This is a genomic window from Arthrobacter arabinosi, from assembly GCF_054511115.1.
In genome coordinates this window covers 115,343-228,395 of sequence record NZ_JBTNDF010000006.1, presented here as the reverse complement: position 1 = coordinate 228,395, position 113,053 = coordinate 115,343, and the positions used below count along the sequence as shown (strand labels likewise).

109 protein-coding genes (2 of these 109 cut by a window edge) are annotated in these 113,053 nt (G+C 70.4%); 63 read left to right on the top strand and 46 right to left on the bottom strand.

The window, feature by feature from the left end:
- The 5 genes from ACX80P_RS15190 to ACX80P_RS15170 form a co-directional block, all read right to left on the bottom strand.
- Positions 1-913: the 5' end (the start) of an alpha-amylase family protein gene (locus ACX80P_RS15190; RefSeq protein WP_459278947.1), read on the bottom strand. The gene continues 983 nt to the left of window position 1, outside the view; the window shows 913 of its 1,896 coding nt (coding positions 1-913); it begins with the start codon at positions 911-913; the stop codon falls past the left edge of the window.
- 101 nt (positions 914-1,014) lie between these two features.
- Positions 1,015-2,352 carry an ABC transporter substrate-binding protein gene (locus tag ACX80P_RS15185; RefSeq protein WP_459278946.1) on the bottom strand — a complete coding sequence of 446 codons (1,338 nt, stop codon included), beginning with the start codon at positions 2,350-2,352 and terminating at the stop codon, positions 1,015-1,017.
- A gap of 85 nt (positions 2,353-2,437) precedes the next feature.
- Positions 2,438-3,271, bottom strand: a complete 834-nt coding sequence (locus ACX80P_RS15180) for a carbohydrate ABC transporter permease (RefSeq protein WP_459278957.1) — start codon at positions 3,269-3,271, stop codon at positions 2,438-2,440.
- Between the two features lie 95 nt (positions 3,272-3,366).
- The gene (locus ACX80P_RS15175) at positions 3,367-4,305 is read right to left on the bottom strand and encodes a carbohydrate ABC transporter permease (RefSeq protein WP_459278945.1); all 939 of its coding nucleotides are present in this window, start codon (positions 4,303-4,305) and stop codon (positions 3,367-3,369) included.
- Complete coding sequence (locus tag ACX80P_RS15170; RefSeq protein WP_459278944.1) at positions 4,283-6,346, bottom strand: beta-galactosidase; 2,064 nt, start codon at positions 6,344-6,346, stop codon at positions 4,283-4,285. Before ACX80P_RS15170 ends, ACX80P_RS15175 begins: the two co-directional genes overlap by 23 nt.
- A gap of 280 nt (positions 6,347-6,626) precedes the next feature.
- On the opposite strand from ACX80P_RS15170, the gene ACX80P_RS15165 reads away from it, so the two are divergent.
- The 4 genes from ACX80P_RS15165 (at position 6,627) to ACX80P_RS15150 (ending at position 10,226) form a co-directional block, all read left to right on the top strand.
- Complete coding sequence (locus tag ACX80P_RS15165) at positions 6,627-7,478, top strand: S1 family peptidase (RefSeq protein ID WP_459278943.1); 852 nt, start codon at positions 6,627-6,629, stop codon at positions 7,476-7,478.
- 98 nt (positions 7,479-7,576) lie between these two features.
- On the top strand, positions 7,577-7,756 hold the full coding sequence (locus ACX80P_RS15160; protein ID WP_459278942.1) for a hypothetical protein: 180 nt from the start codon (positions 7,577-7,579) through the stop codon (positions 7,754-7,756).
- Positions 7,757-7,904: 148 nt separating this feature from the next.
- Positions 7,905-9,359 (top strand): APC family permease, encoded by a 1,455-nt coding sequence (locus tag ACX80P_RS15155; RefSeq protein WP_459278941.1) that lies wholly within the window; start codon positions 7,905-7,907, stop codon positions 9,357-9,359.
- Positions 9,360-9,389: 30 nt separating this feature from the next.
- A complete protein-coding gene (locus ACX80P_RS15150; protein WP_459278940.1) occupies positions 9,390-10,226 on the top strand; it encodes a PhzF family protein in 837 nt (278 codons plus the stop codon).
- On the opposite strand, the gene ACX80P_RS15145 is transcribed toward ACX80P_RS15150, so the two are convergent.
- Both ACX80P_RS15145 and ACX80P_RS15140 read right to left on the bottom strand, forming a co-directional pair.
- A complete protein-coding gene (locus tag ACX80P_RS15145; RefSeq protein ID WP_459278939.1) occupies positions 10,127-10,768 on the bottom strand; it encodes a GNAT family N-acetyltransferase in 642 nt (213 codons plus the stop codon). The genes ACX80P_RS15150 and ACX80P_RS15145 overlap by 100 nt on opposite strands.
- The gene (locus ACX80P_RS15140) at positions 10,765-11,100 is read right to left on the bottom strand and encodes a hypothetical protein (protein ID WP_459278938.1); all 336 of its coding nucleotides are present in this window, start codon (positions 11,098-11,100) and stop codon (positions 10,765-10,767) included. The genes ACX80P_RS15145 and ACX80P_RS15140 overlap by 4 nt, the downstream gene beginning before the upstream one ends.
- A 71-nt stretch (positions 11,101-11,171) precedes the next feature.
- Between ACX80P_RS15140 and ACX80P_RS15135 the strand changes: the two genes are divergently transcribed.
- Positions 11,172-11,642: a MarR family winged helix-turn-helix transcriptional regulator gene (locus ACX80P_RS15135; protein WP_459278937.1), complete on the top strand. Its 471-nt coding sequence runs from the start codon at positions 11,172-11,174 to the stop codon at positions 11,640-11,642.
- A 3-nt stretch (positions 11,643-11,645) separates the two neighbouring features.
- On the opposite strand, the gene ybaK is transcribed toward ACX80P_RS15135, so the two are convergent.
- Positions 11,646-12,158, bottom strand: a complete 513-nt coding sequence (ybaK, locus tag ACX80P_RS15130) for a Cys-tRNA(Pro) deacylase (RefSeq protein ID WP_459278936.1) — start codon at positions 12,156-12,158, stop codon at positions 11,646-11,648.
- Positions 12,159-12,188: 30 nt separating this feature from the next.
- Positions 12,189-12,518, bottom strand: a complete 330-nt coding sequence (locus tag ACX80P_RS15125) for a hypothetical protein (protein WP_459278935.1) — start codon at positions 12,516-12,518, stop codon at positions 12,189-12,191.
- Between the two features lie 426 nt (positions 12,519-12,944).
- Here ACX80P_RS15125 and ACX80P_RS15120 point away from each other — a divergent pair, with 426 nt between their 5' ends.
- Both ACX80P_RS15120 and ACX80P_RS15115 read left to right on the top strand, forming a co-directional pair.
- Positions 12,945-13,961, top strand: coding sequence for a LacI family DNA-binding transcriptional regulator (locus ACX80P_RS15120; RefSeq protein ID WP_459278934.1), 1,017 nt, complete (start codon positions 12,945-12,947; stop codon positions 13,959-13,961).
- Positions 13,962-13,999: 38 nt separating this feature from the next.
- Complete coding sequence (locus ACX80P_RS15115) at positions 14,000-14,293, top strand: DUF503 domain-containing protein (RefSeq protein ID WP_459278933.1); 294 nt, start codon at positions 14,000-14,002, stop codon at positions 14,291-14,293.
- Positions 14,294-14,313: 20 nt separating this feature from the next.
- Here the strand turns inward: ACX80P_RS15115 and ACX80P_RS15110 are convergent, their stop codons facing one another.
- From ACX80P_RS15110 to ACX80P_RS15085, 6 genes are all read right to left on the bottom strand, one after another.
- Entirely contained in the window at positions 14,314-15,027 is a 714-nt protein-coding gene (locus tag ACX80P_RS15110) for an HAD family hydrolase (RefSeq protein WP_459278932.1), read from the bottom strand.
- Positions 15,028-15,137: 110 nt separating this feature from the next.
- Positions 15,138-16,352 carry a class I SAM-dependent methyltransferase gene (locus tag ACX80P_RS15105; RefSeq protein WP_459278931.1) on the bottom strand — a complete coding sequence of 405 codons (1,215 nt, stop codon included), beginning with the start codon at positions 16,350-16,352 and terminating at the stop codon, positions 15,138-15,140.
- A gap of 9 nt (positions 16,353-16,361) precedes the next feature.
- Positions 16,362-17,120, bottom strand: a complete 759-nt coding sequence (locus tag ACX80P_RS15100; RefSeq protein WP_459278930.1) for an iron ABC transporter ATP-binding protein — start codon at positions 17,118-17,120, stop codon at positions 16,362-16,364.
- A gap of 13 nt (positions 17,121-17,133) precedes the next feature.
- Positions 17,134-18,147, bottom strand: a complete 1,014-nt coding sequence (locus ACX80P_RS15095; protein ID WP_459278929.1) for an iron chelate uptake ABC transporter family permease subunit — start codon at positions 18,145-18,147, stop codon at positions 17,134-17,136.
- Complete coding sequence (locus tag ACX80P_RS15090; RefSeq protein WP_459278928.1) at positions 18,137-19,150, bottom strand: ABC transporter permease; 1,014 nt, start codon at positions 19,148-19,150, stop codon at positions 18,137-18,139. The genes ACX80P_RS15095 and ACX80P_RS15090 overlap by 11 nt, the downstream gene beginning before the upstream one ends.
- Before the next feature lie 32 nt (positions 19,151-19,182).
- Positions 19,183-20,127 carry a siderophore ABC transporter substrate-binding protein gene (locus tag ACX80P_RS15085; protein ID WP_459278927.1) on the bottom strand — a complete coding sequence of 315 codons (945 nt, stop codon included), beginning with the start codon at positions 20,125-20,127 and terminating at the stop codon, positions 19,183-19,185.
- A gap of 319 nt (positions 20,128-20,446) precedes the next feature.
- On the opposite strand from ACX80P_RS15085, the gene groES reads away from it, so the two are divergent.
- Complete coding sequence (gene groES, locus ACX80P_RS15080; RefSeq protein ID WP_459278926.1) at positions 20,447-20,743, top strand: co-chaperone GroES; 297 nt, start codon at positions 20,447-20,449, stop codon at positions 20,741-20,743.
- Between the two features lie 75 nt (positions 20,744-20,818).
- Complete coding sequence (groL, locus tag ACX80P_RS15075; protein ID WP_459278925.1) at positions 20,819-22,432, top strand: chaperonin GroEL; 1,614 nt, start codon at positions 20,819-20,821, stop codon at positions 22,430-22,432.
- 153 nt (positions 22,433-22,585) lie between these two features.
- Here the strand turns inward: groL and ACX80P_RS15070 are convergent, their stop codons facing one another.
- On the bottom strand, positions 22,586-23,455 hold the full coding sequence (locus ACX80P_RS15070; protein WP_459278924.1) for a VanW family protein: 870 nt from the start codon (positions 23,453-23,455) through the stop codon (positions 22,586-22,588).
- A 189-nt stretch (positions 23,456-23,644) separates the two neighbouring features.
- Positions 23,645-25,279 (bottom strand): ribonuclease J, encoded by a 1,635-nt coding sequence (locus tag ACX80P_RS15065; protein ID WP_459278923.1) that lies wholly within the window; start codon positions 25,277-25,279, stop codon positions 23,645-23,647.
- 305 nt (positions 25,280-25,584) lie between these two features.
- Between ACX80P_RS15065 and ACX80P_RS15060 the strand changes: the two genes are divergently transcribed.
- The 3 genes from ACX80P_RS15060 to ACX80P_RS15050 all read left to right on the top strand — a co-directional run bounded on the left by ACX80P_RS15060 (position 25,585) and on the right by ACX80P_RS15050 (position 31,175).
- Complete coding sequence (locus ACX80P_RS15060) at positions 25,585-27,651, top strand: acyltransferase family protein (protein ID WP_459278922.1); 2,067 nt, start codon at positions 25,585-25,587, stop codon at positions 27,649-27,651.
- A 128-nt stretch (positions 27,652-27,779) separates the two neighbouring features.
- Positions 27,780-29,306, top strand: a complete 1,527-nt coding sequence (gene guaB, locus ACX80P_RS15055) for an IMP dehydrogenase (RefSeq protein ID WP_459278921.1) — start codon at positions 27,780-27,782, stop codon at positions 29,304-29,306.
- A 39-nt stretch (positions 29,307-29,345) separates the two neighbouring features.
- Positions 29,346-31,175, top strand: a complete 1,830-nt coding sequence (locus ACX80P_RS15050; protein WP_459278920.1) for an ABC transporter ATP-binding protein — start codon at positions 29,346-29,348, stop codon at positions 31,173-31,175.
- A 47-nt stretch (positions 31,176-31,222) separates the two neighbouring features.
- On the opposite strand, the gene ACX80P_RS15045 is transcribed toward ACX80P_RS15050, so the two are convergent.
- Positions 31,223-31,591: a hypothetical protein gene (locus ACX80P_RS15045; RefSeq protein ID WP_459278919.1), complete on the bottom strand. Its 369-nt coding sequence runs from the start codon at positions 31,589-31,591 to the stop codon at positions 31,223-31,225.
- A gap of 167 nt (positions 31,592-31,758) precedes the next feature.
- Here ACX80P_RS15045 and ACX80P_RS15040 point away from each other — a divergent pair, with 167 nt between their 5' ends.
- Together ACX80P_RS15040 and ACX80P_RS15035 are read left to right on the top strand one after the other, a co-directional pair.
- Entirely contained in the window at positions 31,759-32,898 is a 1,140-nt protein-coding gene (locus ACX80P_RS15040) for a GuaB3 family IMP dehydrogenase-related protein (protein WP_459278918.1), read from the top strand.
- Positions 32,899-32,915: 17 nt separating this feature from the next.
- Positions 32,916-33,407 (top strand): PTS sugar transporter subunit IIA, encoded by a 492-nt coding sequence (locus ACX80P_RS15035; RefSeq protein ID WP_459278917.1) that lies wholly within the window; start codon positions 32,916-32,918, stop codon positions 33,405-33,407.
- Positions 33,408-33,434: 27 nt separating this feature from the next.
- On the opposite strand, the gene ACX80P_RS15030 is transcribed toward ACX80P_RS15035, so the two are convergent.
- Both ACX80P_RS15030 and ACX80P_RS15025 read right to left on the bottom strand, forming a co-directional pair.
- Positions 33,435-35,180: an ABC transporter ATP-binding protein gene (locus tag ACX80P_RS15030; protein ID WP_459278916.1), complete on the bottom strand. Its 1,746-nt coding sequence runs from the start codon at positions 35,178-35,180 to the stop codon at positions 33,435-33,437.
- Entirely contained in the window at positions 35,173-36,894 is a 1,722-nt protein-coding gene (locus ACX80P_RS15025) for an ABC transporter ATP-binding protein (protein ID WP_459278915.1), read from the bottom strand. The genes ACX80P_RS15030 and ACX80P_RS15025 overlap by 8 nt, the downstream gene beginning before the upstream one ends.
- A gap of 131 nt (positions 36,895-37,025) precedes the next feature.
- On the opposite strand from ACX80P_RS15025, the gene ACX80P_RS15020 reads away from it, so the two are divergent.
- The 4 genes from ACX80P_RS15020 (at position 37,026) to ACX80P_RS15005 (ending at position 44,245) form a co-directional block, all read left to right on the top strand.
- Positions 37,026-37,901, top strand: coding sequence for an SURF1 family protein (locus ACX80P_RS15020; protein WP_459278914.1), 876 nt, complete (start codon positions 37,026-37,028; stop codon positions 37,899-37,901).
- Complete coding sequence (locus ACX80P_RS15015) at positions 37,894-38,382, top strand: DUF3817 domain-containing protein (protein ID WP_459278913.1); 489 nt, start codon at positions 37,894-37,896, stop codon at positions 38,380-38,382. Before ACX80P_RS15020 ends, ACX80P_RS15015 begins: the two co-directional genes overlap by 8 nt.
- Positions 38,383-38,476: 94 nt before the next feature.
- Positions 38,477-40,063: a glutamine-hydrolyzing GMP synthase gene (guaA, locus tag ACX80P_RS15010; protein ID WP_459278912.1), complete on the top strand. Its 1,587-nt coding sequence runs from the start codon at positions 38,477-38,479 to the stop codon at positions 40,061-40,063.
- 93 nt (positions 40,064-40,156) lie between these two features.
- Positions 40,157-44,245, top strand: a complete 4,089-nt coding sequence (locus ACX80P_RS15005) for a DUF4011 domain-containing protein (RefSeq protein ID WP_459278911.1) — start codon at positions 40,157-40,159, stop codon at positions 44,243-44,245.
- A 49-nt stretch (positions 44,246-44,294) separates the two neighbouring features.
- Here ACX80P_RS15005 and cpaB read toward each other — a convergent pair whose 3' ends face one another.
- The 3 genes from cpaB to ACX80P_RS14990 form a co-directional block, all read right to left on the bottom strand.
- Positions 44,295-44,966 carry a Flp pilus assembly protein CpaB gene (cpaB, locus tag ACX80P_RS15000; RefSeq protein WP_459278910.1) on the bottom strand — a complete coding sequence of 224 codons (672 nt, stop codon included), beginning with the start codon at positions 44,964-44,966 and terminating at the stop codon, positions 44,295-44,297.
- Positions 44,967-45,073: 107 nt separating this feature from the next.
- Positions 45,074-45,394: an FmdB family zinc ribbon protein gene (locus ACX80P_RS14995; RefSeq protein ID WP_459278909.1), complete on the bottom strand. Its 321-nt coding sequence runs from the start codon at positions 45,392-45,394 to the stop codon at positions 45,074-45,076.
- An 85-nt stretch (positions 45,395-45,479) separates the two neighbouring features.
- The gene (locus ACX80P_RS14990) at positions 45,480-46,145 is read right to left on the bottom strand and encodes a 5-formyltetrahydrofolate cyclo-ligase (protein ID WP_459278908.1); all 666 of its coding nucleotides are present in this window, start codon (positions 46,143-46,145) and stop codon (positions 45,480-45,482) included.
- A 57-nt stretch (positions 46,146-46,202) separates the two neighbouring features.
- On the opposite strand from ACX80P_RS14990, the gene galU reads away from it, so the two are divergent.
- The 4 genes from galU to ACX80P_RS14970 all read left to right on the top strand — a co-directional run bounded on the left by galU (position 46,203) and on the right by ACX80P_RS14970 (position 50,218).
- Entirely contained in the window at positions 46,203-47,105 is a 903-nt protein-coding gene (galU, locus tag ACX80P_RS14985; RefSeq protein ID WP_459278907.1) for a UTP--glucose-1-phosphate uridylyltransferase GalU, read from the top strand.
- A 30-nt stretch (positions 47,106-47,135) separates the two neighbouring features.
- Positions 47,136-47,741: a GNAT family N-acetyltransferase gene (locus ACX80P_RS14980; RefSeq protein WP_459278906.1), complete on the top strand. Its 606-nt coding sequence runs from the start codon at positions 47,136-47,138 to the stop codon at positions 47,739-47,741.
- Between the two features lie 119 nt (positions 47,742-47,860).
- A complete protein-coding gene (locus ACX80P_RS14975) occupies positions 47,861-48,868 on the top strand; it encodes a hypothetical protein (protein ID WP_459278905.1) in 1,008 nt (335 codons plus the stop codon).
- Between the two features lie 54 nt (positions 48,869-48,922).
- Positions 48,923-50,218, top strand: coding sequence for a phosphotransferase (locus ACX80P_RS14970; RefSeq protein ID WP_459278904.1), 1,296 nt, complete (start codon positions 48,923-48,925; stop codon positions 50,216-50,218).
- 15 nt (positions 50,219-50,233) lie between these two features.
- On the opposite strand, the gene ACX80P_RS14965 is transcribed toward ACX80P_RS14970, so the two are convergent.
- Positions 50,234-51,112, bottom strand: coding sequence for an alanyl-tRNA editing protein (locus ACX80P_RS14965; protein WP_459278903.1), 879 nt, complete (start codon positions 51,110-51,112; stop codon positions 50,234-50,236).
- A gap of 48 nt (positions 51,113-51,160) precedes the next feature.
- Complete coding sequence (locus ACX80P_RS14960) at positions 51,161-51,643, bottom strand: Lrp/AsnC family transcriptional regulator (RefSeq protein ID WP_459278902.1); 483 nt, start codon at positions 51,641-51,643, stop codon at positions 51,161-51,163.
- Positions 51,644-51,807: 164 nt separating this feature from the next.
- On the opposite strand from ACX80P_RS14960, the gene ACX80P_RS14955 reads away from it, so the two are divergent.
- The 9 genes from ACX80P_RS14955 to ACX80P_RS14915 all read left to right on the top strand — a co-directional run bounded on the left by ACX80P_RS14955 (position 51,808) and on the right by ACX80P_RS14915 (position 60,560).
- A complete protein-coding gene (locus ACX80P_RS14955) occupies positions 51,808-53,052 on the top strand; it encodes an MFS transporter (RefSeq protein WP_459278901.1) in 1,245 nt (414 codons plus the stop codon).
- A gap of 37 nt (positions 53,053-53,089) precedes the next feature.
- Positions 53,090-54,043, top strand: a complete 954-nt coding sequence (locus tag ACX80P_RS14950; protein WP_459278900.1) for an N-acetylglucosamine kinase — start codon at positions 53,090-53,092, stop codon at positions 54,041-54,043.
- A 189-nt stretch (positions 54,044-54,232) separates the two neighbouring features.
- Positions 54,233-55,384: an ABC transporter ATP-binding protein gene (locus ACX80P_RS14945; RefSeq protein WP_459278899.1), complete on the top strand. Its 1,152-nt coding sequence runs from the start codon at positions 54,233-54,235 to the stop codon at positions 55,382-55,384.
- Positions 55,385-55,386: 2 nt separating this feature from the next.
- The gene (locus tag ACX80P_RS14940; RefSeq protein ID WP_459278898.1) at positions 55,387-56,082 is read left to right on the top strand and encodes an ABC transporter permease; all 696 of its coding nucleotides are present in this window, start codon (positions 55,387-55,389) and stop codon (positions 56,080-56,082) included.
- On the top strand, positions 56,082-56,828 hold the full coding sequence (locus tag ACX80P_RS14935; RefSeq protein ID WP_459278897.1) for an ABC transporter permease: 747 nt from the start codon (positions 56,082-56,084) through the stop codon (positions 56,826-56,828). The genes ACX80P_RS14940 and ACX80P_RS14935 overlap by 1 nt, the downstream gene beginning before the upstream one ends.
- Positions 56,825-57,793 (top strand): ABC transporter substrate-binding protein, encoded by a 969-nt coding sequence (locus ACX80P_RS14930; protein WP_459278896.1) that lies wholly within the window; start codon positions 56,825-56,827, stop codon positions 57,791-57,793. Before ACX80P_RS14935 ends, ACX80P_RS14930 begins: the two co-directional genes overlap by 4 nt.
- 87 nt (positions 57,794-57,880) lie before the next feature.
- Positions 57,881-59,098 carry a pyridoxal phosphate-dependent aminotransferase gene (locus tag ACX80P_RS14925; protein WP_459278895.1) on the top strand — a complete coding sequence of 406 codons (1,218 nt, stop codon included), beginning with the start codon at positions 57,881-57,883 and terminating at the stop codon, positions 59,096-59,098.
- A gap of 29 nt (positions 59,099-59,127) precedes the next feature.
- Complete coding sequence (locus ACX80P_RS14920; protein WP_459278894.1) at positions 59,128-59,982, top strand: PPK2 family polyphosphate kinase; 855 nt, start codon at positions 59,128-59,130, stop codon at positions 59,980-59,982.
- Positions 59,983-60,170: 188 nt separating this feature from the next.
- Positions 60,171-60,560: a glyoxalase superfamily protein gene (locus tag ACX80P_RS14915; protein WP_459278893.1), complete on the top strand. Its 390-nt coding sequence runs from the start codon at positions 60,171-60,173 to the stop codon at positions 60,558-60,560.
- 2 nt (positions 60,561-60,562) lie between these two features.
- Here ACX80P_RS14915 and ACX80P_RS14910 read toward each other — a convergent pair whose 3' ends face one another.
- Positions 60,563-60,805 carry an exodeoxyribonuclease VII small subunit gene (locus ACX80P_RS14910; RefSeq protein ID WP_459278892.1) on the bottom strand — a complete coding sequence of 81 codons (243 nt, stop codon included), beginning with the start codon at positions 60,803-60,805 and terminating at the stop codon, positions 60,563-60,565.
- A complete protein-coding gene (xseA, locus tag ACX80P_RS14905) occupies positions 60,802-62,145 on the bottom strand; it encodes an exodeoxyribonuclease VII large subunit (RefSeq protein ID WP_459278891.1) in 1,344 nt (447 codons plus the stop codon). The genes ACX80P_RS14910 and xseA overlap by 4 nt, the downstream gene beginning before the upstream one ends.
- Positions 62,146-62,306: 161 nt before the next feature.
- On the opposite strand from xseA, the gene ACX80P_RS14900 reads away from it, so the two are divergent.
- The gene (locus ACX80P_RS14900) at positions 62,307-63,176 is read left to right on the top strand and encodes a hypothetical protein (protein WP_459278890.1); all 870 of its coding nucleotides are present in this window, start codon (positions 62,307-62,309) and stop codon (positions 63,174-63,176) included.
- A gap of 61 nt (positions 63,177-63,237) precedes the next feature.
- Positions 63,238-64,329 (top strand): 4-hydroxy-3-methylbut-2-enyl diphosphate reductase, encoded by a 1,092-nt coding sequence (locus ACX80P_RS14895; protein ID WP_459278889.1) that lies wholly within the window; start codon positions 63,238-63,240, stop codon positions 64,327-64,329.
- Positions 64,330-64,401: 72 nt separating this feature from the next.
- On the opposite strand, the gene ACX80P_RS14890 is transcribed toward ACX80P_RS14895, so the two are convergent.
- Positions 64,402-65,739, bottom strand: a complete 1,338-nt coding sequence (locus tag ACX80P_RS14890; protein ID WP_459278888.1) for a DNA recombination protein RmuC — start codon at positions 65,737-65,739, stop codon at positions 64,402-64,404.
- A gap of 63 nt (positions 65,740-65,802) precedes the next feature.
- Here ACX80P_RS14890 and ychF point away from each other — a divergent pair, with 63 nt between their 5' ends.
- Positions 65,803-66,888, top strand: a complete 1,086-nt coding sequence (ychF, locus tag ACX80P_RS14885; RefSeq protein WP_459278887.1) for a redox-regulated ATPase YchF — start codon at positions 65,803-65,805, stop codon at positions 66,886-66,888.
- A 304-nt stretch (positions 66,889-67,192) separates the two neighbouring features.
- Positions 67,193-68,671 carry a glutamine synthetase beta-grasp domain-containing protein gene (locus ACX80P_RS14880; protein ID WP_459278886.1) on the top strand — a complete coding sequence of 493 codons (1,479 nt, stop codon included), beginning with the start codon at positions 67,193-67,195 and terminating at the stop codon, positions 68,669-68,671.
- 132 nt (positions 68,672-68,803) lie between these two features.
- Here the strand turns inward: ACX80P_RS14880 and ACX80P_RS14875 are convergent, their stop codons facing one another.
- Entirely contained in the window at positions 68,804-69,118 is a 315-nt protein-coding gene (locus ACX80P_RS14875; RefSeq protein WP_459278885.1) for a hypothetical protein, read from the bottom strand.
- Between the two features lie 413 nt (positions 69,119-69,531).
- On the opposite strand from ACX80P_RS14875, the gene ACX80P_RS14870 reads away from it, so the two are divergent.
- The 3 genes from ACX80P_RS14870 (at position 69,532) to ACX80P_RS14860 (ending at position 74,048) form a co-directional block, all read left to right on the top strand.
- Complete coding sequence (locus tag ACX80P_RS14870; protein ID WP_459278884.1) at positions 69,532-71,328, top strand: ABC transporter family substrate-binding protein; 1,797 nt, start codon at positions 69,532-69,534, stop codon at positions 71,326-71,328.
- A gap of 147 nt (positions 71,329-71,475) precedes the next feature.
- A complete protein-coding gene (locus ACX80P_RS14865; protein WP_459278883.1) occupies positions 71,476-73,017 on the top strand; it encodes an ABC transporter permease in 1,542 nt (513 codons plus the stop codon).
- Positions 73,014-74,048: an ABC transporter permease gene (locus tag ACX80P_RS14860; RefSeq protein WP_459278882.1), complete on the top strand. Its 1,035-nt coding sequence runs from the start codon at positions 73,014-73,016 to the stop codon at positions 74,046-74,048. Before ACX80P_RS14865 ends, ACX80P_RS14860 begins: the two co-directional genes overlap by 4 nt.
- 8 nt (positions 74,049-74,056) lie before the next feature.
- Here the strand turns inward: ACX80P_RS14860 and ACX80P_RS14855 are convergent, their stop codons facing one another.
- Positions 74,057-74,680 (bottom strand): PH domain-containing protein, encoded by a 624-nt coding sequence (locus ACX80P_RS14855; RefSeq protein WP_459278881.1) that lies wholly within the window; start codon positions 74,678-74,680, stop codon positions 74,057-74,059.
- Between the two features lie 89 nt (positions 74,681-74,769).
- Here ACX80P_RS14855 and ACX80P_RS14850 point away from each other — a divergent pair, with 89 nt between their 5' ends.
- The 7 genes from ACX80P_RS14850 to ACX80P_RS14820 all read left to right on the top strand — a co-directional run bounded on the left by ACX80P_RS14850 (position 74,770) and on the right by ACX80P_RS14820 (position 85,015).
- On the top strand, positions 74,770-76,608 hold the full coding sequence (locus ACX80P_RS14850; protein ID WP_459278880.1) for an ABC transporter ATP-binding protein: 1,839 nt from the start codon (positions 74,770-74,772) through the stop codon (positions 76,606-76,608).
- A 342-nt stretch (positions 76,609-76,950) separates the two neighbouring features.
- On the top strand, positions 76,951-78,588 hold the full coding sequence (locus tag ACX80P_RS14845) for a peptide ABC transporter substrate-binding protein (protein ID WP_459278879.1): 1,638 nt from the start codon (positions 76,951-76,953) through the stop codon (positions 78,586-78,588).
- Positions 78,589-78,723: 135 nt separating this feature from the next.
- Positions 78,724-79,650, top strand: coding sequence for an ABC transporter permease (locus ACX80P_RS14840; RefSeq protein WP_459278878.1), 927 nt, complete (start codon positions 78,724-78,726; stop codon positions 79,648-79,650).
- Positions 79,643-80,656 (top strand): ABC transporter permease, encoded by a 1,014-nt coding sequence (locus ACX80P_RS14835; RefSeq protein WP_459278877.1) that lies wholly within the window; start codon positions 79,643-79,645, stop codon positions 80,654-80,656. The genes ACX80P_RS14840 and ACX80P_RS14835 overlap by 8 nt, the downstream gene beginning before the upstream one ends.
- Positions 80,653-82,386 carry an ABC transporter ATP-binding protein gene (locus tag ACX80P_RS14830; protein ID WP_459278876.1) on the top strand — a complete coding sequence of 578 codons (1,734 nt, stop codon included), beginning with the start codon at positions 80,653-80,655 and terminating at the stop codon, positions 82,384-82,386. Before ACX80P_RS14835 ends, ACX80P_RS14830 begins: the two co-directional genes overlap by 4 nt.
- A 229-nt stretch (positions 82,387-82,615) precedes the next feature.
- Positions 82,616-84,532, top strand: a complete 1,917-nt coding sequence (gene typA, locus ACX80P_RS14825; RefSeq protein WP_459278875.1) for a translational GTPase TypA — start codon at positions 82,616-82,618, stop codon at positions 84,530-84,532.
- A gap of 21 nt (positions 84,533-84,553) precedes the next feature.
- A complete protein-coding gene (locus ACX80P_RS14820) occupies positions 84,554-85,015 on the top strand; it encodes a hypothetical protein (RefSeq protein WP_459278874.1) in 462 nt (153 codons plus the stop codon).
- A 15-nt stretch (positions 85,016-85,030) separates the two neighbouring features.
- Here the strand turns inward: ACX80P_RS14820 and ACX80P_RS14815 are convergent, their stop codons facing one another.
- Together ACX80P_RS14815 and ACX80P_RS14810 are read right to left on the bottom strand one after the other, a co-directional pair.
- Entirely contained in the window at positions 85,031-85,525 is a 495-nt protein-coding gene (locus ACX80P_RS14815) for an ArsR/SmtB family transcription factor (RefSeq protein WP_459278873.1), read from the bottom strand.
- A 45-nt stretch (positions 85,526-85,570) separates the two neighbouring features.
- On the bottom strand, positions 85,571-85,819 hold the full coding sequence (locus ACX80P_RS14810; protein ID WP_459278872.1) for a putative acetyltransferase: 249 nt from the start codon (positions 85,817-85,819) through the stop codon (positions 85,571-85,573).
- A gap of 146 nt (positions 85,820-85,965) precedes the next feature.
- Between ACX80P_RS14810 and fdxA the strand changes: the two genes are divergently transcribed.
- The 3 genes from fdxA (at position 85,966) to ACX80P_RS14795 (ending at position 88,889) form a co-directional block, all read left to right on the top strand.
- Positions 85,966-86,292 carry a ferredoxin gene (gene fdxA, locus ACX80P_RS14805; RefSeq protein ID WP_459278871.1) on the top strand — a complete coding sequence of 109 codons (327 nt, stop codon included), beginning with the start codon at positions 85,966-85,968 and terminating at the stop codon, positions 86,290-86,292.
- A complete protein-coding gene (dapC, locus tag ACX80P_RS14800; protein WP_459278870.1) occupies positions 86,293-87,441 on the top strand; it encodes a succinyldiaminopimelate transaminase in 1,149 nt (382 codons plus the stop codon).
- 167 nt (positions 87,442-87,608) lie between these two features.
- The gene (locus ACX80P_RS14795) at positions 87,609-88,889 is read left to right on the top strand and encodes a citrate synthase (RefSeq protein WP_459278869.1); all 1,281 of its coding nucleotides are present in this window, start codon (positions 87,609-87,611) and stop codon (positions 88,887-88,889) included.
- A gap of 73 nt (positions 88,890-88,962) precedes the next feature.
- On the opposite strand, the gene galE is transcribed toward ACX80P_RS14795, so the two are convergent.
- Positions 88,963-89,982, bottom strand: coding sequence for a UDP-glucose 4-epimerase GalE (gene galE, locus ACX80P_RS14790; RefSeq protein WP_459278868.1), 1,020 nt, complete (start codon positions 89,980-89,982; stop codon positions 88,963-88,965).
- A gap of 119 nt (positions 89,983-90,101) precedes the next feature.
- On the opposite strand from galE, the gene ACX80P_RS14785 reads away from it, so the two are divergent.
- A complete protein-coding gene (locus tag ACX80P_RS14785; RefSeq protein WP_459278867.1) occupies positions 90,102-90,716 on the top strand; it encodes a hypothetical protein in 615 nt (204 codons plus the stop codon).
- 33 nt (positions 90,717-90,749) lie between these two features.
- Here the strand turns inward: ACX80P_RS14785 and ACX80P_RS14780 are convergent, their stop codons facing one another.
- The gene (locus ACX80P_RS14780) at positions 90,750-91,628 is read right to left on the bottom strand and encodes a hypothetical protein (RefSeq protein ID WP_459278866.1); all 879 of its coding nucleotides are present in this window, start codon (positions 91,626-91,628) and stop codon (positions 90,750-90,752) included.
- A 3-nt stretch (positions 91,629-91,631) separates the two neighbouring features.
- Positions 91,632-92,609, bottom strand: a complete 978-nt coding sequence (dapD, locus tag ACX80P_RS14775; RefSeq protein WP_459278865.1) for a 2,3,4,5-tetrahydropyridine-2,6-dicarboxylate N-succinyltransferase — start codon at positions 92,607-92,609, stop codon at positions 91,632-91,634.
- 33 nt (positions 92,610-92,642) lie between these two features.
- Between dapD and dapE the strand changes: the two genes are divergently transcribed.
- Positions 92,643-93,734, top strand: coding sequence for a succinyl-diaminopimelate desuccinylase (gene dapE / locus ACX80P_RS14770; RefSeq protein WP_459278864.1), 1,092 nt, complete (start codon positions 92,643-92,645; stop codon positions 93,732-93,734).
- Positions 93,735-93,814: 80 nt separating this feature from the next.
- On the opposite strand, the gene ACX80P_RS14765 is transcribed toward dapE, so the two are convergent.
- The 4 genes from ACX80P_RS14765 to ACX80P_RS14750 all read right to left on the bottom strand — a co-directional run bounded on the left by ACX80P_RS14765 (position 93,815) and on the right by ACX80P_RS14750 (position 97,113).
- A complete protein-coding gene (locus ACX80P_RS14765) occupies positions 93,815-94,684 on the bottom strand; it encodes an amino acid ABC transporter permease (protein ID WP_459278863.1) in 870 nt (289 codons plus the stop codon).
- A complete protein-coding gene (locus ACX80P_RS14760) occupies positions 94,681-95,358 on the bottom strand; it encodes an amino acid ABC transporter permease (protein WP_459278862.1) in 678 nt (225 codons plus the stop codon). The genes ACX80P_RS14765 and ACX80P_RS14760 overlap by 4 nt, the downstream gene beginning before the upstream one ends.
- 76 nt (positions 95,359-95,434) lie before the next feature.
- Positions 95,435-96,280 carry a glutamate ABC transporter substrate-binding protein gene (locus tag ACX80P_RS14755; protein WP_459278861.1) on the bottom strand — a complete coding sequence of 282 codons (846 nt, stop codon included), beginning with the start codon at positions 96,278-96,280 and terminating at the stop codon, positions 95,435-95,437.
- A 56-nt stretch (positions 96,281-96,336) separates the two neighbouring features.
- Positions 96,337-97,113, bottom strand: coding sequence for an amino acid ABC transporter ATP-binding protein (locus ACX80P_RS14750; RefSeq protein WP_459278860.1), 777 nt, complete (start codon positions 97,111-97,113; stop codon positions 96,337-96,339).
- 220 nt (positions 97,114-97,333) lie between these two features.
- Between ACX80P_RS14750 and ACX80P_RS14745 the strand changes: the two genes are divergently transcribed.
- From ACX80P_RS14745 to ACX80P_RS14725, 5 genes are all read left to right on the top strand, one after another.
- Positions 97,334-98,134: an LOG family protein gene (locus tag ACX80P_RS14745; RefSeq protein ID WP_459278956.1), complete on the top strand. Its 801-nt coding sequence runs from the start codon at positions 97,334-97,336 to the stop codon at positions 98,132-98,134.
- Between the two features lie 25 nt (positions 98,135-98,159).
- Positions 98,160-98,522: a DivIVA domain-containing protein gene (locus ACX80P_RS14740; protein ID WP_459278859.1), complete on the top strand. Its 363-nt coding sequence runs from the start codon at positions 98,160-98,162 to the stop codon at positions 98,520-98,522.
- Positions 98,519-99,139, top strand: a complete 621-nt coding sequence (locus tag ACX80P_RS14735; protein ID WP_459278858.1) for a DNA-3-methyladenine glycosylase I — start codon at positions 98,519-98,521, stop codon at positions 99,137-99,139. Before ACX80P_RS14740 ends, ACX80P_RS14735 begins: the two co-directional genes overlap by 4 nt.
- Positions 99,140-99,164: 25 nt before the next feature.
- Entirely contained in the window at positions 99,165-100,379 is a 1,215-nt protein-coding gene (locus tag ACX80P_RS14730) for a hypothetical protein (protein ID WP_459278857.1), read from the top strand.
- Positions 100,380-100,543: 164 nt separating this feature from the next.
- Positions 100,544-100,723 carry a DUF3117 domain-containing protein gene (locus ACX80P_RS14725; protein WP_459278856.1) on the top strand — a complete coding sequence of 60 codons (180 nt, stop codon included), beginning with the start codon at positions 100,544-100,546 and terminating at the stop codon, positions 100,721-100,723.
- Between the two features lie 17 nt (positions 100,724-100,740).
- Here ACX80P_RS14725 and ACX80P_RS14720 read toward each other — a convergent pair whose 3' ends face one another.
- On the bottom strand, positions 100,741-101,379 hold the full coding sequence (locus ACX80P_RS14720; RefSeq protein WP_459278855.1) for an O-methyltransferase: 639 nt from the start codon (positions 101,377-101,379) through the stop codon (positions 100,741-100,743).
- A gap of 270 nt (positions 101,380-101,649) precedes the next feature.
- Here ACX80P_RS14720 and sigE point away from each other — a divergent pair, with 270 nt between their 5' ends.
- From sigE to ACX80P_RS14705, 3 genes are read left to right on the top strand one after another with little or no spacing between them, the layout of a single operon-like run.
- Positions 101,650-102,300 carry an RNA polymerase sigma factor SigE gene (gene sigE, locus ACX80P_RS14715; RefSeq protein ID WP_459278854.1) on the top strand — a complete coding sequence of 217 codons (651 nt, stop codon included), beginning with the start codon at positions 101,650-101,652 and terminating at the stop codon, positions 102,298-102,300.
- A 5-nt stretch (positions 102,301-102,305) separates the two neighbouring features.
- Positions 102,306-103,286, top strand: coding sequence for an anti-sigma factor family protein (locus tag ACX80P_RS14710; RefSeq protein ID WP_459278853.1), 981 nt, complete (start codon positions 102,306-102,308; stop codon positions 103,284-103,286).
- A gap of 33 nt (positions 103,287-103,319) precedes the next feature.
- Positions 103,320-103,736: a twin-arginine translocase TatA/TatE family subunit gene (locus tag ACX80P_RS14705; protein ID WP_459278852.1), complete on the top strand. Its 417-nt coding sequence runs from the start codon at positions 103,320-103,322 to the stop codon at positions 103,734-103,736.
- A 31-nt stretch (positions 103,737-103,767) separates the two neighbouring features.
- On the opposite strand, the gene ACX80P_RS14700 is transcribed toward ACX80P_RS14705, so the two are convergent.
- The 3 genes from ACX80P_RS14700 to ACX80P_RS14690 are packed head-to-tail and all read right to left on the bottom strand — an operon-like array spanning position 103,768 to position 106,767.
- Positions 103,768-104,898, bottom strand: coding sequence for an Mrp/NBP35 family ATP-binding protein (locus ACX80P_RS14700; protein ID WP_459278851.1), 1,131 nt, complete (start codon positions 104,896-104,898; stop codon positions 103,768-103,770).
- Positions 104,895-105,494: a DUF1003 domain-containing protein gene (locus ACX80P_RS14695; protein WP_459278850.1), complete on the bottom strand. Its 600-nt coding sequence runs from the start codon at positions 105,492-105,494 to the stop codon at positions 104,895-104,897. Before ACX80P_RS14695 ends, ACX80P_RS14700 begins: the two co-directional genes overlap by 4 nt.
- Positions 105,487-106,767 carry a magnesium transporter MgtE N-terminal domain-containing protein gene (locus ACX80P_RS14690; RefSeq protein WP_459278849.1) on the bottom strand — a complete coding sequence of 427 codons (1,281 nt, stop codon included), beginning with the start codon at positions 106,765-106,767 and terminating at the stop codon, positions 105,487-105,489. Before ACX80P_RS14690 ends, ACX80P_RS14695 begins: the two co-directional genes overlap by 8 nt.
- A gap of 155 nt (positions 106,768-106,922) precedes the next feature.
- Between ACX80P_RS14690 and ACX80P_RS14685 the strand changes: the two genes are divergently transcribed.
- Positions 106,923-107,795: a YflT domain-containing protein gene (locus ACX80P_RS14685; RefSeq protein ID WP_459278848.1), complete on the top strand. Its 873-nt coding sequence runs from the start codon at positions 106,923-106,925 to the stop codon at positions 107,793-107,795.
- 138 nt (positions 107,796-107,933) lie between these two features.
- Here ACX80P_RS14685 and ACX80P_RS14680 read toward each other — a convergent pair whose 3' ends face one another.
- Positions 107,934-109,514, bottom strand: a complete 1,581-nt coding sequence (locus ACX80P_RS14680; RefSeq protein ID WP_459278847.1) for an aminopeptidase P family protein — start codon at positions 109,512-109,514, stop codon at positions 107,934-107,936.
- 102 nt (positions 109,515-109,616) lie between these two features.
- Here ACX80P_RS14680 and ACX80P_RS14675 point away from each other — a divergent pair, with 102 nt between their 5' ends.
- Genes ACX80P_RS14675 through ACX80P_RS14660 form a run of 4 tightly spaced genes read left to right on the top strand, consistent with a single transcriptional unit; the run spans position 109,617 to position 111,814 of the window.
- Positions 109,617-110,252, top strand: a complete 636-nt coding sequence (locus ACX80P_RS14675; RefSeq protein WP_459278846.1) for an NAD(P)-dependent oxidoreductase — start codon at positions 109,617-109,619, stop codon at positions 110,250-110,252.
- Entirely contained in the window at positions 110,252-110,707 is a 456-nt protein-coding gene (locus ACX80P_RS14670) for a MarR family winged helix-turn-helix transcriptional regulator (RefSeq protein ID WP_459278845.1), read from the top strand. The genes ACX80P_RS14675 and ACX80P_RS14670 overlap by 1 nt, the downstream gene beginning before the upstream one ends.
- The gene (locus ACX80P_RS14665) at positions 110,704-110,961 is read left to right on the top strand and encodes an alcohol dehydrogenase catalytic domain-containing protein (protein ID WP_459278844.1); all 258 of its coding nucleotides are present in this window, start codon (positions 110,704-110,706) and stop codon (positions 110,959-110,961) included. Before ACX80P_RS14670 ends, ACX80P_RS14665 begins: the two co-directional genes overlap by 4 nt.
- Positions 110,962-110,971: 10 nt before the next feature.
- Positions 110,972-111,814, top strand: a complete 843-nt coding sequence (locus ACX80P_RS14660) for a PHP domain-containing protein (RefSeq protein WP_459278843.1) — start codon at positions 110,972-110,974, stop codon at positions 111,812-111,814.
- Positions 111,815-111,879: 65 nt separating this feature from the next.
- On the opposite strand, the gene ACX80P_RS14655 is transcribed toward ACX80P_RS14660, so the two are convergent.
- Both ACX80P_RS14655 and ACX80P_RS14650 read right to left on the bottom strand, forming a co-directional pair.
- Positions 111,880-112,749: a DNA-methyltransferase gene (locus ACX80P_RS14655; protein ID WP_459278842.1), complete on the bottom strand. Its 870-nt coding sequence runs from the start codon at positions 112,747-112,749 to the stop codon at positions 111,880-111,882.
- Positions 112,750-112,755: 6 nt separating this feature from the next.
- Positions 112,756-113,053, bottom strand: the 3' end of a protein-coding gene (locus ACX80P_RS14650; RefSeq protein WP_459278841.1) for a DEAD/DEAH box helicase. 1,484 nt of this gene lie beyond the right edge of the window; 298 of the gene's 1,782 nt are visible here — the last part of the coding sequence; its start codon lies beyond the right edge, outside the window; it ends in the stop codon at positions 112,756-112,758.

The window sequence follows — 113,053 nt, the reverse complement described above, 5'->3', positions numbered from 1 at the left end:
GCAGGTGCGCCTCGGGCAGGCTCTCGCAGGCGGTGCCGAGCTGCTTCCAGATGAACGCGACGGCGTCCATCCTGATGATGTCCACCCCCCGGTTCGCGAGGTACAGCATCTCACCGGCCATGGCCCGGAAGACCCTCGGGTTCCGGTAGTCGAGGTCCCACTGGAACGAGTGGAACGTCGCCCAGACCCACCGGCCGTCGTCGAGCTGGACGAACGAGCCCGGGTGGTCGTCGGGGAAGATCTCCCGGACGGTTCGCTCGTAGGCGTCCGGCATCTCGCGGTCCGGGTAGATGAGGTAGAAGTCCTTGTACTCGGGATCGCCGGCCATGGCCCTGCGGGCCCATTCGTGCTCGTTCGAGGTGTGGTTGAAGATGAAGTCGACCACGAGGGCTATGCCGTCCTCGCGCAGTTCCCGGGCGAGGTCCGCGAGGTCCTCCATGGTGCCGAGCTCGGGGTCCACGTCGCGGTAGCTCGAGACCGCGTAGCCGCCGTCGGAGTTCTCCTCGGGAGCCCGGAACAGGGGCATGAGGTGCAGGTAGGTGAGGCCCAGCTCGCGGAAGTAGGGGATCCGCGCCCGGAGGCCGGCGAGGTCGCCGGCGTAGAGGTCCACGTAGCAGACGCCCCCGAGCATCCGGTGGGACCCGAACCAGTTCGGGGCCATGGCACGCGAGGCGTCGAGGGCCTTGAGGTCCGCCGGCCGATCCTGCCAGGAGGCCGCGGCGTCGAGCACCACCTGCAGCAGCTCTCCGTCCGCCCCGGGCCCGTAGATGCGGTGGAACAGCGACTGCAGGCGCGGGAACTCGGTGTCGAAGCGCGCCTCGAAGGACTGCCAGTCGGCGTCCGACGTCGTCGGGCGTCGGATCGAGGGGAACTCCGCCCGGATGCGGTCCGCGGCCAGGGTGTAGGACGTCATCCGTCCACCCTATTCGAGCGCCCCCGCCCTGCGCGGACGCACGAAGCGCCACGCCCCTTCCGGGACGCGGCGCTTCATGGGGTGGCGGAATCCGCCGGCGACTACTCCGAGACGGGGATGGACTGCGACTTCAGGGAGTCGATCGTCTTCTGCTGCCCGTTCTCGAGGGCGTCCGTCAGCGTGCCGGAGCCGCCGATGGCGGCACCGAATCCGTCCGAGACGTCCGTGTAGGTCTGCGTCATCGTGGGGCCCCAGGTGAAGTCGGGGTTCACGTTGGAGGAGGCCTCGGAGAACACGTCGTAGATCTTCTGTCCGCCGTAGTAGTCGACGCCGCCGGCGAAGGCCTCGAGGTCCGCTGCGGACTTCGCCGCCGGGTACAGGCCGCCGAGTTCGTTGGCGAGGGCCAGCGCTTCGGGGTCGGTGTTCAGCCACAGCGCGAACTTCGCGGCCTCGGCCGGGTGCTCGGAACCCTTCAGCACGGCCGTCGAGGAGCCGCCCCAGTTACCGGCGGCCTTGCCGCCGTCCTCCCACTGCGGCATCGGGGCGACGGCCCACTTGCCGGCGGTGTCGGGGGCACCGGAGGACAGCGTCGTCGCGCCCCAGACCGCGGAGACCCAGGTCCACTGCTGGCCCTCGTTGAAGGACGCGTTCCACTCGTCCGAGAAGGACGGCAGGGTGGAGACGAGGTCCTTGGACAGCAGGTCCTGCCAGTAGGTGGCGACTTCCTCGGACTCGGGGCTCGTCAGGTTGACGTCCCAGCTCTCGCCGTCGTTCGCGAACCACTGGCCGCCGTTCTGCCAGACCATGCCGGCGAACCAGTTGACGTCCGACTTCGGGAAGTTGGTGATGTAGGAGCCCTCGGCCTTGATCTGCTCGGCCGCCGCGGCGTACTCCTCCCAGGTGGTGGGCACCTCGATGCCCGCCTGCTCGAAGAGGTCCGCGCGGTAGTACATGGCCATGGGTCCGCTGTCCTGCGGGATGGCGTAGACGGCGTCCTCCTCGCCGAAGGTCACCTGGCCCCAGGTCCAGTCGACGAACTGGTCCTGCGCGTCGGCGACACCCTCGCAACCGGCGAGGTTCTCGAGGCCGTCCTGCACGCGGAAGTTCGGGAGGGCGTCGTATTCGACCTGGCCGAGGTCCGGCGCGTTACCCGCCTGGATCTGGTTGAAGAAGTTCTGGTAGGTGCCCGAGTTGCCGTTGGGGCCGGTCTGCACCGTGACCTGGATGTCGGGGTTGTCCTTGTTCCACAGCTCGACGACCTTGTCCATGCCGGGGACCCAGGTGGTGAAGGTGAGGTCGACGGGCCCGTCGGAGGCCTCGCAGGGCGCCGCTTCGGCGCCTGCTCCCGTGCCGCTGTCTCCGCCGGCTGAACAGCCGGAGAGAGCCAGCGCAGAGATCATGGCAAAGGCCGCGGTGACTTTTCCGTAATGCGCGCGCATTGTCTTTCCTATCGGTTGATTGAGCAGTGCGGTGCGGGGCGGGTGCTCCGGCACCTGTGGTGCTGGTCGGGAAGTTCGGGGGAGCCTATTTGACGCTGCCCGCGCCGAGGCCGCTGCTCCAGAACCGCTGGAGGGCGAGGAAGGCGATGATCAGCGGGATGATCGAGACGAGCGCACCGACGATCACGAGGGACCGCAGTTCGGGGATCTGGCTGATCTGGCTGTTCCACGCGTAGAGCCCCAGGGTCACCGGGAAGAGCACCTGGTCGCGCAGCATGATCAGCGGCAGGAAGAAGTTGTTCCAGATCGCGACGAACTGGAACAGGAAGATGGTCACCAGGGCCGGAGCCATCAGGCGCGAGGACAGGGAGAAGAACGTCCGGACCTCCCCGGATCCGTCCAGGCGGGCGGCCTCCAGCAGCTCGTTGGGAACGCTGGCTGCCGCGTAGATCCGGGCCAGGTACACGCCGAAGGGGCTGACGAGGCTCGGCAGGAAGACGGCCCACATGGTGTTGGTGAGCTCGACCCGGCTGAAGATCAGGAACAGAGGGAGGGCCAGGGCGGTCGCGGGGACGAGGACACCGCTGAGCACGATGTTGAAGATCGCCTCGCGTCCCCGGAACTCGTACTTCGCGAGGGCGTAGCCGCACATGGCCGCGATGACCGTCCCGATCAGGGCACCGACGCCGGCGTAGAGCGCGGAGTTCAGCAGCCAGCGGCCGAAGAGACCGTCCCCGTAGGTGAAGAGCCGGCCGAGGTTGGTGAAGAACGTGCCGAAGGAGTTCGCGGTGAACCACAGCGGCGCGGTGGACGTGATCTCCCCGCCGGTCTTCGTCGAGGTGGTGAGGAGCCACCAGATGGGGGTGAGGAAGTAGAGGGTGAAGACACCCATGACGAGCATCGCCGCGCTGCGGGACATGATGCTCTGGCGCGGGCCGCGGGTGCCGTTCCCGGCGGTGCGGGGCGTGGAGCTCCCGCCGCGCGGGCGCTTGGGGGCGGTGGCTGGGACTGCCGTCACTGGGAGACCTTCCGCTGGGTGGACTTCAGGAAGACGAAGGAGAGGATGAACGTGGCGAGCGCGAGGACGACGGAGAACGCGGCAGCCAGGTTGTAGTTGGGCACCGACGCCGTGGTGTAGACCGCGAGGTTCGGGGTGAACGTGCTGTTGATCGCCGAGCTGAAGCTGCGCAGGGTCTGCGGTTCGGCCAGCAGCTGGAGCGTGCCGATGATCGAGAACACCGCCGTCAGGATGATGGCGGGGACCACCAGGGGGATCTTGATGCGCCAGGCGATCTGGATGTTGCTGGCGCCGTCGAGCCGTGCCGCCTCGTAGATCTCGTGGGGGATGGCGAGCAGGGACGCGTAGATGATGAGCATGTTGTAGCCCACGTACACCCAGGTCACGATGTTCGCGATGGACCACAGCACGAGCCCGGCGCCGAGGAAGTCGATGTTCGAGGTCACGGGACCGAACGGCGAGAGCGACGGCGAGTACAGGAACCCCCACATGATCGCGGCGATCACGCCGGGGACGGCGTAGGGGGCGAAGAACGCGAGACGGAAGAACTTCTTGCCCTTGAGGAGCGGGGAGTCGAGCAGCAGCGCGAACAGCAGGGCGAGGCCGAGCATGATGGGCACCTGCACGACACCGAACAGCAGCACACGGCCCACGGATTCCCAGAAGGCGGTGTTCTGGAAGACCTGCTGGTACTGGACGAGGCCGCCGAAGACCTGCTGGGGTTTGCCGAAGGTGCCCTCCCGTTCGACCGTGAGCAGCGACTGGATGACCGCATAGACGATCGGGATGGCGTAGAAAGCGAGGAAGAGCAGCGCGAACGGGGCGATGAACAGGGCCACGGCCCGGCGCTGCGCTCCCGACGAGCGGTTCTTCCGCGGGGCCGGGCGCGCCTTCGGCGACTCGGCCGGTGTGCTAATGACGGTCATTTCCTGCATCCTTTCGGCCCGGGGCGGAGCCGTCGGTGGGAATCACTGGGGTGGTGCGGACGACGCGCACTGCGCCCGCGGGAACGACGACGGCCTCGGCCACGGCTTCGGCGGTCAGCAGTTCCAGGCCGGTGACCCGGTGCTGGCGGTCCTCGGCGCTGTGGTTGATGAGGAAGACGTACTCGTGTCCGTTGCCGCGGCGGGTGACCATCTCCAGGCCGGACTGCACCTCCGGGACGGGGATCCCGGCGCCGGCGGCGGCGCGCAGCAGCAGGTCCCGGAGGACACCGCCGTCGAGCACGGTGCCCACGTACCATGCCTCGCCCGCACCGAAGCGGTTGCGCGTGACGGCGGGGCCGCCGGCGTGGTGGCCCGACGCATAGCTCAGTATGGCGTCCGCGGTGGTGAGGCGGACGGCCTCGGACCAGAGGGAGGCGGGGGAGCCGTTGTCGAGCGTCAGCGGGTGTGCGGGGTCGAGGGGGAAGAACTCCTCGGACCGGATGCCGAGGAGATCCCTGAACGCTCCGGGGTAGCCGCCCGGGCGCACCCTCTCGTTCTCGTCGACGATGCCGCTGAAGAACGTGACGACGGCGGATCCGCCGCCGTCCACGAAGTCGCTGATGACGTCCGCGTGCTTGTCGCGGACGAGGTAGAGGCTGGGGACCACCACGAGGCGGTAGGCGGAGAGATCCGCCCCGGGCGCGACGACGTCGACGGTCAGGCCGGCGTCCCACAGGGCCCGGTAGGCGGCGTGGACCTGCTCGATGTAGCGGACGTCGCCGGACGGGTGCGATTCCTGGTCGTGCGCCCACCAGGCCTCCCAGCTGAAGACGAGTGCGACGTCGGCGTGCACCGTGGTGCCCGCGATCTCGCGGAGCTTCCCGAGGGCGGAGCCGAGGGCGACGACGTCGCGCCAGATCCGCGAGTCGGTCCCGGCGTGCGGCAGCATCGCGGAGTGGAACTTCTCACTGCCCTGCAGCGACGCGCGCCACTGGAAGAAGCACAGGCCGTCCGCACCCCGCGCGAGGTGGGTGAGGGAGTTGCGGAGCATCTCCCCGGGGCCCTTCGCGATATTGCGCGGCTGCCAGTTCACGGCACCCGTGGAGTGCTCCATGAGCAGCCATGGTAGACCCTGGGCGAGCCCGCGGGTGGTGTCGGCGGTGAACGCGAGCTCCGTGTGCGGCACGTCGAGGCGGTGGTCCAGGTAGTGGTCGTTCGCGATGACGTCCATCTCCGGCGCCCAGGACCAGTAGTCCTGGTCACGGATGTGGGCGGCGACCATGAAGTTGGTGGTCACCGGGGCGTCGCTGTTGCGGCGCAGGACCGCTTCCTCGGCGGAGTAGTGCGCGAGCAGTTCGTCGGAGCTGAAGCGGTGGAAGTCGAGCGTCTGCGTCGGGTTGGTCGCGGAGAGGGTGAGCCGCGGGGGCAGGATCTGCTCCCAGCCGGAGTAGCGCTGGCTCCAGAAAGCGGTACCCCACGCTGCGTTGAGGGCGTCCAGGGTCTGGTACCGGGTGCGCAGCCAGGCGCGGAAGGCGTCGGCCGAGACATCGCAGTAGCACAGCGAGTTGTGGCAGCCGAGTTCGTTCGAGACGTGCCACAGGCGCAGCGCCGGGTGGCTGCCATAACGGGCCGATACCTGCTCCACGAGCGCGAGGGCGTGCTCGCGGTAGACGGGGGAGCTGGGGCAGAACGCCTGGCGGCCACCGGGCCAGCGGGCCGTGCCGTCGGCGGCGCGGGGGAGCATCTCCGGGTGTGCGGTGGTGAGCCAGGCAGGGGTCGACGACGTGCCGGTGCCCAGGTTGACGCCGATGCCGTTCTCGGCGAGGAGGTCCATCACGGCGTCGAGGTTCTCGAAGCGGAAGACGCGGGGCTCGGGTTCCAGCTCCGCCCAGCCGAAGATGTTGACGGCCACGAGGTTGACGCCGGCCTCCTTCATGAGGCGGACGTCCTCGGCCCAGACGGACGCGTCCCACTGTTCGGGGTTGTAGTCACACCCATAGACGAGCCGCCCGTCGCCGGACAGTCCTGCGACGGTGGTTGTGTGTGCCAAGCCTGCTCCTCGGTGCTGCGGTGCCGATTCTCGGGCGGGTGCCGCAGGAGAGGGCACCGGGGCACTCTGTGAACGCTCCCATAAATGGGCGTCGCGCTCTCCGTCGAGAATCTGTGAACGCTCCCAGAGTAACTGGGGTCACATCCGCTGTCAACGGGCCGGGAGCGTGCCGGTTCTCCTGCGGAAGGCGTTTCAGAACTCGACAGAAGAAAAGGTGGCCTTGCCGAACGGTCGGCGGTACCGTTCACCGCACCACACACTTCCTGGAAAGGTCGCAACGATGCAACGCTTCCTCCGTACTTCCGCCCTGCTGGCTTCAGCGGCAGTCTCCCTCTCCGTCGTCGGGATGTCCCCGGCGTCGGCGATCACGGGAGGCGAGCCCGATGGAGAGGGCCACCCCAACGTCGCCCTGATCCTCGCCTACGGCGAGGACGGCGGGCGGTACCGGTGTTCCGCCACGCTCATCGAACCCACTGTCCTCCTGACCGCGGCGCACTGCACCGACGGGACCGTCGGCAGCACCCTGGTCACCTTCGACACCGTCGTCGCCGAGGCGCCCCCCGCGCCGTTCCCTGTCGCGGCGGACCCCTCCGCCGGATACACGGATGCGGAGATCACCAGTGCCGGCTACCTGTCGGGGGATGCGTTCACCCACGACGAGTACTCCGACTTCACGGACATGGCCACGTGGAACGACGTCGGCGTCATCGTCCTCGATGAGCCGGTGGTCGGCATCGAGCCGGCGGAGGTCGCACCCATCGGGTATCTCGACGGATTCCGGAATCCCGTCCTCAACAGCACCATCTTCGACGTCGTCGGATACGGCACGGAGGTGCGCAAGCCGGCGACCGGGCCGCAGAAGCCGCAGCCGATGTCCTACCCCCTGATCCGTCGCGCCACCTCATCTCCCGGCCAGAAGCTGACCCCCCAGATCCTGCAGCTGCAGGGCAACCCCAATGACATCCGCGGGGGAGGCGGGACCTGCTTCGGCGACTCGGGCGGACCCGTGTTCCTGAACGGCTACCTCGTCGCCGTCACGAGCTACGGCTACACCGCCAACTGCCGCTACCTCGGCGGGTACCAGCGCGTGGACATCCCCGAGGCGCAGGACTGGCTCGCAGAGTACCTCTGACCCGACCATGGCGCGGCAGGAGCCGGTCCCCCCAGGGGGCCGGCTCCCTGCGTGTGTCCCTGATGGCCGGGTCCATCCTCCTCCGGCAGCGTGGCCCGGTGCTTTCCGCGGGCTCCAGCGCGCCCGCCGCGAGGGCCCGCTCGACGAGGGTGTCGACGCCGGCCGGCACGTCGACGCTGATCGCGTTGATGACGGCGGAGGTGGCGTGCGCGTCCGCGAAGGGGAGGTTGATGAAGACGTTCGTGGCCATGGCCGTTCTCCTGTTCGTGGATGGGTAGGTCACCGGGGCGGCTGCTGCGAGCCCTTATACCTGTTGGACGCGGGCCGTCCGGGAAATCACCGGTGCCCGGACCGTTCCCTTCCATCGCTTGCGCGACAGGGTGATGCGTACCACAGTGAGGGAGGAAAACCACGGGAAGGCCGTCCATGAGTACCTCTGCAGAGCACGCGTCCAAGGCGACCGCCACCGGGGAGGAGCCCGAACTCAAGCGGGTCCTCGGGCCGAAATTGCTCCTCCTGTTCATCGTGGGCGACATCCTCGGGGCCGGGGTCTACGCGGTCACCGGCACCATGGCAGGGACGGTCGGCGGGCTGGTCTGGCTCCCGTTCCTCCTCGCCTTCGTCGTCGCGACGATGACCGCGTTCTCCTACCTGGAGCTCGTGACCCAGTACCCGCAGGCGGCGGGGGCCGCCCTCTACGCCCACAAGGCGTTCGGCATCCACTTCGTCACCTTCCTGGTGGCCTTCGCCGTGGTCTGCTCCGGTATCACCAGCGCCGCCACGTCCGCCAATGTGCTGGCGCAGAACTTCTTCGGCGGCATGGCCGTCAACGGCTGGATGGACCTGCCGGGGCAGGGGATGGTCACCGCCGTCGCCCTCGGGTTCATGCTCCTGCTGGCGGTGGTCAACCTCCGGGGCGTCGGCGAGAGCGTCAAGTTCAATGTCGTCCTGACGCTCGTGGAGGTCGCTGCGCTGTGCATCGTGATCGGTGTCGGTTTCTTCGCGATGGCGCAGGGCAAGGGCAACGTGGGAGAGGTCTTCGTCTTCACCGACTACGGGGACAAGGGACTGTTCCTCGCGGTGACGGCCGCCACCTCGATCGCCTTCTTCGCGATGGTGGGCTTCGAGGACTCCGTCAACATGGTCGAGGAGACCCAGAACCCGGAGCGCATCTTCCCTCGGACCATGCTGACCGGCCTCGGGATCGCCGTGATCTTCTACATGCTGGTGGCGGTCTCCGTGGTAACGGTACTGAGTCCCACCGAACTGGAAGGAATCCGGGAGGCGGAGGGCGCTGCGCTGCTCGAGGTGGTGCACAAGGGATCGCCCGATTTCCCCATCGACCAGATCTTCCCGTTCCTCGCCGTCTTCGCGGTCGCGAACACCGCCCTGATCAACATGCTGATGGCCAGCCGCCTGATCTACGGGATGGCCCGGCAGGGCGTCCTGCCCCGCGCGCTCGGGAAGGTGCTTCCGGGCCGCCGCACGCCGTGGGCCGGCATCGCCTTCTCCACGGTCCTGGCGCTCGCCCTGATCCTCTACGTGACCAGCGACCCGGACGGCAATGTCGTCGCCAACCTCTCCGGCACCACGGCGTTCCTGCTGCTGTGCGTGTTCACCGTGGTGAACATCGCGTGCCTGGTGCTGCGCCGCAAGAGGGACGTCAACCGCAAGGTGTTCTTCACCTCCCCGGGCCCGCTTCCCGCGGTGGCCGGGCTCCTGTGCCTGTTCCTCGCGGGCCCGTGGGTGGGGCGTGACATCATCCAGTACCAGATCGCCGGGGGCCTCATGGCCATCGGGGTCGTGCTCTGGGTCATCACCTGGCTGATCAACCGGAAGACCGACACGCGGGCGGGGGACCCCGCGAGGATCGAAGGCTGAGCCCGCCGCTCGCGCGCTAGCATCGGCGGCATGGAGATCCTTCGGTACGCGGCGTTCACCGACCGGCCCGACGGCGGGAACCCCGCCGGTGTGGTGCTCGACGCCGACGGCCTGACCCCCGACGCGATGCAGGCCGTCGCCGCCGACCTGGGATACGCGGAGAGCGCCTTCCTCTCCGAGCGTCGGCCGGGCAGTGCCACGGTCCGCTACTTCGCTCCCGAGGCGGAGATCCCCTTCTGCGGCCACGCGACCATCGCCACGGGGGTCGCGCTCGCCGAGCGGGACGGCCCGGGGGAGTTGGCCCTCTCCACGCCGGTGGGTGTGCTCGCGCTCAGGACGGGCGTGGTCGGCGATCGCCTCGTCGCGTCCCTCGGGACGGTCGACCCGTGGGTCGGCCCGATCGACGCCCGCACCCGGGCCGACCTGCTGCGGCATCTCCGGCTCGACGACGGCGACCTCTCACCCGGACTGCCGGTGCTGCTGTCCTTCGCCGGCAACGTCCACCCGATCGTGCCCGTCCGCGACGCGGCGGTGCTGCGCGCCCTCGACTACGACTACGACGGTCTGAAGGCGCTCATGGCCGCCGAGGGCTGGGGCGCGACGGTCGCCGTCGTCCACCGGATCGCCGCGCACGTCTTCGAGGCCCGCAATCCCTTCCCGCCGGGCGGCGTCCGCGAGGACCCCGCCACCGGATCCGCGGCGGCATCCCTCGGCGCCTATCTGAGGGCGCAGGGCGAGGTGGTCCCGCCGGTGGAGATCACGGTGCATCAGGGCTCGGACGTCGGGCGTCCGTCCCTGATCACGGTCGGCATCCCCGAGGCCGGGGGACTGACGGTCTCGGGCGGCGCGGTGCGGATCAACGCGTAGGAGGCGAGGTCGCGCCGCTCACCGCCGATCTCCAGGTAGCTGCCGAGGAGCCCCTCATAGGTGAAGCCGGCGCCGTCCGCCACGCCGATCGATGCCGCGTTCCACGGTTCGATGTGCAGTTCCACGCGGTGGAGGCCCGGCAGGGTCCATGCGAACGAGGTCAGCGCGTGCAGCGCGTCCGTGGCGACCCCGCGGCCGCGGGCGGAGGGGGCCACGGCGTAGCCGGCCTGGGCGCGCCCCAGCAGGTAATCGCGCAGCCACAGGCCGATGACGCCCCGGGCCTGGTCGGTGCGGGCGTCGGCGATCGCGAACGAGAAGCCCGCCCCGTCCGCATACTTGCGTCGCTGGCGGGCGATGTAGGCGAGGGCCTCCTCCTCACCGGCCCGCGGGGGGAGCGTCCCGATCAGGGGCACGTAGGGATCGGTGGCGAGGTCCCGCACCATGCGGACGTCCCCGTCCTCCAACCTCCGCAGCCTCACCCCTCCGAAGGCCGGCGCGACGTCGGGCCAGGCGGGTGGCAGCGCCTGCACGGGCTCGTTCACGGCCGGTCACCGACGGCGGTCGGGCCCGGGCAGGAGCGGGACAGGCGCCGTGTCACTCGCGGGTCGGCAGCCGAGGCGAGGTCGCGCGGAAAGTCGGCGCGCCGCGGCGCGGCGACGGAGCCGCCCGGAGTGCCGGTGATGGTCGTCATGCCCGTTCCCTCCGTGATGCACGTCGCGTGCTCGCCGGTGACAGGGAGGAACACGCCGTCGAGCGACGGCCGGCGCAGGGACGGTTCACGGACGTCGGCGCCCGGCGCGTCCGCGAGGGCCACCGCGACAGGCCCGATGGACCCTCCGAGCGCGACGATGACGACGTCCGTCCCCGTAGGCACCTCCCTGTCCTTTCGATGAACATACAGTAAGCTGATGGAATATTTCGATCATCTAATAATAGGAGCTTCCCGTGGAGACGCACAAGGCCCTGGACCGCACCGAGGAGGTCAGCGCCCAGCTCCGGCGGTTCGCCTCCGCGGCCGGTGACCTCGAACGGGCTTTCGGGATCCGCAACGGGATGCATCTGACAGCGGCACGGGCGGTCATGGAGCTGATGCAGGCCGCCGAGCGCGGCACGCCCCTGACGGCCGGGCAACTCGGGGATCTCCTGGACCTGACACCCGCCTCGGTCACGGCGCTGGTGGACCGCATGCTCGCGGCGGGGCACGTCCGGCGGGAGCCCGACCCCACGGACCGGCGTCGGGTCCTGCTGATGGTGGAACCCGCGGCCGTCCGGCTCGGCCACGAGTTCTTCCGGCCGCTCACCGCCGATCTCTCGGACCTGATGTCGACCTACGACGACGCCGAGCTGGAACTGATCCAACGCTTCCTGGGGGAGTCCACCGACGTGGTCCTCCGGTACCTCACCAGGTCCGGCTAGACCTCAGGCGCCCGGGTGGCGTCGGGCTCCGGCGATCGGAGCGGTCACGGCGTGCGTGACGGCGACCAGATCTGCCGGAGTCAGCTCGATGTCCAGGCCCCGCCGGCCCCCGGACACGAACACGGTGGCGTGGTCGAGTGCGGACCGGTCGACGACGACGGGCGACGCCTGCCGCTGCCCGATGGGGGAGATCCCGCCGAGGACATACCCCGTCCGCCGCCGGGCGGCGTCCGGATCGGCCATGGCGGCCTTCCGCCTGCCGAGGGCCGAGGCCAGGGCCTTGAGGTCCAGGGAACCGCTGACCGGGACGACGGCGGCGACCAGGATGCCGTCGACGCTCGCCATGAGGGTCTTGAAGACCCGCTCCGGGTCGACCCCCAGCGCTGCGGCGGCCTCGAGCCCGTAGGACGAGGCGCCCTCCTCGTGGCGGTACGGCCGCGCGGTGAAGGGGACGGCCGCGGCGGTGAGGGCGGCCAGGGCGGGCGTATTGCGCCGGCCGGTCGTCTTCCTGCCCATTCCACTCCCCCCTGTCGGGATCCCTGGTCGCTAGGAGACCGTCACGGCTTCCCGCGCCGCCGCCAGCTCCTGCGCGGACGGCACCCCCCAGGTGCCCGTGAAGTCGCAGGAGAGGATGAAGTCCGTCACGAGGCTGCCGGTCAGGACGAGCCCCTCCACGTACTCCACGCCGTCGCGGGTGACCGGTTCCACGCCCTGCTGTCCGAGGGCAGCGAGCACGTCCTCGGTCGCGGAGGGGTCCTCGCCTCGCAGGCAGCACCAGTACACGTACAGGCTCTCGAGTTCGTCGAGGGAGACGAGGGCTCCGTCGGCCGTCACGGTGGTGGTGGTCTGGAGGAAGCCGGTGATGTGCTGCGTCATGAGGTTATCCTTTGCAGTCGGATGCAGGCGCCGGAGGGTCAGTCGGCGGGTCGCTCGCCCGAGGCGGCGTGGGATGCGTGCAGAGGGCGCTGCGGCGCCCCGCCGCGGAGGGGAGTCAGGAGGCGGGGGCGCGCCTCGGCGCGCGGGGGAAGGGCGGGTACGCCGCGGCGTCGTCGGAGGGGCGCGGGCTGCGCATCAGGGATCCGCCCGCGGGAGGCCGTGGAAGAAGGGCTTCCTGGTTGTTCATTGCTACACGCCCCGATCGGGGAAGGTGCTCTGCTGCAAGGGTGCCCGCCGTGATGGTCGAGGCAACGAGGAGGAGAACCGGAGGAACAGCCGCCTTCTTCTAGACAACTTCCACCACACTACTCGGTCAGCGATCTCCTGCGCGGAAACGGCCCGTGAACGCTCGGCTACAGTACACGTATGCCCACGAGCCGAACCCGTCATCGCCGGGCGACCATCAATGACGTCGCCACTGCGGCGGGGCTCTCCCGGGGGACGGTGTCGCGGGTCGTCAACGGCGAACGGTACGTGTCCGACGAGGCGCGCACCGCCGTGGAGGAGGCCATCGCGCGGGTGGGGTACGTCCGCAATTCGGCGGCCAGGAACCTGGTCACGCAGGAATCCCGGGCGATCGCCCTGATCATCCACGAGCCGCACTCGCTCCTGTTCGAGGACCCCAACATCGGGTCCATCCTGCTCGGCGCGAACGCCGTGCTCTCGAAGGCCGACTACCAGCTGGTCTCGCTCATCATCGACTCCGACCGCGACAGCCGCAGGGTCGCCGACTACCTCCGGGGAGGCCTGGTCGACGGCGCGGTCATCGTCTCGGCCCGGGCCTCCGACCCCATCGCCTCCGCGGTGCGGGACATCGGCGTCCCGGCCGCCTTCGTGGGCCACCCGCCCGGGACGCCGGACCTGCCGTACGTCGCGATCGACAACGCCGCGGCCGCCCGCGCCATCACGCAGCGACTCGTGGCGACGGGACGCCGGAAGATCGGCATGATCGCCAGCGCCATGGACCGCGACTCGGGGCACGACCGTTTCACGGGCTTCCGGGACGCGATGGGGGACCGCTTCGACGCGTCCCTGGTGGTCGAGTACCCGCTCTACACCTACGCGGCCGGGCTCGAGGGCATGCAGGAGCTGCTGCGTCGCTGCCCGGACATCGACGGCGTCTTCGCGGCCTCGGACGCCGTCGCCGCGGGCGCGATGACCGCGCTCCAGGAGTCGGGGCGGAAGGTGCCCGACGACGTCGGGATCGTCGGCTTCGACGACAGCAGCTGGGCCGTGAGGACCCGGCCCCAGCTGTCCACCGTCCGGCAGCCCGCCGACCTGCTGGGCAGTACCGCGGCGGAACTCGTGCTCGCGCAGATCCGGGGACTCCCGAGCCCCGTGCAGGTGCTCGACACCACCGTCGTCTGGCGCGATTCGGCCTAGGCCCGTCCGGAGGACGGCACGTCACGAGGGGAACGCTCATGTGGATCGGCGTCATCGAGTTCGACGTCCTGCTCGGCGACGTGCACTCGCTGAAGGGCAAACGATCGGTCGTGCGCCCGCTGGTGTCCGATCTCCGACGGACGTTCGAGCTGTCCGTCGCCGAGGTGGGACACCAGGACCTGCACCGCCGCGCCGTCGTCGGGGTCGGCCTCGTCGGAGGGGACCGGCAGCACGTGGTGGAGGTGCTGGACCGCGTGGAGCGGTACGTCGCCGCGCGGCCGGAGGTCGAGCTCCTCAGTGCGCGGCGGCGGCTCCTCAGCAGCGACGACTAGTCCCGGGAGACCCCGGGACCTCAGGCGTTCGTCGACGACGACGCGAGCCGGCGCAGCGGCCCGTCCCCGAAGGCGTCGAGCAGGGCCCTGATGTCCTTGTAGACCGCTACCGCGCCGGCCTCCCGCAGTTCCGCCTCGCTCGTGCCGCCCGAGGCGAGGCCGACCGTGGGGATCCCCAGGGCGCTCGCGGCCTCGACGTCCCACACCGAGTCGCCGACGAAGACCGAGTTCGCCGCCTCGAGCCCGCCGGCGTCGAGCGCTGCCTGGAGGATGTCCGGCGACGGTTTGGTGTTCTCGGCATCGGAGGAACTCGTGGCGGCGCTGATGGCGTCCTCGGCGTCGATGATGCCGCGGGAGACTCCTACCTCCTGCTGCGAGGAGGAGGAGGCGAGGACCACCGTCAGGCCGTCGTCGGCGCAGCGGCGCAGGAGGTCACCGGCCCCCTCGAAGGCGCGCAGGCCGGGCCAGTAGCTCGAGAACAGGGCGCTGTGTGTGGAGTCGAGCTCGGCGTCCTGGTCGGGGTCGCGGTCGTCCCCGAGGAGGTGCTCCACGAGCTTGTCCCCGCCCATCCCGATGGCGCGGTGGATCTCGGCCATCGGGACGTCGTGCCCGAACCGCCGGAAGGCCTGCCACCACGCGAGGGTGTGCTGGTAGTTGGAGTCGACGAGGGTGCCGTCCACGTCGAACAGCACCCCGTGCCGAGTGTCCGCCGCTGTGCTGGTGCCGTCTGCCATGGAATGCCTTCCGCTCGGGTGGGTGTGCTCCCCACCGAGTCTAGGAACGCGCCGGTCCGGGTACCGTGGCCGGTTCCGTGTTGCGAGGGGGAGTGAAGTGTGGCCTGCCGTCAGGGGGCTCGGACGGGCTCGACGACGATGGCCACGCGGTCGTCGCCGATGCGCGTCAGGACGAGCGCGGCCTTCTTCCGGCCCTTGCCCGATCCGGTGAGGAGCTGTCTGCGGACCTCCTCGGGGGTGACCGAGGTGCCGCGCTTCTTGATGTCGAGGACCCCTATCCCCTCGGCGCGGACCCACGCCTTCAGCGCCTTCACGTTGTAGGGCCGGACCTCGAGCACGCGGTAGGCGCGGGCGAACGGGGTGTCGGTGAACGACGGCGCACAGATGTAGGCGATCATCGGATCCAGCAGGTGCCCGCCGAGCCGCGCGGCGAGGTCGGCCACGAGTTCGGCGCGGATGACGGCGCCGTCGGGCTCGTACAGGTACCCGGCGGGGTCGCCGACGGCGGCCGTCGGTCCGTCGCCGAAGTCCTGCCCCGACACCATCTCCGCGGCGCCCCGGGCGCCTATCACGAGGGCGGCTCGCCGGACGCCGTCGCGGCGGAGCGCGTTGAACCACAGGCCGACCTCCGTGACGTCGCCTTCCACGGAGACCCACTGCGCCTCGCAGGTCGCCGGGATGGAGTCGTGCGGCATGCCCGGGCCCATCTTCACGCCCACCGGCATGCCGCCGTCGGCGAGTTCCTGCACGAAGGACAGCGGGGGCGAGAACGCCTCGGGGTCGAAGAGGCGGGACGTACCCGACGTCGTCGTCGTCCTGCGTGCCGGGTCGAGCCAGATGCCGTCGAAGGCCGTGGTGTCGACGGACGAGGCGTCGGCGTTGACCACGCGCGCGTTGGGGAAGGGGAGCAGGTTCATGGTCGCTGCGGCGGCGGTCGTCTCGTCGAGTTCGACGGCGGTGACCTCGCGGTCCAGGGTGGCCAGGGCCATGCTGTCCCCGCCGAGCCCACAGCCGAGGTCGGCGATCCTGACGAGGCCGGCATCGAGGAAGCGCTGGGCGTGGCGTGCCGCGACCGTCAGGCGTGTGGCCTGCTCGAGCCCGGCCGCCGTGAAGATCATGCGCTCCGCGAAGGGACCGAACTTGGCGGACGCCTTTGCCCGGAGCCTCGACTGCGTGAGGGCTGCGGCGACCACCTCGGGCGAGTAGCCGGCCTTCCGGAGCTGACCGGTGAGGCGCAGGCTGTCGGCTTCGGTGTAGGGCCCGAGCGAGTTCAGCAGCTCCCAGCCCTCCGGGGTCAGGATGTCCGCGATGTTGTCCGAAGCCATGCAGCCAGCCTAGGCGAAGTACACGCCGATCCTGTTGCCGCGGATCTGCTCCACCTGGATCTCGACGTCGTACACCTCGCGCAGCACCTCCGGCGTCATGATCTCCTCCGGCGGGCCCTGGCGGATGAGCGCACCGTCGCGCATCGCGAGGATCGTGTCCGAGTAGCAGGATGCGAAGTTGATGTCGTGGATGACCAGCACCACGGTCTTCCCGAGGTCGTCGGCGAGGCGGCGGAGCAGGCGCATCATGTCCACGGAGTGCTTCATGTCGAGGTTGTTGAGCGGCTCGTCGAGCAGGATGCAGTCGGTGTCCTGGGCGAGCACCATGGCGATGAACGCCCGCTGGCGCTGCCCGCCGGAGAGCTCGTCGACGAAGCGGTGGGCCAGGTCCGTCAGGTCCAGGTAGGCGAGGGCGCGTTCGATGAGTTCGCGGTCCACGACGGTGGGGCGGCCGTTGTTGTGGGGGAAGCGGCCGAAGCCCACGAGGTCGCGCACGGAGAGCCGGACGGTGAGCTGGTTCTCCTGGCGCAGGATGGCCAGGGCCCGCGCGAGGACCGGTCCCGGCGTGGTACTCACGTCGAGTCCATCCACCACCACCGACCCGGCGTCGAGCGGGAGGAGCCTGCTCATCATCGACAGCAGGGTGGACTTGCCCGCGCCGTTCGGTCCGATGATCGAGGTGACGCCGCCCCGGGGGACGGTGCAGGTGACGTCGTCGACCACCGTGGCGGCGCCGTAGCGCTTGGTGGCATGGTCGATGGTGATCATCGGAGACGGCCCTTCATCGGATGCGGCCTTTCAGGAGGAGGACGAGGAAGACGATGCCGCCGGTGAATTCGATGACGATGCTGAGGGCGGTGTCGAAGGCGAAGATCTGCTCGAGGACGAGCTGCCCGCCCACGAGCGCGATCACGCCGAGGAGGACGGCGAGGGGGAGCACCGCGGCGTGCCTGAACTGGTTGCAGAGCTGGTATGCGAGGGCGGAGATGAGGAGGCCGAAGAACGTCGCCGGGCCCACCAGTGCGGTGGAGACGGCGACGAGCACCGAGCAGACCACGAGGACGAGCGTCACGGTACGCCGGTAGTCGACGCCGAGGCCCACCGCGGTCTCGCGGCCGAGGGCGAGGACGTCCAGCCGGTGGCGCAGCCGCCAGGCGGGGATGCACAACCCGGCGACGGTGACCGCGGAGATGAGCAGGAGCAGCGGGTCGACCCGGTTGAAGCTCGCGAAGAACAGGTCCTGCAGGATGATGTACTCGCTCGGATCCATCAGTCGCTGCAGGAGCGAGGAGGCGCCCCGGAAGAACACCCCGAACACGATCCCGACGAGCAGCAGCAGGTGGAGGCTGCGCCCGTCGCCGAGGAACAGCCACCGGTACAGCAGCCAGGAGAAACCGACCATGAGGGACACCTCGATCGCGAAGCGGACGGGAGCGCCGAGGGTGAGGAGTGTCCCGGCGCCGAGCACGAACGCCAGCACCGTCTGGATCAGGATGTAGAGCGCGTCCAGGCCCATGATCGACGGCGTGAGGATGCGGTTGCCGGTGACGGTCTGGAAGAGGACCGTGGACACCCCGACGGCGACGGCGACGAGCACCATCGCGCCGACCCTGCCCAGGCGCCGGGGGAGTACGTAGGCGAGGTTCCCTTCGAGGCCGATCAGGAGGAACGCCGCGATGAGCGCTGCAGCGCTGACGCCGAGGATCACCAGCCAGGCGGCGGGCGGGATGGACCGGACGGGTCGCCGCGCGGACTGCACGACGGCGGCGGGCAGGGTCCCGGTCCTAGCGCGCACCGGCGTTCCTCCTCACGAGCAGGGTGATGAACAGGATGCTGCCCACCACGGAGACGATGACTCCCACCGGCACCTCGTAGGGGAAGCGGATGATGCGCCCGAGGATGTCGCAGGCGAGGAGGAAGCCGGCTCCGACGACGGCGATCCAGGGCACGGCGCGGCGCACGTTGTCGCCGATGAGCAGGGACACGAGGTTGGGGACGATCAGTCCGAGGAACGGGATGGCTCCGACCACCACCACGACGACGGCGCTGATGAGGCTCACGAGCACCAGACCGAGGTTCATGGTGCGCCGGTAGCCCAGCCCGAGGTTCGTGGTGAACTCCTCGCCCATCCCGGCGACCGTGAAGCGGTCCGCGCAGATGTAGCCGACCACGGCGAGGACGGCGACGATCCACAGCAGTTCGTAGCGGCCGCGGACGAGTCCGGAGAAGTCGCCGATCATCCAGGTGTTGAGGGTCTGCAGCAGGTCGAACCGGTAGGCGAAGAACGTGGTCACCGCGGCGATGACGCCGCCGAGCATGATGCCCACGAGGGGGACGATCAGCGTGTTGCGCAGCGGGATGCGGCGGAGGACGGCCAGGAAGAGGGTGGTGCCGGCCATGGCGAAGACGGCGGCGACGAGCATCTTATCGACGATCGGCGCTCCGGGCAGGACGAGCGTGGCCACGAGGATGCCCGCGGTGGCGGACTCGACCGTCCCCACCGTGGAGGGTTCGACGAACCGGTTGCGTGCCATGAGCTGCAGGATGAATCCGGCGATGCCGAGGGCGGCACCGGCCAGCACGATCGCCAGCGTGCGCGGCACGCGACTGACGAGGAAGGTCTGCCGGACGTCGGCATCACCGGCCAGCAGGTCCCCGGGCGAGACGTCGGAGACGCCCACGAAGAGGCTCACGAGAGCGAGCAGCAGCACGGCTCCACCGGCCAGCCCGAGGGCGGGTGATCCGTTGGAACCATGCTGCCGGACCGGCTGTCGCGGCGGGAGGGTGAGTACTGGCATGGAGGCGTCTGCCGCGGGGTGCGGTGGGCAGGTCAGGCCGTGACGGCCTCGTTGACGGCGGACACCATGGCGTCGAGGTTGTCCAGGCCGTAGCCGATGAGGTACCAGCTCGCCGAGTCGAGGTAGGTGATGGCGTCGTTCTTCCCGGCTGTCGTCCCGTTCACGAGGTCGTTGTCGAGGACCGCGGCCCCTGCTGCTCCCGCCTCACCGACCGCGGCGTCGCGGTCGATCACGAACAGGTGGGCGGGGTCGACCTCCGCGATGTACTCGAAGGAGACGGCCTCGCCGTGGGTCCCCTCACTCGTCACCTCGGCGGCGGGTGCCACGCCGAGCACGTCGTGGATCAGGCCGAACCGGGAACCGGCGCCGTACGCGGTGACCTCGCCCGCGCTGGTCATCAGGACGAGCCCGGTTCCAGCGGCGGCGGCGGCTTCCTTCGTCCCGGCGATGGCGTCGTCGAGGGAGGCCAGGCGGTCCGCCACCTCGTCCTCGACGCCGAAGATCCGGCCGAGGGATTCCGTGTGCTCCGTGAAGCTCGCCATCGGATCGGCCGCGTCGACGCTGAGGTCGATGGTGGGCGCGATCGCGGAGAGTTCGTCGTAGGAGTCGGCGACGCGCCCCGAGATGATGATCAGGTCGGGGGCGCCCGCGGCGATCGCTTCGAAGTCGGGTTCCTTCATGGATCCGATGTCGGCGACGTCCCCGCCCTCGTAGCCCGAGAGCTGCGCGGGGAGGGTGCCCTGCGGGACGCCGGCCACCCCGACGCCGAGGGCGTCGAGCGTGTCCAGCGCGCCGAGATCGAAGGTGAAGACCGTCTGCGGGTCGACGGGCACCTCGGTGGTTCCCTGCGCATGCTCGACCGTGACGATCGGGGAGGACGCGGGCTCGCCGGCGGCTTCGGAGGATCCGCCGCACGCCGTCAGGGCGAGGGTGGCCGCAGCGGCTGCGGAGAGGACGGCGAGGCGCACGTGTGACATGGATGGACTCCGGGGGAAGGGGCCGAGGGCCGGGAAGAATGAAGTAAGGAAAGCCTTACCTGATCGAATCTAGGCGACCGGTGCGGAATTACGCAAACGGAGCATGACGTAATAGCCCGGGCATCGGTTCCGGCCCTCCGCCCATGGCCACGGGCTGGCACTCGCCTTGACCGAGTGCCAGCGCTTGCATACAGTCGGAGTTGGCACTCGCTCACTGCGGGTGCTAATCCCGAGGGAAGCGTTCGCCGGCACCGCGACGACGGTTCACGCCCAGCCCGACGGCCCACAGTCCATTGGTACCGAACGCAAAGGAGAGCCCGTGTCGGTCTCTATCAAGCCGCTTGAGGATCGTATCGTTGTCCGCCCGCTCGAAGCCGAGCAGACCACTGCTTCCGGCCTCGTCATCCCGGACACCGCCAAGGAGAAGCCCCAGGAGGGCGAAGTCGTAGCCGTCGGACCGGGCCGTGTCGATGACAACGGCAACCGCGTCCCCGTCGACGTCGCCGAGGGCGACGTCGTCATCTACTCGAAGTACGGCGGAACCGAAGTCAAGCACGGCGGCCAGGAGTACCTGGTGCTCTCCGCCCGCGACGTCCTCGCGATCGTCGTCAAGTAACACCCCGATCGGAGAAGCCCCGGCCCGCAGTGGCCGGGGTTTTTCTTGCTGCACAAGCCTGAAAGGAACCAATCAATGGCAAAGCAGTTGGAATTCAACGATGCCGCCCGCCGTGCCCTCGAGGCCGGCGTGGACAAGCTCGCGAACACCGTCAAGGTGACGCTGGGCCCCCGCGGACGCAACGTCGTGCTCGACAAGAAGTGGGGCGCTCCCACCATCACGAACGACGGCGTCACGATCGCCCGCGAGGTCGAGCTCGACGACCCGTACGAGAACCTCGGCGCCCAGCTGGCCAAGGAGGTCGCCACCAAGACGAACGACGTCGCCGGTGACGGAACCACCACCGCGACGGTCCTGGCCCAGGCACTGGTCAAGGAAGGCCTCCGCAACGTCGCCGCCGGCGCCGCTCCGGGTCAGCTCAAGCACGGCATCGAGGTGTCGGTCGAGGCCGTCGCCAAGCGCCTGCTGGAGAACGCCCGCGAGGTCGTGGGCCAGCAGACCGCCGACGTCGCCTCCATCTCCGCGCAGAGCACCGAGGTCGGCGATCTCCTCGCGGAGGCGTTCGAGAAGGTCGGCAAGGATGGTGTGATCACCATCGAGGAGTCCTCCACCACGCAGACGGAGCTCGTCCTCACCGAGGGCATGCAGTTCGACAAGGGCTACCTCTCGCCGTACTTCGTGACCGACGCCGAGCGCCAGGAAGCCGTCCTCGAGGACGCGCTCATCCTCATCAACTCCGGCAAGATCTCCTCGCTGCAGGAGTTCCTGCCGCTGCTCGAGAAGGCCCTGCAGGCCGGCAAGCCGCTGTTCATCATCGCCGAGGACATCGAGGGCGAAGCCCTCTCCACCCTCGTGGTCAACAAGATCCGGGGCACCCTGAACGTCGTCGCCGTCAAGGCGCCCGGCTTCGGTGACCGCCGCAAGGCCATGATGCAGGACATCGCCACCCTCACGGGTGCGCAGGTCGTCTCGCCTGATCTCGGCCTGAAGCTGGACCAGGTGGGCCTCGAGGTCCTCGGGTCCGCACGCCGGATCACCGTCACCAAGGACGCGACCACGATCGTCGACGGCACCGGCAGCGAGTCCGACGTCGCCGACCGCGTGGCGCAGATCCGGGCCGAGGTGGAGCGCACCGACTCCGACTGGGACCGCGAGAAGCTGCAGGAGCGCCTCGCGAAGCTCGCCGGCGGTATCGGCGTGATCAAGGTCGGTGCTGCCACCGAGGTCGAGCTCAAGGAGAAGAAGCACCGCATCGAGGACGCCGTGTCGTCGACGCGTGCGGCCCTCGAAGAGGGCATCGTCGCCGGTGGCGGCTCCGCGCTGGTCCACGCCGGCAAGGCACTGGACACCGACCCCGACGTCCTGGCACTCGAGGGCGACGCGGCCACCGCCGTCGGCCTCGTCCGCCGCGCCCTCGCCCAGCCGCTGCGCTGGATCGCCGAGAACGCGGGCCACGAGGGCTACGTCGTCGTCGCGAAGGTCTCCGACCTCGAGGTCGGCCACGGCTTCAATGCCGCGAGCGGCGAGTACGAGAACCTCGTCGAGGCCGGCATCATCGACCCCGTGAAGGTGACGCGGTCCGCCCTGCGGAACGCGGCCTCCATCGCGGCGCTGGTGCTCACCACGGAGACCCTCGTGGTCGAGAAGCCCGAGGCGTCCGACGACGAGGTCCACGGCCACTCGCACTAGGCGCAGGGGCCCCGGCCCCTTCGTGTCGCCGAAGCACCCCGGCTCCTCGGAGTCGGGGTGCTTCTGCGTCCGGGCACTTCGTGTCGGCCGGCACTCCTGCCCACCGACCCGGGCTCTTCAGTGGGCATGCTCGGAGATGCCCACCGGGTGGGGTCACCCCGTGGGAAGCTCCGCGGATTCCTCGCGCGTCAGGGGACGTGACGGGAGGATCTCCGAGCGGACCAGCGACCGGTCGTACGCCACCTTGCCTTCGTTCTCGAGGATCAGTGAGCTGGAGATCACCTGCCCCGTGCGTCTGTCACGCTCGATCCGGTAGATCTTGTTGTGCCGGTACACGTCGTCGCCCTCCTCGTAGAAGTAGGCGTCATGCTCGCGGAGGTGGAACTTCATCGGCAGCTCGCGGTCGGCCCGCAGTTCCCCGCCCAGGTGCTCGTCGTTCGTCCAGGTGCGGAACTGGAAGGTGCGGTCGGTGCGGTTCTCCACCTGGTAGTCGAGGTAGTTGAACGCGATGGAGGTGCCCGTACCCCAGGGGATCTGGCGGTTGTAGTCCGGGAAGAGATCGAGCCCGTTGTGGTGGTGGTGCTCGACGACGGTGAGCGGACTGTGCAGCACCATCCAGTGCAGCAGGTTGGTGAACTGGCACATGCCGCCGCCCATACCCCTGGTCGGCCTGCCGTTGCTGATCGTCAGGCCCTCCCTGTAGCCCTCTTTCGCGGAGCAGCGGCCCGCGATGCTCCAGAAGGAGAAACGCTCCCCGGGTCTGATCAGGATGCCGTCGATCTTCGGGGCCGTGAGGCCGAGGCTGACGGCCTTGTTGTCCTGCAGTTCCGTGTCGACGTTCCCCAGCCGTCGGCGGATCAGGGAGTTGTGACGGTAGACGGTGACGGGCAGGGACTCCTCGGAGCGGGTCGACGAGATCATGCCACGGTCCCGAACGTTCCGCAGGTGCCTGAGCAGGATCATCCGTTCCGAGGCGATGCGGTAGGTCAGCGGCGAGATCTCGCCGAACAGTCTGCGTGCCACAGGTCCCCCAGGTCGAACCGATCCGTGTGCCCAGCATAGGCGCGGAACAGGCACGGACTGCCACCGTCGGACAACGAAGGTCCGGCACCGAGCGGGAACCGGGGCCGACCGCCACCGGACGAGCGGTCCCGGACAGGGAGAAGCCCCGGCACCCAACGGGTACCGGGGCTTCTCCCTGTCCGGCTCGGGTCAGGCGTCGACGACGATCGCGTTGACCACGGGCTGGCGGTTGTAGAACCGGCGCATCCAGTTGGCCGTGGCCCGCTCGATGATGTCCTCGGGGTCCTGGCGGCGGCCGCCCTGGCGGTTCGAGGCGGCATCGCGGAGCGCCTTCTCGACGGCGGCTCCGGCCTTGTCGAGGTCCTCGTCGGAGCAGGAGAAGCCCTTGGTGAAGAACTCGGGGGCCTCGACGATGTCGCCGCTGTCCGGGTCGATGATGGCGAGGATGGTGACCACGCCCTCCTCGGCCAGGCGGCGGCGCTCCACGAGGTCCTCCTCGGTGATGCCGCCCACGCTGTCGCCGTCGACGAAGACGAGCCCGGCGTCGACCTTGCCCGAAAGGGTCGCCCGGCCGCGGGCGAGATCCACTGTCACCCCGTCCTGCGCGAGGATCACGTTGCGGGGATCGACGCCGGTCGCGACGGCGATCTCCGCGTTGGCCCGCAGGTGCCGCCACTCGCCGTGCACGGGCATGACGTTGCGGGGCTTGACGATGTTGTAGCAGTAGGCGAGCTCGCCGGCGCTGGCATGGCCGGAGACGTGCACCTTCGCGTTGCCCTTGTGGACCACGTTGGCGCCGATCTCGGTGAGCGCGTTGATGATGCCGTAGATCGCGTTCTCGTTGCCGGGGATGAGGGAGCTGGCCAGCAGCACCGTGTCACCCTCGGTGATCCGGATGGCGTGGTCGTTGTTCGCCATGCGTGAGAGGGCGGCCATCGGCTCACCCTGGGAGCCCGTGCAGATGAGGACCACCTTGTGGTCGTCGCTGCGCTCGAGCTTCTTGAAGTCCACCAGCAGGCCCTGCGGGATGTTCAGGTAGCCGAGATCCGCCGCGATGGTCATGTTGCGCACCATGGAGCGCCCCACGAAGGCCACCTTGCGGCGGTGCCGGTGCGCGGTGTCGATGATCTGCTGGATGCGGTGGATGTGGCTCGCGAAGCTGGAGACGATGATCCGGCGCGGGGCGGTGCGGAACACGGCGTCGATGGCGGGCCCGAGGTCCTTCTCCGACGTCGTGAAGCCCGGGACGTCCGCGTTGGTGGAGTCCGTGAGGAACAGGTCCACGCCCTCCGCGCCGAGGCGGGCGAAAGCGCCGAGGTCCGTGATGCGCCTATCCAGCGGGAACTGGTCCATCTTGAAGTCGCCGGTGTGCAGCACCATGCCGGCCGCGGTGCGGATGGCGACGGCGAGGCTGTCCGGGATGGAGTGGTTGACGGCGACGAACTCGAGGTCGAAGCCGCCCATGGTGCGCCGGTCACCCTCCTTGACCTGGATGGTCTTCGGGGTGATGCGGTGTTCCTTGAGCTTCGCCTCGATGAACGCGAGCGTGAGCCGCGATCCGACGAGGGGGATGTCCGCGCGTTCCTTGAGCAGGTACGGCACGCCACCGATGTGGTCCTCGTGGCCGTGGGTGAGGACCACGGCCACGACGTCGTCGAGCCGGTCCCTGATGTAGGAGAAGTCGGGGAGGATCACGTTGATGCCGGGCTGGTGTTCCTCGGGGAACAGCACGCCGCAGTCGACGATCAGCAGCTTGCCCTCGAACTCGAAGACGGTCATGTTTCTGCCGATCTCACCGATACCCCCGAGAGCGACGATGCGCATGGCTCCCTTGGCCAGTTCCCGTGGTGCTTTCAGTGCGGCAGGTCTTTTATTCACAGATCAGATTTCTCTCGTTGGTGGGGAACGGCGGGGGAGCGGCCGTCAGACGAGTGTCGTCGAGGCCGGAGGACCCGGCGATTCCTTACTGGTGGTCCCCTGCGGTCGGGGAAGATACTCCCCCTAGACTACGGGGTTCCGCGCGCGGACGGGGGCCGGCTGGTCCGCCGCGATGCCCGACGACGACGGCCGGGCAGTAATCTGGAGGTTTGCGTTCATTTCCCGTGCCCGTCCCGCAGAGGAGGAACAGCGTGGCTCCCACCCCGACGACCGCCGCCCCGGCAGGTCCTCCCGTGGCATCCCCGTCGTCGTCCGCCGGCGGTGATGCCCGCCGTTTCCGCCCGGAGGTCCAGGGGCTGCGGGCCCTCGCCGTCGCCATGGTGGTGGTCTATCACGTGTGGCTCGGCCGGGTGTCCGGCGGCGTGGACGTCTTCCTGCTCGTCTCCGCCTTCCTGCTCACGGTCACGTTCACGCGGAGGCTCGAGGCGCAGCAGCCCCTCGCCCTCGTGGCGTACTGGCTCAACCTGCTGAAGCGGCTGCTGCCCGCCGCCGTCGTCGTGCTCCTGTCCGTCCTCGCCGCGACGGCCGCCTTCCTGCCGGGCTCGCGGTGGCGTGCGGTGTTCGACCAGACCTGGGCGTCGCTGACCTACCGGCAGAACTGGGAGCTCGCGGGCAACGCCGTGGACTACTACGCCCTCGACCACAGCGCCGCCAGCCCGCTGCAGCACTTCTGGTCGCTGTCCATCCAGGGCCAGGTGTTCCTGCTGTGGCCATTCCTGTTCGCGGTGGCCGGCGCGTTCGCCGGCGTCACGCGCCTGCGCCCGCGGCCCGTGCTGATCGTCCTGTTCGGCGCCCTCTTCGCGGCGTCGCTCGCGTTCTCGGTGTGGCAGACGGGTGCAGACCAGGCGGCCGCCTATTTCGACACGCGCGCCAGGCTCTGGGAATTCGCCCTCGGATCGCTCGTGGCCCTCGCGCTGCCGTATCTGGGGATCCCGCGGCGCGCCCGGGTGGTCCTCGGCTGGGCGGGCGTCGTGATGATGCTGGCGTGCGGCGTCCTGCTGCAGGTGCAGCAGCAGTTCCCGGGCTTCGTGGCCCTCTGGCCCACGCTGGCCGCGGCCGCCGTGATCGTCGCGGGCCGCACGGACAGCCCCGCCGGCGTGGACCGCTGGCTGTCCTCGGGGCCGCTCCTGCGGCTCGGCGGCGCGTCCTACGCGCTCTACCTGTGGCACTGGCCGGTCCTGGTCCTCTGGCTCGTCGTCGCCGGCAAGGAGAATGCCGGGCTGCTCGACGGCGCCGCGGTCATCGGTGCCTCCCTCGTGCTGGCCGTGCTCACCACGCGTCTCGTCGAGGAGCCGGTGCGCTCGTGGTCATGGCCGTCCGTGACGCGGTGGCGCACGGGCCTCGTGGCCGCGCTGGCCCTCGCCCTCGTGGCCGTCCCGCTGTCCGGTTGGGAGTACCGGGTGCAGGCGCAGGAGGCCGCCGTGGAGCAGCAGACGCCGGCCGACAATCCCGGCGCCGGGGCCCTCCACCCCGACTTCGAATACCGGGGCGCGGACGATGCACTGGTGAAGCCGCTCGCGAGCAGCCTCGGCGCGGAGTGGGCCGCCGTGGACGGGCCGTGCTCGGAGGCCCTGATGCCCGCCGACCCGCGGCTGTCCTCGTGCGTCCAGACGGGGGACGAGGCGACGGCGGAGCGGACCGTCCTGGTGCTGGGGGACTCCCATTCGCAGATGTGGATGACCGCGCTCGGTGCCATGGCCGAGACCAACGGCTGGCTCGCCGTCTCCGTGCACCGTCCCAATTGCCGGTTCGTCGATGCAGGCGGAAGTGTGGACCCGGAGTGCCGGGCCTTCAACGACGCCGTCCGTGCCTACGCCCTGGATCTCGCGCCGGATGCCGTGCTCACCGTCGGGACGCGGACGGACTGGAGTTCGCCGGCCGAGGAGGTCCCCGCCGGGTTCGAGGCGGGTGTCACGCCGCTCCTGGATGCCGGGATCCCCGTCGTCGCGCTCCGCGACACGCCCCGCTTCGAGGAGGACATGGCCGAGTGCACGGCCCGCCATGCCGACGACCCCGCGGCGTGCGACGTCCCGGCGGCGGAGGTGCTCGCGCCGTCGTCGCCCCTCCTGCCCCTGGCCGGACGCCTGCCCGGCCTCGAACACGTGGACCTGACCGACGTCGTCTGCGCGGGGGCGACGTGCCCCGGCGTGGTGGGGAACGTCCGCGTGTACATGGACCGCGACCACCTCTCCAAGACGTACGTGGAGACGACCGTCCCGGTCTTCGAGGAGCGATTCACGGCGGCCCTCGGCTGGTGAGGTGAGCGCTGTCACCGGAATAGGGGGCCTCCCCGATCCGTTCTAGACTGTCAGGGCCCGTCGGCGCATCCACAGCCGCCGCTCCAGAGCTCACACCCCCACCGGGCGACACCGAAAGAGGCGCAGCAGTGACCCAGCAGCCAGGCCAGCACGAGACCCACGACCCCTTCGGATTCATCGGCCTGACGTACGACGACGTGCTCCTGCTCCCCGGCCACACCGACGTGATCCCCTCGGAGGCCGACACGTCGTCGCGCATCTCCAAGCGCATCACGGTGAGGACGCCGCTGCTCTCCTCCGCGATGGACACCGTCACGGAGTCACGGATGGCCATCGCCATGGCGCGTCAGGGCGGACTCGGCGTCATCCACCGCAACCTGTCCATCTCCGACCAGGCCGACCAGGTGGACCGCGTGAAGCGCAGCGAATCCGGGATGATCACCAACCCGCTGACCGTCGGCCCGGACGCCACGCTGCAGGAACTCGACGATCTCTGCGGGCACTACCGCGTCTCCGGACTGCCGGTCGCCGACGAGACGGGACACCTGCTGGGGATCGTCACCAACCGCGACACACGCTTCGTGCTCGAGCGCGACTTCCCGCGCACGCTCGTGCGCGACGTCATGACGAAGATGCCCCTGGTGACGGGTGCCGTCGGGATCAGCGGCGACGACGCCATCAACCTCCTCGCGCAGAACAAGATCGAGAAACTGCCCCTCGTCGACGACGAAGGCATCCTGCGCGGACTCATCACCGTCAAGGACTTCACGAAGGCCGAGCAGTACCCGCTGTCCACGAAGGACGACGACGGCCGCCTCCGCGTCGGTGCGGCCATCGGTTTCTTCGGCGACGGCTGGGAGCGCGCCATGGCCCTCGTCGAGGCCGGCGTCGACGCCCTGTTCGTCGACACCGCCAACGGCCACAGCGCGGGCGTCCTCGAGATGATCTCGCGTCTCAAGGCCGAGAGGTCCCTGGCGCACGTCGACATCATCGGCGGCCAGGCCGCCACCCGCGAGGGTGCGCAGGCCCTCATCGACGCGGGCGCCGACGGCATCAAGGTGGGCGTGGGCCCGGGCTCCATCTGCACCACGCGCGTCGTCGCCGGCGTCGGCGTCCCGCAGGTCACCGCGATCTACGAATCAGCGAAGGCCGCCATCCCCGCGGGCGTGCCGGTGATCGCCGACGGCGGCCTCCAGTACTCGGGCGACATCGGCAAGGCCCTCGTGGCCGGCGCCGACACCGTGATGCTCGGCTCGCTCCTCGCCGGCTCCGCCGAGGCCCCCGGCGAACTGATCTTCGTCAACGGCAAGCAGTTCAAGACGTACCGCGGCATGGGCTCGCTGGGCGCCATGCAGACGCGCGGCAAGAACACCTCCTACTCGAAGGACCGCTACTTCCAGGCGGACGTCACCGGCGACGACAAGCTGATCCCCGAGGGCATCGAGGGTCGCGTCGCCTACCGGGGCCCGCTCGCGTCGGTGGCCTACCAGCTCGTCGGCGGGCTGCGCCAGACCATGTTCTACACCGGGGCCCGCACCATCCCCGAGCTGAAGGCCAAGGGCAAGTTCGTGCGCATCACGGCCGCCGGCCTGAAGGAGTCCCACCCGCACGACATCCAGATGACGGTCGAGGCCCCCAACTACGGCTCCAAGTAGGGCGCCGGGCCGCATGTCCCGTCGGGCGGGAGGGCCCGCATGAGCGGCCTCCCGCAGCCCCGGGCGACCGCCCGGGGCAGGCTCCGGCTGGGACCGTACGCCCGTGCCGTCGGGCAGGTCCTCGTGGTCAGCGCGAAGGCGTCGCCGGGCGCCGTCGCCATGAAGGTCGCCGGTTCGCTCATCTCCGCGACCCTGCCCCTGGTCACCACCTACTTCGCCTCCCTGACGACGACGGCGCTCGCCGCGGCCTACGCCGGAGACCCCGACGCCGGACGGTCCGCGATCGTCTACGTGATCGTCACGGCCGTCCTCGGACTGCTGTGGGGCGCCTTCACCAGCGTGGACCGCTACATCCAGCAGGTCCTGAGCTTCCGCGTCGGTGCCATCGTGGGGGACCGCATGTACGAGCGGTTCCTGGCACTGGAGTTCTGGCGGTACGACGACAAGGAGACGGTGGACCTGTACGACAGGGCCCGCCGGTTCTCCGACTCCTACGCCAGGGTCCTCGACCGGATCGCAGCGATCTTCACGCAGCTGGTCTCCGTGGTCCTCGCGATCGGCGCCCTGCTCCTGGTCAGCTGGTGGATCGCGCTGATCGTCCTCCTGGCCATCATCCCCAGCGTCTACCTCCAGTTCCGGCTCTCCCGCGAGCAGATGGCGCACTGGAACACGCAGGTGGATTCGCGGAGGCAGCGGCGCATGATCGAGACCAACCTCATGAAGCCGCAGAACATCGCCGAGATGCGCCTCTACGGGATCGTCCGGTACCTCATGGACCTGCGCTCCACCCTGCGGGACGCCGACGAGAAGCGGCGCCTGGACTTCCAGAAGCGGTACATCCCCAAGCAGCTCCTCGCGGACGGCCTGCAGTACGGAGCCGAGCTGCTGGCCCTGGTGTGGATCGTGGGGCAGATCATCGCCCGGGCCCAGCCCGTGGGCCAGTTCCTGTACGTGCAGCAGATCGTCAGCCGTGCCCTCAGCACCGCCAACAGCCTCGTCTCCTCCCTGAGCTCCATCGACGAGGACCTCGCGAACCTCAAGGACTACGAGCAGTTCATGGACTTCCCGCTGTCCACGGGCGCCCCCGGCCGGCTGCAGGACGCTCCCGCCGTCGTCGAACTCCGCGACATCCGCTTCACCTACTCCGGCGGGGAGGCGGAGGTCCTCAAGGGAATCTCCATGTCCTTCGAGCGTGGCACGCACGTCGCCGTGGTGGGTGAGAACGGTGCCGGGAAGTCCACGCTCGTCCGGGTCCTCGCCGGCCTCTACCAGCCGAGCACGGGAGCGGTGCTGCTCGACGGACGGGACCTGCGCGGAATCGCGATCGAGGACTGGCACCGGTATCTGGCCGTCATGTCGCAGGACTTCCTGCGGTACGAGTTCGCCACGGCCGGCAACAACATCTACTTCGGCGACGTGCACGGCCCGCGCGACGACGAGCGGGTGCGGCGGGCGGCACGCGACGCCGACGCGGCGGACTTCATCGGGAAGATGCCGAACGGGTTCGAGAACTACGTCAGCAACTGGATGGAGGACCCGCGCGGACGCAAGGGCAGCGGCCTGTCCGGCGGCCAGTGGCAGCGGCTCGCCATGGCCCGGAACTTCTACCGGGACGCGCCGTTCATCGTCATGGACGAGCCGACGTCGGCCATCGATGCGCTCGCCGAGCACCGCATCTTCACGCGTCTGTTCGCCGACCGCTCACGGACGATCATCGCGATCAGCCACCGCCTGGCGACCATCGAGAAGGCCGACGTCGTGTACATGCTCGAGGACGGCGAGGTCGTGGAGTCCGGGACGCACCGCGAACTCGTGGCGCTGCGCGGCCGCTACTACCGCATGTTCGAGAGCCAGCTTCCGGACGCCTGACCGCGCCGCCCCTGCCCCGACGCGTGCCGGGCATCCTCCCCCGGACCTCAGCCCGGGACGTTCTCCGCCGGCTCGGGGTGGTCCTGGTGCTCCACGTGGTCGATCGACTTCTCCTGCAGGAACTGGCACAGGGACGCGGCGACCAGCAGTTCGGCGGCGAGTCCGTGCAGTTCCGCGGCGGTGAGCTCGGCGCCCTCGTCCCGGGTGCCGAACCAGATGGACCACTGGGGGTCGCCGACGGCGACGGGCTGCATGAAGATCTCCATGCTGTCATTCCTCAGCGGGACGATCACGAGTCCGGTGTCGGCGCCGTCGGCGCCGTCCTGCACCAGGACCGAGACGAGCGCACCGCCCTCGCGGGTGGTCCGGAACTCGTCGAGCCAGGTCTCCAGGGTCTGCTTGCTACGGAACGGCATCCCGTCGTCCTTCCTCGATAGTCCTCGTCCGGTGTTCAGGATAAGGTCCCCGCGCGCCCACGCATGACCGCGCGGCCGTGTCCGGTAGCAGATCCGCGGCCGGACGCGCCCGCGGTGCCACCGGAGGTGACACCTGCCCGGAGGGCGCGCTGGGCTAACCTAGAGCAGTGACTTACGAGATCGAGATCGGCCGAGGCAAGCGCGGACGCAGGGCATATTCGCTGGACGACGTGGCGGTGGTGCCCTCCCGCCGCACCCGCGATCCGCTCGACGTCTCGGTGAACTGGCAGATCGACGCGTACCAGTTCGAGATGCCCGTCGTCGCGGCCCCCATGGACTCGGCGATGTCGCCCGCCACCGCCATCGCGATGGGCCGGCTCGGCGGCCTCGGCGTCCTCAACCTCGAGGGCCTGTGGACCCGCTACGAGGACCCCCAGGGCGCCCTCGACGAGATCGCCGGCCTGAGCGCGGAGAACTTCAGCCCCGCCGCCACCCGCCGCATGCAGGAGATCTACGAGGCACCGATCCAGGCGGAACTCATCACGAGCCGCCTCGCCGAGATCCGGGAGGCCGGTGTGACGGTCGCCGGATCGCTCACGCCGCAGCGCACCCAGCAGTTCTACAGGACGGTCCTCGCGGCCGGCGTCGACATCTTCGTCATCCGCGGCACCACGGTGTCCGCCGAACACGTGTCCAAGAACGAGGAACCGCTCGACCTCAAGAAGTTCATCTACGAACTCGATGTGCCCGTGATCGTGGGCGGCGCGGCCGGCTACACCCCGGCACTGCACCTGATGCGCACCGGGGCGGCCGGCGTCCTGGTCGGCTTCGGTGGGGGTGCGACGACGACGACCCGCCGCGCGCTCGGCATCCACTCGCCGCTCGCGTCCGCCATCGCCGACGTCGCCGGTGCCCGCCGCGACTACATGGACGAGTCCGGCGGACGCTACGTGCACGTCATCGCCGACGGCGGCATGGGCGCCAGCGGCGACATCGTCAAGGCCATCGCCATGGGGGCCGACGCCGTCATGCTCGGTTCGGCGCTCGCCCGGGCCGAGGAGGCACCCGGCCAGGGCTGGCACTGGGGCCAGGAGGCGCATCACCCGGAACTGCCGCGCGGCGACAGGGTCAACATCGGGACCGTCGGGCCCCTCCAGGAAGTGCTGTGGGGCCCGTCCCACCACACGGACGGCACCTCGAACCTGATCGGGGCGCTGCGGCGTGCGATGGCGACCACAGGGTACTCGGATCTGAAGGAATTCCAGCGGGTGGAAGTAGTCCTCTCGCCGTACGTCTCGGTCGACTGAACCCTGAAAGGCACCCCGTGAGCGAGAAGCCGCTCGATCTGCACGACGCCGAACTCACCACCCCCGACCTCGTGATCCTCGAGATGGAGGCGACCTCCAAGGAGGAGGCCGCCGCCCAGCTCGCGGGACGGCTGTACGACGCGGGCCGCATCTCGGACCTCCAGGCCTTCCTGGACCAGGTCAACTCCCGCGAGCACCAGATGGCCACGGGCCTGCCCGGCGGCGTCGGCCTGCCGCACGCCCGCAGCGAGTACGTCAACCAGACCTCGATCGCCGTCGGGGTGACCCGCTTCGGGTACAGCCTCGACTTCGGCGCCGTGGACGGCCCGGCGACCCTCGTCCTGCTCATGGCCACGCCCGCGCAGTCCTTCTCGGAGCACCTCGAGGTCCTCGCCACGATCGCCCGCAGCCTGTTCAAGGAGAACTTCCGGGAGTCGCTGCGCCGTGCCCACGACGCCGAGGTGATCGCCGAACTGATCAACTCCTCGCTCGTGTTCTACGACCACTGACGGGCGGTCCGTCGTCCGCCCGGTCCGCTAGTCGCTCCGCCACGAGCGCCAGAGGGACGCGTACGCGCCGTCGAGCGCGAGCAGTTCGTCGTGGGAGCCGAGCTCCGCGATCCGGCCGTCCTCGACGACGGCGACGCGGTCGGCGTCGTGCGCCGTGTGCAGCCGGTGCGCGATGGCGATCACGGTCCGCCCCTCGAGGACCGCGCTGAGCGCGCGTTCCACGTCGCGCGCGGCCTGCGGGTCGATCAGGGACGTCGCCTCGTCGAGCACCAGGGTGTGCGGATCGGCGAGGATGAGCCGTGCCAGCGCGAGCTCCTGGGCCCGCGCGGGGCCCAGCTCGTACGCACCCGAGCCCACCTCGGTGTCCATGCCCTCGGGCAGCTGCTTCACCCAGTCGAGGGCACCGACGCTGCGCAGGGCGTCCTCGATCTCGCCGTCGCCCGCGTCCGCCCGGCCGAGACGCACGTTGTCGGAGACGGAGCCGACGAACACGTGGTGCTCCTGCGTCACCAGCGCCACCTCGCGGCGCAGGTCGTCGAGCGGCCGGTCCACGAGCGGTACGCCGCCCACCGTGACCGAGCCCGACGTCGGCGGGTGGATCCCGGCGATCAGCCGCCCGAGCGTCGACTTGCCGGCGCCCGACGGGCCGACGACGGCGAGGCGCTCGCCCCGCACGAGCGTGAGGTCCACGCCGTGCAGCACGTCGTGCCCTGGACGGTAGGCGTACGTCGCCGCCGACACCACGATGTCGTCGTTCGCCGGCTCGGCCGCCGTCGACTCCCGGTCCGGCTCGACGCCCTTGATGCCGACGATGCGCGCCAGCGACGCCGCGCCCACCTGGATCTCGTCGGTCCACATGATGAGCAGGTCCACGGGGTCGATCAGCCGCACCGCGAACAGGGCCACGGCGGCCACGGCACCGGGGGTGACCACGCCCTGGCCCGCGAGCCAGCCGCCCCACAGGAGGACGGCGGCGGCGGGCAGCCAGAACGCGATGTCCGCGGCGGGGAACAGCACGGAGCGCAGCCACAGCGTGTAGCGCTCCGCCCGGTAGCTCGCGCCGAGGGCGTCGTCGAGGTCCGCGCGGCGCAGCCCGCCGAGGCTGAGGGCGTCCACGGTGCGCGCGCCCTCGATGGTCTCGGTGATGGTCCCGTTCACGACGGCGTAGGTCTCGCGTTCGCGCATGTACCCGTCCGCGCTGCGGCGGAGGTACCAGCGTGTGACGGGCCAGAGCAGCGGCAGCCCCACGAGGAGGGCCAGCGACAGGACGGGGGAGGTGACGACGGCGGCGCCGAGCGTCAGGACGATGGTCACCACGGAGACGACGACCTGCGGCACGCCGAAGCGCACCGTGTGGGACACGGCGTCGATGTCGTTGGTCGTCCGGGCCACCAGGTCGCCCGTGCCCGCGCTCTCCACCGTGGAGAGCGGGAGCGCCGTGACGTCCGCCATGAAGTCCTCGCGCAGCTCGGCGAAGACGCGCTCGCCGAACACCATGCCGGACCGGACGGCGAAGCGGCGCAGCACCGACTGCACGGCGAGGAACGCGAGCATCCCGAGCGAGACGGCCGCGACGAAGTCGGGCGTCGTGCCCGCGGCGACGGCGTCGATGAGGATCCCGAGCAGCAGGGGCCCGGCGAGTCCGGCGACGGCCGATCCGACGTACAGGGCGATCACCGCCCCGAGGCCCCGCCGGTGGTGCCGGATCAGGCGGAAGGCTTCGTCGCGGACCGTCCCCGGAGCGGCGACGGGAAGCCTGGCCGTACTACTCACTGCGGATCACCACGTCACGGTAGGAGGGATGGTCGGTCATGAGATCCGCATGGGTGCCCTGCGCGGCGACGCGGCCGTCCTCGAGGAAGATCACGCGGTCCATGGCGCGCAGCAGGAGCGGGCTGGCCGTGACCACGACGGTCGTGCGGTTCTCCCGCCGCCGCGCGCCGGCCAGGCGGGCACTGATCCGCTGCTCGGTGTGGGCGTCGACGGCGCTCGTCGGCTCCACGAGCACGAGGTTCTCGGCGTCGGACAGGTAGGCGCGGGCCAGGACGAGGCGCTGCCGTTGCCCTCCCGAGAAGCCCCGACCGCGCTCGGTGACCTCGTGGTCGAGGCCTCCCTCGAGTCCGTCGAGGATGTCGGACGCGCCGGCCGCCTCGAGGGCGGCGAGGATCGCGCCGTCGTCGTGCCTGCCGTGCGGGTCGAGCTGCCTCCGCAACGGGCCGCTGAAGAGCTGGGGGCTCGCCTCGCTGACCACGATGCGCGCGCGGACCTCGGCGAGCGGCACGTGCCGCAGGTCGGCGGGGCCCCACCGGACGGTCGCCTCCTCGAGGACGGCGTCCTCGAAGCGGCCGAGGCGCGTCACCGCAGCCGTCGCCTCCGCCGGGTCCTTCGAGACGACGGCGGTCAGCAGGCCGGGGTGGGCGATCACGCCGGTGCGCTCGTCGAGGAGGGGAGAGCCGGACGGCGGGGCGGGGACCGGCGTCGTGCTGTCGGCGACGTTCGCGCCCACCGCGAGCACGGCCAGGATCTTGCGGGCGCCCACGTGCGCGCGGATGAACCGGGCCACGGAGTCCGCCGCGGCCCGGATGGGCGTCATGAGGAAGATCGAGAACCCGTACAGGGCCACGAGCTCGCCCGGCGTGATGTCACCCGAGAGGACCAGGGACGCCCCGACCCACGTGAAGACGACACTGAACGTGCCCGCGATGAACACCTGCGACGCCTCGAGGTCCGCGAGGGAGTGCGCCACCCGGATACCCGCGTCGCGTGTGTCCGCCGATCTGGCCCGGTACCGGTCCACGAAGATGTGCTCGCCGCCGATGCCGCGCAGTACGCGCAGGCCGGAGACGGTGTCCGCGCCGACCGCGGTCATCCTGCCGGACGCCTCGCGCTGCTCACGCTGCCGGGCCTGCAGGGGGCGCACCACGAACAGGAGCAGCCCGCAGCACGCGGGGACGCCGGCGAGCACCACGATGCCGAGCACCGGTGAGGTCCGCCAGATGAGGACCGTCACGACGAGCCACGCGGCGACCGCGCCCGCCAGGCGCGTCAGGACCTCGTAGACCTCGCCGAGGCGGAACGCGTCGGAGGCCGCCGTCGACACCACCTCCCCGGTCGACAGCGCCGTGGGCAGGGCGTCCCCGGTCCTGCTGATCGTGTGGCCCACGAGGCGCACGGAGCGGAACGCGGCCTGCATCCAGTTGCTGACCCCGGTGCGATGCGTCGCGGTGTCGGACACCGCCTGGATCGCCATGAGGCCGAGCAGGGCCCCGGCCCAGGCGAGCAGCGCCCGATGATCCGCGCCGATCACGCCGTCGTCGATGGCCCGTCCGAGAACGAAGGGCATGACGGCCTGCGATGCCATCCACACGGTGCCGAGCAGGATCCCCGCGGCCAGGGTGGCCTTCTGGTGGCCGGCGAGCCACAGGAGGTAGCGCGAGGGCGAGCGGAGATCCGGCGGGCCGGTCAGGGGATAGGGATAGGAGCGCACGAGGATCAAGCGTAAGCCGCTTCCCGCCCCAGTGATAGGGATTTGCCAATCAGTTTTCCGGGTCCTGCCTCCGGACCGTCGGGCGTGGGCGTCATTCGGTGTTCTACAGAGGCACGAAGTACCGTTGAGGGGTGTTGAAGACCGCGCTCAAGCCCCGATGGATCCTGATGCTGATCCTCGCGATGGCGATCGCCGCGGTCTTCGTGCTCCTCAGCCAGTGGCAGTTCAACTCGTCGCGGCAGGCCCCGCCGCCGGCAGCGAGCACCACCGAGAACGTCATCCCGCTGAGCGACGTGCTCCAGCCCCTCACGCCCCTGTACGCGAGCAACGCCGACCAGATGGTCTCGTTCGAGGGCGACTTCCTGCCGGACACCCGCACCCTCGTCCAGGACCGCCTGCGCGAGGGCGAGGACGGCCTGTGGGTCGTCCAGGCGTTCGTGGTCGACGGGGCGACGGCGGGAGGTGCCGGGGAGGGCGCGGTCATCCCGGTCGTGCTCGGCTGGGTGCCCGCGGCCGACGCCGCCGACTCCCTTCCCGAGCAGGAGGGGCCCGCAGCCGTCGTCGGACGCCTCCTGCCGCCCGAAGCGCCCCTGGTGCAGCGGCCCGTGGAGGGCCAGGTCCCCTCGCTGTCCACGGCCGAGCTCGCCAACCGGTGGGACGCCCCCGCCTACGCTGCCTTCGTGGTGGCGGCGGCGGTGACCGCCGGGGGAGCCGACGTCCCCTTCGCCGCCGGCATGGAGCCGGTGGTCGTCGGCCCGCAGCCGCAGGACACCCCGATCAACTGGCTCAACGTCTTCTACGCCGTCGAGTGGGTCGTCTTCGCGGGGTTCGCGTTCTTCCTGTGGTGGCGCCTCGTCGCCGACGACCACCGCCGCACCCTCGAGGACGCCGACGACGCCGCCGGGGAAGCCGGAGTCGACTCGGCGTCCGGCCCCCGATCCGATGCGCGGCCCGCATCGACCCCCGAAACCCGATCCGACACCGAAGGCGGAACCCACCGTGACTGAGCCAGCTCTCGACCCGACCACCGGAACGGGCCGGACGCCCGCGAAGGGCACGCCGAAGCGGCGCTTCGGTGGCACGCACGCGCAGATCCGCTCCGCCCTGGCGTTCTACAAGGTCCTCGCGTACGCGACAGGCGTCATGCTCCTGCTCGTCGTCGTGGAGATGGTGGCCAAGTACGGGTTCGGCGCGGAGATCGTCGCCGGGGGCGGCGCGCCCCTGCAGTTCCTCCCCGAAGCCGTCGCGGAGACCGCCGGGGGACTGAACCTCTCGACCGCGGTGCTGATCGTCCACGGCTGGCTGTACGTCGTCTACCTCATCGCCGACTTCCGTCTCTGGCAGATCATGCGCTGGCCGTTCGGCCGCTTCATCCTGATCGCCCTCGGCGGCGTGGTGCCGCTCCTCTCGTTCGTCGTCGAGAAGCGCATCCACCGCCAGGCGGAGGAGGACCTGGCGGCGCACCCCGAGGCCGCGCCCCGCTACTGAGCGCCGCCCCTGCCGAGCGCGGCCCGCCCCCGGGCGCTGCTTCACAGGGGCCCGCTGATGTGCGGGGGCCGGGCCCGCAGACTATTGTTGGTGGGTGACTACCCCCGAGAACGGCTCCGAACACCGACCTGTCCTCGTAGTGGACTACGGCGCACAGTACGCCCAGCTGATCGCGCGCCGGGTCCGCGAGGCCGACGTCTATTCCGAGATCGTGCCGCACACCCTGAGCACGCAGGAGATCCTCGCGAGGAACCCCGCGGCGATCATCCTCTCCGGCGGTCCCTCCAGCGTGTACGCGGAGGGCGCCCCCCGGGTCGAAGCGGACCTCTTCGAGGCGGGCGTGCCGGTCCTCGGCATCTGCTACGGCTTCCAGGCGATGGCGGACGCCCTCGGCGGCACGGTCGCCAAGACGGGCCTGCGGGAGTACGGCTCCACGGACGTGAGGTCCGACGGCGCGTCCCGCTCGATCCTCAGCGGAACGCCCGAACACCAGAACGCGTGGATGAGCCACGGCGACAGCGTGCAGTCCGCTCCCGAAGGCTTCGACGTCCTCGCCAGCACCGCAGGCGCACCCGTCGCCGCCTTCGCCCACGAGGAGAAAGGCCTCTACGGGGTGCAGTGGCACCCCGAGGTCAAGCACTCCCAGCACGGCCAGGCGGTCATCGAGAACTTCCTCTTCCGGGGCGCACGGCTGGACCCGAACTGGACCACCGGCAACATCCTCGAGGAGCAGGTGGAGCGCATCCGCGAGCAGATCGGCGACGCCCGCGTGATCTGCGGGCTCTCCGGCGGCGTCGACTCGGCCGTGGCCGCCGCACTCGTGCAGCGCGCCGTCGGCGACCAGCTCACCTGCGTGTTCGTCGACCACGGGCTGCTCCGTGAGGGCGAGGCCGAGCAGGTGGAACGCGACTTCGTCGCGGCGACGGGCGTCAGGCTGTACGTGGCCAACGAGCAGCGGCGGTTCCTCGACGCGCTGGCCGGCGTCTCCGACCCCGAGACCAAGCGGAAGATCATCGGCCGCGAGTTCATCCGCGCCTTCGAGGAGGCCGAGCGCGCCATCATGCGCGAGGCGGAGGCCGACGGCGAGCCCATCCGCTTCCTCGTGCAGGGCACGCTCTACCCCGACGTCGTCGAATCCGGCGGGGGCGAGGGCGCCTCGAACATCAAGAGCCACCACAACGTGGGGGGCCTGCCCGAGGACCTGCAGTTCGAACTCGTCGAGCCCCTCCGGACCCTCTTCAAGGACGAGGTGCGCGCGGTCGGCGCCCAGCTCGGCCTGCCGCCGGAGATCGTGGGACGGCAGCCGTTCCCCGGACCCGGACTGGGGATCAGGATCGTCGGCGAGGTCACCGAGGAGCGGCTCGAGCTCCTGCGTACCGCCGACGCGATCGCCCGCGCCGAACTGACGGCTGCCGGACTCGACAACGAGGTATGGCAGATGCCCGTGGTCCTGCTCGCCGACGTGCGCAGCGTCGGCGTGCAGGGGGACGGCCGCACCTACGGGCACCCCATCGTCCTGCGTCCGGTCTCGAGCGAGGACGCGATGACCGCGGACTGGTCGCGCCTGCCGTACGACCTGCTCGCGCGCATCTCCAACCGCATCACCAACGAGGTGGACGGCGTCAACCGCGTGGTGCTCGACGTGACGAGCAAGCCGCCGGGAACCATCGAATGGGAGTAGGCGGACCCCGGGGTGGGCATCGGCCCACGCCGGACCGCCCGGGCCGCGTTGCTATCCGCGGGGTCCGGACGCTTTTCGGATAGCTTGGAAGACATGCCCATCTGGTCGAGATCAGCACGTGACAATGCAGGGAAGAAGGCGGTCGTGCCGGAGCAGGACCCGCGTGACGCGGCAGGAGAGCCTGCGGATCAGCCGCAGGAGGGCCCGCAGGACGCCCCAGCCGGGCAGCAGCAGCCGGCGTCGCCGCGCGAGGCCCCGGCCGCCCGGGACTTCCTCGAGCCCTGGCTCGAAGGGCTCGGCCCGCAGGCCAGCGGGGACACCCTGCTCCATTTCCGGCCTTCGGCCGGCACCAGCATCGACCTGACCCACGCGCACCCCTCCGGGCTCGCGCAGCTCCTCGCGGGACGCCGGACGAGGCTGTCCACGCTCCTCCGCGACCCGGTGCAGTACAGCGCCGCCAAGGCGGCCGCCCGCGCTCTCCGGGCGAAGATCTTCGAGCTCGGGACCGAACGCGGCATCGACGTCGGCTACCTGGCCGCCGGCACGGCGTCCTGGCGGTCCGTGGACGATTCCGGGCGGTCCCAGACGCTCAACGCCCCCGTGCTCCTGACCGCCGTGTCCCTGACCGTCCACGCGTCGCAGGACGACTACGAGCTCCAGATCACCGAGCAGGCCCGCATGAACCCGGCGCTCGTCCGCCACCTGCGGGACCAGCAGGGCCTCCAGGTGGACGCCGCGCGCATCGCGCGCCTCGCCTACGGGACCGCCCGACTCGACCCGCACCCCGTCCTCGAGCACATGCGCGTGCTGAGCGACGGCGTGCGCGGCATGTCGGTCGAGCACCGCATCCTCGTCTCGACCTTCGCGGACCTCGCCGGTGTCAGGGGCGACCCGGCCCTCCACCCCGAGCACCCCGTGCTGGCAGCCCTCATGGCCTCGGCGCGCGGCGACGGGGAGGCGGCCGCGTCACTCACGACGGCGGCCGACGGACTCTCCTTCCCGGCCCCCGACGAGCGTGCACCCGAGGACGAACTCCTGATCCTCGACGCGGACCGCGCCCAGCAGGAGGTCCTCGACCTCGCATCCGCCGGCGTGAGCCTCGCGGTCGCCGCTCCCCCCGGGACGGGCCAGACCCAGACCGCGCTCAATCTCGCCGTCAGGTCCGCCGCCGCGGGCGGACGGGTCATCATCGCCGCCGAGCGTCGCGGGACCCTCAACGAATTCGTGCAGGACCTCGACGGGCTGGACCTCGGCTCCCTCGTGCTCCAGCTCGGCAGCCAGACCGGCCCCGCCCAGCTGCGCGAGGCCGTCATCCGCGCCCTGGTGCGCAACGAGAAGGCAGCCGAACCGTCGCTCGGGGCCCTCCACTCCACGCTGACGGCTCACCGGCACCAGCTGGTCGAGCACGTACACAGCCTGCACAACGTGCGCAGCCGGTGGAGGTGCTCGCCCTACCAGGCGATGCAGTCCCTGGCCGGGCTCACCGCGCTCGACCCGGCGCCGTCCACCACGGTGCGCCTCAAGCGCAGCGTCCTCGACTCCATCGCCGACCGCAACGAGCTCACGGAGCGGCTCCAGCGGGCCGCCGAGCTGGGCAGCTTCAGCAAGGCGTCGACCGAGAGCCCCTGGTACGGCGCGCAGCTGCTCAACCGCAAGGAGACCGAACACGCGCACGGCCTCGCCGAGCAGCTCGCCAGCGGCATTCCCGAGCTGCGCGGCGAGGTGCAGCGCGTCGCCGAGCACTCGCACATCACCCTCGGCGACACCTTCAGGGAATGGGGCGAGCAGCTCGAACTGCTCGTCGCCGTCCGGGGCAGCCTCGACAAGTTCACGCCCGACATCTTCGACCGCCCCGTGACGGACCTGATCTCCGCCACGGCGCCGTCGTCGTGGCGCAAGGAACGTGACATCGAGATGAGCTCGATGACGCGCTCCCGGCTGCGGCGCGTGGCCAAGGAGTACATCCGGCCCGGCGTCCACATCTCCGACCTCCACAGCTCGCTGCTCGAGGTCCAGCAGCAGCGCACCCTGTGGACGCGCTACGCCGTCACCGAGCGGCACCCCTCGGTGCCGACCGGGCTGGCCGAGATCCATGCGTCCTACCGCGCCGTCGAGGGACGCCTCGAGGAGCTCACCGAGATCCTCCGCCCCACCTCCGGGCACCCCGACCTCACCGGGCTGGCCCTCGACGCCCTCGAGGCCCTGCTGCGCGACCTCGCCGCGGACAAGGACACCCTGGAGACGCTGCCCGAGCGCACGCTGCTCCTCGACGAGATGCGGGAGCAGGGCCTCGCCGAACTGCTCACCGATCTTGCCGCCCGGGAGGTACCCGCGGAACGCGTGGGCTCCGAACTGGAACTCGCGTGGTGGCAGTCCGCCCTCGAGGCCATGATCAGCGGGGACGACTACCTCGCGATGTCCGACGGCGCCAGCCTCCGGAAGCTCGAGGCCGAGTACCGGCTCGCCGACAACGCGCACATCGCCTCCGGCGCCCCCCGCGTCCGCTGGATCCTCGCCGAACGCTGGCGGGCCGCGGTCGAGAACCACCCCGAGGACGCCGGACGCCTGCGCCAGGAACTGAAGGACGGAACGCTGACCCTCGAGGTCTTCGCGGGCCTCCACCGCGACCTCGTCGCGGCGCTGTTGCCCGTCTGGGCCGTGAGTCCCCTGACCATCAGGGCGGCGGTGCCCGAGGACTACCGCTTCGACACCGCCATCCTGCTCGACGGCGAGTCGATGTCCCTGCAGAGCGCGGTGCCCTGCATCGCCCGGTCCTCGCAGGTCGTCGTCCTCGGCGACGACCGCGTGGCCGGCCCCACCCGGTTCAGCATCGAGGTGCAGTCCGCAGACAGGGCGTCCACCCTTGAACCCCTGCCCAGCGCCCTCGACGCGCTGCGGCCGGTCCTGCCCGTGCGCGGGCTGACCCAGGTGTACCGGGCGGTCGACCGCGCCCTGGACACCTACCTGAGTGAATCGTTCTACGACGGGAAGCTCGCCCGTCTCCCGCAGGCCTCCGAGGTCACAGGGGAGGGCCGCGGACTCGTGGTCGAGTACCTGCCGAACGGCACGGGCATGCCGAGCTCCGAGCACGACGGCGTGGAGAGCGTCGACGTCGAGGTCAAGCGCGTCGTCGAACTCGTCTTCGACCACATCCGCCGCCGCCCGGGTTCCTCCCTCGCGGTCGTCACCGCGAGTACCCGGCACGCCGCCAGGGTGGGGGAGGCCATCCGGCTGCAGATGTCCACGTTCCCCTGGGCCGCCGGATTCTTCACGCCCGGCCGGGAGTCCTTCCGCGTCGTCCCGGTCGAGCGCGCCGGAGGCCTGGTGCGCGACGACATCATCTTCTCGCTCGGCTACGGCAGGACCCCCCACGGCCGTGCCCTGCACTCCTTCGGTCCGCTCTCCGGCCCCGACGGCCGCCGGAACTTCGTGATGGCGATGACGCGCGCCCGCCGGCTGCAGCACGTGCTGACCTGCTTCCAGCCCTCCGATCTCGACCCGGACCGCCTCACCGCCGGAGCCCTGGACTTCTTCGAGCTGCTCCAGCGGGAACTCGGCGAGGCCACGGGCCACGGCCGGCCCGTGTCCGGGAGCAACGAGGATCCGCTCGTAGCTGACCTCGTGGACCGGCTGCGGGACCGCGGGGCCGAGGTGTGGGACCACTACGCGGGCGTCCTCGACATCGTCGCGGTGCGGCCCGCGGATCTCCGCGCCGACGGGAGCGCCGCCGCCGTGCAGGACGAGCGGCCGGCCCCCCTGGCGATCGAATCGGACGGCACCGGCCGGTACCGGTCCATGTCGGTGCGCGAGCGCAGCAGGCTGAGGCCGCAGATCCTCGAGCGCATGGGGTGGTGTTACATGCCGCTGTGGACCATCGAGGTCTTCACGGACCCGGACGGCTGCGCCGAACGCGCATCCGCCCTCATCGGGCTGCCGCCCCGCGACACCACTGCCCCGCAGAAGAACCGGAAGGACGCCGACACGATGCCGAAGGACGACCAGGGCCCGGGAACCGCCGGCACGGCGGACGGCCCCGGTACCGTTTCCGTCCCCGGATCCGGGAGCGACGCGCAGCCCGCCATCCCGGCGACGGCGGGCGAGGACGACCCGCGGTCCTGGGGCGACACGCCGGACGATCACGACGCGTGGCTCAGGGAGCAGCGGCCCCCGCACTGGGGCTGAGCCTGCGCCAGTCGCAGGGGACGGTCCGCCGCGGCGGGCCGGCACGGCGTCACGGACCCGTGGTGAGGACGAGATGGACGTCCCCGGAACTGGAGGCGCCGGCGAGCGCCTCGGCGTCCTCCGGTCCAGCGGCGACCACGACGAGCCCGCCGTCGTCGCCCGCGCCCGGCCAGGACCCGCTGCCGGCGTCGGGGGCGGTCCACAGGACGGGCGCCGCCCGGGCGAGGACCGTCGAGTCCGCGGCGACGTCGTAGCCGTTGCCGGTGCTGAGGATCACATCCACCCGCTGTCCGGGGGTGAGGAGCTGGACGGTGGCGGGATCGGCCGGGCGGAGCGGGACGGCGACCGTGCCGGGCGCCATCCCGGTCAGCAAGCCGGCTCCGACGAACGCCGTCGTGGACAGTGGGAAGCCCTCACGCAGGGGAGCGGCCAGCTGCCGGCCCACCACCTCGTCCGGCCGGTGGAACGCGCCTGTGACGACGGCCTGGTCGGGGACCGCGACGACCTCCACGTCGGCGTCGGTCAGGACGGTCCCCACGGCGAGGTCGCGGGCTGCGCTCACGACCGCCGTCGTGGGGTAGTCGTCGCCCACGACAGCCTCGACGGCGACGCCCGCTGCAGCGCACAGGAGCAGGCAGGCGAGAAGCCTCCTGTGGCGGTGCGCCACCCGGTGGAGGCGGTACCGGAGGGGGGAGGCCTGGGTGCGGCGGATCGGGCGCATGCACCGACCCTAGGCTGCGGTCTCCTGCCCGGGACGGCCGGCGCTGCCATGTGGATATCCGCCGGCGACGTCGGGCCCGCGGACGGCCCACCGGGCGTCAGGGACCGTCAGGACGCGGCGCGGTCGGCACCGGCGGACGCCGGAGTCGCGACGGAGGCCGAGCCGGCAGTGCCGGACGCGGGGGCCTTGCCCTCCGGGGCCCCCGATGACGCGGGGCTCGCCGGTGCCTTCGCGTCCGTGCTGGACTTCGTGTCGCGGGAGTCGTTGCGGTAGAAACCCGAGCCCTTGAAGACCACGCCCACGCTGTTGAACTTCTTCCGCAGCGAGCCGTCGCACACGGGGCAGACGGTCAGCGAGTCGTCGGAGAAGGACTGCTGGATGTCGAAGGTGTGGCCGCAGTCCTTGCAGGCATAGGCGTACATGGGCATGGAAATCCTCCTGGACAGGCTTCATGGTCCCGGCCGGCACGCTTCCACTGGAAGCTGTTGGCACTCTCCCGGGTCGAGTGCCAGTCTACATGGCAGGGCGCAGTGCCCCGAAGCTCAGCAGCCCGTCCGCCGTGAAGACCCCCTGCAGGGGCTGGTCGTAGGCTTCGGCGGGAACGGCGCCCGCCGGCAGCACCTCGGAGCGGTAGACGACGCCGAGCCGGGGGACGGCGCCGGGCCGTCCGGGCGGGTGCTGCGCGAGGAAACGGTCGTAGTAGCCGCCTCCCTGGCCGATGCGGTGGCCGGAACGGTCCACGGCGAGGGCGGGAACGAGGATGAGGGCGACGTCCGACAGCTCACCGAACGCGTGCCGGTGCCCGACGGGCTCGACGACGGGGGCCCGCACCGAGCGCTCGAGCGGGACGTCCGGGGTCCAGGCCGTCCACGACAGCTGGTATGCGGGCTCGCAGATCGGGACGACCACCCCGAAGCCGAGGCGGTGCAGCTCGCCGAGCAGGGGTGAGGTGTCAGGTTCCGTGTCGACGCCGAGGTACGCGGCGATCACCGGGCGGCACGATCCGGTGACCCCGGAGGGGGGCGCGCTTCGCAGGAGATGCTCCGTCACGGTGCGGGCGAGCCCCGTCGACTGGTCCTGCCGGTCGGCCGGGTCCAGCGCGGCACGGGCAGCGCGGAGCGACCGGCGCAGCCCGGCCTTGTCGGCAGCGGGCCGCATGGTACGAGGTGAAGGGCTCATCCCACTATTGTGCAGAGCCGCCCGGGAATGCGGGGCCCGTTATGTAGTCTGGTGCCCATGACTTTGCGATCACGTGTGACTAAGGCCGTCATCCCTGCGGCCGGGCTGGGAACCCGCTTCCTTCCCGCAACCAAGGCGATGCCGAAGGAGATGCTCCCGGTCGTCGACAAGCCCGCCATCCAGTACGTGGTGCAGGAGGCCGTGGACGCCGGGCTGTCCGACGTCCTCATGATCACCGGCCGCAACAAGCGCGCGCTCGAGGACCACTTCGACCGCGTCCCCTTCATCGAGCAGACCCTCGAGGACAAGGGCGACCACGACAAGCTCGCCGCCGTGCGGCGGCCCTCGGAGCTGGGCGACATCCACTACCTGCGCCAGGGTGACCCGAAGGGCCTCGGCCACGCCGTGCTGCGCGCCAAACTGCACGTCAACAACGAGCCGTTCGCCGTCCTGCTCGGCGACGACCTGATCGACGAGCGCGACCCGCTGCTGGAGACCATGATCGAGGTGCAGGCGAAGACGGGCGGGTCCGTCATCGCCCTGATCGAGGTGGATCCCCAGCAGATCAGTGCCTACGGCTGCGCCGACATCACCGAGATCGACGGCGAGGGCCACGTCCGGGTGAACCACCTCGTGGAGAAGCCGGCCGTCGAGGACGCGCCGTCCAACCTCGCCGTGATCGGCCGCTACGTCCTGCACCCCCGCGTGTTCGACGTCCTCGAGACCACGGCGCCGGGCCGTGGCGGCGAGATCCAGCTGACCGACGCACTGCAGACCCTCGCGAGCGCCGAGGGCGACGGATCCGGCGTGTACGGCGTCGTCTTCCGCGGGCGTCGCTACGACACCGGCGACAAGCTGAGCTACCTGAAGGCCGTGGTGACGCTCGCCTCCGAGCGCGAGGACCTCGGTCCGGATCTCCGGGACTGGATCAGGGACTTCAGCAAGAACCTCCCGGACTGACCCGCCGTGTGGTCGGCAGCCAGCTGGCCCGTGAACCTCAGGACCGGGTCGCTGGTCCTGCGGCCCATCCGCCACAGGGACAAGGCAGCCTGGACGGCGGTGCGGCAACGCAACGCCGCCTGGCTCGCACCCTGGGAGGCCTCGAATCCGGACCCTGAGGGTTTCCTGCCCACCTATCACCAGATGGTGCGCTCCCTGACCTCCCAGGCGCGGGCCGGGGCGGCGCTGCCCTTCCTCATCACGGAGCAGCAGCCGGGATCGCGGGACGCCCGCCTGGTGGGACAGCTGACGGTCTCGGGCATCACCTGGGGCTCGGCCATGACGGCGACCCTCGGCTACTGGGTCGACGCGGACCGGGCGGGGCGGGGCATCGCCCCGACGGCGGTCGCGCTCGCGACCGACTACTGCTTCTGGGACCTGGGACTCCACCGGATGGAGATCAACATCCGCCCCGAGAACCGGGCGAGCCTGCGCGTCGTGGAGAAGCTGCACTTCCGCGACGAGGGCCTGCGTCCCCGGTTCCTCCACATCGCCGGGCAGTGGGCGGACCACCGCAGTTTCGCCCTGACCGCCGAGGACGTGCCGAGGGGTCTGCTCGACCCCTGGCTGGAGAGCCGGGAGCCGCAGCGGGGCTGAGCGGGCGGTGGATGCCAGGGGGAGCATATTGGCGGCCGACACACCGGTGCCAATGCGGCAGCCGGGTGGCAAGTGCTTCTACGGTTCTGAGTGTGGTCTTCTCCCTGGATAGCTCGTTGGTGCTCGCAGCAATCGTCGGTGTGTGGCTGCTGTGGGTGGCGCCGTTCCTCCTCGGCAGGACCACGCCCGCGTTCGCGGGGACCAGACGCCAGCCGCTGACGACCAGGACGCGCCGTCCTGGGGGGAGCATGATGACCATGACCGCACCGCAGGACGATGCACGTCACCCCCGGACCCTGCCGGCCGCGCCGGGGACCACGCCGGGCACCCCCTCCGTCCGGGCCGCCACCCCGGCCGGCACGCAGCCCTTCACCCCGCGGCGGGGGCGGGTCGCCGTCGCCGCGGCCGGTCTCGCCTGCCTCGTCGCCGCCCTGGTGACCCTCGTGCTCGGCGCGGTCGGCGTCGTGTCCCTCCTCGTCCCGCTGGCATGCCTCGCCGGCTTCGCCGCCGCCGTCGCCGTGCTGAGGGTGCTCGCCGTGCGTGCCCGCCGGGCCCGCGTGGACCGCGCCTTCGCCGAAGCGATGGGACCGGTTCCGGACTCCGCGCCCGAGGCCGCCCGGCCGGCGGACCCGGCCATGCCGGTGGCTCCAGTGCGTGCGGCGCCTACGCGTCCGACCGTCCTGTTCGACGCCGAGGAGACCCCCGTGCGCCCCCTCACCGCGATGGAACAGCGGACCGCCGCGCTCGCCGTCGCCCACGGGTCCTCCGCCGTGGACGTCCGGGACGCGGGACCCGCCGACGCCGCCCCGACCCCGCGGACGGGTGAGCCGTCCGCGACGCCGGGGTCCGCGGCCTGGGCGCCCGTCGAGGTCCCGCGGCCCACGTACGTGGATGCCGCGAAGGCCGAGCGCCAGGCGCCCGCACCCCTCGACCTCCCCGAAGCCCCGAAGGCCGCATCGAAGACGCCCATCAAGGCCTCGGAGGCTGCCGCCCGCGTCGCGGCGAGCACCGCCGACACCGCCGACACCGCCGACGCCGCTCCCGCTGGGGGGGCCGCCTCCGACGACGCCGCTCCCGCGACGGGTCGCATCAACCTCGACGACGTCCTGCAGCGTCGGCGCGCCTGACGCCCCGGCATGACACGGCATGCGGGCGCTGGACGCGCGTAGGGTCCCGATCGCATGAGGGCACGGGACGCCCGCATCATCCGCGAGCAGGACGCCATCGCGCTCCTCGGCTCCGACGTGCCGGGGGACCTCCTGCGGCGCCTGCTCGCCGCGGAGGGATGGCGCCTCGGCGCCTGGCAGCTCTCCTCCCTGCATCACCGCCCCGGGGCGGGGGCGACGGGCGTCTTCTCCCTCGAGGTCTCGCCCCCCGACGGCGCGGGCACCGGCCGCAGCGTCCCGGCAGGACCCGTCCCGACGCACGCCTGCCTCACGTCCTGCCCGCTCCCGTCTCCCCCCGGCAAGGTCATGGCGTTCCAGCGGCGGGGCGCCGAGGTCCTCTCCGGGTGGCTGCACCCCGCCGATCCGCTCCTGCCGGGGCTTCCGATGGCACTCGACCCGGACATGGTCACCCCGTTCGCCTTCGGGGCCGGGTACGGGTCCGGATCGACGCGGCTCGAGCTCAGGAGCTACCGGCCGCTGCGCCGTGCGGTGGTGCTGGCGCGGAACGGGGACGAGCGCCGCTATCTCAAGGTGCTCCGGCACCACGCGGCGGGACCGCTGGCCGAACGGCACCGGATGCTGCGGGCCGCCGGCGTGCCCGCTCCGGTCCTCGCTGCCGGGCCCGTCCGGGACGTCGTCGCCATGCACGCCGCTCCCGGCACGCCGCTCGCGGAGCTCCTCATGCGCGACGGCGCGAGCGGCGTCGAGCCGGAGGCCCTCCTGCGGGTCCTCGCGCGCCTGCCGGTCGAGGTCCTCTCGCTGCCGGAGCGCCCGCCATGGTCGGCCAGGGTCCGGGACTACGGGGAGGCAGCGGTGGCGGCACTGCCCGCGGAGGCCGATCGCATCCGCCGCCTCGCCGCTGACATCGACGCCGTCGTCCGTGCCGGCCAGGACGGACCCCTGGTCCCGACGCACGGCGACTTCTACGAAGGGAACCTCCTGATCGAGGACGGCACGGTGTCGGGGCTCCTGGACGTCGACGCGCTCGGCCCGGGACACCTCGTGGACGATCTCGCCTGCTTCCTCGGGCACCTCGCCGTCCTGCCCGCCCTGCACGCCGGCTACGCCCGGGTCCCTGAGGCACTGCAGCGCTTCCTGCAGGCCTTCGACCGCCGCGTCGACCCGGTGGCCCTCCGGGGCCGCGCCGCCGCCGTGAGCCTCACGCTCGTCGCCGGGGCTCGGCGCCGTACCGAGGCGCGCGCGACGGACGACGCCGGCACGGCGGAGGCGGTGTCACGACTCGAGGTCGCGGAGCAGTTCCTGGTCGAGGCGCGGCGACTCCGGGTGCCGCCCCGCCGGGGTCGCACCTAGGAAACTCCGAGGACCTCAGTCCGACGGCGGAACGGTGACCCGGGTGTCCATCTGCAGCACCGGGGTCCCGTCCGCCTCGGTGAGCTCGAGCCGGACGGTCACGCCCACACCGGCCAAAGAGGTCAGGTGGGTGCCGCCGCAGGGGATCTCCGCCCGTTCGCCGGGCAGGTCGCAGACCCAGCGGCGGCGGCCGGTGAGCCCGCTGCCGTCCGCCTCGATGCCGATGGAGGCACCGGTGGCCGTCCACTCGGCGAGGGTCGCGTTCACCGCCGCGGCCGTGGCCTCCGGGTCGAGGCCGTCCACGGTGAAGCCTTTCCGCCGCAGGGACTTGCCGAGGCGGTACCGGTCGAGGGACCCGAACTCGCGGATGACCGTCGTGTCGATCGCCAGCGCGTCGAAGTTCGGCGCGCCGAGGGCGTCGGGCGCCACGTCCTTCTTCCAGCGCCCCGCCAGCGCCCGGTTCAGGGCGAGCGAGGCCAGGTGGCACCCGGTGTGCCCGGCCGACACGGCGGCGCGATGCGCCGCGTCCACCCGCACGACGACGTCGTCGCCCTCCGCCGGACCGTCCTCCTCCGCGCCGTCGATCAGGTGGGCGACGACGAACGCCCACCCCTCGGTCCCCTTGCGCACGGGCGCGTCCGCGCCGAGGTACAGGACGGTGCCGTCGGTCGCGCCGACGACGCAGTCGGTGACGGCCCAGCTGCGGTCACCGGCCATGAGGATGCCCCGATCCGCGCCCTGGTCCGGCCAGGCGTGATCCACGGGGTGGAAGGCTGTGGTGTCGAGCAGGACGGCGCGCCGGCCGGCACGGGTGTCGACGTGCAGGACGCGGGACGCCTCCTCGGTGGCTCCGGCGGGATAGGTGACGCGCGTGTCGGTGGTGGGCAGGGTCATCGGTGTCTCCTCGGCGTGGGTCGGGGTCGGGGGTGGGTGTGTGCGCGGTCAGGTGTCCGCGGGACGCTGGGCGAGCCGCTCGAGGAGGGGCTCGGTGCGGTAGGGGATGTGCTCGTGCAGGGCGAGGACGGTCTCGGTGCGGATGACACCCTTGATCCTGAGCACGGACCGCAGCGCGGCCTGCAGGTTGTGGGTGTCGGTGGCTGCGACCCGGCACCAGACGTCGCCCCGTCCCGAGATCTCGTGCACCTCGAGCACCTGGCCCAGGGTGCGGAGCCCGGCGATGACGCCGTCGAGCTCGCGGTGGGACACCTCGATGGTGACGAACGCGACGACGTCGTAGCCGAGCGCCTCCAGGTCGAGCTCACGTCCGCTGCGGCGCAGCATCCCGGCGCGCAGGAGCCTGCGCAGGCGGCTCTGCGCCGTGTTGCGGGCGATCCCGAGGAGTTCGCTGAGCTCGCTCACCTGCGCGCGGGGGTCGCGCACCAGCTCGAGCAGCAGGCGCAGGTCGAGGTGGTCGAGCTTGCTCATGACGCTCACATCCCATCAATCGGGCCCCGGGGTGTTGCGCACGGCGCTCAAAAAGCGGGGCGGCAACGCTGCACCGAGGTCAATCGACCTCATCCTATAGGGGTGTGCAGGAGTGTGCCGGGACGCGTCCGTCCGGGCGCACGCGAGCGAGGAGAAGTGGTGGGATGAGCGTCATCGACGAGCTGCGGATGAGGCCGGCGGCAGCGGCTCCGGCACGGCGCTGGGACGCGTCGCTCGCGGTCCGGCTCGTGCTGGCCGTGATCGTGATCTCGACCCTCCTGATCGGCGCGAATCTCGCCACGCCGATCTATCCGCTCATCCAGGCCGATCTCGGGCTGTCCCCCTTCGCCGTCACCGTCGCGTTCGCCTCCTACGTCGTGGCCCTGATCGGCGGGCTCGTGCTCGCCGGCCACTGGTCTGACCACATCGGGCGGCGGGCCGCCCTCGTCCTCGCCGTCGCCCTCGGGCTCCTGGGTGCCGCGCTCTTCGCGATGGCCACCTCGCTGCCGATGCTCGCCGCGGGGCGCGTGCTCCAGGGCGGTGCCGTCGCCCTGGCGACGGGTGCCAGCGCGGCTGCGCTCCGCGACCTGCTCCCGACCCGCCCGGACTGGGCCTCCCGGTTCACGCTCCTGGCCTCGGCGGGCGGGGTCGCGGCCGGCCCGGTGATCGGCGGGCTCCTCTCGCTCCTGCCCTCGCCCACGAGGACCCCCTTCGTCGTGTACATCGTCGTGCTCGCGAGCCTCCTGGTCCCCCTCCTGCTGCTGCGCGCCCGCCCGGCGATCAGGCCCGTGGCGGGCGGGAGCCCGCTGGCCGCGCTGCGCCCCCGCCGGCCGGCCGTGTCGAAGGATGCCCGCCGCGCCTTCTGGACGGCGTCGTCCGTCGGATTCCTGAGTTTCGCGGTGTTCGGATTCACGCTGAGCCTCGCCCCCACCTGGTTCGCCGGGATTGCAGGCACGACGTCCCGCCCCCTGATCGGCCTCCTCGCCGCGCTCGTGCTCGGCTCCTCCGCCGCCAGCCAGCTGCTCTCGCCGCGAGGACGCTTCGTCGTCCCGGCGGGCCTCGCCGGAATGGCGCTGGGCGTCGGCCTCCTGCCCGTCGCGCAGGCGACCGGCAGCCTGCCGCTGCTCGTCGGGGCGTGCGTCGTCGCCGGGTCCGGTCAGGGCATGGCGTTCCGGGTGGTCTTCAACGAGGTGGCCCTGAGGGTCGACCCCGCCCTGCACGCCCAGACCGTGAGCGCCGTCTACGTCATCACCTACCTCGGCAGTGCCGTCCCGGTCCTCGGTCTCGGCGCCGCCGCCGGCAGCTGGGGCCTCGACGCCTCGGTCACCGTCTTCGCGCTCGCGATCTGCGCCGTCTGCGGCGTCCTCGCCGCCGGCTCCCTGGTCCTCCGGTCCCGGGCCCCACGCTGACGAGAACCGCCCACGAGGCTTTTTGTAGGCTGTAGGCATGTCCGAGATCCCCGCACAGCCCGCCCCGCACCAGCCCCCCGCTCCCGGGGAACCCGGCGCGGGCGATGGACCGCCGCCGCTCGTCGTCGGCCTCGACATCGGCGGCTCCAAGACCCACGGCGCGCTCTGGCGTGGGGGGAAGCTCGTCGCCGAGGCGAAGGCGGGAAGCGCCAACGTCCAGAACGTCACCCCGGACGACGCCGCCCGCAGCCTGGGCGAGCTGTTCCGCGACCTCCTCGCACACGAGGGCGCGGGCCCGGTCGCGCGCGTCGTCGCCGGCTCCGGGGGAGTGGACACCGACGCCGACGCCGACCGCCTCCGCGCGCTGATCGCACCCCACGCCCCCCACGCCGTCGTGGACGTCGTCCACGACACCCGCCTCATCCTCGCCGCGGGCGGGACCCACGCGGGCATCGCCGTCATCGCGGGAACAGGCTCCGTCGCCTGGGGAGCCACCGGGGACGGCCGTCAGGCGCGCTCCGGCGGCTGGGGGTACCTCCTGGGCGACGAGGGCAGCGGGTACTGGGTGGCCCGCGAGGCCGTCCGGCGGGCCCTGCACCGGCACGACGTCGGCCTCGCCCCGGACACCCTCGACGCCGTGGTGCTCGCCCTCAACGGCGTCGCCACCCCCACCGAGCTCATCGGCCTGTTCCACTCGGGTGCCGGGCGCACCTACTGGGCGGCGCAGTCCCGCGCGGTGTTCGACGCCGCACGCGACGGCGACCCGGACGCCGCCGCCATCGTCGACCGCGCCGCTGCGGACCTCACCCGCCTCGTGCTCGACGTCGCCTCCGTGATCGGGGTGCCCGGGCCCGTGGTGCTGGGCGGCGGACTCGCGATGCACCAGCCGGGACTGCAGGAACGCCTCCGGACGCGCCTCGCGGACGAGGGCATCACGGACGTCGTGTTCCTCGACGAGGACCCCGTCATGGGCGTCCGGTTTCTGATGTGATCCGGGCCTCACCCACCCGTGGTCTTGTCTGCTCCGAAGGCATGGTTAGACTCAGAACCTCCGACAGCTTGAACTGACCGCTGCGCGCCCCGCGCAGCGACATACCAGACGGCAAGCCGGACCCGCAGGCCGTGCGGTCCGTGGGCGCAGCCCAGCCGAGAAGCTCCTGCCAGGAAAGGCACAGCTGCCATGACACCCTCCGAGCAGGCCGGCACCCCGCACCAGATCGAATTCCGGGGCGTCACCAAGACCTACGACGGCGGGCGCCCCGCCGTCGACAACCTCACCATGGACATCGAGCGCGGGAAGATCACCGTCTTCGTCGGCCCCTCGGGCTGCGGCAAGACGACCTCCCTGCGCATGATCAACCGGATGGTGGAACCGACGTCGGGCCTGATCCTCGTGGACGGGCAGGACGTCTCCCAGCAGAAGGCCTCCGTGCTGCGGCGCTCGATGGGCTACGTCATGCAGTCCTCCGGCCTCCTGCCGCACCGGTCCGTCCTCGACAACATCGCGACCGTCCCGCGCCTGAACGGCGTCCGCAAGGCCGAGGCGCGCACCCGCGCGCAGGAACTGCTCGCCGTCGTCGGACTCGCCCCCGAACTGGGCGGGCGTTACCCGGCGCAGCTCTCCGGCGGCCAGCAGCAGCGCGTCGGTGTCGCCCGGGCGCTCGCCGCCGATCCGCCCATCCTCCTCATGGACGAGCCCTTCAGCGCCGTCGACCCCGTGGTCCGCGCCGAACTGCAGGAGGAGCTGCTGCGCCTGCAGCGGGACCTGGCCAAGACCATCGTCTTCGTCACCCACGACATCGACGAGGCGACGATCCTCGGCGACAAGGTGGCCGTCTTCGCCGTCGGCGGACGCCTGGCGCAGTACGCCGCCCCCGAGGAGATCCTCCGGTCGCCCGTCGACGACTTCGTGGCCGGCTTCGTGGGCCGGGACCGCGGCTTCCGCCACCTCTCCTTCCAGTCCGGTGCCGGCGTCACGGTCCACCCCGTGGAGACCATCGAGGTGGAGCGCCTCGCCGATCCGACCGTCTCCGTCCGCTCTCCGTGGACGCTGCTGGTCGACCCCGACGGGCGCCCGCACGGCTGGGTGCCGCAGGCCACCCGCGGCAGGATCACCCGCCAGGCCGATGCCGTCCCCGGAGGGTCCCTCTACACGCGCGGCGACACCCTGCGGCGCGCGCTCGACGCCGCGCTGTCCTCGCCGTCCGGCCAGGGCGTGACGGTCGACGACGACGGCCGCGCCGTCGGCGTCGTCCACGCCGCCGAGGTCTTCGAACTCATCGAGGCCGCCCGGCTCGACCGGGGCCGCGCCGACCACAACACGGCGGTCTAGGCGTGGACTGGTTCCTCGCCAACCTCGACTTCGTCTGGCTGCACACGCGCCTGCACCTCTTCCAGGCCGTCGTCCCGCTGCTCCTCGGTCTGCTCGTCGCCGTTCCCGTCGCGCAGCTCGCCCGGCTCAACCCCGTCCTCGGCTCGGTGCTGCTGACCGGGTCCTCGATCCTCTACACCATCCCGTCCCTCGCGATGTTCGTGTTCCTGCCCGTCGTGCTCGGCACCAGGGTCATCGACCCCGTCAACGTCATCGTCGCCCTCTCCATCTACGCGTTCTCGCTGCTCGTGCGGTCCACGCTCGACGCCCTGAACTCCATCGACGACGGCATCCGCCAGGCCGCCGTCGCCATGGGCTACACGCCCGTCCGCCGGTTCCTGACCGTGGACCTCCCGCTCTCGCTGCCCGTGCTGTTCGCCGGGCTGCGCGTCGTCTCGGTCACGAACATCTCGCTCGTCAGCGTCGGCGCGCTGATCGGCGTCCCGAGCCTCGGGACTCTGTTCACCGACGGCCTGTTCCGGTCCTTCCCCACCGAGATCGCCGTCGGGATCATCATCATCCTGCTGCTGGCGCTGGTCATGGACCTCCTCCTCGTGCTCGCGGAGCGGCTGCTGACGCCGTGGACGCGGAAGGCCCCCTCCGGCGGGGCACGGGACGCCGAGATCGTGGCCCTCGAGGCGAAGGTGGCGGGAGCCTGATGGACTACACCAGCAACAACCTCTTCGTGCAGATGTGGGAGTGGCTGACCGCCCCCGCCAACTGGGAGGGCGAGCGCGGCATCCCCGTGCGCGTCGCCGAACACCTCGGCTACACCGGCCTGACCATGCTCATCGCCCTGCTGATCGCCGTCCCGATCGGCCTCTACGTCGGACACACGGGACGCGGCCGCATCGTGATCGTCTCCGGCGTCGGCATCCTCCGCGCCCTGCCGACCCTCGGCCTGGTCTTCCTGTTCGTCCTCCTCTCCGGCCTCGGCCTGATGCCGCCCATCTGGGCCCTCGTGCTGCTCGCCGTCCCGCCCCTGCTCACCGGCATCTACGCCGGGATCGCCTCGGTGGACCCCGCGGTGGTCGACGCCGCGCGGAGCATGGGCATGGGGGAACGGCAGATCCTCCTGCGCGTGGAGGTGCCGAACGGACTCCAGGTGATCCTCGGGGGAGTGCGCGCCGCCCTGCTGCAGGTCATCGCGACCGTCGCCGTCGTCGCCTTCATCAACCTCGGCGGGCTCGGCGTCTACCTCGTCGAGGGGACACAGCTCGCCGACTACGGGCGCCTCTTCGGCGGCGCCGTGGTCATCACGGTCCTGGCGATCGCCGTCGATCTGCTCATGGGACTGCTGCAGAGAATCGTCATCTCACCCGGACTCCGGACTCCGGACCGTGCGAGGGCTCAAGGATCTGGCCGGCAGAAGGCCGTCGCCAGTGCACAAGGAGGAACAACATGAAGAACCTGTCAGCACGACGCGCCCGACGGCGCGCTTTGATGGGACTGGCTGGCGGCCTGACGGCCGCGCTGGCGTTGACTGCCTGCGGTGCCAACAGCGACCCCCAGGGCGAGACACAGGACACGGCCGCCGCCGAGGGCGGTTCCGTCGTCATCGGCTCGGCCGACTTCCCCGAGAGCCAGATCGTCGCCGAGATCTACGCCGGGGCGCTCAACGCCGCCGGCGTCGAGGCCACCACCAAGCTCAACATCGGGTCGCGGGAGATCTACTACACGGCCCTCGAGGACGGGTCGGTGGACATCATCCCCGACTACAGCGGCAACCTGCTGCTCTTCGCCGACCCGGAGGCGACCGCCGAATCCGCCGAGGACATCTTCGCCGCCCTCCCGGACGCACTGGCCGCGAAGTCGCCGGACGTGAACCTCGGGGTGCTCGAGCCGTCGAAGGCGGAGAGCAAGGACGCCCTCGTGGTGACCGCGGCGACCGCCGAGAAGTACAGCCTCACCTCGATCGAGGACCTCGCCGAGGTGTGCGGCGACATCACCATCGGCGCGCCCAGCACGTTCCAGGAGCGGGCGTACGGCCTGCCCGGCCTCAAGGCGAAGTACGACTGCGAGCCCGGCGGGTTCGAGGCCATCAACGACGGCGGCGGGGACATCACGCTGAAGGCGCTCCTCGACGACACCGTGCAGGCGGCGGACATCTACACGACGACACCGTCGATCGACGACAACGACCTCGTGGTCCTCGAGGACCCCGAAAACAACTTCATCGCCCAGCAGGTCCTCCCGCTCATCAACAAGGACACCGTGGACGAGGAGGCGCAGGACGTCCTCAACGAGGTGTCCGCCCAGCTGACCACGGACGACCTGCTCTCCCTGAACCGCGAGGTCAGCGGCGACGAGAAGCGGAACCCCGCGGACGCCGCGGCCGACTGGCTCACCGAGAAGGGCCTCGCCGGCTAGTCCCGGCGCAGGCGGCTTCCCTGCAGGGGCCCGCTGCCCGGCATTGCTATGCCGCGCGGCGGGCCCCTGCTGTGGCATCCTGAAGAGATGGCCACCTACAAGCAGTCGGGCAAACTCCAGAACGTCCTCTACGACATCAGGGGGCCGCTGCTCGAACATGCCATGACCATGGAGGCCCAGGGCCACCGCATCCTGAAGCTCAACATCGGCAACCCCGCGCCGTTCGGCTTCGAGGCTCCCGACGCCATCCTCGTGGACATGATCCGCAACCTCCCCGAGGCGCAGGGCTACAGCGACTCCCGCGGCATCTTCTCCGCGCGCACCGCCGTCGTGCAGTACTACCAGAGCCGCGGCATCAACTCGATCGACGTCGACGACGTGTACCTCGGCAACGGGGTCAGCGAACTCATCACGCTGTCCATGCAGGCCCTGCTGAACGCGGGCGACGAGGTGCTGATCCCCACCCCCGACTACCCCCTCTGGACCGCGTCCGTGGCCCTGGCCAGCGGCACGCCCGTCCACTACCTGTGCGACGAGGACAACCACTGGTGGCCGGACCTCGAGGACATCGCGGCCAAGATCACGCCCAGCACCAAGGGCATCGTGCTCATCAACCCGAACAACCCGACCGGGGCGGTGTACCCGCGGAGCATCCTCGAAGGCATCGTGCGCCTGGCACGCGAGCACGAACTCATCGTGTTCGCGGACGAGATCTACGAGAAGATCCTCTACGACGACGCCGTGCACATCAACGCCGCGTCCGTCACCGGCGACGACGTCCTCTGCCTGACCTTCAGCGGACTGTCCAAGGCCTACCGGATCGCCGGTTTCCGCAGCGGGTGGATGGCCATCTCCGGGCCGAAGCGCGACGCCGCGGACTACATCGAGGGCATCAACCTCCTCGCCAACATGCGCCTGTGCGCGAACGTCCCCGCGCAGCACGCCATCCAGACCGCGCTCGGCGGCCACCAGAGCATCAACGACCTCATCCTGCCCGGCGGCCGCCTGCGCCAGCAGCGTGACAAGGCCGCGCAGATGCTGAACGCAATTCCCGGCGTGAGCTGCGAACTGGCCCAGGGGGCCCTCTACCTGTTCCCCAGACTCGACCCCGAGGTCTACCCGATCACGGACGACGAGCAGTTCGCCCTGGACCTCCTCAAGCAGCAGAAGATCCTGATCTCGCACGGCAGCGCCTTCAACTGGATCAACACCGACCATTTCCGCATGGTCACGCTGCCGAGCGTCGAGGTGATCGAGGACGCCATCGGGCGCCTCGCGGACTTCCTGTCCACCTACCGGCCCTGACCAGCTCCGCCCCGCCCGCAGGAGGCCCCATGCCGAACGGAACCGCCAGCGCCGCCGGGACGCGGCGGCTCCTGCTGGCCGGGCCGGACTTCTCGCTCGCCGCCGTCGACCCCCGCTCCACCCCCGGGTTCGACGGCGGCAAGACACAGGGCGCCGAGGCGCTCGCCGCGGGAGCCGACACGCTCGCGTCCCTGCAGGAGAAGCTCTTCGCCGAGAGCCGGGCCGGTAGCGAGATCGCCGTGCTGCTGATCCTGCAGGGGATGGACACCTCCGGCAAGGGCGGGATCGTCCGCCACGTCGTCGGGCAGGTCCACCCCCAGGGGGTGCAGCACTACGCGTTCAAGGCTCCGACGGAGCAGGAACAGCGGCACGGCTTCCTCTGGCGCGTCCGCCGACAACTGCCGTCGCCGGGGATGATCGGGGTCTTCGACCGCTCGCACTACGAGGACGTCCTGATCCACCGCGTGCGCGCCCTGTCACCCGCGGCGGAGGTGGAGAAGCGGTACGGCGCCATCCGGACCTTCGAGGACACGGTGGTGGGTACAGGCACCCGGGTGGTCAAGGTGCTCCTGCACATCAGCGAGGACGAGCAGAAGGCGCGCCTCGCCGACAGACTGGAACGCACGGACAAGGTCTGGAAGTACAGCCCCGACGACCTCGAGGACCGCGCACGGTGGCAGCAGTACCAGGAGGCCTACCAGGTGGCCGTCGAGGAGACGAGTTCGCCGGACACCCCCTGGTACGTCGTGCCCGCCGACCGCAAGTGGTACGCCAGGCTCGCCGTGCAGCACCTGCTCCTCGCGACGCTGGAGGACATGCAGCTGAGCTGGCCGCGGGCGTCGTTCGACGTCGCCGCGGAGAAGCAGCGCCTGCAGTCGTCCTGACCCGCCGACCCTGCGGCTGGGGCGCACCACCGGGGAGCCGCGGAAGGACGGCATGAGCGACGCGAAGAGGCGCCCGCCGATCCCGACGCGGTGTGCGGTGAAGCCCACCGGCCGGGCCGCGCCCGCACGCGGACCGTTCCTGACCGCATGCCCCCGTAGTCTGGAGGCCCGCTTCGAAGGGAGACCCCATGGACTGGAAGATCGAACTCGTGGACGTACCGGTCAGCGACGTCGACCGCGCCATCGCGTTCTACCGCGACCAGGCCGGATTCACGCTCGACCACGACCACCGGGTGAGTGAGGGAGTGCGCTTCGTGCAGCTCACCCCTCCCGGATCCGCGTGCTCCATAGCGTTCGGCGACGGGATCAGCGAGATGCCGCCCGGATCGCAGCGCGGCATCCAGGTCGTCGTGGCCGATGCCGACCGCGCACGGACCGAGCTCCTCGGGCGAGGTGTGGAGGCGAGCGACGTCGAGGACCACCCGTGGGGGAGGTTCGTGCACTTCGCCGATCCCGACGGCAACGCGTGGGCGCTGCAGGAGCTGCCCGCCACGCCCTACTCCGCGGCGGGCTCGTAGGACTACTGGCCTTCGGCCTTGTCGCGGGCCGCGGCGAGCCGGGCCTTGGCGCCCTCGAGCCAGGCCTCGCAGCGATCGGCCAGGGCCTCGCCGCGTTCCCAGAGTGCGAGGGACTCCTCGAGACTCACGCCCCCGGCCTCGAGTCGGGAGACGACGGCGACGAGTTCCTCCCGGGCCTGTTCGTAGGACAGCGTGCCCACCGCGGCGGCGCCCTCGCCCTGGCCCTGCTGGTTGTTCTCCGTCATGGCGTGTTCCTCGTCTGCTGGGTGGCCCGTGCCCGGGCGCGGGTATCTGTCAGGGAATCGTCCGGGACCTCGCCGATGACCGCGCCGAGCTGTCCGCCGGCGACGCGGATGCGCACTGCGTCTCCCGGCGCGACGTCGTCGGGGGCCCTCACCACGTGCCCGTCGGTCCGCTGCACGACGGCGTACCCGCGGTCGAGCGTGTTCTGGGGGGAGAGGGAGCGGACGCGTCCGCGGAGGTGATGGACGGCGTCGGCGTCGCGTTCCACGGCGGCGCTCAGCGAGCGCAGGGCGCGCGAGCGGAGCCGCTCGACGTCGGCCTCCCGCACGTCGATCATCCCCTCCGGCCGTGCCAGGGAGGGCCGGGAGCGCAGGTTCGCGAGGCTCTCGCTCTCACGGTGCACGAGAACGCGGATGGACCGCTCGAGGGCCGACCGGGCCTGCCCGATCCTCCCGAGCTCCTCGGTGACGTCGGGGACCACGCGCTTCACGGCGTCCGTGGGGGTGGAGGCGCGGAGGTCCGCCACCTCGTCGAGCAGGGGGCGGTCCGCTTCGTGCCCGATGGCGCTGACCACGGGCGTGGCGGCCCTGGCGACGGCCCGGACCAGGGACTCGTCGCTGAAGGGCAGGAGGTCCTCGAGGGCGCCGCCGCCACGGGCGATGATGATGACGTCCACGTGGGGGTCGGCGTCGAGCGCTGCCAGCGCGCCGGTCACCTGCGCCACGCTGTTCACGCCCTGGACGGCGACCTCCCGCACGTCGAACTCGACGGCCGGCCACCGCAGTGCGGCGTTCCGCATCACGTCCTTCATGGCGTCGGAATCGCGTCCGGTGATGAGTCCGATGCGGTGGGGGAGCAGCGGCAGACGCTTCTTGCGTGCCGCCGCGAACAGACCTTCCGCGGCGAGGGTCTGGCGCAGCCGTTCGATGCGCGCCAGGAGGTCACCGATCCCGACGGGCCGGATGTCGATGGTCTGCATCGAGAGACGCCCGGTCTTCACCCAGAAGTCCGGCTTGAGGCGCGCCACCACCCGGGAGCCCCGGTCCAGGGGGGAGGACACGCGGTCCATCACGCTGCCGTAGACCGACAGGGAGAGCGACACCTCGGAGTCGACGTCCCGCAGCGTGATGTAGCACATGCTGGCACGGCGATTGAGCTCGATGACCTGCCCCTCGACCCACGCCGCCGGCGCCCTGTCGATGTGCGCCTTCAGCTTCTCCGACAGCAGGTGGAGCGGCCAGGGGGCGTCCGGCGACGTCTCCGCGGCCGTGGCGGGGACGGTCGACGCCGCACGCTCACCGGGGTCACCGGCGGGCCGCGCCCTCATTCCCTCGCTCGTCATCGCCGTCCTGTCCTCGGGATCGTGCTTCCGCGCCCGTTCGTGGGGCCTGCACTCCTCATCTCTACCATCCCTCACCCCCAGGGACGGCCCCTGCCGGGGTATGTGCGTCCGCGGACCCGGGACCGGACACGATCATCCGCACAGCCCGAGCGGGCATAATCGTGACTCCACCCCTCGATAAGGACTCCATGCGGACCGTCGTCTCTGCCCTGCTGACCCTGCTCGCGCTCGTCGTGATGGCGGGCGGGCTGGCGTGTGCCTGGGTCGACGAGAACCTCGTGACGGAGTCGGGGTTCGTCGCGCTCGCCGCGCCGCTCGGCCAGGACGCGGGCTTCCAGGCCGCGCTCAGCACCTCCGTCGCCGAGGATCTCTCCGCGCGGAGCGGACTCCCGGATCAGCTCGCCGCCGTCGTGGAACCGCTCGTCAGGGACGCGACGGCGGCGGTCACGACCTCCGCCGGGTATCCCGGAGCCTGGGCGGAGGTCCTCCGCAGATCCCACGCCCTCACCCTGGCCGCCGCGTCCGACCCCACGGAACCGGCGCCGGCCCTCCTGACGCTCGACCTCGCGCCGGTCACGGATCTCGTGGGAGACACGGTAGGCGGCAGCCTCGGCATCGACGTCCCGATGCCCGACGACACCACCATCCCGGTCGGGTCGATCGGGCGCAGCGGAACCCTGAGCACCGCCGTCGACGCCGTGCAGTCCTGGCCCGTGTACCTCGCCGGCGCGGGCGTGCTGGCCCTGCTGGCCCTGCTGATCGCTCGACGGCGCGGCACCACCCTCGCCCTGCTCGGACTCGGGGTGGCCGTCATCGGTATCATCGGCGCCCTCGCCGCGAGCTGGCTCCCCGCCGCTGCGGCCCGGGTCCCGGGGACGGGCGCCGTCGCCGACGTGTTCCTCGGCGGCCTGGCCGACCGCGCGGGAGCTGACATCGCCGCCGCCGGCGCGACGGTGGTCCTCGCAGGGCTCGTCGCCCTCGCCCTCGGCGCGGTGTGGCAGGCCACCGCCGGCCGCAGGCGCAGGGCTTAGCTCACAGCGGAGCGGCGCCCGATCACGCGGCCGCGCGCTGCCGAGCCGGTAGAATCGCCGCATGACCAGCACCGCCGTTCAGGTCCCCATGCCCACCATCCCGCGCAGGCGCCGCACGCCTGCCGACGTGCTCGCCGCCGCGCCGGTGGCAGGGGACAAGAAGGTGCTCCTCGCCGCCCCGCGCGGGTACTGCGCGGGCGTGGACCGGGCCGTGATCGCCGTCGAGAAGGCCCTCGAGCACTACGGGCCCCCGGTATACGTCCGCAAGCAGATCGTGCACAACCTCCACGTCGTCTCGACGCTCGAGGCGAAGGGCGCCATCTTCGTCGACGAGACCGACGAGGTCCCCGAAGGGGCGCTCGTCGTCTTCTCTGCCCACGGCGTCTCGCCCGCCGTCGTCCAGTCCGCGGAGGACCGCGGGCTGCGCACCATCGACGCCACCTGCCCCCTCGTGACCAAGGTGCACAAGGAGGCCCAGCGGTTCGCCCGGGACGATTTCGACATCCTGCTGATCGGCCACGAGGGCCACGAGGAAGTGGAGGGGACGGCCGGCGAGGCCCCCGAGCACATCCAGATCGTCAACGGGCCCGAGGACGTCGACAAGGTGCAGGTGCGTGACCCCGAGCGGCTCATCTGGCTGTCGCAGACCACGTTGAGCGTCGACGAGACCATGCTGACGGTGAACCTCCTCAAGGAGCGGTTCCCGACGCTGCAGGATCCGCCCAGCGACGACATCTGCTACGCCACGTCCAACCGGCAGGCGGCCATCAAGAAGATCGCGCCGGAGACGGACCTCGTCATCGTGGTGGGATCGGCCAACTCCTCGAATTCCGTGCGCCTCGTGGAGGTCGCCCTCGAGTACGGCGCCAAGGCCGCGCACCGCGTCGATTTCGCGAACGAGGTGGACGAGTCCTGGTTCGAGGGCGTCACGACCGTCGGGATCTCCTCGGGTGCCTCCGTCCCGGAGAACCTCGTGCAGGACGTCCTGCGGCTGCTCGCCGAGTACGGCTACGGGCAGGTCGAGGAAGTGGTCACGGCGCAGGAGGACATCATCTTCTCCCTGCCCAAGGAGATCCGGGCCGCCCTCAAGGCGATGGGCGACCCGTCGCAGGGTCGCGGCGGACGCGGGTCGGACCGCACGTCGTTGAGCTGAGTCCTCCGCGCGACGGGACACCTGATCGCCGGGCCGGGGGCTCGGTCCGCACCTCTCCCCGGGTGCGGGACCTCAGCCGGCCGTCCCGTCGAGGAGTTCGTGGGCGGTGAGGGACCTCGGGGTGGCATCGATCGAGGCCGCCGACTCCGCGGAGGCGCCCGAGCTGCCCACCCGCTGGGCGCGGGCGGTGCCGAGCAGGCTCACGTCGGCGGTGCGTCCCCCCGTCAGGGCGTCGGACCCGTCGGCTGCCGCGTCGACGACGTCGAGGGATGCGGAATCGAACGCGCCGATGCGCCGCGCCGTGGGCAGGACCCTCGATTCGAGCGCACCGACGAAGGAGTTGTACCGCTCCACCGACGTCTTGAGGGACGCCCCGAGGCGGGTGACGTGCCCGCCCATGGTGCCGAGGCGCTCGTACAGCTGCTTCGACAGGTCGAAGAGCTCCCGTGCGTTGTCCGTGAGGACGGCCTGCCGCCAGCTGAAGGCGGCCCCCTTGAGGATGCCGAGCAGCGACACCGGTGAGGCGAGGGCGACGTTGCGGCCGAAGGCGTAGTCCAGCAGTTCGGGATCCGCACGCAGCGCCTCGGACAGCACGGACTCGACGGGGATGAAGCAGATGACGAGCTCAGGGGAGTTCGCTGCTCCCTCCCAGTACTTCTTGCGGGCCAGGGCGTCGATGTGGGCCCGGAGCGCCTTCCCGTGCTGCCTCAGCAATTCTGCGCGCCGTGCCTCGGACGCGGCGTCGGCCTCGGCGGACCCGTCGCCCGCGCCCGCCAGTTCCTGCGCGGCGAGGAAGGCACTGAGCGGGACCTTCGCGTCGATGACGAGCTGCTTGTCACCCGGGAGCTGCACCACCATGTCGGGGCGCGCCGTCTCACCGTCGCTGCCGGCCGAGACCGAGACCTGCTCCAGGAAATCGACGCGGGACAGCATGCCCGCCGCCTCGACGACGCGCCGCAGCTGGATCTCGCCCCACTGGCCGCGCGCGCTGTTGCTGCGCAGCGCGCCTGCGAGCGAATGCGTGGTCGAGAGGAGGCGGGCGTCGGCCTCCCGTGCCTCCTCGAGCTGCCGTGCGAGCTGCCCGTACTGCTCCACCCGGTCGCGCTCGAGCAGGCCCACCTGACGCTGGACCTGGGTGAGCTTCTCGGCGACCGGGGCGAGGGCGCGCAGGACGTCGTGGTCCGTGGACGTCCTGCCGGTCAGTTCGCGGTTGTGCTGCTGCAGGAGGTCCCGCTGCGCCGCGGCCGCCGCGAGGCTCGTCGTCGTGCTCCCGAGGCGGGCCGTGGCGTCGTCGAGCTCCGCCCGGAGCTCCTCCGCGCGCGTCCGGAGGGAGCGCGCCACGAGGAAGGCGCCGACGGCGCACCCGAGGACGAAGGCGAGGATGACGAGGAGGACGGCGGTTGTGCTCATGCCCACACTGTCGCAGGAAGCTCCGACATTCCACGACACCGCCCGCCGGTAGACTTGTGTCCCGTGGCTCTTACTATCGGCATCGTCGGACTGCCCAACGTCGGCAAATCAACCCTCTTCAACGCCCTGACGCGCAACAACGTCCTGGCGGCGAACTACCCCTTCGCGACGATCGAGCCGAACGTCGGCGTCGTCAGCCTGCCGGACCCGCGTCTCGCGCAGCTGGCCGAGGTCTTCGGGTCGAAGCAGATCCTGCCGGCGACCGTGTCCTTCGTGGACATCGCCGGGATCGTGAAGGGCGCGTCCGAGGGGGAGGGCCTCGGCAACCAGTTCCTCGCGAACATCCGCGAGGCGGAGGCCATCGCGCAGGTCATCCGCGTGTTCGACGACCCCGACGTCATCCACGTCGACGGCAAGGTGGACCCGCGCTCCGACATGGAGACCATCAACACCGAACTCATCCTCGCCGACCTGCAGACGCTCGAGAAGGCCATCCCGCGCGTCGAGAAGGAAGTGAAGATCAAGAAGCGCGAGGCCGCGCAGCTCACCGCCATGCAGGCCGCGCAGTCCGTCCTCGAACGCGGCGACACGATCTTCGCGTCGGTGACCAGCGACAAGCTGGAGATGGAGCACCTGCGCGAGCTCAGCCTGCTCACGGCCAAGCCCTTCATCTACGTGTTCAACGTCGACGACGCCGTGCTCGGCAGCGAGGAGCGCCAGGCGGAGCTGCGGCAGCTCGTCGCCCCCGCCGACGCCATCTTCCTCGACGCCAAGCTGGAGGCCGACCTCGTGGAACTCGACGAGGCCGAGGCCCGCGAGATGCTCGAGATGAACGGGCAGGACGAGTCGGGCCTCGACCAGCTCGCCCGCGTCGGCTTCCACACCCTCGGGCTGCAGACCTACCTCACCGCGGGTCCCAAGGAGAGCCGGGCCTGGACGATCAGGAAGGGCGCGACGGCGCCGGAGGCCGCCGGCGTCATCCACTCCGACTTCCAGCGCGGCTTCATCAAGGCCGAGGTGGTCCACTTCGGGGATCTCATCGACGCCGGCTCCATGAGCGAGGCCAAGTCCCGCGGCAAGGTCCGCATCGAGGGCAAGGAATACGTCATGACCGACGGCGACGTGGTGGAGTTCCGCTTCAATGTGTGAGCCCCTCGCCTGAGTCGACAGGAATGCCGCCCTCCGTGACGGCGTCTGGAGGCTGCATTCCAGTGCGAGAAGGGTGGCCCCCTTGTGCTGGTCCTGGTCGCCACGTGACGTCGGTGTGCAGGATCCCTTGACCGGGATTCGTGGGTGCGGCGACCCGGTCGTGCGGGGGTAGCCCGGGGATGATCGGCACCCTCCTCCGATGTGACCTGCAGGAAGTCGCGTTCTCCGGTGCCGGGCCCAGCCGCTGATGGGAGGGCCCCGCTTGGCGCTGGTGGAGCTCACGGTGACGCTGGTAGAACGGAGTATGGCCCTCGACGCACTCGAACCTCACCCGCTCGTCCGCCTGCTCGGCAAGCCCTCGGCCGACTTCACCGGAGGTGACCTGGTGCGGGCGATCGAACAGCTGGGGCTGCGCCAGGTGAACCTGCGCTACGTCGGCGGCGACGGGCGCCTGAAGACTCTGGCCTTCCCCATCAACTCGCGCGAGCACCTCATCGAGGTGCTGACGAGGGGTGAGCGCGTTGACGGCTCGAGTGTCTTCGCCGGCACCGATACCGGTAGCAGTGACGTGTACATCGTTCCGCGTCACCGCACCGCCTTCGTCAATCCCTTCGGAGAGCGGAGCTCGCTCGACGTGCTGTGCTCCTTCTACGACGAGTTCGGAAAGCCTCTGTCCTACGCACGCGAGCAGGTCGTGCGCCGCGCTGCCGAGTTGCTGACGCAGGAAACCGGCCTGACACTCGAGGCCTTCGGCGAGTTGGAGTACTACCTCGTCGACGAGCCCGAGCGCATCTACCCCGTCGAGGAGGAGCGCGGCTACCAGGAGTCCGGGCCCTTCTCCAAGGGCCAGAGGGTCCGGGAACAGGTGCTGGGTCACCTCTGCGCCATGGGGGTGCCGTTGAAGTACGCCCACGGCGAGGTCGGCAACATCCTCGAGGCCGACCGGCAGCTGGTGCAGCACGAGATCGAGCTTCAACCCGTACCCCTGGAGCAAGCAGCCGACAACCTCGTCCTTGCGAAGTGGGTGGTGCGCGAGGTCGCCCACGCCCACGGACTCGAGGTGACTTTCGCACCGCTGGTCAGCGGCAAGGGCGCAGGAAACGGGCTGCACATCCACAGCCGGCTGGTGCGCGACGGCGCCAGCGCCATCGTCGGCGAGGAGGGGATCAACGACACCGGGCGTCGGCTGATCGCCGGCTACCTCTCGGCGGCGGGGGCGCTGACCGCGTTCGGTAACACGGTTCCCACGTCCTACCTGCGATTCACCGACGGGGACGAGTCGCCGGAGGGCATCTGCTGGGGTGAGAGAGACCGCACCGGTCTCGTCCGGGTCCCACTGGCCTGGGGCGGGGATGTGCTGGCCGACATGGTCGCTCACGCGAATCCCGGCAGCACCGGGCCCGTCCCTGAACCCGCCACGCACCCCCAGACGGTCGAGCTCCGGCTCGGCGACGGCTCGGCCGACGTGCACCTGCTGCTGGCCGGGATGGCCATCGCGGCCAAGCGCGGGCTGAGTGATCCGGGGAGCTTGGAGCTGGCCGAGCGGCTCAGCACCGCCAACCACGACGACTTCGCGCGACTGCCTGCCTCGTGCGCGGCGTCGGCCGACCTGCTCGAGGCCGAGCGCGAGATGTTCGAGGCCGACGGCGTCTTCCCCGGTGCGCTCATCGATGCCTTGCTCGTGGGCCTCCGCGACACCGACGACGCCTTGCTGGACGGCGAAGCTGGGAAGGACGAGGCTGCGCGTGAGGAGCTCATTCGCCGCCACTGGCACGTCGGCTGAACTCGGCCGGCTTCCTCCGTGCACGCCACCGGACCGATGCCGGGCACCGGACCCGCGCCCTGAAGGGGCGGAGCCGGGTCCAGCCCGGTACCACCCGCCACACCCGCCCAGTCGACCGGGTCCGCGGAGGTCTCACCACATCCTGCTGTTGGTCTCCGACACGAAGCCCCGCCCGTCCGAGAACCAGTGGATCGTGGGGCTGTTGCGCGCCGTCGGCGTCGTGAGCTCCGCGAACAGATCGGCGTTGAACCGGTTGTTGAGCTCGGGGGAGCTGAGCACGGTATCCCGGGTGATGACGAACACCGGACCCTTCAGGCCCTTGCTCTGGATGGACAGATGAACCTCCGGATGCTCATCGAGACGCGCCTTGAGGGCACCGATCGCGGCCTGGACGTTCGCGTCGTCGTCCCAGACCGCCGCGTGCTTGTCCACGAAAAGCCAGGCCATGGTGCTCCCGTCCGTCCTGCGTCCGGCTCCCGCGCGCCACCGGGTCCGGGCCCGCAGGTCAGGATCCTGCAGGCGTGCTCCTAGCAAAGCACCGCGGCGAGCGCGTTATCAAGCAGTGGGCACCCGGGCGCAGATCCGCGGCACCGGGCCGGAGGACCGCCGCCCGGGCCCGGGCACCCGCCGTGGCGGCACACCACGTACGGCAGGCAGCTGGAGAAGGGCTGAAGGCTACCTGTGAAGGTTTTGTTGCAGCTCGGTAACAACACCTAACCGACCCGTCTGATGAACACCTGTTCACGGCGAAGTCCACTTAGGCTGTGCCTCATGTGAGTCGCGTCACCCTTCCGGGTCACGTGTCGGCTGTCATGCAACACCGCGTGAAGCTGGAGCCACACTATGAAAGAGGAGGCGGAATGCGTTTCGGACGTACTTCCAAAGCTGTGGGAGTCGCTGCTGTCGCAGCACTCGCACTGAGCGCCTGCGCTGCCAACACGGGAACTGAAACCACCGATGAGGGCACCGAGGGCGAAGCAACCGGCGGAAACATCCGCGTCGTCGAAGTCAATGCCTTCAGCTCGTTCAACTCGAGCACGTCCGAAGGCAATGTGGACATCAACGGAAAGATCGCCTACGCGACCCACTCCGGCTTCGTCTACATCAACAACGACCTCGAGGTCGTGAAGAACGAGGACTTCGGCACCATGGAGGTGCTTTCCGAGGACCCGTTGAGCGTGAAGTACACGGTCAACGAGAACGTCACCTGGTCCGACGGCGAACCGGTCGACGGCGGCGACCTGCTCCTGGCCTGGGCGATCGAGTCCGGCTACTTCAACGACGCCACCACCGACGACGCGGGTGAGGTCACCTCCGGCGCCACCTACTTCGACTACGCGGGCGACACCAGCGGCCTCGCGCTCACCGAGCTCCCGGAGATCGGCGAGGACGGACGCTCCATCACCCTGAACTACTCGGAGCCCTTCGCCGACTACGAGGTGGCTTTCGGCCTGATGAGCGAGGGTGGCATCGATACGCCCGCCCACGTCCTCGCCGAGAAGGGCGGCCTGGCGGACGAGGATGCGCTGATCGAGCTCATCAAGACGACGCCCGCCGGCGATCCCGCGAAACCCGTCGAACGTCCCGAGGTCCAGGCACTGGCCGACTTCTGGAACACGGGCTTCGACACCAAGTCGCTCCCCACCGACCCGTCGCTGTTCCTCTCCAACGGTCCCTTCATCGCCTCGGCCATCACGCCGGACCAGTCGATGACCCTGACCCGGAACGAGGACTACGACTGGGGCCCCATGCCGAAGGTCGACGAGATCACCGTCCGCTACATCGGTGAGGCTCCCGCCCAGGTGCAGGCCCTGCAGAACGGCGAGGTGGACATCATCGCGCCGCAGGCGTCGGCCGACACGGTCGAGCAGCTCGAAGCGCTCGAGGGCGTCACCGTGGAGCAGGGCAACCAGCTCTCCTACGACCACCTCGACCTCAACTTCAGCGGCGTGTTCAAGGACGAGAAGGTCCGCGAGGCGTTCATGAAGACCGTCCCGCGCCAGCAGCTCGTGGACACGATCGTCAAGAAGATCAACCCGGACGCCGCACCGCTCGACTCGCAGCTGTTCCTCACCGATCAGGAACCCTACGAGGAGTCCGCGGCCAACAACGGATCGGAAGCCTACGCGGAGGTCGACATCGAGGGAGCGAAGGAACTCCTCGCGGGGGCGACGCCCGAGGTCCGCATCATGTACAACCGCGACAACCCGAACCGTCTCAACTCGTACACGCTGATCGCCGAGTCCGCCGCTCAGGCCGGGTTCAAGATCGTCGACGGCGGCCTCGGATCCTCGGACTGGGGAGCCGCGCTCGGCAACGGGACCTACGACGCCACCATCTTCGGCTGGATCAACTCGGGCGTCGGCGTGTCCGGTGTGCCGCAGATCTTCAAGACCGCCAACGGCTCGAACTTCAACGGGTTCTCGAGCCCCGAAGCGGACAAGCTGATGGACGAGCTCATCGTGACCACGGATCCGGCGAAGCAGGACGAACTCCAGATCCAGATCGACAAGCTGATCTGGGACTCGAAGTACGGCCTGCCCCTCTTCCAGGTGCCCGGCGTCGACGCCTACAGCGACAACGTCAGCGGCATCGAGTACATGCCGAACCAGACCGGTGTCTGGTGGAACTTCTGGGACTGGCAGGTCGTCCAGTAGTTCCGGTACCGGAACCAGCTCGACCGTAGATGGAAGGCGCCGGGACGGGCGACTCGCCCGTCCCGGCGCCTTCTGCTATGCCGCTGATCTACACTTTGCGATAACACGGGATACCCCTACCCGATTCAATCTTGAGGCCTGAGACCTATGGTGACCTACATCGTTCGGCGTCTGGTGACTGCCGTGCTCATCCTGTTCGGCGCATCGTTCGTCGTGTACCAGCTCACTGCCCTGTCCGGTGATCCGCTCGAGGACCTGCGTGCGAGCAACGCCCCGAACCGGGAGCAGCTCATCCAGGCCCGCACCGACCTCCTCGACCTGAACACCCCGGCACCCCTGCGGTACTTCGGCTGGCTCGCGGGGGCCGCGAAGTGCATCATCCCCTTCGCCGCCACCTGCGACCTCGGGACCAGTATCCAGGGTGAGGCCGTCACCACCTCGCTCAGCCGCGCGATGGGCAACACCATCACGCTCGTCACCACCGCCACGGTCCTCGCGATCATCATCGGGATCTCGCTCGGCATCATCACGGCGTTGCGCCAGTACAGCGGGCTCGACTACGGCGTGACCTTCATGTCCTTCCTGTTCTTCTCCCTCCCGATCTTCTGGCTGGCCGTCCTCCTCAAGGAATTCGGTGCCATCGGCTTCAACAACTTCCTCGACGATCCCGACATACCGACATCCACCATCGTCGTCGTCGCGCTGGCCAGCGGACTGATCTGGGCGCTCTTCGCGAGCAGGTCCTGGAAACGGAAGGGAATCGCGTTCGTGCTCGGGGCCGTCGTCGCAGCGGTCCTGCTCGTCGTCCTCGACCTCGTCGGCTGGTTCGCCGATCCCGGACTCGGACCGATCATCATCCTCATCACCGGGGTCGGCATCGCGTTCGGGATCGTCCTGCTCACGGCCGGCCTGCGCAACCGGAAGGCCCTGTACTCGTCGCTGATCATGGTGGCACTGGGCCTCGTCGCCTACTACGTCGTCAACCCCATCCTCAATGCGGCCACCATCTGGATGATCATCATCCTGGCGATCATCACCGTGCTCGTGGGCCTGGGCGTCGGCTACGCCATGGGCGGGTACGACCGCAGCCAGAGCATGCGCGCGGCCGCCCTCACCGGACTGCTCATGGGTTTCCTCATCGTGGTGGACCGCTTCATGGTGACGTGGCCGTCCTACGTGAGCAACCCGCGCGTCCGCGGCAGGCCGATCGCCACGGTCGGCGCCGAGACGCCGGGCCTGGAGGGCACGTTCTGGATCAACGGCCTCGACACCTTCACGCACCTCCTGCTGCCCACCCTCGCGCTGCTCCTGGCGTCCCTCGCCAGCTACAGCCGGTATTCGCGTGCGTCGATGCTCGAGATCATGAACATGGACTACATCCGCACCGCGCGGGCCAAGGGCCTCAGCGAGAGGACCGTCGTCATGCGCCACGCGTTCCGCAACGCGCTGATCCCGCTCGCGACCCTCGTCGCCTTCGACATCGGCGCGCTCATCGGCGGCGCCATCATCACCGAACAGGTGTTCGCGTTCTCCGGCATGGGCCAGCTCTTCGTCCAGGCCCTCCAGCGGACGGACCCGGACCCCATCATGGGCTTCTTCCTGGTGGCCGGCATCCTCGCGCTGGTCTTCAACCTCGTCGCAGACATCGCCTACTCGGTCCTCGATCCTCGCGTAAGGGTGAAAGCATGACCATCCAGACCCCGTCCGATTTCCCCAACAGCGAGACGGCGACCGTCACCGGACCGGGGCGCCCGGAGACCGAGCCCGAGGCGAAGGGCCTGTCCCAGGGCCAGATCGTCCGGAAGAAGTTCTTCGACAACACCGCTGCGATCATCAGCCTCGTCGTGTTCGCCGCCGTGTTCGTCCTCGCCTTCACGTCCGTCGGTTTCGCAGGCATCCCCGGATGGTGGAAGTACAACCACACCGAATTCCTCCCCCTGGTCGACGGCGGCGCCCCGACCGTCACCGGCCCCTTCAGCTGGGGGGACCACCCGTTCGGCCAGGACTCGATCGGCCGCGACTACTTCGCCATGACGATGCGCGGCACCCAGAACTCCATCATCATCATGTTCATCATCGGCGCGCTCGCCGGCCTGGTCGGGGTCGTCATCGGCGCCTGCTCCGGGTACTTCCGCGGCTGGCCCGAGGCCGTCCTGATGCGCTTCACCGACGTCATCATCATCATCCCCGTCGTCCTCGCCGCGGCGACCCTCGGCCAGGCGGTCAACCGGGTCGTAGGGCCCGGCGCGCAGATCTGGCTTCTGGGACTGTTCCTCGGCCTCGTGCTCTGGACCGGCCTGGCGCGCCTCGTCCGCGGCGAATTCCTGACGCTGCGCGAGCGCGAGTTCGTCGACGCCGCGAAGATCGCCGGAGCGTCGAACACCCGGATCATCTTCAAGCACATCCTGCCGAACGCCGTGGGCGTCATCATCGTCAACACCACGCTGCTGATGTCCTCGGCCATCCTGCTCGAGACAGCACTGAGCTACATCGGCTTCGGCGTGAAGGCGCCGGACGTCTCCCTGGGCCTGATCATCAGCCAGAACCAGGAAGCCTTCCAGACGCGGCCCTGGCTGTTCTGGTTCCCCGGCCTGTTCATCGTGCTGATCTGCCTGTGCATCAACTTCATCGGCGACGGCCTCCGCGACGCCTTCGACCCGCGGCAGAAGAAGTTCAATGCCGGCCGGGCGAAGGAATCAGGGAAGCCCGCGGCCGCGTGAACACGCCCCTAGGAGACCAGGTCCAGCGAGACGGCGCCTGCAGCCACCAGCAGGACCGCGCCCGCGATGCAGGGCCAGTTCAGGTGGCGGCGGACGCTGCCCGGGTGGTCGACGTCGATCCCGCCGTCCTCGACGAGTGCCTGCCAGCGCCTCCGCACCTCGTAGGCGGCGTAGCCGGAGTCGGTGTTCTTCAGGTCGCCGGGTCGGATCGAGCCGCCCGGACCGTAGCTCGTCGACGGCAGGTTCGTGACATGCTCGGGCTTGCCCGAGTGGGTTCCCCAGACGCCGGGAGCGGGTGCCGCCCAGGCGGTGTACGCACCGGACGGCGTGATGAGCTTCAGGGCGTACTTCGTGTCGACGTCGATCAGCGCGGACCAGGGCACGTGGATGGTCGCCAGGGGGTTGCGCAGCGTGACGGCGTCGTCGGCGAACACCACCACGGGGTACCAGAACAGCCACCAGCCCGCATAGGCGACGCCGACCAGCGGCCACCCGGCGAGCAGGCCGGCCGTCCCCTGCGAGGCGACGACGGACGCCAGGCCGCCGAGCGCGACCAGCACGGCGATGCCCGTGAACCAGGGACTGGTCCGCGGCCTGAACACGGTGGCCGTTGCCACCCTCGAGCTCTCCATGGCTCCATGATCCCAGCACGGCAGCCGCACACGGCACACCAGGAGGGGCCGCGATCCCGCGGCGCCTCCCTCACGAAGGAGGACCCCTCATGAGTACCCAGGTCATCGGCGGCACCGGAGACTCCGGAACGGACCTGCCGGCCTCCCGGGGTCCCGTGCTCGAGGTCCGGAACCTCAGTGTCGACTTCGGGGTCGACAAGAAGTGGGTCCCCGCGGCCATCGACCTCAACTACGAGGTGAGGGCCGGGGAGGTGCTCGCCATCGTGGGGGAGTCCGGCTCCGGCAAGAGCGCCAGCTCGATGTCGCTGCTCGGGCTGCTGCCCTCGAACAGCCGCGTCACCGGCGAGGTGCTGCTCAACGGCACGTCCGTCCTCACGATGTCCCCGGCCAAGCTGCGCCAGATCCGCGGCAACGACGTCGCGGTGATCTTCCAGGAACCCATGACGGCGCTCAACCCCGTCTACACCGTCGGGTTCCAGATCGTCGAGACCCTCCGCCTGCACAACGAGATCTCGCCCGACGAGGCGAAGCAGCGTGCGTTGCGCCTCCTGCAGCTGGTCGAACTGCCGGACCCGGACAAGGCGTTCCGGTCCTACCCGCACCAGCTCTCCGGCGGCCAGCGCCAGCGCGCCATGATCGCCCAGTCCCTGTCCTGCGACCCCAAGCTCCTCATCGCCGACGAGCCCACCACGGCCCTCGACGTGACGGTCCAGGCCGAGATCCTCGACCTCATGCGCAATCTGCGGAACAAGCTCAACAGTGCGATCGTCCTCATCACGCACGACATGGGCGTGGTCGCGGACCTCGCCGACCGCATCGCCGTGATGCGCAAGGGCCGCATCGTCGAGACGGGCACGGCGGAGCAGATCTTCAACCACCCGCAGCACGAGTACACCAGAGCGCTCCTCGCCGCCGTGCCCCACCTCGGGCAGGGCGACGGCAACGACGACGTCGACATCACCGCGGCGCTCGCGGCTGCGACCCACACGGAGCTGCAGACCGTGGACCACGACGAACTCGAGCGGCGCGCCCAGGAAGTGCTCGCCCAGCTCGCCGACGTCGAGCAGGCGGCCGAGCACGGGGCACCCGGGGCGGCGCCCGTCCTCGAGCTCGTCGACGTCGCCATCGAGTACCCCAAGCAGGGCCGCGTGCCGGCGTTCCGCGCCGTCGAGGGCGCGAACCTGACGGTGTACCCGGGGCAGGTCATCGGCCTCGTGGGGGAGTCGGGTTCGGGGAAGACGACGATCGGCCGGGCCGCCGTCGGGCTGCTGCCCGTCGCCGACGGATCTCTGAAGGTCGTGGGAACGGACATCTCAGGGTTCCGCCCCACGTCGAAGGAGCTCATCAAGGTCCGCCGCCATGTGGGCATGGTGTTCCAGGACCCGTCGTCGTCGCTGAATCCCCGCCTGCCCATCGGTGAGAGCATCGGCGAGCCCATGTACCTCGCGGGGGAGGCGAAGGGCGGTGAACTGCAGAAACGCATCGAGGCGCTCCTCGACCAGGTGGAGCTTCCACGCTCCTACCGCAACAGGTACCCGCACGAGCTCTCGGGCGGGCAGAAGCAGCGGGTGGGGATCGCCCGGGCGCTGTCCCTCAAGCCGAAGCTGATGGTGGCGGACGAGCCGACGTCGGCCCTCGACGTCTCCGTCCAGGCCAGGGTGCTGGAACTGTTCCAGAACCTGCAGCGCGAACTCGGCTTCGCCTGTCTCTTCGTCACCCACGACCTCGCGGTCGTCGACGTCCTCGCCGACTACATCTGCGTGATGCAGCGCGGCCGGATCGTGGAGCAGGGGCCCCGGGACCAGATCCTCCGCAACCCCCAGGACCCGTACACGCAGCGGCTCCTGGCGGCGGTCCCGCTGCCGGATCCCGAGAAGCAGCGCGAACGCCGCGAGCTCCGCGCCAAGCTGCTCGCAGCCACCGACTGACCCCGCCCGATCGAAGCCCGCCCTGCCCCCGCAGGGCGGGCTTCTCCATGTGCAGGAGGATCCTTCCGCCGACGGGCGACCCGGCGGCCGGTACAGCACGCAGGCGCTCTCTTCGCGGTGCGTTATGGAACCGTGACGCGCGGCCCGAGTGCACTCCGGTCTGCACGAACAGTACGGAGGGATGGCGAAGCTGGGAGGACGCTGGACGTTCGACCCCTCCTGATGTTCAGGGAAGCAACGGAACGGGCATATGATTTCTCGTTGTGAGTTGGCTCTCGCTCTCTGCGAGGCCACTGGATCGGCCACATCAGGGCCGGTAAGACCCAATCAATAGGAGGCGGAATGCGTTTCACGCGCACTTCCAAGATGCTCAGCGTCGCGGCCCTCGCGGCGCTCTCGCTCAGCGCATGCGGCGGCGGAGACACCGAATCCGGCGCCGAGGGCGGCAACACCGAAGCCGTGATCGTGGTGGACGGTTCCGAGCCCCAGAACCCGCTGATCCCCACCAGCACCAACGAGGTGGGCGGCGGAGCGATCCTCGACCTCGTCTTCGCGGGCCTCGTCAGCTACGACGCCGACGGCAAGGCCCAGAACGAGATGGCGGAGTCCATCGAGACCGAGGACGCCCAGAACTACACGATCACGCTCAAGGAAGGCAAGACCTTCACCAACGGTGATCCCGTCACCGCGAGCTCCTTCGTCGACGCCTGGAACTACGGTGCAGCCGCGAAGAACGCCCAGCTCTCGAGCTACTTCTTCGAGAGCATCGAAGGCTACGCCGAGGCCAGCGCGGAGGGCTCCACCGTGGAGACCATGAGCGGCCTGACGGTCGTCGACGACCGGACGTTCACCGTCAAGCTGTCCCAGCCGGAATCCGACTGGCCGCTGCGCCTCGGCTACAGCGCGTTCTTCCCGCTGCCCGCCGCCGCGCTGGAGGATCCCACCACGTTCGGTGAGAACCCGATCGGCAACGGGCCGTACAAGTTCGCGTCCGAGGGTGCCTGGCAGCACAACCAGCAGATCGAACTCGTTCCCAACGACGAGTACGAGGGCCCCCAGGCCGCCCAGAACGGCGGCGTGACCTTCAAGATCTACCAGAACGACACGACGGCCTACCAGGACCTCATCTCGGACAACCTGGACGTCCTCAAGACCATCCCGACGAGCGACATCAAGAACTTCAAGAACGATCTCGGCGAGCGGTCCATCGAGTCGCCGTACGCGGGCAACCAGACCATCGCCGTGCCGTACTACCTCCCGAACTGGGAGGGTGAGGCGGGCAAGCTGCGCCGCCAGGCGCTGTCGATGGCGATCAACCGTGACGAGATCACCGAGGTCATCTTCAACGGTGGCCGCGAACCGGCGAAGGACTTCACCGCTCCCGTCCTCGAGGGCTTCAGCGAGGACCTCCCGGGCAGCGAGAACCTCGAGTACAACCCGGAGGAGGCCAAGAAGCTCTGGGCCGACGCCGAGAAGATCTCGCCCTACGACGAGTCGCAGCCCCTGACCATCGGCTACAACGCCGACAAGGGCGACCACAAGACCTGGGTCGAGGCCGTGGTGAACAACATCAAGAACAACCTCGGCATCGAGGTCGCGGGCAAGCCCTACGCGACCTTCAAGGAAGCCCGCACCGAGGCGACGGAGGAGACCCTCACGGGTGCCCTCCGCGCCGGCTGGCAGGCCGACTACCCGTCGCTGTACAACTTCCTCGGACCCATCTACGCCACCGGCGCCGGATCCAACGATGCCCGCTACAGCAACCCCGAGTTCGACCAGCAGCTGAAGGACGGACTCGCAGCCGACTCCGTCGAGGAGGGCAACGAGGCCATGAACGAGGCCCAGGAACACCTCCTGGAGGACCTCCCGGCCATCCCGCTGTGGTACCAGGTCGCCCAGGGCGGCTGGAGCAACAACGTGGACAACGTCGAATTCGGCTGGAACGGCGTCCCGCTCTACTACGCCATCACCGGCAAGTAACCCGTAGCGGTCCCGGGGCCCGCCCGTCAAAGGGCGGGCCCCTTTTCCGTGCTCCAACGAAAAGGTTTCCCACCTCATGAGCAACCCCCACCCGCATCCCGTCCGGATGCACGCCGCACCGGGAGGTGCGCACCGATGATCTGGTACATCGTCCGACGCTTCCTGCAGCTGATCCCCGTCTTCCTCGGTGCGACCCTGCTGGTGTACTTCCTCGTCTTCAGCCTCCCGGGCGACGCCACCGCCGCCATCTGCGGTGAGCGCGGCTGCACGCCCGCCGTCGTCGCGGGCCTCCGCGAGCAGTACAACCTGGACCAGCCCTTCTGGATCCAGTACCTGCTCTACCTCAAGGGCGTACTGACCTTCGACCTCGGCACGAACTTCTCCGGTCGCCCGATCGCGACGATCATCGCCGAGGTGTTCCCTACCACCGCCAAGCTCGCCATCATGGCCCTGGTCATCGAGGCCGTCTTCGGCATCGTGTTCGGCCTCATCGCAGGCCTCCGCAAGGGCCGGATCTTCGACTCGTCGGTCCTGGTGCTGTCCCTGATCGTCATCGCCGTGCCCATCTTCGTGCTCGGCTTCCTGATGCAGTTCCTGATCGGGGTCAAGCTGCAGTGGACCAACCCGACCGTGAGCGGTGACGCCACGTTCACCGAGCTCCTGCTCCCGGCCGTGGTCCTCGGGCTCGTGTCCTTCGCGTACGTGCTGCGCCTGACCCGGACGAGCATCATCGAGAACGTCAACGCCGACTACGTACGCACCGCGACCGCCAAGGGACTCAGCCGCCGCCGCGTCGTCGTCGTGCACGTCCTCCGCAACTCCCTGATCCCCGTCGTGACCTTCCTCGGTGCCGACCTCGGCGCCCTGATGGGCGGCGCGATCGTGACCGAGGGCATCTTCAACGTCAACGGCGTCGGCAACACCCTCTACCGCGCCGTGCTGAACGGTGACGGACCGATGGTCGTCTCGATCGTCACGTTCCTGATCCTCATCTTCTGCCTCGCGAACCTGCTGGTGGATCTCCTGTACGCGTGGCTGGACCCAAGGATTCGATATGCCTGAACCAACATCTTCCGCTCCCACCGACGCGACGACCGTGGCGCCCGTCGTCCGCACCAAGACGTCGGCCCACCCGATCGAGCACTTCGTCGCCGATGTCGACGAGACGCCGGTCCGGGCCACGGACAGCACGGTCTCCGACGCCGCTCCCCGCAGCCTGTGGGGCGAGGCGTGGCGCAGCCTGCGGAAGCAGCCGCTGTTCATCATCAGCGCCCTCCTGATCCTCGCGGTCATCTTCGTGGCGCTGTTCCCGGGCATCTTCACGAGCGAGCCGCCCAACGAGAACTGCCTGCTCGAGAACTCGGACGGCGGGCCGGCCCCCGGCCACCCGCTCGGCTTCACCGTGCAGGGCTGCGACATCCTCTCCCGCGTGGTGCACGGCACCCGGTCCTCGCTGACCGTCGGCCTGTTCGCCACGCTCGGCGTCGTCCTGATCGGTGGCCTCATCGGCGCCCTGGCCGGTTTCTTCGGCGGCTGGGTCGACGCCATCCTCGCCCGCGTGGGTGACATCTTCTTCGCCCTCCCGCTGATCCTCGGCGCCATCGTCGTCGTGCAGCTGCCCGTGTTCCAGCAGAACCGGAACGTCTGGACGCTCGTCGTCATCCTCGTGGCGTTCGGCTGGCCGCAGATCGCCCGTATCACGCGCGCGGCGGTGATCGAGGTGCGCAACGCGGACTTCGTCACCGCAGCCCGGTCGCTGGGCGTCTCGCCGCTGGGAGCGCTCGTCAAGCACGTCATCCCGAACGCGCTCGCGCCGGTCATCGTGATCGCGACGATCTCGCTCGGCACGTTCATCGTGGCGGAGTCGACGCTGTCCTTCCTCGGCATCGGGCTCCCGCCGGACGTCATGTCCTGGGGCAATGACATCTTCTCGGCGAAGCCGTCGCTCCGCAGCAACCCCATGGCCATCTTCTGGCCGGGCCTCGCCCTGTCGATCACCGTTCTGAGCTTCATCATGCTGGGCGATGCCCTGCGTGACGCTCTCGATCCGAAGGCACGCAAACGATGAGCCACAGCACAGGAACCCAGACACGCGGCCGCCGTGCCGCGTCGACCGGCGGAGGCACCCCGCAGCCGCTGCTCGAACTCCGGGACCTCGCCATCACCTTCTCGACGTCGAACGGGGACGTCCCGGCGGTGCGCAACGCCCACCTGACCGTGATGCCCGGCGAGACCGTCGCGATCGTCGGGGAGTCCGGGTCCGGCAAGTCGACGACGGCGCTCGCCGCGATCGGCCTCCTGCCCGCCAACGGCCGGGTGTCGAACGGCAGCATCATCTTCGACGGCGAGGACATCACGCACGCCTCGGAGAAGCGCATCGTGGAACTCCGCGGCTCCTCGATCGGCATGGTGCCCCAGGACCCCATGTCGAACCTGAACCCGGTCTGGAAGATCGGGTTCCAGGTGGGGGAGACGCTGAAGGCCAACGGCCTGCCCAGCGGTCCGCAGGACGTCGCGAAGGTGCTCGCCGAGGCGGGCCTGCCCGACGCCGCGTCGCGCGCCAACCAGTACCCGCACGAGTTCTCCGGCGGCATGCGCCAGCGGGCCCTGATCGCCATCGGGCTGTCCTGCCGTCCGCGCCTGCTCATCGCCGATGAGCCGACGTCGGCCCTGGACGTGACCGTCCAGCGGCAGATCCTGGACCACCTCGACACCATGACGGAGGAGCTCGGCACCGCCGTGCTACTGATCACCCACGATCTCGGCCTCGCCGCCGAGCGTGCGCACAAGGTGATCGTGATGTACAAGGGGCAGGTCGTCGAGGCCGGACCGGCCCTCGAGCTGCTGACGAACCCGCGCCACCCCTACACGCAGAAGCTCGTCGCCTCGGCGCCGTCCATCGCGTCGCGGCGCATCGAGTCGGCGAAGAAGGCGGGCGTGCAGACGGACGACCTCCTCACTCCGGCCGCGGCGTCCGTGAAGGGCGCGGCCCTGGACAAGGTGATCGAGGTCGAGGACCTGACGAAGGTCTTCAAGATCCGCGGCAGCTGGGGGAAGTCCACCGACTTCACCGCCGTGGACAAGGTCTCCTTCTCGATCGCCCGCGGCACCACCACCGCCGTCGTGGGGGAGTCCGGTTCGGGCAAGTCCACCGTCGCCAGGATGGTGCTCGGGCTCGAGGGCGCCACGTCGGGCAGCATCCGGTTCGACGGCGTGGACATCACCACGCTGGGTCGGAAGGAGATGTTCGACTTCCGTCGCCGCGTGCAGCCGATCTTCCAGGACCCGTACGGTTCACTCGATCCGATGTACAACATCTACCGCACCATCGAGGAGCCGCTCCGGGTCCACGGGATCGGCAATGCCGCGAGCCGCGAGAAGAAGGTCCGCGAGCTGCTCGACCAGGTGGCCCTGCCGTCCTCGATGATGCAGCGCTTCCCGAACGAGCTCTCCGGCGGCCAGCGGCAGCGCGTGGCCATCGCCCGGGCCCTCGCCCTGGACCCCGAGGTGGTCATCTGCGACGAGGCCGTCTCGGCGCTCGACGTGCTGGTGCAGGCCCAGATCCTGAACCTCCTCGCCGACCTGCAGGCGAACCTCGGCCTGAGCTACCTGTTCATCACGCACGACCTCGCGGTGGTCCGCCAGATCGCCGACCACGTGGCCGTGATGGAGAAGGGCAGGCTCGTGGAGCAGGGCACCACCGACGAGGTGTTCGACAACCCGCAGACGGCCTACACGCAGGCGCTCCTCGCAGCGATCCCAGGGGCAGGGCTCGTCCTGCCTCCCGAAGTCGCGTAGGCGCGAAGCACCCGCGTCACCAGCAGCACCGGCGACGGCGGCTCTCCATCCGGAGGGCCGCCGTCGTCGTCCCGTCGACGGCCCCGCTTGTGCGCCCACAGCGGATTCGGGCGCCCATTGACAGAGTGCATTAGGTCTGTTTTTGCCGTGTCCCCTAGACTGGTAAGAGGGCGTGCAGTGCAGCCGCCGTCATTTTCCCCGCAGTAGATACCGAATTGAGTAATAACGCATGTCTGAAACCACAGGCAACACCGCTGTTCGCAGCGACCTCCGCAACGTAGCCATCGTGGCTCACGTTGACCACGGAAAAACCACCCTGGTCGATGCCATGCTGAAGCAGACCAATTCGTTCGCGGCCCACGGCGACGTGGCCGACCGCGTCATGGACTCGGGTGACCTGGAGCGCGAGAAGGGCATCACCATCCTCGCCAAGAACACCACGGTGTTCTACGACGGTCCGGCCGCCAAGGGCGAGACCATCACCATCAACGTCATCGACACCCCCGGCCACGCGGACTTCGGCGGCGAGGTGGAGCGCGGCCTCTCCATGGTCGACGGCGTGGTGCTCCTCGTCGACGCCTCCGAGGGCCCCCTGCCCCAGACCCGCTTCGTCCTCCGCAAGGCCCTCGCGGCCAAGCTCCCCGTCATCCTGCTGGTCAACAAGACCGACCGCCCCGACTCCCGCATCGAGGAGGTCGTCAGCGAGTCGATGGACCTCCTCCTCGGCCTCGCCTCGGACCTCGCCGACGAGGTCCCCGACCTCGACCTCGACCTGATCCTCAACGTGCCCGTCGTCTACGCCGCGGCCCGCGTCGGCGCCGCGTCGATCGAGCAGCCGGCCAACGGCTCCGCACCGGCCAACGACAACCTGGAGCCGCTGTTCCAGACGATCATCGACCACATCCCGGCACCCCGGTACAACCCCGACGGCGTCCTGCAGGCGCACGTCACCAACCTCGACGCCTCACCGTTCCTCGGCCGCCTCGCGCTGCTGCGCATCTTCAACGGCACGCTGCGCAAGGGCCAGACCGTCGCCTGGGCGCGCCAGAACGGTGAACTCAAGAACGTCAAGATCACCGAGCTGCTCGCCACCAAGGCACTCGACCGCGTCCCCACCGATTCCGCGGGACCCGGCGAGATCGTCGCCGTCGCCGGCATCGAGGGCATCACCATCGGTGAGACCCTGACGGACGTCGACAACCCGCAGCCGCTGCCGCTGATCACCGTCGACGACCCCGCGATCTCCGTGACCATCGGTATCAACACCTCGCCGCTCGCCGGCAAGGTCAAGGGCGCCAAGGTCACGGCACGCCAGGTCAAGGACCGCCTCGACAAGGAGCTCATCGGCAACGTCTCGCTCCGTGTCCTGCCCACGGCCCGCCCCGACGCCTGGGAGGTCCAGGGCCGTGGCGAGCTCGCGCTCGCCATCCTCGTGGAGCAGATGCGCCGCGAAGGCTTCGAGCTCACCGTCGGCAAGCCGCAGGTGGTCACCAGGACCATCGACGGCAAGATCCACGAGCCGATGGAGCACATGACCATCGACGTCCCCGAGGAGTACCTCGGCGGCGTCACCCAGCTCATGGCCGCCCGCAAGGGCCGGATGACCAACATGGCCAACCACGGCACCGGCTGGGTCCGCATGGAGTTCATCGTCCCTGCGCGCGGCCTCATCGGCTTCCGCACCCGGTTCCTCACGGACACCCGCGGTGCCGGCATCGCTGCGTCGATCTCCGAGGGCTACGAGCCCTGGTGCGGCGACATCGAGTACCGCACCAACGGCTCGATGATCGCCGACCGCTCCGGCGTCGTCACGCCGTTCGCGATGATCAACCTGCAGGAGCGCGGCTCGTTCTTCGTGCAGCCCACCTCCGAGGTGTACGAGGGCATGATCGTCGGCGAGAATTCCCGCGCCGACGACATGGACGTGAACATCACGAAGGAGAAGAAGCTCACCAACATGCGTGCCGCGTCCTCGGACACCTTCGAGAACCTGACCCCGCCGCGCAACCTCACCCTCGAGGAGTCCCTCGAGTTCGCCCGCGAGGACGAATGCGTGGAGGTCACCCCGGAGACCATCCGCATCCGCAAGGTCATCCTCGACGCCAACGAGCGCATGCGCGCCTCGCGTTCGCGCGCGCGGGCCTAGTTCCCGCGGCACGTCTGCACCATGGCCTACGACGACGCCGGTCCCTCCCCTGCCGGGAAGGGCCGGCGTCCGTCGTATCCGGCGTCTCCTCCCGCCGGCCCCCGGCGTCCGCTGGCCGTCCTCGGGGCGGTGGCGGCAGGCGTGGCGGCCGGGGTGTTCGGCACGGCCCTGCACGCGCACCTGCTCTTCGTGGGCGGGATCGCGCTCCCCGTCGGCGCGCTGGCCGCCCTGCTCCTGGCCGGCAGCCTGTTCCTGCTGAGCGGGCTCTGGGCGCGGAACGTCCTGATGACGGCGGTGGCGGGTGCCGTCGCGTACGGGGTCGTGGCGATGCTCTCGAGGTCCGGCAAGACGCTCATCGTCACGGGGTCGTCGACGGCCGCCCCGGGCACCGCCATCGCGGGGAATCTCTGGCTCTTCGGCGTGCTCGTCGTGACGCTCGCCGCGGTGGTGCGGGGCGTCGTCGTGCTGCGGCCCCGGCCCTGAGGGCGGGGCCGGGCCTCAGTCGGCCGTGCGGTCCAGGTGGTGGGCCAGCATGATGGACGTCGCCGTGCCGCCCTCATCCGGGCCGCGATGGGCGTAGTCCTCGAAGACCGCGCGGATGCGCCCCATCATCTCGGCCCGGTGCTCGTCGTTGAGTCGGAGGCCAAGACGCCAGACGTCGATCTCGGACGGCTCCAGGCCCTCGATCTCCTGCAGGAACGTCTCGACGAGCACGGGCGCGGAGTTCGGGACGCGGCTGTTCCACGACATCCCGGTGGCACGATAGGGGATCTCCCTGGCCCCGCGGTTCCCCGTCCGGGCGTCCTCGGCCGCGAGGTACCCCGTGGAGAGCAGGGTGCGGACGTGGTGGAGCGTCGTCGCCGGATTGAGGTCCAGGGCCTCCGCGATCTCCTTGTTGGTCCTGCCCTGGTGCAGGCACAACCGCAGGATGCGGAGCCGGACGGGGGAGCTGAGCGCCCGGCCGCGCGCCTGGAGATCCTCGTCAGAGTCCATGCGCCGATTGTACGGGAGATCGCCCGTCGGATTGACAGGTCCCAATCACTGAGGCCGGAGGGGCAGTGTCCGGCGCGGCGCCCGGCGCGGGGGCGGCGGCGGTACCGTGCGTGCCGCGGTGATGTCCGCGAAGAGCACGACGTCGTCGCCCCTGCGCGTGCGCACCGTGCATGTGCTCGCGTCGACCGCGACGAGGTCGCCGAGCGCATCCGTGTACCCGGACTCGATCCGGTGCCGGACGACGACCCTGGTCCCGAGGGGGAGCGATGCGAGCAGGGCGGCGGGTGTCGGCACGCCTCAAGGGTAGGCCCTCGGGGCGCAGCGCGGGGATGGCGGGGCCCCGGACGGACTGGTCCTGGCGGGGCGGGCCGTTGCGTTAAGCTGGAGTCCGCACCACGGGTGCGTCAGCCCGACCCCGTTCACCAGGAAAGGCGTGGGAAGTGACCTACGTAATCGCGCAGCCATGCGTGGATGTCAAGGACAAGGCCTGCATCGAGGAATGCCCTGTCGACTGCATCTACGAGGGGGAGCGGTCGCTCTACATCCACCCCGACGAGTGCGTGGACTGCGGCGCGTGCGAGCCCGTGTGCCCCGTCGAGGCGATCTACTACGAGGACGACACCCCCGAGCAGTGGGCCGACTACTACAAGGCCAACGTCGAGTTCTTCGACGACCTCGGCTCGCCGGGCGGCGCGGCGAAGGTCGGCAACACCGGCTTCGACCACCCCCTCATCGCGGCCCTGCCGCCCCAGAACCAGCCCGCGTAAGTGGTGGCCGGGGAGCCGTTCGGCCTGCACCTGCCCGACTACCCGTGGGACGCGCTGGTGCCCTACCGGGAGACGGCGTCGCGCCACCCCGACGGCCTGGTGGACCTGTCCATCGGCACGCCGGTCGATCCGACGCCGGACCTCATCCGGGCCGCGCTGGCCGCAGCCGCGGACGCGCACGGCTACCCGACCACCCACGGTACGCCGGCGCTCCGTGAGGCGGTCAGCGCGTGGTTCGCGCGGCGCAGGGGTGTCCCCGGGCTGGATCCCGCGGACATCCTGCCGACCGTCGGCTCCAAGGAGCTCGTCGCGTGGCTTCCCCTGCTGCTGGGGCTGGGCGAGGGCGACGTCGTCGTCCGCCCGTCCGTCGCCTACCCCACCTACGACGTCGGCGCCCTCCTCGCCGGTGCCACGGCGGTCGCCGCCGACTCCCTCGCCGACCTGCCCGCGGACGTGCGGGCCCGCGTCCGCCTGGTGTGGATCAACTCGCCCGGCAACCCCACGGGCGAGGTGCTCGACGTCGGGGGACTGCGGACGATCGTCGACGACGCCCGCTCGCTCGGCGCGGTCGTGGCATCCGATGAATGCTACGGCGAACTGGGCTGGGGCCGGTGGGACCCGGCGGAGGGCGGCGAGCCCGTGCCCAGCATCCTCGACCCCCGGGTATGCGGCGGGTCCCACGAGAACCTGCTGGCCGTCTACTCGCTGAGCAAGCAGTCCAACCTCGCCGGCTACCGGGCCGCCTTCACGGCCGGCGATCCGGGGATCATCGCGAACCTCGTCAACTCCCGCAAGCACGCCGGCATGATCGTCCCCTACCCCGTGCAGGAGGCCATGCGGGTGGCCCTCGGGGACGACGCCCACGTGGCCGCACAGAAGGACCTGTACCGTCGTCGTCGTGCCCTGCTCGTCCCGGCGCTCGAGGCTGCGGGCTTCACCATCAGCGGGTCGGCCGCCGGCCTGTACCTCTGGGCGTCGAACGGGATGCCGACCTGGGACACGATCCACCGGCTCGCCGGACTCGGGATCCTCGCGGGTCCCGGGACGTTCTACGGCACCGCTGGGGAGGGTTTCATCCGCATGGCCCTCACGGGCAGCGACGAGCGGATCCGGGCCGCGGCGGCGCGCCTGGCCGCCGCGCCGCGCTGACCCTCCACCCTGCGTGCCCTCGACCACCGGCGGGCAGCAGGATTAGTGATCGGGGGGCGCTGACGGTAGCGTTTGGCCTGAATATGCTGATCCCGGGGTGATCCCTGCCCGCGTGGGAAACGATGATCCGTGGCGATGACCGCGCTCCAGCCCCTGAAGGAGAATCAATGACCGAGCAGAATGCCTCCCTGCACTACGGCGGCGGCGAACTCACCCTGCCGCTGGTGCCCGCGGTGGAGGGCAACAACGGCTACGACGTGTCGAAACTGCTGAAGCAGACCGGCCAGGTCACGTTCGACCCCGGCTTCATGAACACCGCGGCCACCACCTCGGCGATCACCTACATCGACGGCGACGCGGGGATCCTGCGCTACCGCGGGTACCCGATCGAGGAGCTCGCGAAGAACTCCACCTTCCTCGAGGTCTCCTACCTGCTGATCTACGGGAACCTGCCGACGCCGGAGGAGCTGACCGCGTTCGACGGCCGGATCCGCCGGCACACGCTCCTCCACGAGGAGCTCAAGGGCTTCTTCGGCGGCTTCCCGCGGGACGCCCACCCGATGCCGGTGCTCTCCTCGGCCGTCTCGGCACTGTCCACGTTCTACCAGGACTCGCTCGACCCGTTCGACGACGAGCAGGTGGAGCTCTCCACGTTCCGCCTCATGGCGAAGCTGCCCGTCATCGCGGCCTACGCGCACAAGAAGTCCATCGGCCAGCCGATGCTCTACCCGGACAACTCCATGAACCTCGTGGAGAACTTCCTGCGGCTCTCCTTCGGCCTGCCCGCCGAGCCGTACGACCTCGACCCCATGATGGTCAAGGCACTGGACCTCCTGCTCATCCTGCACGCCGACCACGAGCAGAACTGCTCGACGTCGACGGTCCGCCTCGTGGGCAGTTCCAACGCGAACATGTTCGCCTCCGTCTCCGCGGGGATCAACGCGCTCTTCGGCCCCCTGCACGGCGGCGCCAACGAGGCCGTCCTGAACATGCTCCGTGACATCAAGGCCACGGGCATGCAGCCCGAGGACTTCATGGAGAAGGTCAAGAAGAAGGAAGACGGCGTGAAGCTCATGGGCTTCGGGCACCGCGTCTACAAGAACTACGACCCGCGCGCGAAGATCGTCAAGGCCACGGCCCACGACATCCTCGGCAAGCTCGGCGGCAACGACGAACTGCTCGACATCGCCATGCGCCTCGAGGAGAAGGCCCTCGCCGACGACTACTTCATCGAGCGGAAGCTGTACCCGAACGTGGACTTCTACACGGGCCTGATCTACAAGGCCATGGGCTTCCCCGAGAAGATGTTCACCGTCCTCTTCGCCATCGGCCGCCTGCCGGGCTGGATCGCCCAGTGGCGCGAGATGATGCAGGACCCGCAGACGAAGATCGGCCGCCCGCGCCAGCTGTACACGGGCGAGGGCGAGCGCCACTACCCGGCCAACTGATCCCGCAGCACGACGGCGGCCGCCCACCCCAGGTGGGCGGCCGCCGTCGTTGCCGGGGCCGGACAGGGAGCTGTCAGCTGTCCTGGGCGTAGCCCTGCGGGTTGTGCTTCTGCCAGCGCCAGTGGTCCTCGCACATCTCGGCGAGGGTCCGGGTTGCCGACCAGCCCAGGTCGGCGAGGGCCGACGACGGGTCGGCGTAGCTGACCGCCGCATCGCCGGGCCGGCGGGGCGCGAACTCGTAGGGGACCTCGCGGCCGACCGCGGCGGAGAACGCGGCGAGGACCTCGAGGACCGAGGAGCCGTTCCCCGTGCCGAGGTTCCAGGTGTGCACCCCGCCGTGGGCGACGAGGTAGTCGAGGGCGGCGAGGTGGCCCTCGGCCAGGTCCACCACGTGGATGTAGTCGCGCACCCCGGTGCCGTCCGGCGTGGGGTAGTCGTTGCCGAACACCAGGACCTTCTCCCGGCGGCCCACCGCGACCTGTGCGACGAAGGGCAGGAGGTTGTTGGGGACGCCCGTGGGGTCCTCCCCGATGGTGCCCGAGGAATGCGCGCCCACCGGGTTGAAGTAGCGCAGCAGGGCGATGTTCCAGCGGGGATCCGCCGCGCCGAGATCGGTCAGGATGTCCTCGATCTGCTCCTTGGTGCGCCCGTAGGGGTTCACGGCGTCGAGCGGGAGCTTCTCCGTCAGGGGCACCTCCTCGGAGGCGCCGTAGACGGTGGCGGAGGAGCTGAACACGAGGGTGCGCACGTCGGCGTCGTCCATGACCCGCAGGAGGGTCAGGGTGCCGCCCACGTTGTTGTGGTAGTAGTACAGCGGCTTCTCGACGGACTCGCCCACGGCCTTCAGTCCGGCGAAGTGGATGACGGCGTCGACCTTCTCCTCGGCGAAGATGGCGCGCAGCCGGGGCTCGTCGAGGAGGTCGGCCCGATGGAAGGTCGGCCTGCGGCCGGCAAGGGTCGCGACGCGTTCGAGCGAGGTCTCCGTGGAGTTCATCAGGTTGTCGACGACGACGACGTCGTGGCCGTGGTCGAGCAGGGTCAGGACGGTGTGCGAGCCGATGTAGCCGCTGCCACCGGTAACGAGTATTTTCACGCTCCCATCGTAGGTGCATCGTGGAGGAGTGCGGTGTCCCCGCTGCCCGATCCGCCTCTGGAGCCCCCGGCGTCCGGGGATTACTGTAGGAACGAGCCCGACCGGTCCGAAGGAGGCCCATGTCGCACGCCGCATCAGGCTACAGCGGGTATTTCACCGTGGACACCTCGGAAGTGCTGCTCGTGGCGCTGTACCTCAGGGACTGCGCCGGGCTGGCGCGTACCGGTCGACCCGCCCTGCCACCGCTGATTCCGACGGTGCGGAAGGCCGCGACGCGGCGCCTGACGGAGCAGGTCGGAGGGCGGGCGGCCCTGCGGGTCGAGTGGGAGGCCTGGTGGCACAGCCTGCTCGCGCACCGTGTCCAGGACGCGGTCCTGCCGCTCCCTCCGCACTTCGAGGCGCTGGACGGCATGCCGGCGCTGAAGGTCCTCCTGCAGGCCCACTTCGGGACCGCGATGGAATGGGCGCAGGAGCGGTGCGCCGAATACGCCCTCCACGCGGGGTCCAGGGGCGCGGACAGCATGGACTACCTGCTCTCCCGGATCATCCAAGAGCGTGAGCTCGAGCTGGGGCGGTCGGCCCGCCGCTTCACGCTCGAGGTCGTCGAGCTGCCCCTCGGCGTCCGGCGCGCGTGGTGGGTGGAGCCGGACAAGCTCCTAATGTGCCAGGAACTGTTCGACGACGAGCGTTCCTTCCGCAGCTACGTGGAGCCCGTCGTCAGGATGCTCGTCTGACCCGCGCCCGCGCCCGCGCCCGCGCGCCGGGTATCAGGGTGTCGCCCCCGCGACGGTGACGGTCACCGTCCCGGTCTCCGTCGTCGTCGACGACCAGCCGCCGTCCTCCCGCACCCATTCGAGGCCGGAGAACGCGACCGCGGTGATCTGGAGGGCCGACGCGTTGGCCACCGCCCACTGCGCGACCGCCCAGCCCGTGGTGTCCGCGACGTCCAGCGTGAGGCGGGTCCCGTCCACGGTCCCGCCGAGCGGGCCGAAGACCTCCTCCGCGGCCGTCGAGACGGCGAACGGGTCGCCGTCGGCCGAAGGTTCGCGGAGGGTGCACTCCAGGGCCGCGGGCGAGTGGCCGGTCAGTGCGGAGGCGAAGGCGCGGCCCTCCGGCTCGTGGTCGGCGTACGCGGTCGGGTAGGCGGAGCGCTGGACCGTCTGGGCGGCCTCGGTGATCGGCAGTGCCTCGTACCCGGGGATCCTGACCAGCGCGTCGTAGAAGGCGCCCGCGGCGTAGAGGGGCGACATGATCTGCTCCTCGGTGCCCCAGCCCTGCGAGGGGCGCTGCTGGAACAGGCCCCGGGAGTCGGGGCCGGCGTCGTCGCCGTAGTCGATGTTCTCGAGGCGGGACTCCTGGACCGCCGTGGCGATGGCGATCGATGCCGCGCGGGCGGGCAGTCCCCGGTTCACGGCGACCGCCGCGATGAGCGCGGCGTTGCCGGTCTGCTCGGGGGAGAGCTCGAAGGTGTCCGCTCCCACGGTCGCGCTGCACCGCTCCCGGACCAGGACCTCGCTGTCGCCCAGCTGGTCGACGGCGACAGCGGTACCCCCGATGACGACGGCGGCGAGCGCGGCGAGCATCCCGCCGGTGCGGAGCTGCCGCCGCCGGCGCCGGACGGCAACGGAAGGGGGCCGCGGGGACATGCGCTAGTTGGCGTGCAGGGCGGGATTGAGCGCGATGCCCTGGCCGCTGCGGGGACGGGCCTCGACGGCTCCCGTGGCGGAGTTGCGCAGGAACAGGATGCCCGGCTCGCCGGAGAGGGTCGTGGCCTTGACGAGGGTTCCGTCCTGCAGGGTCACCTTGGTGCCGGCCGTGAGGTAGAGCCCGGCCTCGACGACGCAGTCGTCCCCGAGGGAGATGCCGACACCGGACTCGGCACCCAGGAGGCAGCGCTCGCCGATGGTGATGCGTTGCGTCCCGCCACCCGAGAGCGTCCCCATGATCGAGGCCCCTCCGCCGATGTCCGACCCGTCCCCGACGACGACCCCCGCCGAGATGCGCCCCTCGACCATGGAGTGGCCGAGCGTCCCGGCGTTGAAGTTCACGAACCCCTCGTGCATCACGGTGGTGCCGTCGGCCAGGTGGGCGCCGAGGCGGACGCGGTCGGCGTCGGCGATCCGCACGCCGGTCGGGACCACGTAGTCGACCATGCGGGGGAACTTGTCGACGCCGTACACGGCCACGGGGCCGCGGGCACGCAGCGCGGCACGGACCGTCTCGAAGCCCTCCACGGGGACCGGCCCGTAGTTGGTCCACACGACGTTCGCCAGCAGCCCGAAGACGCCGTCGAGGGAGAGGGTGTTCGGCTGGACGAGCCGGTGGGAGAGGAGGTGGAGCCTCAGATAGGCGTCCTCGGTCCCCGCGGGGGCGTCGTCGAGGTCCACGGTGAGGTCGACGACGCGCTGCGTGACGTGCCGGGCGTTGTCCACGCCCGCCGCCGCGAGGGCGTCCAGGGTGTCCCGCAGGTGGGCCGCCGCGGCGTCGTCCTGCGCAGGTGCGCCGACCCAGGGGGCCGGGTACCAGGTGTCCAGGACGGTTCCGTCGGATGCGACGGTCGCGAGGCCGAGGCCGCCGGCCGGCCGCCGGGGAGCGGACATGGGTGAACTGGGCGCAGGAGCAGTCATGGGGACAAGTCTACCGAGCGATAGTGTTGCCGCATGATGCCCTCTCCCGTTCCGGCGCTCGATCCGCGCTCCGACGTAGCCCACCTGACAGCGCGACTCCTGGACATCGGGAGCGTCTCCGGCAACGAGGCGCTCATCGCGGACGCCGTCGAGGAGGCCCTGCGCCACCTGGACCACCTGGAGGTGGTGCGCGACGGCGACTGCGTCATGGCGAGGACCCGGCTCGGGCGCCCCGAGCGCGTCATCCTCGCCGGGCACATTGACACCGTGCCCCTCCCGACCGCCCCCGGGTCGCGGGGGACTGTCCCGTCCGTGTGGGACGGCGACGTCCTGTACGGGCGGGGCGCCACCGACATGAAGGGAGGTGTCGCCGTCCAGCTCGCGCTCGCGGCGGCCCTGACGGAACCCACGCGCGACATCACCTTCATCTTCTACGACCAGGAGGAGGTCGAGGCATCCCTCAGCGGGCTCGGCCGGGTGGCGGAGTCCTACCCCGAATGGCTGGCGGCGGACTTCGCGGTGCTCCTGGAACCGACGGACGGCACCGTGGAGGGCGGCTGCAACGGTACGGCGCGCTTCGACGTCCGGGTCACCGGGAAGGCGGCGCACTCGGCGCGGGCATGGCGGGGCGTGAACGCGATCCACGGTGCCGCCGACATCCTCGTCCGTCTGCGGGACCATGTGCCGGCGACCGTCCACGTGGACGGGCTGGACTACCGGGAGAGCCTGAACGCGGTGATGATCACGGGGGGCACCGCCGGCAACGTCATCCCTGACAGCGCCGTGATCGAGGTGAACTACCGCTTCGCCCCGGACAAGTCGCCGGAGCAGGCGGAGGAGTACGTGCGGGCACTCCTCGACGGTTTCGACGTCGAGCGGACCGACGCGGCCGCCGGCGCGCGGCCCGGCCTGCAGCACCCCGCCGCGGCCGCGTTCGTCGCGGCCGTCGGTGCGGAGCCGAAACCGAAGTACGGCTGGACCGACGTCGCGCGGTTCAGCGCCCTCGGCGTGCCGGCGGTGAACTTCGGTCCCGGCGACGCGCTCCTCGCGCATACGGACGACGAGCACGTGCACGCCGACGCGATCCGCGCGTGCCTGGCCGCCCTGACGACCTGGCTGTCCTGACCGGCGGCGCCGTGGCGCCCCCGGACGACGAAGGACCCGGCATGCGCCGGGTCCTTCGTCGTTGCTGTCGCGGGAACGGCTCAGGTGGAGGCCGCGTCCATCGCGATGGCCTCCTCCGCGGCAGGCCGGCGGCCCTTGGTCCTGAAGCTCAGGAGGACGGACAGCCGCGTCGCCAGGGATGACAGCGCGAAGTTGATGATGATGAAGATCGCGGCGGCGACCAGCAGCGACGGGATCACGTTGCCCTCGCCGACCCCGAGCCGGCGCATGTACTGCAGCAGTTCGGGGTAGGTGATGATGAAGCCCAGCGCCGAGTCCTTGAGGATGACCACGAACTGGCTGATCAGTGCGGGCAGCATGGCGATCAGGGCCTGGGGGATCTCGATGCTGCGCAGCGACTGGTTCGGCGTCATGCCGATCGCCATGCCCGCCTCGCGCTGCCCCCGGGGCAGGCCCTGGACACCGGACCGGACGAGCTCCGCGATCACGGAGCCGTTGTAGAGGGTGAGGGCGATGACCACCGCGATGAGCGGGGCGTCCTCGGGCTGGACCGCCCCGGAGCTGCCGAGCGCCAGCCAGAAGAAGATCATCATCAGCAGGACGGGGACGGCGCGCAGGAATTCGACGACGACCCCTGCGACCCACCGGACCGGCGCGAGGTGCGAGAGCCGGCCGACGCCGAAGATCAGGCCGAACACCACCGAGGTGACGATGGCGATCGCCGCCGCCTTCAGCGTGTTGGCGAGCCCGGGGAGGATGAAGTACTGCCACGTCCTCCCTTCGAGGAAGGGCGTCCACATGCTCCCGGCGAGCTGCCCCTTCTCGGCCAGGGCCGCGACGACCCAGGCGAGGATCCCGAGGACGATCAGCACGCCGACGATGTTGCCGATGAGGATGTTCCGGCGTGCGCGGGGACCGGGCGCGTCGAAGAGGACCTGCTGCGCGCTCATCGTGCCACCGCCAGTTTCCGTGAGGCCCAGGTGGTCAGCAGTCCGATGGGGATCACCAGGATCACGAAGCCGAGGGCGAAGGTGAGGAAGATCGGGATCACGAGGTCGGAGCGGAACTCGATCATGGTCTTCATGAGGCCCGACGCCTCGGTGGCGACCGAGCCCGCCGCGGCGACCGTCGAGTTCTTGATGAGGGCGATCAGCACGTTCCCCAGGGGCGCGATGGCGCCGCGGAAGGCCTGGGGGAGGATGATGAGGCGTGCCGCCGGCAGGAAGCTCAGCCCGATCGCCCGTGCGGCCTCCGCCTGGCCGAGAGGGACGGTGTTGACGCCACTGCGGATGGCCTCGCACACGAAGGCCGCGTGGTACACGGACAGGCCCACGATCGCGATCCGGAACAGGCTGTCGTTGAGGTCGGACGCCAGGCTGATCTGCATGACGGAGAACAACCCGAGGAAACCGAAGGCCAGGATGATGGTCAGCGGCGTGTTGCGGAAGATGTTCACGTACGCGGCGCCGAACCACTGCAGGCTCGCGATGGGGGAGATGCGGAACAGGGCCAGCACCGTGCCGATGATGAGCGCCCAGATGGCGGCCCAGAACGACAGTTGGATGTTGACCCAGAACGCGGCGGGCACGTCGTAGGTCTCGAACAGCGACAGGTAGTTCTCCACGGTTCACCTCTTTCCTGGTGGGGAACACGGCATTGGCGGGGCGGTCCGGGCGGACCGCCCCGCCAATGGGGGCTTGCTAGGCGCAGGGCTCCGGTGTGGGTGGGTTCAGCTCCGCGTTGTAGGTGTAGTCGGCACCCTCGGTGTTGCTGGTGATCGCGTCCTCCCAGGCACCGTCCTCGATCATCTTGGTGATGGCCGCGTTGATGTCCTCGCACCTGTCGCTGCCCTTGGGCAGGCCGACGCCGTACTTCTCCTCGGAGAAGGTGTTGCCGACGACCTTGAACTTGCCCGCGTTGGCTTCCTGCGCGGCGAGGCCGGCGAGGATGATGTCGTCGGTGGTGACGGCGTCGATCTGGCCGCCGCCCATCGCCGTGACGCACTCGGCGTAGCCGGGCTGCTCGACGAGCTGCACGCCCGGGTACTGGTCCTTGATCTTCTGGGCGGACGTCGAGCCCGTGACCGAGCAGAGGTTCTTGCCCTCGAGGTCCTCGGGGCCCTCGATGTCGCTGTCCGTGGGGACGAGGAGGTCCTGGCCGGCGATGAAGTACGGGCCCGCGAAGTCGACGGTCTCCTTGCGGGTGTCGGTGATCGAGTAGGTCGCGAAGATCATGTCGACCTGGTTGTTGGACAGCAGGTTCTCACGGTTCGCGGACGGCGCCTCGACGAACTGGATATCCCCCTCGGCCACCCCGAGCTCGCCCGCCACGTACTTGGCGACGTCGACGTCGAAGCCGGAGTAGGAGCCGCCCTCGTCGTAGCCGAGGCCGGGCTGGTCGAACTTGATGCCGATGCGGAGCGTCTCGCCGCCGCCGTCCTCGCCCCCGCCGCCTTCGCTGCCGGTGGTGTCGCCACCTCCACACGCGGACAGGGTGAGTGCTGCCACCGCAGCCACCGTGGCTGCTGCGTATCGGGTCTTTCGCATTGGTTCTCCTTGCGTCGCGGCCTCGGAAGGCCCTCGTGGGTCCTGCGGATGCGGGGTCAGTGCGAGAGGATCTTGCCGAGGAAGTCCTTGGCGCGATCGCTCCGCGGGTTGGTGAAGAACTCCTCGGGCGTGGCCTCTTCCATGATCTGGCCGTCCGCCATGAAGATCACGCGGTCGGCGGCACGGCGGGCGAAGCCCATCTCGTGCGTCACGACGATCATGGTCATGCCCTCCTTGGCGAGGGCGACCATCGCGTCGAGGACCTCGTTGATCATCTCCGGGTCGAGCGCCGAGGTCGGTTCGTCGAACAGCATCACCTTCGGCTTCATGGCGAGGGCCCGCGCGATGGCCACGCGCTGCTGCTGGCCGCCGGAGAGCTGGGCGGGGAGCTTCTGCGCCTGGTTGTCGACGCCGACGCGCTTGAGCAGGGACATCGCGAGCTCCTTCGCCTCGCCGCCCTTCATGCCCTTGACCTTGATGGGGCCGAGGGTCACGTTCTCGAGGATCGACTTGTGCGCGAAGAGGTTGAAGGACTGGAACACCATGCCGACGTCGGCGCGCAGCTTCGCCAGGGCCTTGCCCTCCGCGGGGAGGACCTTGCCGTCGATGGCGATCTCGCCGTCGTCGATGGTCTCCAGGCGGTTGATGGCACGGCACAGGGTCGACTTCCCGGACCCGGACGGCCCGATGACCACCACGACCTCGCCGCGCCCGACCTCGAGGTTGATGTCGCGGAGGACGTGCAGGTCACCGAAGTGCTTGTTGACGTGCTTGAGCGAGACGAGGGGGCTTCCCGAGGACGCGGGCGTAGTCGGTTGCTGTTCACTTGTCATGGGAGAAATGTAGCGAACTATTCCTCCCCGGCAATACGGCGGGGTGGAATGGGGAGCATTGTGATTCAAGTGCAATCAGTGCACTGACCGATGCGCTCCCATTGGTTAGCCTAGGACAATGTCTCTTTCGCAGCAGCCCCCGGCCGGTGACACCACCGGGCAGCCCACCAGCGACGACGGCGCCGTGCCTGCAGTGGCCGACGGTCCCGCAGGACCCGGCATGAACGGTTCGGCCCGCGCGCGCGGGAACGGTGTGCCGGCGTCGAGGCCGGCGCGGCACAAGGGCCCGGTGGAACTGCGGCGTGCCCAGGCGGCGGCTCCGCAGTCCGACAACCAGCTGCTGGACTCCGATCCGGGCGGCGGCTTCACCCGCACCGATCCCTGGCGCGTGTTGCGCATCCAGAGCGAATTCGTCGAGGGGTTCGGTACGCTGGCCGACCTCGGACCGGCGATCAGCGTGTTCGGGTCGGCCCGGACGCCGCGGGACTCGCCCTTCTACGCGATCGGCGAGGAGGTGGGCCGGCGCCTCGTCGCCTCGGGGTACGCCGTCATCACCGGGGGAGGGCCAGGAGCCATGGAGGCCGCCAACAAGGGCGCCTGCGAGGCGGGCGGGGTCTCGGTGGGACTCGGCATCGAACTGCCCTTCGAGCAGGGCATGAACGAGTGGGTGGATCTCGGGATCAACTTCCGCTACTTCTTCGCGCGGAAGACGATGTTCGTCAAGTACGCCAACGGGTTCGTCGTGCTGCCGGGCGGCTTCGGTACGCTCGACGAACTGTTCGAGGCGATGACCCTCGTCCAGACCCGCAAGGTCACCTCCTTCCCGATCGTGCTCATCGGCGTCGACTACTGGCGCCCGCTCATCGACTGGATCGAGGGCACCCTGCTCGCCGAGGGCACCGTCTCGGAGAAGGACCTCTCGCTGCTGCAGCTCGTCGACACGGCGGAAGAGGCCGTGCGGATCGTCGCGGCCTCCGCGCGGCACGGCCAGGCCCCGAGTACTGCCTCCGGGCACCGCTGAGAGTCGACTCTGGCACCATGGCGGTGTGACTATTCTCCTGGTGATCCTCGCCGTCCTGCTCCTGGGCGGGACCGCCGTCCTCGCCTCCGGACGCCCGCTCCCTGCATCGCTCCGGCGTCCCGACGCCGTTGTCCCGGCAGGCTCGGCGCCGTCCGGCCAGGACGGGTTCGGGCTGGTCGAGCCGGTGGCGAGCCTGCCTCCCGTCCTGCTGCCCGAGCGGCCCTCCGCGCCGGACGTCGACGCCGTCCGGTTCGGGCTGGGCCTCCGCGGCTATCGCATGGACCAGGTGGACGAGGTCCTCGACCGCCTGGCCGGCGCGCTCGCCGAGCGGGACGTCCTCATCGGTGAGTTGCGCTCGCAGCTCGCCGCGCAGGACGCCCGGCCATGAGCGGAGCCGTCCCCGGCTCGGACGGCCGGCCGCGGTGCGGCTGGGCGGTCACCAGCGCCGACTACGAGCAGTACCACGACCTCGAATGGGGACGCCCCGTCCGGGACGAGACCGGTCTGTTCGAGCGGCTGAGCCTCGAGGCCTTCCAGTCCGGCCTGAGCTGGATCACCATCCTCCGGAAGCGGGAGGCGTTCCGCACGGCCTTCGCGGGGTTCGTCCCGGAGGCAGTGGCGGCCTTCGACGGGCACGACGTCGAGCGGCTCCTGGCCGACGCCGGCATCGTCCGGAACCGGCTGAAGATCGAGGCGACGATCGCCAACGCCCGGGCCCTCCTCGCGCTCCCCGACGGCACCACCCTCCACTCCGTCCTGGATCGGCACCGCCCCGAGGCGCGCCCCGCGCCGGCCACGCCGGCCGACGTACCCGCGGTCACGGCGGAGAGCACGGCCCTGGCCCGCGATCTCCGCGCCCTCGGCTTCCGCTTCGTGGGCCCGACGACGGCGTACGCCATGCTGCAGGCCACCGGGTACGTCGACGACCACCTCGAGGACTGCTGGGTCCGCGGCGCGGACGGGACGGCACCGGACGCCGATCGGCCCGCGGGGACACGACCGTGACGACCGCTGCCGGCGACGGCGCGGCGTGAACCGGACGCGGACCGCGGCGACCGGGCAGCCGGGCCGGATGCAGGCCCGCCGGATCCTGGAGGTCCTGGCGGTCTTCGCCGCCGGCCGCCTCGTGTCGACCGCGATCCTCCTGCTCGCGGCGGCGCGCCAGGGCCCCAGTCCGTGGTCCGGCCCCCGCCCCGGCTACGGGACGTTCATCGATTTCTGGGACAGCGGCTGGTACGAGCGCATCTTCATGGAGGGATACCCGACCGAGCTGCCGCGGGACGCTCTCGGAGCGGTCAGCCACAACCAGTGGGCGTTCTACCCCCTCTACCCGGGACTCGTCCGCGTCCTGGATGCGGCCACCGGCCTCGGGTGGGGCGTCCTCGCCCCCCTGGTGTCGGTGGTCGCATCGGCCGCGGCGTCGCTCGTGATCTACCGCCTGTTCAGGCTGCGCTCCGATCACCGGACGGCGCTCTCCGGCGTCGCGGTCGTGTCCTTCGCACCCGTGGCAGCCATCCTGCAGGTGCCCTACGCGGAGTCGCTGCACCTGCTGCTGCTGGCCTCGGCGCTGTACCTCGTCTCGCGCGGCCGCTACGTCGCTGCCATGCCCGTCGTGGTCCTGATGTGCCTGGCACGCCCGGCGGGAGTGCCGTTCGCGGTCGCCGTCGGGATCCTGTTCCTCCACGCACTGTGGACTGCGCGCCGAGCGGGCGATCCGGGCAGCCGCAGTGAGGCGGCGGCCCGCCTCCTCCCGCTGTTCCTGCTCGGCGTGGTCTCCGCTGTGTCCGCCGTCACGTGGCCGATCATCGCCTGGGCCGTGACGGGGGAGCGCACCGCCTACGTCGCGACGGAGACGGCCTGGCGGGGTGAGGCCCTGGTCCCGTTCGTGCCCTGGTTCGAGGCACCCGCCGCCGTGCTCGGGCCCGCGGCAGGGGCCCTGGTGGTCGCCGGCCTCGTGGTGGGCGCCGTCGCGCTGTTCCTCGCGCCGTCGGTGCGCTCGATCGGCCTCGTCCCCGGCGCCTGGTGCGCCGCGTACCTGCTCTACCTCGCGGCGTTCTGGGACCCCCAGTCGAGTACCTGGCGCATCCTGCTCCCGCTGTTCCCCCTGGCGATCGCCCCCGCGTCCGTGCGCGGGGGACGCCTTCTCTGGGTGCTCCTGCCGGTGTCCGTGGCGCTCCAGTTCCTCTGGGTGGACGGCCTGTGGGCGTGGACCCCGACCGGTCCGGCCGGGGATTATCCCCCGTGAGTGTGATCCACGCCGCACCCGAATTAGCAGGTGCAGGACTTGTGCTGAATAATAATGGTGATGACGTGCACACCGGGGCCCTGTACAGGTCGCTCCGGATGGAGCACCGGTTACTGTCGCGCTGCCGCTGATCGCGGCCGCGCCCTGTTGAAAGGGACACCCCCATGGCTGCCATGAAACCGCGTACCGGCGATGGACCGATGGAAGTCACCAAGGAAGGGCGCAGCCTCATCATGCGGGTGCCGATCGACGGCGGCGGGCGCCTCGTCGTCGAACTCAACGCCGAGGAAGCCGGCCACCTGAAGGACTGCCTCCTCGGCGTGACGACCCAGGTCGCCCGCTAGGGCCCTGGCCCGGGCCGTCAGGCGCGCTGCTTGACCGCCAGCAGAAGGCCGGTGCCGGTGGGCAGGAGGGCCGACACGAGGGCGTCGTTCTCGCGGACCATCCGCCCCACCTGACGCAGGGTGTTGGTCGACTGCTCCCGGACGGCGGGCTCCGCCACGCGGTCCTGGTCCAGCGCGTCGTTGACGATCATGATGCCCCCGTTCTTCAGGAGGCGCGTGGCCTGCTCGACGTACACGGGCAGCCCCACCTTGTCGGCGTCGATGAAGACGAGGTCGTAGGCGGCGTCCGTGAGGCGCGGGAGCACGTCGGCGGCGCGCCCCGAGATGGTCCGCGTGCGGTTCGAGGGGATGCCCGCTTCCGAGTACGCCTCGCGGGCGGCGCGCAGGTGGTCCACGTCGGAGTCTATGGTCGTCAGGACCGCGTTCCGGCCCAGGCCGCGCAGCAGGCAGACGCCGGAGACGCCTGCGCCGGCGCCCACCTCGACCGCCGTCGACGCCTTGGAGGCGGCAGCCAGCACGGTCAGGGCCGCTCCGACCGCAGGGCTCACCGGGGTCACCCCGAGTTCGTGCGAGCGGTCGCGCGCCCTGAGCAGGGTGTCGTCCTCGTCGGGGAGCCCCTCCGTGTAGGACCAGCTGCTGTGTTTGTCGGCGGCCATGGACATCCATTCTGTGAGCGGGAGGGTTCGAGGGGGCCGTCGGCTTGCCGGAGCCCCGCCCCAACAGTACTGTGCGGCGCGGGGGCAGTTCCAAGCGGGCCCGCACCGGCGTGCAGCGTCCGCCGCCCTGCCAGCGAGTTCCCAGCTTGGTGGGAAAGACTTTTTCCTCGGGGCATCCGGTGCGAGCGCAGTCTCGAATCCCTGACACCATCGTTCGAGCCTCAGGGCAGCGGGCGGGGCGGGTCCGGAGGCCGAGGCGAGAAGGGGAACATGATGTCCAGTGTGAAGGCGACGCAGGGAGCCGGGGAGACAGTCCCCGCAGCGGATGCGCCGATCCTCGACGAGCACGGCGATCCGTGGGTGGCGCCGTCCTGGGAGGACGTCGTCACCACGTACTCACCCAAGGTCTACCGCCTCGCCTACCGGCTCACCGGCAACAGGTTCGACGCCGAGGACCTCACGCAGGAGGTCTTCGTGAGGGTCTTCCGGTCCCTCGCCAACTTCAAGCCGGGGACGCTCGACGGCTGGCTGCACCGCATCACCACGAACCTGTTCCTCGACCAGGCGCGCCGCAGGACCCGCATCCGCTTCGACGGGCTGACCGAGGAGGCGGAGAGCCGCCTGCCGAGCAAGCACCCCGGCCCCGAGCGCAGTTTCGAGTTCAACAACCTCGACATCGACGTGCAGGCGGCCCTCGAGGAACTTCCGCCGGACTTCCGTGCGGCCGTGGTGCTCTGCGACCTGGAGGGCCTCGCGTACGACGAGGTGGCCCGCGTGCTCGGGATCAAGCTGGGTACCGTCCGTTCGCGCATCCACCGGGGCCGGACGATGCTGCGGGAGAAGCTCGCGCACCGGGACCCCCGCACCACCGGCACGAGCGGAGCGGCCCTGGGTGTCCCGCGGATCGCGGGCCTGGGCTGACGGTCATGTTCCACCCGCATCGCTCCCTCCAGGACCTCGTGGACGGTGAGTTGTCCGATCGACGGCGTATCGCCGTGGAACGGCACGTCTCCCGCTGCTCGTCCTGCGCGGCCGCCCTCTCGCGGATCCGCGCCCTGAAGAGCACGCTGCTCGGCCTCGACCGCCCGGACCCGCATCCGGATCTCCGGCGCAGGCTGCTCTCGCCCGGGTTCGGCGGTTCCGCGGCCCCCCGTGCACCCCACACCGGCTCGAGCGCTGCCTTCGTGCGCGAGCACCACGAACGCACGGGACCGCAGCGGCGTCGTCCGGTGCTCGCCGCCGTCGGCGGTTCGGCCGTCGTAGCGGCGGCGATCCTCGCCTCCGCCTACGTGGTGGGATCGGAGGTCCCGCCGGTGGCGGAGGGCACGGCCACCGGGACGACGGCGCTGCGTGCGGGCTGGGAGTCGGTCGCCCCCCGGACGCCGACCGTCCTGGACACGGACCAGCTCGAGACGCTGCGGGCCGGCGGCTGGTACTGCCCGGAGCTCGAGGCGCTCGGGTTCACGCTGCGGAGCGCGGAGGGCATCACCGTGGGCGGCAGGCCGACGCTCGAACTCGTCCTCGAGAACGACGGCGACACGGTGACCGTGTACGAGCAGCGGAAGGTCGGGGGCGTGAGCGTGGACCGGCACGTCCCTCCGGCGCCCGTCAACGCCGTCACCGGCAACAGCGTGGTCTCCGACGGCTTCGAGCACATCGGCGGTGCGGCACGGGACGTCTGGGTCCGCCCCGGCGCACCCTGGCAGGCGGTCCTCGATTCGCCGTCGGTCACGTACACCGTGGTGTCGGATCTGCCCCCGGCCTCCATGCCGCAGACACTCAGCCAGCTCGTCACGACGGAGCACACGCAGCTCTCGCTCGCCCCCCAGGGGCGGGAGGACTCGACGGTGGACCGCATCCTCCGCGGCCTGTCGATGATCACCCACGTGCAGGACGATCGCGGATAGGTGGGCCACCGATCGGGAAGGTAGTCTTTTCACGTGTTGGGAATCAACGGCCTGGAACTCGTGGTCCTGGCGCTGATCGCCGTCCTGGTGCTCGGCCCGGAGCGGCTTCCGGAGTACGCTGCCCAGCTCGCCCGGCTCGTGAAGGGGCTCCGGCGCATGGCGACCGGGGCGCGTGAACAGCTCCGCGAGGAAGTGGGCCCCGAACTCGACGAGGTGGACTGGCGGAAGCTCGATCCGCGCCAGTACGATCCCCGCCGCATCATCAGGGAAGCCCTGCTCGACGACATCGAGGACGTCTTCAAGCCCGTCAGCGACGGCGCACCCCGAGCGGTCGCACCCGCCGCCGCAGCGGGCGCGGCGCTCGCAGCAGCCCGCCCCGCCCCCTCCATCCCCGCCCGGCCCCGGCTCTCGGCCGGCCAGGCCGCACCGTACGACCTCGAGGCGACCTAGACGTACCGCGCCCTGCCGCCGCGGACCGGCGTCAGCGGACGCTGACGGGGAGTCTCAGTCCCGCCAGGCCGCGCGGCCTCCGCGCGAGGGCGGAGGCGATGGCCACCAGTTCCGCACCGGCCGCCGAACCGCCTCCCTGGAGGACGAGGGGCACGCCGGCGTCGCCGCCCTCGCGGAGTGCGACGTCGAGCGGGATGCTGCCGAGCAGCGGGACCTGCGTGTCCAGCGTCGCCGACAGCCGCGCGGCCACCGCGCTGCCGCCGCCGGTCCCGAACACCTCCAGCCGGGTGCCGTCGGGGAGTTCGAGCCAGGACATGTTCTCGATGACACCGGCCACGCCCTGCCCGGTCTGCGCCGCCATGGCACCCGCCCGTTCCGCGACGTCCGCGGCTGCGCTCTGGGGTGTCGTGACGACGAGGAGCTCGGAGGACGGCAGCAGCTGGGCGACGGAGATCGCGATGTCACCCGTGCCCGGAGGGAGATCCAGGAACAGTGCGTCGAGGTCGCCGAAGTACACATCGGTGAGGAACTGCTCGAGGGCGCGGTGCAGCATGGGGCCGCGCCAGGAGATGGGCTGGTTGCCCTCCACGAACATGCCGATCGAGATCACCTTCACGCCGTGGGCGACCGGTGGCAGGATGAGCTCGTCGACGCGCGTGGGCTGCTGCGTGATCCCCATGAGGGCCGGGACGGAGAAACCGTAGACGTCGGCGTCGACGATGCCGACGCGTAGCCCCTGCGCAGCCAGGGCGACGGCGAGGTTGACCGTGACGCTCGACTTGCCCACGCCGCCCTTCCCGCTCGCGACCGCGTAGACCCGGGTGAGCGACTCCGGATCGTTGAAGGGGATGCCGCGCCGGCCGCCCGCACCCTGCAGTAGTTCCTTCAGCGCGTCACGCTGCTCCTGGTTCATGACCCCGAGGTCCACCTCGACGCCGTCCACGCCCTCGACCGCGGAGAGCGCCGACTCGGCGTCGCGGGCGATGGTGTCGCGCAGGGGGCAGCCCGCGATGGTCAGCAGGACGCGGATCCGTACCGTGCGCCCGAGGATCTCCACCGACTCCAGCATGCCGAGCTCGGTGATGGGCCTGCGCAACTCCGGGTCGATGACCGTGTCCAGGGCCGCGCGGACGGCACCCTCGGTGGGCGGGTCGCCAGTCACCGGGACGGTCTCCTCCCGGCAGACTGGATCTTCGGCAGGGTGACGGTGTTGTCGGAGGGCTTCCGCGGTTTGCGTTTCTGCAGCGTGAGTTCCTGCCCGTCGGTGGTCTCGAGCAGCTCCTCGAGGATGGAACGGAGCTCGGAGCGCACGTAGTCACGCGTGGCGACCTCGCGCAGCGCGATGCGCAGCTCGGCGATCTCCCGCGTGAGGTACTCGGTGTCCGACAGGTTCCGTTCCGCGCGCTGGCGGTCCTGCCGGAGGGACACGCGGTCGCGGTCGTCCTGCCGGTTCTGGGCGAGCAGCAGCAGGGGCGCCGCGTAGGAGGCCTGCAGGGACAGCATGAGGGTGAGCGCCGTGAAGCCGAGCGCGGCGCTGTCGAAGCGGAAGTCCTCCGGTGCGAAGGTGTTCCAGACGAGCCAGATGATGCAGAACACCGTCATGTACAGCAGGAACTGGGGCGTGCCCATGAAGCGGGCGAAATTCTCCGTCGCGCTCCCGAAGCGGTCCGGGTTGGGCCGCGGCCTCAGGAGAAAGCGCTTCCGGACCACCCGCGGCGTGTCCAGGCCACGCGAATTCGACCTGATCTTCTCAACCACGGCGGTCGCCTCGCTTCTGTCCCGGTACGTCGTCCTGAGCCCGCCAGTCATCCGGCAGCAGGTGGTCCAGCACGTCGTCGACGGTCACGGCGCCGACGAGCCGGCCCTCCGTGTTGACGACGGGCAGGGAGTTCAGATTGTAGGTCGCGAGGATCCGCGACACCTCGCTGACGTTCGACTGGTCGCCGATCGCCTCGAGGTCGGTGTCGATGATGTTGCCGAGCGGCTCGGGCGGCGGGTAGCGCAGCAGCTGCTGGATGTGCACGACCCCCAGGTAGCGGCCGGTCGGCGTCTCCAGCGGCGGGCGGCAGACGAAGATCGAGGACGCCAGGGCCGGCGTCAGCTCCTCGCGCCGCACGTGGGCGAGGGCCTCCGCGACGGTCGCCTCGGGAGGCAGGATGACCGGCACCGTGGTCATGAGGGACCCGGCGGTGTCCTCCTCGTACTCGAGCAGCCGGCGCACGTCCTCGGCGTCGTCGGGCTCCATGAGCTGGAGGAGTTCCTCCTTCTGCGCCTCGGGGAGCTCGTTGAGGAGGTCCGCGGCGTCGTCGGGGTCCATCTCCTCGAGGACGTCCGCCGCGCGCTCACGCGTCAGGGACGTCAGGATCTGCACCTGGTCGTCGTCGGGCAGTTCCTGCAGCACGTCGGCGAGCCGGTCGTCCTGCAGTTCGCCGGCCACCTCGATGCGCCGCTTGTCGTTCATCTCGTGCAGCGCGTCCGCGAAGTCGGCCGCCTTGAGGTCGTCGTGCTGCGCGACGAACTGGGAGGCCCCCTGCGGCTCGTCGGTCGTGCCGTGGAAGGCATCGGCCCAGTCGATGATGAGGCGCTCCCCGCCCCGGCGCAGCCCGCGCAGGGGCGACGAGCTTTCACGGCGCACGAAGAACTGCGACACGTGCCAGTCACCCGCCCGGTCGCGCTCCATCGCGACGTCCTCGACGACGGCGTTCCCGCTGCCGTCCCGGAGGGTGAGACGGCGGTCGAAGAGTTCGGCGACCATGAGCATCTCGGCGCCGCGCTGCTCGAAACGGCGCAGGTTGACGAGGCCCGTGCAGATGATCTGCGAGGGGTCCATGGAGGTGATGCGCGTCATGGGCACGAAGACGCGCTTCTTGCCCGGGACCTCCACGACGAGGCCGACGACATGCGGCGGTCTGGTCGGTCCGCGGTCGAGCACGACGGCGTCACGCAGGCGACCGAGACGGTCACCGAGCGGGTCGAAGACGTCGAGGCCCAGGAGGCGGGCGACGAAGACGCGGGTCGAGTTGGTAGTCACCTCCCTAGGCTATCGGCAGTGGCACGGCAGGACGGCATCAGCGTGGACGAGGGCGGCCGGGCATTGCCCGGCGCCCCGCGCATCGCCGGCCGACCGCCGTTCTCTCCCGGCGAAGTGCCTCCCATCAGCCGGAGCGGTAGGCAAGAATGGGGAGCATGTCGACACCACCACTTGGAAACACCGCGTCCCGCGACCTCGGCCGGGCGCTGCCCACCGGCGAGACGATCGGGCGGTACACCAGCTACCTCGACGCCCAGAAGGCCGTCGACTACCTGGCCGACAACAAGTTCGCCGTGCAGCGGGTGGCCATCGTCGGCAACGACCTGAAGACCGTGGAACGCGTCACCGGACGCCTCAGCTACCCGCGGGTGGCGCTCGGGAGCGCGGCGACGGGCGCGTGGTTCGGACTGTTCGTGGGGCTGATCCTCAGCCTGTTCGCCGGCAGCGAGTCGGGGATCACGATCTCCTCGTCGATCGCCCTGGGGGCCATCTTCTGGCTGCTCTTCGGCGTCATCACCTACGCGTTCCAGCGCGGCAAGCGAGACTTCACCTCGACCAGCCAGGTCATCGCGACGAGCTACGACGTGCTCGTGGAACCGGAGCTCGCCGCGGACGCCCGCCGGCTCCTGCAGCAGCTGCCCATGAACGGCCAGGCGCAGCACCCGGGCGCCGACCCCTCGTCCTGGGGGCAGCAGCAGTCGCAGCCACCGCAGCGCCCCGCCTCCTGGAACGACCCGTACGCCGACCAGTCCCAGCCCCGGTCCGCGGCACAGCAGCCCCAGTCGCAGCAGGGCGTGCTCGACGAGAGCCAGACCGCCGGTCCCGGTACCACCGGCCCGCGGCGGGGACAGTTCCCCGATCTCCCGGACGGACGGCCGCAGTACGGCGTGCGGGTGGACGGCCAGGACGCCGGGGGACCCGCTGCGCAGGACGGCCCCTCTCCCCACGAGCCCGGAGCCCGTTCCGACGACGGCGGGCACAGCGGGCACGGCGGGCACGGTTCCAGCGCTGCGGGCCCGCAGCGCTAGGACCTGGGCGACCGCTGCACCCGCGGACGGCTCCGGACGCACACCGCACGAAGGCAGGGGCCCGGTCCGGGTCCCTGCCTTCGTCCTGTTCGGTTCGTCCTGTCCGGTTCGTCCTGTCCGGTTCGTCCTGCGGGCCGGCTACTCGCCGGTGCTGCCCCAGATGCCGCCCATCCAGTCCTCGACGGCTTCGGGCGTGCGGGGCAGGGCCGCGCTGAGGTTGACCGGGCCGTCGGCCGTCATCAGGATGTCGTCCTCGATGCGCACGCCGATCCCGCGGTACTCCTCGGGCACCGCAAGGTCCTCCGCCTTGAAGTAGAGACCCGGTTCGATCGTGAACACCATGCCCTCGGTGAGGACCCCGTCCAGGTACAGCTCGCGCTTGGCCTGGGCGCAGTCGTGCACGTCCATGCCGAGGTGGTGGCTCGTGCCGTGCGGCATCCACCGGCGGTGGTGCTGGCCCTCGGGTGCGAGGGCCTCCTCGAGCGGGACGGGCAGGAGCCCCCAGCGGTCCAGGTTCTCGGCGAGCACGGTGACCGCGGCGAGGTGGATCTCACGGAACTTCCGGCCCGGCTGCGCGGCCGCGAAGCCGGCGTCGGCGGCGTCGAGCACCGCCTGGTAGATCGTGCGCTGCACCTCCGTGTACCGTCCGTTGACCGGCAGGGTACGGGTGATGTCGGCGGTGTAGAGGCTCTCGGCCTCGACGCCGGCATCCAGCAGGAGCAGCTCGCCGGCCCTGAGATGGCCCGTGTTGCGGATCCAGTGCAGCGTGGTCGCATTGTTGCCGGACGCGGCGATGGTGTCGTACCCGAGGTCGTTGCCCTCCTCGCGGGCGCGGGAGAAGAAGGCGCCTTCGACGACACGCTCGCCGCGGGGATGCGTGATGGCCCGCGGGAGCGTGCGGACCACCTCGTGGAAGCCCTCCACGGTCGCGGCGACCGCCGTCTCCATCTGCTCGATCTCCCAGGCGTCCTTGATGAGCCGCAACTCGGACAGCATCTCGGCGAGCACGGCGTCCAGGGCGTCGGCTTTCTCGAGGTCCACCCCGGTGTTGATGCGGGAGGTGTCCACGAGGGCATCGGCGTTGAAGTCGACCTCGCGCAGCAGCCGGATGCTGACGCCGCCGATCTCGGCCACGCCGGCGTCCTTGGTGATGGCGACCTCGAGCCCGGCGAGATCGGCGGTCCTCAGCCCGAGCTGTGCCTCGATCTGCGCCATCGACAGGCGCTGCCCGATCCAGAACTCGCCGTAGCGGGCGTTCGCGTAGAACTCGTCGCTGTCGCGCCCTGCGAGCTCACGGAAGTACAGGGTCGCGGCGTGGTTGCCGCCGTCGTCGCCAGTGCCCTGCTCCACCGGCTCGAGCACGAGCACGGCGTCGGGCTCGTGGTCCAGACCGAGGCCCGTGAGGTGCGCGAAGCCGGAGTGGGGGCGGTAGCGGTAGTCGGTGTCGTTCGAGCGCACCTTGAAGGGGCCGGCAGGGATGACGATGCGCTCCCCGGGGAAGCGGTCGGACACGGCGCGACGGCGGCGTGCCGCGTGCGGGGCGACGGGCGATGCCGGCGGAAGATCGTCCGAGGCCGGCGCCCAGCTGCTCGCCATGAAAGCCTTGAAGGCGTCGGAGTCGGGCCGCTGGGACCGGTTGTCGTTACGGTCCGTCAGGGGCTGGCCTTCCGGGGAGTCGGTGGGATTCAGGGATACGGATGCGGTGTCGTCAGGGCTCACCCCGTCATCCTCCCACCGTGACTGCGGCGTGGGAAAGTCTGGGAGCCAGATACTTTAGAAGCTAAAATAAAACGGCACGCCCCTCCACGGAAAGGCGGAACCATGGCAACCCTCGCGGTCTTCGGCGGAACCGGCAGAACCGGCCGCCACGTTCTCGACCAGGCCCTCGCAGCGGGACACGAGGTCCGGGTGCTGGCACGCTCGGCCACGTCCGTCCGGGCCGGTGACCCCCGCCTGACAGTGATCGAGGGTGACGTCCTCGACGCCCGGGCAGTGGACCGGGTCCTCGCGGGGAGCAGTGCCGTCATCAGCGTCTTCGGACATGTCAAGGGGTCACCCCCGACCCTGCAGACCGACGGCACCCGCATCATCACCGAGGCGATGGCACGGCACGGCGTGCGGCGCATCGTCTCCCTCTCGGGGGGTGGGTTGCCGGATCCCGCCCATGACAGGCCGAAGGCTGCCGACCGGATCATCCGTGTCCTCCTGCGACTGCTCTCGCCCACGGTGCTCGAGGACGCCAAGGGGCACCTGCGCGTGCTCCAGGAGAGCGGTCTGGACTGGACGGTGGTGCGGGGCCCGCGCCTGCAGGAGAAGCCGTACACGGGCGTGTACCGCGTGGGCTGGGTGGGCGTGGACGCCAGCACCTCCGTGGGCCGGGCGGACCTCGCCGAGTTCCTCCTGCGGCAGGTGGAGGACCGCACCTTCGTGCACCAGCTGCCCATGGTGAGCTACTGATGGGGGAGGGGCCCGACGTCGAGCGGGAGGAGGTGCTGGCCGAGGCGATCGACACCATGGCGGCACTGACCCGGGACCTCGCCGCCGCGGGGTCCTACCCGTTCCGGGAGCGGCGGCTCGGCCGGGCCCGGATGAACCTGCTCTACCAGTTGTCCCGCACCGGTGCCCTCGGCGTCGGCGCACTCGCCGACGCGCTCGACGTCACCCGCGGGGCGGTGAGCCAGCAGGTCGACCATCTCCGGCAGGCGGGCCTCGTGACCGTCGGAGTCGATCCGCTCGACGCGCGGGCGCGGATCGTCACGCTGACCGAGCAGGCGCGCGCCGAGGTGGACGAGTTCCAGCGCGGGTGGATCGACGCCGTCGCGCCGCGCTTCGACGCCCTGGGCACCGACGACGTACGCGAGTTGCGGCGCCTGCTGTCCCTCGTCCGGCCGGCCGGCAGGACCACGCCGTGAGGGCCGCAGGATCCCACCGGTACGGTGGGCCGGACGAGCTGCTGGTCCTCGAGCGCCGGGGCGCCGGCACGGTGGTCGCGCTCGGGGGCGGGGTAAGGGCGCCGGCGGTCGGAGACGCGGTCATCGCGATGGCGTCACCCCGACAGTGCGGGAGGTGCGCCGAGTTCGCGGTCCTCCCCGCGGATCGGTGTGCGCTCGCGGCAGCCAGGAGGGTCACGGGCGCCCTGACCGGGCCGCAGGCCGGGAGCGCGTAGATTGGACCCGGTGAGAATCGATCTGCACACGCATTCCAACGTCTCGGACGGCACCGAGGACCCCGACGTCCTCATCCGGTCCGCAGCAGCGGCGGGCCTCGACGCCGTCGCACTCACCGACCACGACTCGACGGCCGGCTGGGACCGCGCCCGCACCGCGGCCACCGCCCTCGGCATCACCTTCATCCCGGGTATGGAGGTGTCCTGCCGCACGGACACGGGCATCAGTGTGCACGTGCTCTCCTACCTGCACGATCCGCTGCATGCCGGCCTGCGCGTGGAGATCGAGAAGTCGCGGACCGCCCGCCTGACGCGGGCACGGCGCATGGTGGAACTGATGTCGGAGGACTTCGGGATCACCTGGGAGCTCGTGGAGCAGCACGTCACGGAGGGCGCCACGGTGGGGCGGCCGCACATCGCCGACGCGCTGATCGCGCTCGGCGTCGTCACCACGCGGTCCGAGGCCTTCGATCGGATCCTGACCACGCGCTCGCCCTACTGGGTCAGCCACTACGCTCCGCATCCCGCGCACGCGGTCGCCCTCATCCGCGACGCCGGCGGCGTTCCCGTCTTCGCCCACCCGTCGGCCTTCACGCGCGGGGCCGTGGCGGGAGGCGCCGTACTGGACGAGATGATCGACGCCGGGCTGCTGGGCCTCGAGGTGGAGCATCGGGACAACCCGGAGAGCGCACGCGTGAAACTGCGGCGGATCGCGCGGGACCGCGGTCTCCTGATGACCGGCTCGAGCGACTACCACGGCAGCGGCAAGCCGAACCTGCTCGGCGAGAACACCACGACGGCCGAGACGCTCGAGGCCATCCATTCGCTCGCCACGGGCAGCAGGGTCGGTTAGCGCCCGCCCGGCAGTACGGTCCTACAGGTCCGGGACGGCGGACGCGGTGCCCGTGACCGAAGGCGTCAGGTCCAGGGCGCCAGTCGCGCCCGCATGACGTCGATGGCCTGCGGGTTGCTGTCGACGCACACGAAGCGGCGACCGAGCTTCCCGGCCACGGCACCGAGCGTTCCGGAGCCCGCGAAGAAATCGAGCACCCAGTCGCCCTCACGGCTGCTCGCCGCGACCGCCCGACGCAGCAGGCCTTCGGGCTTCTGCGTGGGATAGCCCGTCTTCTCCCGACCCGTCGGTGACACGATGGTGTGCCACCAGACGTCCGTCGGGAGTTTGCCGAGGGCTGCCTTCTCGGCCGTGACCAGGCCGGGCGCCATGTACGGTTCCCGATCCACCTCGTCGCTGTCGAAGTGGTATCCGGACGGGTTCTTCACGTACACGAGGATGTTGTCGTGTTTCGCCGGCCACCGGCGTTTCGCCCGGGCCCCGTAGTCGTAGGCCCAGATGATCTCGTTCAGGAAGCACTCCCGCCCGAACAATGCGTCCAGCATGACCTTGGCGTAATGCACCTCGCGGTAGTCGAGGTGCAGGTAGAGCGTGCCGTCGTCGGCGAGGAGCCGCCAGGCCTCGGCGAGGCGCGGCGCGAGGAAGTCCCAGTAGTCCTCGAAGGCGTCGTCGTAGCTCGCGAGCATCCCCTTGACCGTCGCATAGGACATGCCCTTGAACCCGATGCGGTCCCCTGAGCCCTCGCCCGCCCGCACCATGGTGGTCTGCTGGCGGCGCTGCACCCGCCCGGTGTTGAAGGGCGGATCCACGTAGATCATCGTGAAGGAGGCGTCCGGCAGCAGCGCGAGGTATTCCGCGTTGTCAGCGTGCACCACGAGGTTGGCGCCGTCCGGGCTCCAGACAGGAGCCTCGGACGGCGCGGGAAGCCCGGTCACCGGGGGCTAGTCCTCTGCGCCGCCGGCAGGATCGGCGACGACCTCACCGTTGCGGCGGCGGGTCCGGCTGCGGCGCGGCCGGTCACCTGCCGGTGCGTCGCCCTCCGCGGCACGACGGCGTCCGCCGCCGTCCGCTGCTGCGGCGCCGGTCGATGCTGCCGCGGCACCCTGGGCGGGTGCGTCGGCGTCCTGGTTCCGGCTGCCACCGCGACCGCGGCCGCGACTCCGTGAACCGCCCGATCCCTCGCCCGAGCTGCTGTCGCGGCGCTCCCCGCCGCGGCCACCCGACGCCGAACGCCCGCGG

Excerpts from the sequence above, each read along its gene's own strand:
- ACX80P_RS15185 (WP_459278946.1), bottom strand. The coding sequence starts at position 2,352 with ATGCGCGCGCATTACGGAAAAGTCACCGCGGCCTTTGCCATGATCTCT.
- ACX80P_RS15180 (WP_459278957.1), bottom strand. The coding sequence starts at position 3,271 with ATGTCCCGCAGCGCGGCGATGCTCGTCATGGGTGTCTTCACCCTCTAC.
- ACX80P_RS15175 (WP_459278945.1), bottom strand. The coding sequence starts at position 4,305 with ATGCAGGAAATGACCGTCATTAGCACACCGGCCGAGTCGCCGAAGGCG.
- ACX80P_RS15165 (WP_459278943.1), top strand. The coding sequence starts at position 6,627 with ATGCAACGCTTCCTCCGTACTTCCGCCCTGCTGGCTTCAGCGGCAGTC.
- ACX80P_RS15155 (WP_459278941.1), top strand. The coding sequence starts at position 7,905 with ATGAGTACCTCTGCAGAGCACGCGTCCAAGGCGACCGCCACCGGGGAG.
- ACX80P_RS15150 (WP_459278940.1), top strand. The coding sequence starts at position 9,390 with ATGGAGATCCTTCGGTACGCGGCGTTCACCGACCGGCCCGACGGCGGG.
- ybaK (WP_459278936.1), bottom strand. The coding sequence starts at position 12,158 with ATGGGCAGGAAGACGACCGGCCGGCGCAATACGCCCGCCCTGGCCGCC.
- ACX80P_RS15125 (WP_459278935.1), bottom strand. The coding sequence starts at position 12,518 with ATGACGCAGCACATCACCGGCTTCCTCCAGACCACCACCACCGTGACG.
- ACX80P_RS15120 (WP_459278934.1), top strand. The coding sequence starts at position 12,945 with ATGCCCACGAGCCGAACCCGTCATCGCCGGGCGACCATCAATGACGTC.
- ACX80P_RS15115 (WP_459278933.1), top strand. The coding sequence starts at position 14,000 with ATGTGGATCGGCGTCATCGAGTTCGACGTCCTGCTCGGCGACGTGCAC.
- ACX80P_RS15110 (WP_459278932.1), bottom strand. The coding sequence starts at position 15,027 with ATGGCAGACGGCACCAGCACAGCGGCGGACACTCGGCACGGGGTGCTG.
- ACX80P_RS15105 (WP_459278931.1), bottom strand. The coding sequence starts at position 16,352 with ATGGCTTCGGACAACATCGCGGACATCCTGACCCCGGAGGGCTGGGAG.
- ACX80P_RS15100 (WP_459278930.1), bottom strand. The coding sequence starts at position 17,120 with ATGATCACCATCGACCATGCCACCAAGCGCTACGGCGCCGCCACGGTG.
- ACX80P_RS15090 (WP_459278928.1), bottom strand. The coding sequence starts at position 19,150 with ATGCCAGTACTCACCCTCCCGCCGCGACAGCCGGTCCGGCAGCATGGT.
- ACX80P_RS15085 (WP_459278927.1), bottom strand. The coding sequence starts at position 20,127 with ATGTCACACGTGCGCCTCGCCGTCCTCTCCGCAGCCGCTGCGGCCACC.
- groL (WP_459278925.1), top strand. The coding sequence starts at position 20,819 with ATGGCAAAGCAGTTGGAATTCAACGATGCCGCCCGCCGTGCCCTCGAG.
- ACX80P_RS15065 (WP_459278923.1), bottom strand. The coding sequence starts at position 25,279 with ATGCGCATCGTCGCTCTCGGGGGTATCGGTGAGATCGGCAGAAACATG.
- ACX80P_RS15050 (WP_459278920.1), top strand. The coding sequence starts at position 29,346 with ATGAGCGGCCTCCCGCAGCCCCGGGCGACCGCCCGGGGCAGGCTCCGG.
- ACX80P_RS15045 (WP_459278919.1), bottom strand. The coding sequence starts at position 31,591 with ATGCCGTTCCGTAGCAAGCAGACCCTGGAGACCTGGCTCGACGAGTTC.
- ACX80P_RS15005 (WP_459278911.1), top strand. The coding sequence starts at position 40,157 with ATGCCCATCTGGTCGAGATCAGCACGTGACAATGCAGGGAAGAAGGCG.
- cpaB (WP_459278910.1), bottom strand. The coding sequence starts at position 44,966 with ATGCGCCCGATCCGCCGCACCCAGGCCTCCCCCCTCCGGTACCGCCTC.
- ACX80P_RS14995 (WP_459278909.1), bottom strand. The coding sequence starts at position 45,394 with ATGCCCATGTACGCCTATGCCTGCAAGGACTGCGGCCACACCTTCGAC.
- ACX80P_RS14990 (WP_459278908.1), bottom strand. The coding sequence starts at position 46,145 with ATGAGCCCTTCACCTCGTACCATGCGGCCCGCTGCCGACAAGGCCGGG.
- galU (WP_459278907.1), top strand. The coding sequence starts at position 46,203 with ATGACTTTGCGATCACGTGTGACTAAGGCCGTCATCCCTGCGGCCGGG.
- ACX80P_RS14970 (WP_459278904.1), top strand. The coding sequence starts at position 48,923 with ATGAGGGCACGGGACGCCCGCATCATCCGCGAGCAGGACGCCATCGCG.
- ACX80P_RS14965 (WP_459278903.1), bottom strand. The coding sequence starts at position 51,112 with ATGACCCTGCCCACCACCGACACGCGCGTCACCTATCCCGCCGGAGCC.
- ACX80P_RS14960 (WP_459278902.1), bottom strand. The coding sequence starts at position 51,643 with ATGAGCAAGCTCGACCACCTCGACCTGCGCCTGCTGCTCGAGCTGGTG.
- ACX80P_RS14955 (WP_459278901.1), top strand. The coding sequence starts at position 51,808 with ATGAGCGTCATCGACGAGCTGCGGATGAGGCCGGCGGCAGCGGCTCCG.
- ACX80P_RS14950 (WP_459278900.1), top strand. The coding sequence starts at position 53,090 with ATGTCCGAGATCCCCGCACAGCCCGCCCCGCACCAGCCCCCCGCTCCC.
- ACX80P_RS14945 (WP_459278899.1), top strand. The coding sequence starts at position 54,233 with ATGACACCCTCCGAGCAGGCCGGCACCCCGCACCAGATCGAATTCCGG.
- ACX80P_RS14935 (WP_459278897.1), top strand. The coding sequence starts at position 56,082 with ATGGACTACACCAGCAACAACCTCTTCGTGCAGATGTGGGAGTGGCTG.
- ACX80P_RS14930 (WP_459278896.1), top strand. The coding sequence starts at position 56,825 with ATGAAGAACCTGTCAGCACGACGCGCCCGACGGCGCGCTTTGATGGGA.
- ACX80P_RS14925 (WP_459278895.1), top strand. The coding sequence starts at position 57,881 with ATGGCCACCTACAAGCAGTCGGGCAAACTCCAGAACGTCCTCTACGAC.
- ACX80P_RS14920 (WP_459278894.1), top strand. The coding sequence starts at position 59,128 with ATGCCGAACGGAACCGCCAGCGCCGCCGGGACGCGGCGGCTCCTGCTG.
- ACX80P_RS14915 (WP_459278893.1), top strand. The coding sequence starts at position 60,171 with ATGGACTGGAAGATCGAACTCGTGGACGTACCGGTCAGCGACGTCGAC.
- ACX80P_RS14910 (WP_459278892.1), bottom strand. The coding sequence starts at position 60,805 with ATGACGGAGAACAACCAGCAGGGCCAGGGCGAGGGCGCCGCCGCGGTG.
- xseA (WP_459278891.1), bottom strand. The coding sequence starts at position 62,145 with ATGACGAGCGAGGGAATGAGGGCGCGGCCCGCCGGTGACCCCGGTGAG.
- ACX80P_RS14895 (WP_459278889.1), top strand. The coding sequence starts at position 63,238 with ATGACCAGCACCGCCGTTCAGGTCCCCATGCCCACCATCCCGCGCAGG.
- ACX80P_RS14890 (WP_459278888.1), bottom strand. The coding sequence starts at position 65,739 with ATGAGCACAACCGCCGTCCTCCTCGTCATCCTCGCCTTCGTCCTCGGG.
- ACX80P_RS14880 (WP_459278886.1), top strand. The coding sequence starts at position 67,193 with ATGGCCCTCGACGCACTCGAACCTCACCCGCTCGTCCGCCTGCTCGGC.
- ACX80P_RS14875 (WP_459278885.1), bottom strand. The coding sequence starts at position 69,118 with ATGGCCTGGCTTTTCGTGGACAAGCACGCGGCGGTCTGGGACGACGAC.
- ACX80P_RS14870 (WP_459278884.1), top strand. The coding sequence starts at position 69,532 with ATGCGTTTCGGACGTACTTCCAAAGCTGTGGGAGTCGCTGCTGTCGCA.
- ACX80P_RS14865 (WP_459278883.1), top strand. The coding sequence starts at position 71,476 with ATGGTGACCTACATCGTTCGGCGTCTGGTGACTGCCGTGCTCATCCTG.
- ACX80P_RS14860 (WP_459278882.1), top strand. The coding sequence starts at position 73,014 with ATGACCATCCAGACCCCGTCCGATTTCCCCAACAGCGAGACGGCGACC.
- ACX80P_RS14855 (WP_459278881.1), bottom strand. The coding sequence starts at position 74,680 with ATGGAGAGCTCGAGGGTGGCAACGGCCACCGTGTTCAGGCCGCGGACC.
- ACX80P_RS14850 (WP_459278880.1), top strand. The coding sequence starts at position 74,770 with ATGAGTACCCAGGTCATCGGCGGCACCGGAGACTCCGGAACGGACCTG.
- ACX80P_RS14845 (WP_459278879.1), top strand. The coding sequence starts at position 76,951 with ATGCGTTTCACGCGCACTTCCAAGATGCTCAGCGTCGCGGCCCTCGCG.
- ACX80P_RS14840 (WP_459278878.1), top strand. The coding sequence starts at position 78,724 with ATGATCTGGTACATCGTCCGACGCTTCCTGCAGCTGATCCCCGTCTTC.
- ACX80P_RS14835 (WP_459278877.1), top strand. The coding sequence starts at position 79,643 with ATGCCTGAACCAACATCTTCCGCTCCCACCGACGCGACGACCGTGGCG.
- ACX80P_RS14830 (WP_459278876.1), top strand. The coding sequence starts at position 80,653 with ATGAGCCACAGCACAGGAACCCAGACACGCGGCCGCCGTGCCGCGTCG.
- typA (WP_459278875.1), top strand. The coding sequence starts at position 82,616 with ATGTCTGAAACCACAGGCAACACCGCTGTTCGCAGCGACCTCCGCAAC.
- ACX80P_RS14820 (WP_459278874.1), top strand. The coding sequence starts at position 84,554 with ATGGCCTACGACGACGCCGGTCCCTCCCCTGCCGGGAAGGGCCGGCGT.
- ACX80P_RS14815 (WP_459278873.1), bottom strand. The coding sequence starts at position 85,525 with ATGGACTCTGACGAGGATCTCCAGGCGCGCGGCCGGGCGCTCAGCTCC.
- ACX80P_RS14795 (WP_459278869.1), top strand. The coding sequence starts at position 87,609 with ATGACCGAGCAGAATGCCTCCCTGCACTACGGCGGCGGCGAACTCACC.
- ACX80P_RS14785 (WP_459278867.1), top strand. The coding sequence starts at position 90,102 with ATGTCGCACGCCGCATCAGGCTACAGCGGGTATTTCACCGTGGACACC.
- ACX80P_RS14780 (WP_459278866.1), bottom strand. The coding sequence starts at position 91,628 with ATGTCCCCGCGGCCCCCTTCCGTTGCCGTCCGGCGCCGGCGGCGGCAG.
- dapD (WP_459278865.1), bottom strand. The coding sequence starts at position 92,609 with ATGACTGCTCCTGCGCCCAGTTCACCCATGTCCGCTCCCCGGCGGCCG.
- dapE (WP_459278864.1), top strand. The coding sequence starts at position 92,643 with ATGATGCCCTCTCCCGTTCCGGCGCTCGATCCGCGCTCCGACGTAGCC.
- ACX80P_RS14765 (WP_459278863.1), bottom strand. The coding sequence starts at position 94,684 with ATGAGCGCGCAGCAGGTCCTCTTCGACGCGCCCGGTCCCCGCGCACGC.
- ACX80P_RS14755 (WP_459278861.1), bottom strand. The coding sequence starts at position 96,280 with ATGCGAAAGACCCGATACGCAGCAGCCACGGTGGCTGCGGTGGCAGCA.
- ACX80P_RS14750 (WP_459278860.1), bottom strand. The coding sequence starts at position 97,113 with ATGACAAGTGAACAGCAACCGACTACGCCCGCGTCCTCGGGAAGCCCC.
- ACX80P_RS14745 (WP_459278956.1), top strand. The coding sequence starts at position 97,334 with ATGAACGGTTCGGCCCGCGCGCGCGGGAACGGTGTGCCGGCGTCGAGG.
- ACX80P_RS14735 (WP_459278858.1), top strand. The coding sequence starts at position 98,519 with ATGAGCGGAGCCGTCCCCGGCTCGGACGGCCGGCCGCGGTGCGGCTGG.
- ACX80P_RS14725 (WP_459278856.1), top strand. The coding sequence starts at position 100,544 with ATGGCTGCCATGAAACCGCGTACCGGCGATGGACCGATGGAAGTCACC.
- ACX80P_RS14720 (WP_459278855.1), bottom strand. The coding sequence starts at position 101,379 with ATGGCCGCCGACAAACACAGCAGCTGGTCCTACACGGAGGGGCTCCCC.
- sigE (WP_459278854.1), top strand. The coding sequence starts at position 101,650 with ATGATGTCCAGTGTGAAGGCGACGCAGGGAGCCGGGGAGACAGTCCCC.
- ACX80P_RS14710 (WP_459278853.1), top strand. The coding sequence starts at position 102,306 with ATGTTCCACCCGCATCGCTCCCTCCAGGACCTCGTGGACGGTGAGTTG.
- ACX80P_RS14685 (WP_459278848.1), top strand. The coding sequence starts at position 106,923 with ATGTCGACACCACCACTTGGAAACACCGCGTCCCGCGACCTCGGCCGG.
- ACX80P_RS14675 (WP_459278846.1), top strand. The coding sequence starts at position 109,617 with ATGGCAACCCTCGCGGTCTTCGGCGGAACCGGCAGAACCGGCCGCCAC.
- ACX80P_RS14670 (WP_459278845.1), top strand. The coding sequence starts at position 110,252 with ATGGGGGAGGGGCCCGACGTCGAGCGGGAGGAGGTGCTGGCCGAGGCG.